Origin of the sequence: Roseateles sp., assembly GCF_965262435.1 — a bacterium.
GTDB lineage: Bacteria > Pseudomonadota > Gammaproteobacteria > Burkholderiales > Burkholderiaceae_C > Paucibacter_A.
Map to the genome: position 1 here is coordinate 4,508,286 of NZ_OZ253537.1, position 114,250 is coordinate 4,622,535.

General features: G+C 62.5%; 104 protein-coding genes and 2 tRNA genes (2 of these 106 only partly in view). 58 read left to right on the plus strand and 48 right to left on the minus strand.

The genetic code is table 11. From position 1 onward, the window contains the following. Positions 1-320, plus strand: the 3' end of a protein-coding gene (hxsA, locus tag ACQY39_RS19320) for a His-Xaa-Ser repeat protein HxsA (protein ID WP_428509010.1). Its footprint begins 346 nt before the window's first position; the window shows 320 of its 666 coding nt (coding positions 347-666); its start codon lies beyond the left edge, outside the window; its stop codon occupies positions 318-320. Between the two features lie 512 nt (positions 321-832). Here the strand turns inward: hxsA and ACQY39_RS19325 are convergent. Beyond that, positions 833-2,743 (minus strand): methyl-accepting chemotaxis protein, encoded by a 1,911-nt coding sequence (locus ACQY39_RS19325; RefSeq protein WP_428509012.1) that lies wholly within the window; start codon positions 2,741-2,743, stop codon positions 833-835. 1,032 nt (positions 2,744-3,775) lie between these two features. Between ACQY39_RS19325 and ACQY39_RS19330 the strand changes: the two genes are divergently transcribed. The 3 genes from ACQY39_RS19330 to ACQY39_RS19340 are packed head-to-tail and all read left to right on the plus strand — an operon-like array spanning position 3,776 to position 6,099. After that, on the plus strand, positions 3,776-5,122 hold the full coding sequence (locus ACQY39_RS19330; protein ID WP_428509014.1) for a cell envelope integrity protein TolA: 1,347 nt from the start codon (positions 3,776-3,778) through the stop codon (positions 5,120-5,122). A 10-nt stretch (positions 5,123-5,132) separates the two neighbouring features. After that, a complete protein-coding gene (locus tag ACQY39_RS19335) occupies positions 5,133-5,537 on the plus strand; it encodes a hypothetical protein (protein ID WP_428509015.1) in 405 nt (134 codons plus the stop codon). A 7-nt stretch (positions 5,538-5,544) separates the two neighbouring features. Continuing rightward, complete coding sequence (locus ACQY39_RS19340) at positions 5,545-6,099, plus strand: SCO family protein (RefSeq protein WP_428509017.1); 555 nt, start codon at positions 5,545-5,547, stop codon at positions 6,097-6,099. A gap of 344 nt (positions 6,100-6,443) precedes the next feature. Here ACQY39_RS19340 and ACQY39_RS19345 read toward each other — a convergent pair whose 3' ends face one another. The 5 genes from ACQY39_RS19345 to ACQY39_RS19365 all read right to left on the minus strand — a co-directional run bounded on the left by ACQY39_RS19345 (position 6,444) and on the right by ACQY39_RS19365 (position 12,998). Further along, entirely contained in the window at positions 6,444-6,905 is a 462-nt protein-coding gene (locus ACQY39_RS19345) for a hypothetical protein (protein ID WP_428509019.1), read from the minus strand. Further along, complete coding sequence (gene katG, locus ACQY39_RS19350) at positions 6,905-9,106, minus strand: catalase/peroxidase HPI (RefSeq protein ID WP_428509021.1); 2,202 nt, start codon at positions 9,104-9,106, stop codon at positions 6,905-6,907. The genes ACQY39_RS19345 and katG overlap by 1 nt, the downstream gene beginning before the upstream one ends. Positions 9,107-9,797: 691 nt before the next feature. Beyond that, positions 9,798-10,448, minus strand: a complete 651-nt coding sequence (locus tag ACQY39_RS19355; RefSeq protein WP_428509023.1) for a chitosanase — start codon at positions 10,446-10,448, stop codon at positions 9,798-9,800. Positions 10,449-10,683: 235 nt separating this feature from the next. Then, on the minus strand, positions 10,684-11,868 hold the full coding sequence (locus tag ACQY39_RS19360) for a hypothetical protein (RefSeq protein WP_428509025.1): 1,185 nt from the start codon (positions 11,866-11,868) through the stop codon (positions 10,684-10,686). 77 nt (positions 11,869-11,945) lie between these two features. Further along, a complete protein-coding gene (locus tag ACQY39_RS19365) occupies positions 11,946-12,998 on the minus strand; it encodes an SIS domain-containing protein (RefSeq protein WP_428509027.1) in 1,053 nt (350 codons plus the stop codon). A 976-nt stretch (positions 12,999-13,974) separates the two neighbouring features. On the opposite strand from ACQY39_RS19365, the gene ACQY39_RS19370 reads away from it, so the two are divergent. After that, positions 13,975-15,126: an alpha-hydroxy acid oxidase gene (locus ACQY39_RS19370; RefSeq protein WP_428509029.1), complete on the plus strand. Its 1,152-nt coding sequence runs from the start codon at positions 13,975-13,977 to the stop codon at positions 15,124-15,126. A gap of 718 nt (positions 15,127-15,844) precedes the next feature. On the opposite strand, the gene ACQY39_RS19375 is transcribed toward ACQY39_RS19370, so the two are convergent. Beyond that, entirely contained in the window at positions 15,845-18,526 is a 2,682-nt protein-coding gene (locus ACQY39_RS19375; RefSeq protein WP_428509031.1) for a LuxR C-terminal-related transcriptional regulator, read from the minus strand. A gap of 166 nt (positions 18,527-18,692) precedes the next feature. Here ACQY39_RS19375 and ACQY39_RS19380 point away from each other — a divergent pair, with 166 nt between their 5' ends. From ACQY39_RS19380 to ACQY39_RS19410, 7 genes are all read left to right on the plus strand, one after another. Then, positions 18,693-20,828 (plus strand): TonB-dependent receptor, encoded by a 2,136-nt coding sequence (locus ACQY39_RS19380; RefSeq protein ID WP_428509033.1) that lies wholly within the window; start codon positions 18,693-18,695, stop codon positions 20,826-20,828. Between the two features lie 11 nt (positions 20,829-20,839). Further along, positions 20,840-22,408 (plus strand): hydantoinase/oxoprolinase N-terminal domain-containing protein, encoded by a 1,569-nt coding sequence (locus ACQY39_RS19385; protein ID WP_428509035.1) that lies wholly within the window; start codon positions 20,840-20,842, stop codon positions 22,406-22,408. Then, entirely contained in the window at positions 22,405-23,490 is a 1,086-nt protein-coding gene (locus ACQY39_RS19390) for a DUF917 domain-containing protein (RefSeq protein ID WP_428509037.1), read from the plus strand. Before ACQY39_RS19385 ends, ACQY39_RS19390 begins: the two co-directional genes overlap by 4 nt. A gap of 21 nt (positions 23,491-23,511) precedes the next feature. Continuing rightward, on the plus strand, positions 23,512-24,789 hold the full coding sequence (locus tag ACQY39_RS19395; protein ID WP_428509039.1) for a cytosine permease: 1,278 nt from the start codon (positions 23,512-23,514) through the stop codon (positions 24,787-24,789). A 404-nt stretch (positions 24,790-25,193) separates the two neighbouring features. Next, positions 25,194-26,180, plus strand: coding sequence for a helix-turn-helix transcriptional regulator (locus ACQY39_RS19400; protein ID WP_428509041.1), 987 nt, complete (start codon positions 25,194-25,196; stop codon positions 26,178-26,180). A gap of 88 nt (positions 26,181-26,268) precedes the next feature. Continuing rightward, positions 26,269-26,547, plus strand: coding sequence for a hypothetical protein (locus ACQY39_RS19405; protein ID WP_263568831.1), 279 nt, complete (start codon positions 26,269-26,271; stop codon positions 26,545-26,547). 10 nt (positions 26,548-26,557) lie between these two features. After that, entirely contained in the window at positions 26,558-26,737 is a 180-nt protein-coding gene (locus ACQY39_RS19410; protein ID WP_263568830.1) for a hypothetical protein, read from the plus strand. Between the two features lie 362 nt (positions 26,738-27,099). On the opposite strand, the gene ACQY39_RS19415 is transcribed toward ACQY39_RS19410, so the two are convergent. Continuing rightward, a complete protein-coding gene (locus tag ACQY39_RS19415; RefSeq protein WP_428509043.1) occupies positions 27,100-27,606 on the minus strand; it encodes a hypothetical protein in 507 nt (168 codons plus the stop codon). Positions 27,607-27,891: 285 nt separating this feature from the next. Further along, positions 27,892-28,605: a hypothetical protein gene (locus ACQY39_RS19420; protein WP_428509045.1), complete on the minus strand. Its 714-nt coding sequence runs from the start codon at positions 28,603-28,605 to the stop codon at positions 27,892-27,894. A gap of 290 nt (positions 28,606-28,895) precedes the next feature. On the opposite strand from ACQY39_RS19420, the gene ACQY39_RS19425 reads away from it, so the two are divergent. Both ACQY39_RS19425 and ACQY39_RS19430 read left to right on the plus strand, forming a co-directional pair. Beyond that, positions 28,896-29,468, plus strand: a complete 573-nt coding sequence (locus ACQY39_RS19425) for a TetR/AcrR family transcriptional regulator (RefSeq protein ID WP_428509047.1) — start codon at positions 28,896-28,898, stop codon at positions 29,466-29,468. 89 nt (positions 29,469-29,557) lie between these two features. Beyond that, complete coding sequence (locus ACQY39_RS19430) at positions 29,558-30,376, plus strand: SDR family oxidoreductase (protein WP_428509049.1); 819 nt, start codon at positions 29,558-29,560, stop codon at positions 30,374-30,376. A gap of 253 nt (positions 30,377-30,629) precedes the next feature. Here the strand turns inward: ACQY39_RS19430 and ACQY39_RS19435 are convergent, their stop codons facing one another. Next, positions 30,630-33,839, minus strand: a complete 3,210-nt coding sequence (locus tag ACQY39_RS19435; protein ID WP_428509051.1) for a cellulase N-terminal Ig-like domain-containing protein — start codon at positions 33,837-33,839, stop codon at positions 30,630-30,632. Between the two features lie 838 nt (positions 33,840-34,677). Between ACQY39_RS19435 and ACQY39_RS19440 the strand changes: the two genes are divergently transcribed. After that, positions 34,678-34,902, plus strand: coding sequence for a hypothetical protein (locus ACQY39_RS19440; RefSeq protein WP_428509053.1), 225 nt, complete (start codon positions 34,678-34,680; stop codon positions 34,900-34,902). A gap of 37 nt (positions 34,903-34,939) precedes the next feature. Here the strand turns inward: ACQY39_RS19440 and ACQY39_RS19445 are convergent, their stop codons facing one another. Further along, the gene (locus tag ACQY39_RS19445) at positions 34,940-35,251 is read right to left on the minus strand and encodes a hypothetical protein (RefSeq protein WP_263568823.1); all 312 of its coding nucleotides are present in this window, start codon (positions 35,249-35,251) and stop codon (positions 34,940-34,942) included. 234 nt (positions 35,252-35,485) lie between these two features. On the opposite strand from ACQY39_RS19445, the gene ACQY39_RS19450 reads away from it, so the two are divergent. From ACQY39_RS19450 to ACQY39_RS19525, 16 genes are all read left to right on the plus strand, one after another. Then, complete coding sequence (locus ACQY39_RS19450) at positions 35,486-36,067, plus strand: hypothetical protein (RefSeq protein ID WP_428509055.1); 582 nt, start codon at positions 35,486-35,488, stop codon at positions 36,065-36,067. Positions 36,068-36,071: 4 nt separating this feature from the next. Next, on the plus strand, positions 36,072-36,581 hold the full coding sequence (locus tag ACQY39_RS19455) for a lytic transglycosylase domain-containing protein (protein ID WP_428509057.1): 510 nt from the start codon (positions 36,072-36,074) through the stop codon (positions 36,579-36,581). After that, on the plus strand, positions 36,578-36,868 hold the full coding sequence (locus ACQY39_RS19460; protein WP_263568820.1) for a TrbC/VirB2 family protein: 291 nt from the start codon (positions 36,578-36,580) through the stop codon (positions 36,866-36,868). Before ACQY39_RS19455 ends, ACQY39_RS19460 begins: the two co-directional genes overlap by 4 nt. A gap of 18 nt (positions 36,869-36,886) precedes the next feature. Further along, complete coding sequence (locus ACQY39_RS19465; RefSeq protein WP_428509059.1) at positions 36,887-37,219, plus strand: VirB3 family type IV secretion system protein; 333 nt, start codon at positions 36,887-36,889, stop codon at positions 37,217-37,219. Between the two features lie 91 nt (positions 37,220-37,310). Next, positions 37,311-39,698, plus strand: coding sequence for a VirB4 family type IV secretion/conjugal transfer ATPase (locus ACQY39_RS19470; RefSeq protein WP_428509061.1), 2,388 nt, complete (start codon positions 37,311-37,313; stop codon positions 39,696-39,698). Next, positions 39,695-40,096 (plus strand): hypothetical protein, encoded by a 402-nt coding sequence (locus tag ACQY39_RS19475; protein WP_428509063.1) that lies wholly within the window; start codon positions 39,695-39,697, stop codon positions 40,094-40,096. The genes ACQY39_RS19470 and ACQY39_RS19475 overlap by 4 nt, the downstream gene beginning before the upstream one ends. Positions 40,097-40,114: 18 nt before the next feature. Further along, complete coding sequence (locus tag ACQY39_RS19480) at positions 40,115-41,197, plus strand: type IV secretion system protein (RefSeq protein ID WP_428509065.1); 1,083 nt, start codon at positions 40,115-40,117, stop codon at positions 41,195-41,197. Between the two features lie 25 nt (positions 41,198-41,222). After that, the gene (locus ACQY39_RS19485; protein ID WP_428509067.1) at positions 41,223-41,918 is read left to right on the plus strand and encodes a type IV secretion system protein; all 696 of its coding nucleotides are present in this window, start codon (positions 41,223-41,225) and stop codon (positions 41,916-41,918) included. A gap of 93 nt (positions 41,919-42,011) precedes the next feature. Beyond that, the gene (locus ACQY39_RS19490) at positions 42,012-42,785 is read left to right on the plus strand and encodes a virB8 family protein (protein ID WP_428509069.1); all 774 of its coding nucleotides are present in this window, start codon (positions 42,012-42,014) and stop codon (positions 42,783-42,785) included. After that, positions 42,782-43,738, plus strand: coding sequence for a TrbG/VirB9 family P-type conjugative transfer protein (locus ACQY39_RS19495; RefSeq protein ID WP_428509071.1), 957 nt, complete (start codon positions 42,782-42,784; stop codon positions 43,736-43,738). The genes ACQY39_RS19490 and ACQY39_RS19495 overlap by 4 nt, the downstream gene beginning before the upstream one ends. Next, positions 43,735-45,342 carry a type IV secretion system protein VirB10 gene (gene virB10, locus ACQY39_RS19500; protein WP_428509073.1) on the plus strand — a complete coding sequence of 536 codons (1,608 nt, stop codon included), beginning with the start codon at positions 43,735-43,737 and terminating at the stop codon, positions 45,340-45,342. The genes ACQY39_RS19495 and virB10 overlap by 4 nt, the downstream gene beginning before the upstream one ends. After that, positions 45,339-46,502 (plus strand): P-type DNA transfer ATPase VirB11, encoded by a 1,164-nt coding sequence (gene virB11, locus ACQY39_RS19505; protein WP_428509075.1) that lies wholly within the window; start codon positions 45,339-45,341, stop codon positions 46,500-46,502. The genes virB10 and virB11 overlap by 4 nt, the downstream gene beginning before the upstream one ends. A gap of 278 nt (positions 46,503-46,780) precedes the next feature. Further along, entirely contained in the window at positions 46,781-48,508 is a 1,728-nt protein-coding gene (locus ACQY39_RS19510) for a type IV secretory system conjugative DNA transfer family protein (RefSeq protein WP_428509077.1), read from the plus strand. Positions 48,509-48,881: 373 nt separating this feature from the next. Then, positions 48,882-49,322 carry an OmpA family protein gene (locus ACQY39_RS19515; RefSeq protein WP_428509079.1) on the plus strand — a complete coding sequence of 147 codons (441 nt, stop codon included), beginning with the start codon at positions 48,882-48,884 and terminating at the stop codon, positions 49,320-49,322. A 504-nt stretch (positions 49,323-49,826) separates the two neighbouring features. Next, positions 49,827-50,504 (plus strand): LPD7 domain-containing protein, encoded by a 678-nt coding sequence (locus ACQY39_RS19520; RefSeq protein WP_428509081.1) that lies wholly within the window; start codon positions 49,827-49,829, stop codon positions 50,502-50,504. Further along, complete coding sequence (locus ACQY39_RS19525) at positions 50,494-51,798, plus strand: DUF1173 family protein (RefSeq protein ID WP_428509083.1); 1,305 nt, start codon at positions 50,494-50,496, stop codon at positions 51,796-51,798. The genes ACQY39_RS19520 and ACQY39_RS19525 overlap by 11 nt, the downstream gene beginning before the upstream one ends. Before the next feature lie 140 nt (positions 51,799-51,938). On the opposite strand, the gene ACQY39_RS19530 is transcribed toward ACQY39_RS19525, so the two are convergent. Both ACQY39_RS19530 and ACQY39_RS19535 read right to left on the minus strand, forming a co-directional pair. Beyond that, positions 51,939-52,751 (minus strand): relaxase/mobilization nuclease domain-containing protein, encoded by an 813-nt coding sequence (locus ACQY39_RS19530; RefSeq protein ID WP_428509085.1) that lies wholly within the window; start codon positions 52,749-52,751, stop codon positions 51,939-51,941. Positions 52,752-54,306: 1,555 nt separating this feature from the next. Beyond that, positions 54,307-54,606, minus strand: a complete 300-nt coding sequence (locus ACQY39_RS19535) for a hypothetical protein (RefSeq protein ID WP_428510948.1) — start codon at positions 54,604-54,606, stop codon at positions 54,307-54,309. Between ACQY39_RS19535 and ACQY39_RS19540 the strand changes: the two genes are divergently transcribed. Then, positions 54,491-54,757: a nucleotidyl transferase AbiEii/AbiGii toxin family protein gene (locus ACQY39_RS19540; RefSeq protein WP_428509087.1), complete on the plus strand. Its 267-nt coding sequence runs from the start codon at positions 54,491-54,493 to the stop codon at positions 54,755-54,757. The two genes, ACQY39_RS19535 and ACQY39_RS19540, sit on opposite strands and share 116 nt — an antisense overlap. 539 nt (positions 54,758-55,296) lie before the next feature. Here ACQY39_RS19540 and ACQY39_RS19545 read toward each other — a convergent pair. From ACQY39_RS19545 to ACQY39_RS19625, 17 genes are all read right to left on the minus strand, one after another. After that, a complete protein-coding gene (locus ACQY39_RS19545; RefSeq protein WP_428509089.1) occupies positions 55,297-55,872 on the minus strand; it encodes a TVP38/TMEM64 family protein in 576 nt (191 codons plus the stop codon). A gap of 398 nt (positions 55,873-56,270) precedes the next feature. Continuing rightward, the gene (locus ACQY39_RS19550; protein WP_428509091.1) at positions 56,271-56,999 is read right to left on the minus strand and encodes a hypothetical protein; all 729 of its coding nucleotides are present in this window, start codon (positions 56,997-56,999) and stop codon (positions 56,271-56,273) included. Between the two features lie 949 nt (positions 57,000-57,948). Continuing rightward, a tRNA-Lys gene (locus tag ACQY39_RS19555) sits at positions 57,949-58,024 on the minus strand. 161 nt (positions 58,025-58,185) lie between these two features. Further along, positions 58,186-58,261 (minus strand) — tRNA-Lys (locus tag ACQY39_RS19560). 87 nt (positions 58,262-58,348) lie between these two features. Then, entirely contained in the window at positions 58,349-59,167 is an 819-nt protein-coding gene (locus ACQY39_RS19565) for a tRNA threonylcarbamoyladenosine dehydratase (protein ID WP_428510886.1), read from the minus strand. Between the two features lie 112 nt (positions 59,168-59,279). Beyond that, on the minus strand, positions 59,280-60,059 hold the full coding sequence (ybgF, locus tag ACQY39_RS19570) for a tol-pal system protein YbgF (RefSeq protein WP_428509093.1): 780 nt from the start codon (positions 60,057-60,059) through the stop codon (positions 59,280-59,282). 1 nt (position 60,060) lies between these two features. Further along, positions 60,061-60,597: a peptidoglycan-associated lipoprotein Pal gene (gene pal / locus ACQY39_RS19575; protein WP_428509095.1), complete on the minus strand. Its 537-nt coding sequence runs from the start codon at positions 60,595-60,597 to the stop codon at positions 60,061-60,063. A 135-nt stretch (positions 60,598-60,732) separates the two neighbouring features. Further along, entirely contained in the window at positions 60,733-62,022 is a 1,290-nt protein-coding gene (tolB, locus tag ACQY39_RS19580) for a Tol-Pal system beta propeller repeat protein TolB (protein ID WP_428509097.1), read from the minus strand. A 133-nt stretch (positions 62,023-62,155) separates the two neighbouring features. Continuing rightward, entirely contained in the window at positions 62,156-63,640 is a 1,485-nt protein-coding gene (gene rng, locus ACQY39_RS19585; RefSeq protein WP_263520588.1) for a ribonuclease G, read from the minus strand. A 136-nt stretch (positions 63,641-63,776) separates the two neighbouring features. Then, positions 63,777-64,388: a Maf family protein gene (locus ACQY39_RS19590; RefSeq protein ID WP_428509100.1), complete on the minus strand. Its 612-nt coding sequence runs from the start codon at positions 64,386-64,388 to the stop codon at positions 63,777-63,779. Continuing rightward, positions 64,385-64,852 carry a 23S rRNA (pseudouridine(1915)-N(3))-methyltransferase RlmH gene (rlmH, locus tag ACQY39_RS19595; protein ID WP_102769918.1) on the minus strand — a complete coding sequence of 156 codons (468 nt, stop codon included), beginning with the start codon at positions 64,850-64,852 and terminating at the stop codon, positions 64,385-64,387. The genes ACQY39_RS19590 and rlmH overlap by 4 nt, the downstream gene beginning before the upstream one ends. A gap of 14 nt (positions 64,853-64,866) precedes the next feature. Then, positions 64,867-65,664 carry a ribosome silencing factor gene (rsfS, locus tag ACQY39_RS19600; RefSeq protein ID WP_428509102.1) on the minus strand — a complete coding sequence of 266 codons (798 nt, stop codon included), beginning with the start codon at positions 65,662-65,664 and terminating at the stop codon, positions 64,867-64,869. Positions 65,665-65,671: 7 nt separating this feature from the next. Beyond that, positions 65,672-66,304 (minus strand): nicotinate-nucleotide adenylyltransferase, encoded by a 633-nt coding sequence (nadD, locus tag ACQY39_RS19605; RefSeq protein WP_428509104.1) that lies wholly within the window; start codon positions 66,302-66,304, stop codon positions 65,672-65,674. Next, positions 66,295-67,263, minus strand: coding sequence for an oxygen-dependent coproporphyrinogen oxidase (hemF, locus tag ACQY39_RS19610; RefSeq protein ID WP_428509106.1), 969 nt, complete (start codon positions 67,261-67,263; stop codon positions 66,295-66,297). The genes nadD and hemF overlap by 10 nt, the downstream gene beginning before the upstream one ends. Then, positions 67,260-67,907, minus strand: coding sequence for a 1-acyl-sn-glycerol-3-phosphate acyltransferase (locus ACQY39_RS19615; protein WP_428509108.1), 648 nt, complete (start codon positions 67,905-67,907; stop codon positions 67,260-67,262). The genes hemF and ACQY39_RS19615 overlap by 4 nt, the downstream gene beginning before the upstream one ends. Then, positions 67,904-69,184 (minus strand): phosphoribosylamine--glycine ligase, encoded by a 1,281-nt coding sequence (purD, locus tag ACQY39_RS19620; RefSeq protein WP_428509110.1) that lies wholly within the window; start codon positions 69,182-69,184, stop codon positions 67,904-67,906. Before purD ends, ACQY39_RS19615 begins: the two co-directional genes overlap by 4 nt. Before the next feature lie 84 nt (positions 69,185-69,268). Continuing rightward, entirely contained in the window at positions 69,269-69,994 is a 726-nt protein-coding gene (locus ACQY39_RS19625; RefSeq protein WP_263520581.1) for a YebC/PmpR family DNA-binding transcriptional regulator, read from the minus strand. Positions 69,995-70,082: 88 nt separating this feature from the next. Between ACQY39_RS19625 and ACQY39_RS19630 the strand changes: the two genes are divergently transcribed. The 4 genes from ACQY39_RS19630 (at position 70,083) to ACQY39_RS19645 (ending at position 75,629) form a co-directional block, all read left to right on the plus strand. Continuing rightward, positions 70,083-71,627, plus strand: a complete 1,545-nt coding sequence (locus ACQY39_RS19630) for a helicase HerA-like domain-containing protein (protein ID WP_428509113.1) — start codon at positions 70,083-70,085, stop codon at positions 71,625-71,627. 181 nt (positions 71,628-71,808) lie between these two features. Then, on the plus strand, positions 71,809-72,897 hold the full coding sequence (locus ACQY39_RS19635) for a sensor histidine kinase (protein ID WP_428509115.1): 1,089 nt from the start codon (positions 71,809-71,811) through the stop codon (positions 72,895-72,897). Further along, entirely contained in the window at positions 72,894-73,718 is an 825-nt protein-coding gene (locus ACQY39_RS19640) for a LytR/AlgR family response regulator transcription factor (RefSeq protein WP_428509117.1), read from the plus strand. Before ACQY39_RS19635 ends, ACQY39_RS19640 begins: the two co-directional genes overlap by 4 nt. A gap of 96 nt (positions 73,719-73,814) precedes the next feature. Then, entirely contained in the window at positions 73,815-75,629 is a 1,815-nt protein-coding gene (locus ACQY39_RS19645; RefSeq protein WP_428509119.1) for a glutamine--tRNA ligase/YqeY domain fusion protein, read from the plus strand. Positions 75,630-76,403: 774 nt separating this feature from the next. Here the strand turns inward: ACQY39_RS19645 and ACQY39_RS19650 are convergent. The 7 genes from ACQY39_RS19650 to ACQY39_RS19680 form a co-directional block, all read right to left on the minus strand. After that, positions 76,404-76,676 carry a hypothetical protein gene (locus tag ACQY39_RS19650; protein WP_318013820.1) on the minus strand — a complete coding sequence of 91 codons (273 nt, stop codon included), beginning with the start codon at positions 76,674-76,676 and terminating at the stop codon, positions 76,404-76,406. A 198-nt stretch (positions 76,677-76,874) separates the two neighbouring features. Beyond that, a complete protein-coding gene (locus tag ACQY39_RS19655) occupies positions 76,875-79,199 on the minus strand; it encodes an alpha/beta fold hydrolase (protein WP_428509121.1) in 2,325 nt (774 codons plus the stop codon). A gap of 109 nt (positions 79,200-79,308) precedes the next feature. Beyond that, a complete protein-coding gene (gene dbpA, locus ACQY39_RS19660) occupies positions 79,309-80,739 on the minus strand; it encodes an ATP-dependent RNA helicase DbpA (RefSeq protein ID WP_428509123.1) in 1,431 nt (476 codons plus the stop codon). A 78-nt stretch (positions 80,740-80,817) separates the two neighbouring features. After that, positions 80,818-81,198, minus strand: a complete 381-nt coding sequence (locus ACQY39_RS19665; RefSeq protein ID WP_263516702.1) for a translation initiation factor Sui1 — start codon at positions 81,196-81,198, stop codon at positions 80,818-80,820. Then, positions 81,195-82,190, minus strand: a complete 996-nt coding sequence (locus tag ACQY39_RS19670) for a tRNA dihydrouridine synthase (protein WP_428509125.1) — start codon at positions 82,188-82,190, stop codon at positions 81,195-81,197. Before ACQY39_RS19670 ends, ACQY39_RS19665 begins: the two co-directional genes overlap by 4 nt. A gap of 123 nt (positions 82,191-82,313) precedes the next feature. Then, the gene (locus ACQY39_RS19675; protein WP_428509127.1) at positions 82,314-82,826 is read right to left on the minus strand and encodes a YgjP-like metallopeptidase domain-containing protein; all 513 of its coding nucleotides are present in this window, start codon (positions 82,824-82,826) and stop codon (positions 82,314-82,316) included. Between the two features lie 8 nt (positions 82,827-82,834). Next, positions 82,835-84,718 (minus strand): M3 family metallopeptidase, encoded by a 1,884-nt coding sequence (locus ACQY39_RS19680; protein WP_428509129.1) that lies wholly within the window; start codon positions 84,716-84,718, stop codon positions 82,835-82,837. A gap of 71 nt (positions 84,719-84,789) precedes the next feature. Here ACQY39_RS19680 and ACQY39_RS19685 point away from each other — a divergent pair, with 71 nt between their 5' ends. Continuing rightward, positions 84,790-85,086, plus strand: a complete 297-nt coding sequence (locus ACQY39_RS19685) for a 2Fe-2S iron-sulfur cluster-binding protein (RefSeq protein WP_428509131.1) — start codon at positions 84,790-84,792, stop codon at positions 85,084-85,086. 23 nt (positions 85,087-85,109) lie between these two features. Here the strand turns inward: ACQY39_RS19685 and ACQY39_RS19690 are convergent, their stop codons facing one another. Genes ACQY39_RS19690 through ACQY39_RS19700 form a run of 3 tightly spaced genes read right to left on the minus strand, consistent with a single transcriptional unit; the run spans position 85,110 to position 87,632 of the window. Continuing rightward, a complete protein-coding gene (locus ACQY39_RS19690; RefSeq protein WP_428509133.1) occupies positions 85,110-86,300 on the minus strand; it encodes a hypothetical protein in 1,191 nt (396 codons plus the stop codon). 50 nt (positions 86,301-86,350) lie between these two features. Then, complete coding sequence (locus ACQY39_RS19695) at positions 86,351-87,250, minus strand: response regulator (RefSeq protein ID WP_428509135.1); 900 nt, start codon at positions 87,248-87,250, stop codon at positions 86,351-86,353. Between the two features lie 7 nt (positions 87,251-87,257). Further along, complete coding sequence (locus ACQY39_RS19700; RefSeq protein ID WP_428509137.1) at positions 87,258-87,632, minus strand: hypothetical protein; 375 nt, start codon at positions 87,630-87,632, stop codon at positions 87,258-87,260. A 405-nt stretch (positions 87,633-88,037) separates the two neighbouring features. Between ACQY39_RS19700 and ACQY39_RS19705 the strand changes: the two genes are divergently transcribed. Both ACQY39_RS19705 and ACQY39_RS19710 read left to right on the plus strand, forming a co-directional pair. Next, positions 88,038-88,628: a 1-acyl-sn-glycerol-3-phosphate acyltransferase gene (locus ACQY39_RS19705; protein WP_263516710.1), complete on the plus strand. Its 591-nt coding sequence runs from the start codon at positions 88,038-88,040 to the stop codon at positions 88,626-88,628. Then, on the plus strand, positions 88,625-88,897 hold the full coding sequence (locus ACQY39_RS19710; protein WP_428509139.1) for a VF530 family DNA-binding protein: 273 nt from the start codon (positions 88,625-88,627) through the stop codon (positions 88,895-88,897). Before ACQY39_RS19705 ends, ACQY39_RS19710 begins: the two co-directional genes overlap by 4 nt. 691 nt (positions 88,898-89,588) lie before the next feature. Here ACQY39_RS19710 and minE read toward each other — a convergent pair. From minE to minC, 3 genes are all read right to left on the minus strand, one after another. Further along, positions 89,589-89,846 carry a cell division topological specificity factor MinE gene (gene minE / locus ACQY39_RS19715; RefSeq protein ID WP_102769837.1) on the minus strand — a complete coding sequence of 86 codons (258 nt, stop codon included), beginning with the start codon at positions 89,844-89,846 and terminating at the stop codon, positions 89,589-89,591. Between the two features lie 13 nt (positions 89,847-89,859). After that, on the minus strand, positions 89,860-90,675 hold the full coding sequence (minD, locus tag ACQY39_RS19720) for a septum site-determining protein MinD (RefSeq protein WP_263520576.1): 816 nt from the start codon (positions 90,673-90,675) through the stop codon (positions 89,860-89,862). 104 nt (positions 90,676-90,779) lie between these two features. Beyond that, a complete protein-coding gene (minC, locus tag ACQY39_RS19725) occupies positions 90,780-91,637 on the minus strand; it encodes a septum site-determining protein MinC (protein WP_428509142.1) in 858 nt (285 codons plus the stop codon). A 643-nt stretch (positions 91,638-92,280) separates the two neighbouring features. Here minC and ACQY39_RS19730 point away from each other — a divergent pair. The 4 genes from ACQY39_RS19730 to ACQY39_RS19745 all read left to right on the plus strand — a co-directional run bounded on the left by ACQY39_RS19730 (position 92,281) and on the right by ACQY39_RS19745 (position 96,014). Further along, on the plus strand, positions 92,281-92,484 hold the full coding sequence (locus ACQY39_RS19730) for a hypothetical protein (protein WP_428509144.1): 204 nt from the start codon (positions 92,281-92,283) through the stop codon (positions 92,482-92,484). A 95-nt stretch (positions 92,485-92,579) separates the two neighbouring features. Next, positions 92,580-94,634, plus strand: coding sequence for a methionine--tRNA ligase (gene metG, locus ACQY39_RS19735; RefSeq protein WP_428509146.1), 2,055 nt, complete (start codon positions 92,580-92,582; stop codon positions 94,632-94,634). Positions 94,635-94,916: 282 nt separating this feature from the next. Further along, positions 94,917-95,120, plus strand: a complete 204-nt coding sequence (locus ACQY39_RS19740; protein ID WP_263520570.1) for a DUF3460 family protein — start codon at positions 94,917-94,919, stop codon at positions 95,118-95,120. Between the two features lie 33 nt (positions 95,121-95,153). Next, positions 95,154-96,014: a segregation and condensation protein A gene (locus ACQY39_RS19745; protein ID WP_263520569.1), complete on the plus strand. Its 861-nt coding sequence runs from the start codon at positions 95,154-95,156 to the stop codon at positions 96,012-96,014. Between the two features lie 28 nt (positions 96,015-96,042). On the opposite strand, the gene ACQY39_RS19750 is transcribed toward ACQY39_RS19745, so the two are convergent. Together ACQY39_RS19750 and ACQY39_RS19755 are read right to left on the minus strand one after the other, a co-directional pair. Beyond that, positions 96,043-96,798, minus strand: coding sequence for a response regulator (locus ACQY39_RS19750; RefSeq protein ID WP_428509148.1), 756 nt, complete (start codon positions 96,796-96,798; stop codon positions 96,043-96,045). Between the two features lie 136 nt (positions 96,799-96,934). Continuing rightward, the gene (locus tag ACQY39_RS19755) at positions 96,935-97,576 is read right to left on the minus strand and encodes a ParA family protein (protein ID WP_263563316.1); all 642 of its coding nucleotides are present in this window, start codon (positions 97,574-97,576) and stop codon (positions 96,935-96,937) included. 93 nt (positions 97,577-97,669) lie between these two features. On the opposite strand from ACQY39_RS19755, the gene ACQY39_RS19760 reads away from it, so the two are divergent. From ACQY39_RS19760 to ACQY39_RS19770, 3 genes are read left to right on the plus strand one after another with little or no spacing between them, the layout of a single operon-like run. Next, the gene (locus ACQY39_RS19760; protein ID WP_428509150.1) at positions 97,670-98,320 is read left to right on the plus strand and encodes an NAD(P)H-dependent oxidoreductase; all 651 of its coding nucleotides are present in this window, start codon (positions 97,670-97,672) and stop codon (positions 98,318-98,320) included. Next, positions 98,317-100,215 carry a glutathione-regulated potassium-efflux system protein KefC gene (gene kefC / locus ACQY39_RS19765; protein ID WP_428509152.1) on the plus strand — a complete coding sequence of 633 codons (1,899 nt, stop codon included), beginning with the start codon at positions 98,317-98,319 and terminating at the stop codon, positions 100,213-100,215. Before ACQY39_RS19760 ends, kefC begins: the two co-directional genes overlap by 4 nt. Before the next feature lie 25 nt (positions 100,216-100,240). Then, positions 100,241-100,672 (plus strand): DUF1841 family protein, encoded by a 432-nt coding sequence (locus ACQY39_RS19770; protein WP_428509154.1) that lies wholly within the window; start codon positions 100,241-100,243, stop codon positions 100,670-100,672. Positions 100,673-100,729: 57 nt separating this feature from the next. Here the strand turns inward: ACQY39_RS19770 and ACQY39_RS19775 are convergent, their stop codons facing one another. From ACQY39_RS19775 to flgA, 3 genes are all read right to left on the minus strand, one after another. Next, positions 100,730-101,134, minus strand: coding sequence for a hypothetical protein (locus ACQY39_RS19775; RefSeq protein ID WP_428509156.1), 405 nt, complete (start codon positions 101,132-101,134; stop codon positions 100,730-100,732). Positions 101,135-101,233: 99 nt separating this feature from the next. Further along, a complete protein-coding gene (flgM, locus tag ACQY39_RS19780; RefSeq protein WP_263563321.1) occupies positions 101,234-101,575 on the minus strand; it encodes a flagellar biosynthesis anti-sigma factor FlgM in 342 nt (113 codons plus the stop codon). A 157-nt stretch (positions 101,576-101,732) separates the two neighbouring features. Continuing rightward, on the minus strand, positions 101,733-102,488 hold the full coding sequence (gene flgA / locus ACQY39_RS19785; protein WP_428509158.1) for a flagellar basal body P-ring formation chaperone FlgA: 756 nt from the start codon (positions 102,486-102,488) through the stop codon (positions 101,733-101,735). A 199-nt stretch (positions 102,489-102,687) separates the two neighbouring features. Here flgA and flgB point away from each other — a divergent pair, with 199 nt between their 5' ends. From flgB to ACQY39_RS19845, 12 genes are all read left to right on the plus strand, one after another. Beyond that, a complete protein-coding gene (gene flgB, locus ACQY39_RS19790; protein WP_263520560.1) occupies positions 102,688-103,104 on the plus strand; it encodes a flagellar basal body rod protein FlgB in 417 nt (138 codons plus the stop codon). Between the two features lie 41 nt (positions 103,105-103,145). Further along, a complete protein-coding gene (gene flgC / locus ACQY39_RS19795) occupies positions 103,146-103,562 on the plus strand; it encodes a flagellar basal body rod protein FlgC (protein WP_263520559.1) in 417 nt (138 codons plus the stop codon). A gap of 23 nt (positions 103,563-103,585) precedes the next feature. After that, on the plus strand, positions 103,586-104,236 hold the full coding sequence (locus ACQY39_RS19800) for a flagellar hook assembly protein FlgD (protein WP_428509161.1): 651 nt from the start codon (positions 103,586-103,588) through the stop codon (positions 104,234-104,236). Between the two features lie 62 nt (positions 104,237-104,298). Next, positions 104,299-105,609: a flagellar hook protein FlgE gene (gene flgE, locus ACQY39_RS19805; RefSeq protein ID WP_428509163.1), complete on the plus strand. Its 1,311-nt coding sequence runs from the start codon at positions 104,299-104,301 to the stop codon at positions 105,607-105,609. Positions 105,610-105,659: 50 nt separating this feature from the next. Then, entirely contained in the window at positions 105,660-106,385 is a 726-nt protein-coding gene (flgF, locus tag ACQY39_RS19810) for a flagellar basal-body rod protein FlgF (RefSeq protein WP_428509165.1), read from the plus strand. A gap of 29 nt (positions 106,386-106,414) precedes the next feature. Further along, positions 106,415-107,197 carry a flagellar basal-body rod protein FlgG gene (gene flgG / locus ACQY39_RS19815; RefSeq protein ID WP_428509167.1) on the plus strand — a complete coding sequence of 261 codons (783 nt, stop codon included), beginning with the start codon at positions 106,415-106,417 and terminating at the stop codon, positions 107,195-107,197. 11 nt (positions 107,198-107,208) lie between these two features. Further along, positions 107,209-107,895: a flagellar basal body L-ring protein FlgH gene (locus tag ACQY39_RS19820; RefSeq protein ID WP_263520553.1), complete on the plus strand. Its 687-nt coding sequence runs from the start codon at positions 107,209-107,211 to the stop codon at positions 107,893-107,895. A 45-nt stretch (positions 107,896-107,940) separates the two neighbouring features. Further along, positions 107,941-109,074, plus strand: a complete 1,134-nt coding sequence (locus ACQY39_RS19825) for a flagellar basal body P-ring protein FlgI (protein WP_428509169.1) — start codon at positions 107,941-107,943, stop codon at positions 109,072-109,074. Between the two features lies 1 nt (position 109,075). Continuing rightward, positions 109,076-109,951, plus strand: a complete 876-nt coding sequence (flgJ, locus tag ACQY39_RS19830) for a flagellar assembly peptidoglycan hydrolase FlgJ (protein WP_428509171.1) — start codon at positions 109,076-109,078, stop codon at positions 109,949-109,951. A 25-nt stretch (positions 109,952-109,976) separates the two neighbouring features. Then, a complete protein-coding gene (flgK, locus tag ACQY39_RS19835) occupies positions 109,977-111,974 on the plus strand; it encodes a flagellar hook-associated protein FlgK (protein WP_428509173.1) in 1,998 nt (665 codons plus the stop codon). A gap of 55 nt (positions 111,975-112,029) precedes the next feature. Beyond that, a complete protein-coding gene (gene flgL / locus ACQY39_RS19840; RefSeq protein ID WP_428509175.1) occupies positions 112,030-113,250 on the plus strand; it encodes a flagellar hook-associated protein FlgL in 1,221 nt (406 codons plus the stop codon). Between the two features lie 16 nt (positions 113,251-113,266). Further along, on the plus strand, positions 113,267-114,250 hold the 5' portion of the coding sequence (locus ACQY39_RS19845; protein WP_428509177.1) for an EAL and HDOD domain-containing protein. Its footprint extends 201 nt past the window's final position; the window shows 984 of its 1,185 coding nt (coding positions 1-984); the start codon lies at positions 113,267-113,269; its stop codon lies off the right edge, out of view.

Below are 114,250 nucleotides of genomic sequence, written 5' to 3' on the forward strand. Positions count from 1 at the left end.
GAACGGATCAGAAGGGTACGAAGTCAAAGGCTCCAATCCCCGCGGCGGCGCAGCCACTGGGAAGCGCCTCAAAGGCGTCGGCTCAGCAAGACGAGGGCGCTGCACCAGACTTGACCCGAGGCGAGAAGCTCCGTTTACAAGTCATGCGTGTGCAAATCGCATTGAAGCGCCTGGGCCTGTTTCATGGGGTCGTGGACGGCGTCTTCACTGCTGAAACGCGGGAGGCCTTGTCGAACTTCCAGACGGTGAAGAACTTGCCAACCACCGGGATGATGACGACACAAACAATGAACGCGCTCGGTCTTCCTGCTGTGAACTAAGCGAGCATCTCAGCGATGCGTATTGGTAAGGTCATTCAGCACTAGCAGTTGCACCAAGTCGAAGAGCTGGTGGATGCCGGCGAAGCCCATCCCTGGCCACTTTCGAGCGTAGACGCCCCATTTGGATAAACGGTGACGTTCGGGCTGGAGCTCTGGCATCGATGTCTAGCCTGATGCTGATGGAAAAGTCGATGAAGACGCGCCAGCAAGCACCACCAAGGCATGGACTTCGACACAAACCAAACCCATACCCCAAGCCCGAATGTGAGACCTGTCATCAAGGTGCCCTTCGCACACACGCTGGGGCGACATCCGTACACCTATGCTGCGACACATCCAATGGCGCACATTCCGAAGCCTGGGTATTTGTCTAAGCGCAGTCGCTGGTCACTCGACCGTCAAGGTGGCGAGGACTCTGCAACTTCCTCTCGCAGCTCGACGAAGACGCAGCTGTGCACTGCCAATAGACACTAGAACTTCTGCCTCCTTCTTGCCTCGCGACTGCGAGTCTCTCATCCAGGCAGCTTGAAGGTGCCCACCTCAGTAGCCAGCCCGGCCGCTTGCTCCATCATCGTATTGGAGGCCGCCAGCGTCTCCTCAACCAAGGCCGCGTTTTGTTGTGTCATTTGATCCAGCTGGCCCACCGCTTCGCTCACCAGACTGATGCCAATGGATTGCTCTGCGGTAGCCCGAGCGATATCAGCAAGCAGTTGATTTATTCGACCCGCTGACAAGACAATCTCCTCCATCGTCGCGCCGGCCTGACGCACAACCCGCACGCCGGATTCGGTCTGCTCGACGCTGACGCCGATCAGCCCCTTGATCTCCTTCGCTGCATTGGCCGATCGTTGGGCCAAACTACGCACCTCAGACGCGACCACAGCAAAGCCTTTGCCCTGTTCACCCGCACGAGCCGCTTCGACCGCCGCATTCAACGCCAGGATATTGGTCTGGAACGCGATCGAATCAATCAAGCCGATGATGTCATTGATGGTGTTGGCTGAAGACTGAATGCGCTGCATCGTCGCCACGACCTCGCCAATCACCTCACCGCCGCGCGACGCCACGCTGGCATTTCGCTCCGCAAGCGCGGCCGCTTCCCGAGTCGTTGCAGCAGTGCTGGCCACTGTGACTTGCATCTGTTCCATGGAACTGGCCGTCTTCTGCAATTGCGCTGCGGTCTGCTCGGTACGATTGGATAGATCTGATGTGCCGATTGTCAGTTGCTGGCTGGCCGAAGCGACTTGATCGGCTGAGCGCTGCACCTTACCCAGCGTTCCGGACAGACGTTGCTGCATATCGCGCATATGCAACAGCACCTGGCTCAATTCATCACGACCGCGCACTTTGACTGCTGTCGTCAAATCACCATCGGCCACTGCGATTACCTCGCGTGTCACCGCGCGCATGCCTGCATTCATGGCCAAAGCAAAGGCATAAAACAGATAAGCCGCCAGCACAATGAAGCCGCTCACCAGCGCCAGGGTCGATGTCAGCCGGCCACCCAAATCAGCTTCCCGCATTTCCAACATGGCGGCCAACAATTGGTTGTACTTGCCTTGCAGCTTCCAGAGTTGCGAGACCAATGCATCCGCACTGGCGGAGACCTTCTGCGCCTGCTCCACACCACCCGCGCCCGGTGAATCGGTGGCCAAATCGCGGAACTTGGCAATCTGCTTTGGCAATTCGGCAAGGTCCAAGACAGCCGCGAGTTCCGTCCGGGCCTTGGCCACTTTAGAGGCATCGTCGATGAGGCGGGCTTCGAACAGTTCGATCAGCGCATCCATTCGCGCCAACTCCTGCGCCGCAATATCAGCCCCCTGTCCGGCGGCCGAACTCGTGGCCGAAAGAATGCCCATCTTGCTCACGTGTTCGATCAATTCCGGGAGCACCAGAAAGGCAGCGTCCATCGTGAAATAGCTATCCAGATCAGGGTCGAGCACCAACCCGCTGGAATCCACCACCGCACCCAGAACCCGCGACCAGCCAGCCACATGCTTCGCATGTCCAGCATAGAGCTTGAAGAGGCCCTCGCTGCTTCCCGGCAAGCTCGCCAAGGCCTGCTCAGCCTTTGCCAATGGTTCGGCCGTCTCGAAGGATGCGCCAAACTGCGCATCCAGCGGCTTCAGCGCCTTGATCGCGTGAGTCAGTGCCGTGGCGCCACCTACTTCACCGCCAGCCATTTTCACGCTCTGACGCAACACTGCATCGCGATGGACTTGCGCTTGCCGCAGCACAGGCAACAGCTTGGCTACGTATTCAACGCCTCTGCGCTCCACACGCGTAGCCTCGATCAGTTCACGCTTGGTCTGCCAGAACGAACTGAGCAAGACCAGCATGGGAATCAAGAAGGCCGCGCTGATGATGGCGGCTTTGGCCGAAAACTGGCAGCGCTGCATAAGGCGCAGCGCTGGCGAGAACAAGCGCTTGAATCCTTGGTGATTCGAACCCGACCTGGAAACATCCCTCGGCATTTAAAACTCCTCAATTTAGAGCGCAGCGCCACTTCCGGTCAGGTTCCAACCAGAGGGAAGCGCGAAAAGCAAACATGAAGCGGCACCCGGTCAGACGCAGACGGGTCCCTCAATTGGCGGTTGTGGTCGTGATCTATGGCAAGTGCGGTCGCTTGAGAAAATAGGAGCCATGCCTGCTGGGTCAACGTTATGGAATCGTCCATCTGCCTTGGATGAGCGCAGTTCAGATAGGCCCTTTCGGCACCACATGCGGACAGGTGAAAGAGGCGCGGCACAGACAAAGGGACTGGCGCTGCGCTACCCGTCAACCATCAAGCCCGCATGAAACTCTCCCAACCCCCTGGCCTTCGCCTTGGCCAGAACCCTGTCGCGTCCGACTGTTGCGGCAGCGAAGGACAGCAAGGGGACCAAGCGCATCTCGGCGCCTCTAGCCAAGCTCCAATGAAGCTTCAGCGTGATCGAACAACGGAATCCGCACCATGAAAGCGCCGATCTCCGCCCGAACCTGAAACGACTTCGCTAGTTCCAAATAGACAACCTTGAATCGACCGTGAAAGCGGCCGCTCAAAGACAAAACAGCGCCAACCGTGGGAGAAGCTCTGATCACGCAAAACGACCTCATCGAACGCGCTCGAATGCTGACTCTACTTAGGACGTACCTCCTGATTCCTGCAAAAGTTCCGCCTCCTTGGATCAGCTCGATAGGCCTTCGGTTTGCGCACACCTGGATTGAAGCCAGTCCGAGGCAACCGATTTTAGGGAAACAATGATTCCATACATTTACAACAATCGGTATCAGAAGTTGCGAAAAACTGGCGGACAGTATTGTTTTATGCGACAAACAAAGGTGAGCCTGTTGCCTAGGATGCGTCGCGTCCAGATCGGTCACTTTGACCGCTTCTGCTGCTGTCCGCATGAGGCGCTCCCCTGCCGTTAGACAGGGCTGCTTACCCCACATAACCCATCATCTACGGAGCACGAATGAAACTCTCCCGACTGCGCGTGAGCGCCTTGGCCATCGCCTTGGCAAGCGCCTACACGCTTCCAGCTATCGCAGCCGCCAAAGACGGCAAGGAAGCTGAGCGCATCAAGGCGCTTGAAACCAAGTTGGAGAAGAGCCTCGCAGTGATTGAGCAACTGAACCAGCGCCTGGCCGAGTTGGAAAAGCAGCCCAAGGCGACGGTGGCGGTAGCGCCTGCGAAGCCCGCCAAAGAGCCGGCGGTCCAACCCGACCCGGTAGCCCAAGCCCGAATCGAAACGCTGGAGCAAGGCGTGCGCGACCTAGCTGCCGCTACTGCAAGCGCCAACAAGGGCACCGATACAGGCGTGCCCCTACATGGCTTTCTCGATATCGGCCATGTCCATCACAACAAGAGCTCCGATGGCCTGCGTAGTGGCAGCACGCTCGGTGTGATGGACATCTACCTAACCCCTCAGTTCGGCAGTAATGTGCGCAGCTTGATTGAACTGGCCTTCGAGTACGGCGAGGATGGCTCGCTGGCAACAGACGCCGAGCGACTGCAAATCGGCTACGCATTCAGCGACGACTTCGTGCTCTGGGCCGGTCGCTTCCACACCCCCTATGGCTACTGGAACACCGCCTTCCACCACGGCGCGCAGATCCAGACCGCGATCACCCGGCCGCGCTTCATCGCTTTCGAAGACCAAGGTGGCATCTTGCCGGCACACACAGTCGGCGCCTGGGTTACCGGCCGGGCGTCCACAGATTTGGGTCGCGTGAACTACGACTTCTACACCGGCAACGGCAATCGCATCAGCGAAGGCGTACTGGACTTCAATGCCAGCGGTGATGACAACCGCAGCCCCATGCTCGGCTTCAATGTTGGCTTGAGCCTGAAGGCAGTACCCGGCCTGACTCTCGGTCTGCATGGCATGCGCCAGACGGTCGCTGGTGAAAATGCCAACGGCAGCGCCCAGGGCAAAGCCCGCACCCAATTCCTTGGCGGCTACGGTTTTTGGGAAGGCGACAGCTTTGAGCTGATCGGTGAGTACTATCGCTTCAACAACCGCGATTTCGCAATCGGCGGTGGCAAGCATCGCTCTTGGGCCTCATACATGCAAGTCGGCTACAGCCTAGCCAACAGACTGACTGGTTTTGTCCGTGTCGAAAAGGCCTCGCTGGATGGCGCCGACCCCTATTTCGCCCTGCAGGAGAGCGGTAGCTCCTACCGTCAAGCCAGCATTGGATTGCGATACGACCTTGATCCAAGGTCGGCCGTGAAGGTGCAGTTGGACAACAACCGGGACGCCGCAAATCCCTTGGGCACCGTCAATTCGCTGCGCGCGCAGTACGCGATCCGTTTCTAAGGAGCAGACTGTGCACAAACCCACTCCTTTGTTTGCCACCGCCCTCACCGCTGCACTACTGCTGTCGCAAACGGCTCAGGCCGGCGATGTCTTCATGATCGCCAATGCCAACGTCACACTCAGTGCGGACGAAATCAGGGAGGTCTTTGTTGGCGACAAACAAACCGCCGGCGGGGCCAAGCTCGCTCCGATGGACAACAGCGCTGCGCAAGCCGACTTCCTCGCCAAGGTGATCAAAGTCGACGCGGCAAAGTACGCTTCAATTTGGGCCAAGAAAGGTTTCCGCGAAGGCATCAATCCGCCGCTCGTACGCACAAGCGATCTTGAGGTGATCGCCGCGGTCAAGTCCACGCCAGGGGCCATTGGCTATGTGTCCAAAGCCTCGGCCGACGTCAAAGTGTTGCAGAAATACTGAGCAGCCCATGCACCGACACTGGCTCAAAGCCGTGCTGCTTTCTGCCCTGCTGCTGGCCTTGCCGGCGGCAGCGGTGGCCGGCAGCGCCCCAGATAGCGGCATGATGCTGTGGCGCTTGCCTGGACGCTTCGTCGATGAGCACGAGCGACCACACATCCTTGCTGACTTCGCTGGCCAGCCGGCCATTGTGGCAATGGAGTACAGCGAGTGCCGTTTCGTCTGCACGGTCAATTGGCGCAAGTTAACCGAGATCCAGGTCGAAGCTGACCGTCGTGGCCAGAAGCTACGCTTCTTCATCATCAGCATCGACCCCGAGCACGACACACCGGCCCTGTGGCGAGAATACCGCCAGATGCGCGGCATGAAGCGCGACAACTGGCACTTCCTGACCGGCAAGCGCGCCGACACGGATCTCGTCGCCAAGACCCTGGGTATACGCTGGTGGCTCTACGACGGGCGAGTGATGCACGACTTTCGCATCTTGCGTCTGGATGCCCGGGGTCAAGTCTTGCGCGCGATGGACGCCTTCGACATCTCAGCCGCCAGCTTCCTGGCTGATTGAGCTCACCACGTACGCCTCAGAGCGATTTGCCGCGGCTCTTGCAACTCACACCCGGCTTCAGAGGCCGGCATGCCATCATTCAGCAGCAAATCACCAAGCTGCGGCGTCAAATGGATGTTGGCTTGAAACTTGGCCTATATGCCTTCGCTGGCGTCTTGCCCATGGACTGCAAGAATTCGGGGCGAATCGTGCGTCCCCGCGAACGAGCCACAGTGGACCGATGCGACTTGGAAACAAGTGCCGCCTAGCAGTTAGCGATATCCGCCATTGAAGATCATGCGCTTGCCTTGTTAAAGCGCTATGGGTTCAATCTTTCACCGGCAAAAACGCGACCCAGCTACCCGTCATGCACCATGTGAAATCTCTTGGACATTCCCGTCAGGTAGATAGGTCGCAGGGAATTCCATGTATTGCATCTGTGCACCATGAATTCGCAATCGGCCATCACACCACTCAGCCAAGCCAGGCCGGTCGGCATGCAGCGCCTTCAGTTCTCTGTACGCTTGGCAGATGCGTCGAAGGCACTCTGGGAACGTCGCCTCTCGCGCCATTTCACCAATACGGCGCGCCCGCTCGGTCTCGCTGGGGCAAACGTTGAGCTTCAGCGCGAGCTGTAAGACCTGCTTCTGTTCGTCCGCCAGAATCCGACACGCTGTCTTTGCTCGCCGATATCCCATCAGCTGGAGTTGGTGCTTGGCGCTCGCCGTGCTGCATGCCACTTGAGCCAGCCACAGCAGTGCGAGCAGGTCCGCCCAAACAGAGCGGACCTGCGGCGACGTCGACACATCCAACGTCGCGGAACGCATCACTTCAAGTCGAAGCGATCAAGGTTCATCACCTTGTCCCAAGCAGCGACAAAGTCGCGGACGAACTTGGCCTTGCCGTCCTCTTGCGCATAGACCTCGCACAAGGCACGCAGCTGCGAGTTCGAACCAAAGGCGAGGTCAACGCGTGTAGCCGTCCAGCGAACCTGGCCACTCTTGCGATCGCGTCCTTCGTACAGGTTGTCCTCGACCGGACGCCATTGCGTCGACATGTCGAGCAGATTCACAAAGAAGTCGTTGCTCAATTGGCCCGGACGTTTCGTCAGCAGTCCTGCATCGGCATTGCCGACATTACCGCCCAACACCCGCAGACCACCGATCAAAACCGTCATTTCCGGCGCCGACAGCGTCAACAGTTGTGCACGATCCAAGAGCATCTCTTCCGGTGAGACACTCAGGGCCATCTTGCGCCAGTTTCGGAATCCGTCAGCTTGCGGTTCAAGCACGGCAAAAGACTCAATGTCCGTTTGCGCCTGGCTTGCATCTGTGCGACCGGGCTTGAACGGCACCACGATTTCATGACCGGCAGCCTTGGCAGCCATTTCAATGCCAGCTGCACCACCCAACACGATCAGATCAGCCAGCGACACCTGCTTGCCGGCGGTCACGCCCTGATTGAAGCTGCTTTGAATGCCTTCCAGCACAGCCAGCACTTTGGCCAGTTGCGCAGGCTGATTGACCGCCCAATCCCTTTGCGGCGCAAGGCGCAGGCGAGCGCCATTGGCTCCCCCGCGCATATCGCTGCCGCGGTAAGTCGAAGCTGAAGCCCATGCAGTACTGACCAACTCAGTCACAGTCAAGCCGCTCGCTCGAATGCGGGCTTTCAATTCGACAACATCGTGCATCTCAATGAGCGCATGCTCGCGAGTCGGCACGGGGTCTTGCCAGATCAGCGTTTCGCTTGGCACTTCCGGGCCGAGGTAGCGCACCTTCGGGCCCAAATCCCGGTGAGTCAGCTTGAACCAGGCACGTGCATAGGCATCGGCGAATTCTTCCGGCTGGGCAAGGAAGCGACGAGCAATCTTTTCGTAGGCAGGATCAAACCGCAGAGACATGTCGGCGGTGGTCATCTGCGGCGCATGCATCTTCCCGGGAACATGTGCATCCACAACCATGTCTTCGGGCGCGACGTTCTTGGCTTGCCATTGAATTGCACCTGCCGGGCTGGTGACCTGCTCCCACTCATACTTGAAAAGCACTTTCAGGTAGCCCATGTCCCAGGTGGTCGGATTGGGTTTCCATGCGCCCTCAAAGCCGCTGGTGGTTGTGTCAACGCCCACGCCCGTACCCAGCTTGTTGATCCAACCAAAACCCATTTCCTCGATCGGCGCAGCTTCAGGCTCCGGACCAACCAGCGTGGGATCTCCTGCTCCGTGCATCTTGCCGAAGGTATGACCACCTGCCACAAGCGCGACGGTTTCTTCGTCGTTCATGGCCATGCGGGCAAAGGTTTCGCGCACATCACGACCCGAGGCGATCGGATCAGGATTGCCATCTGGGCCTTGCGGGTTCACATAGATCAAACCCATTTGCACGGCTGCAAGCGGATTGGCCAACTGGCGCTCGCCGCTGTATCGGCTGTTGGGTTTATCGCTGGTCGCCAGCCATTCCGACTCCGCGCCCCAGAAAATGTCTTCCTCCGGTGCATAGATGTCGGCTCGCCCACCGCCAAAACCGAAAGTCTTGAAGCCCATGGTCTCCATGGCCACGTTGCCGGTGAGGATGAACAGGTCAGCCCAGGAAACAGCGTTACCGTATTTTTGCTTGATCGGCCAAAGCAGTCGCCGGGCCTTGTCGAGGTTGCCGTTGTCCGGCCAGCTGTTCAGGGGTGCAAAACGCTGATTGCCATTGTTGGCGCCGCCACGGCCGTCAGCCGTGCGGTAGGTTCCAGCCGCGTGCCAGGCCATACGGATAAAGAGCCCGCCGTAATGCCCCCAATCAGCAGGCCACCAATCCTGGGAGTCCGTCATGAGCGCAGCCAGATCAGCCTTCAACGCCGGGTAGTCCAGAGTCTTGAAGGCTTCGGCATAGTCGAAGCCTTCATCCATCGGGTTAGAAGCAGCTTGGTGCTGGTGCAGGATCGCCAGATTGAGCTGATTCGGCCACCAGTTGGCGTTGGACTGCGCGCCATGTGTGCTGCGGGCCGCAGTCTGGTGAAAAGGACATTTAAGTTCTTGGGTCATCGTTCGCTCCTGTGGTTGACAAAACGAGCCCTATTGTTTTTGCTATTGGACTCCTCAGTCTAATTGGCATTACCTATGCCACTGATTGATGGAATCTGAGTGCCTCTGAAGGGGCCTCTAGGTTCAAACAGCTAACCCCAGGGCTCGCTGACACCGGCGATTCAGGACCGATTGAATGGGCATGGTGCATCATCACTCTCGCCTGCGCCGCTAGGCCCTGCGACCAATTCAAGCAGGCCTAAAAGGCGCGCGCGCTGCAGCCCAACCGAATGGGGCTGTCAATCCAAGCGTGCACAGTTTGCGGAACTTGGCATGCAACGAATAGACATTGCATCAAAGCCCCCTTGCTTGAGTGACGGCGATGTCGTACGGACGCTAGGGGCGCCCAATGGGGTGCGGCATCTGAACACCTGAGATGCCCAACTCGTTCAAGCCTGGCGCAGCTAGGACCCTCGGAGAAGGTACGAGCGAATCCACCCAGGTCTCGTACGTGGCCATCCACTCGTTTGACAGCAACCACGTAGGCCAATGGCCACAAGCAGGGTGCTGTCCGGCAATACCTAGACTCAAGGTGGCCCCGTCATGAAAGCATGCAAGGCGCGCGCATGAAAGAGCCGTAGCGCGGAGTTCAACCGCGGACACATGCCAACCCAGGCGCGTAGGCAGTCTCAAGCCGTAAGCATTGCTGCCCCTATGGGATATCAAACGTTCCGTACTGGGCCGATTCAATAAGGATGGGGCTATCTAGGTTCAGATTGCCGCGCGCCACGATCTGCTCCTTGAATACCGCAACTCTGTCGGAAGACGAACGCCACGTTGGATCTGCAACGAGTACGCGATAGCGGATGTCCAGATAAGCATTCAGCCAGCGGACTTCGTCGATACCGCTCGACGGAGTGCCAGCCAGCTCCTGTGTCGCCTGGGACACCAGTGCGTCCACCCCTTCCAGTCCATGATTGATCGCACTGTCGTAGATTTGGGCGATCGCAGCTGCAGTCTTCAGGCCCAGCTTTTGGGCGACCTTCAGCGCGGGAAGGTAGTACTTCAGGTCGCTTTGGTGATTCTGGGCTCGTTCAAAATCCGCCTTGAACTCACCGCTTGCCGAGGCTTGCACCGCTCGAATGAAGCCAGCCTCATCGCTAACTGCCATGGCCCGCAGCTGCGTCAAAAAAGGACTCAAGGGGTTGTTGGGACGCAGGCTTTCAAACTCTTCCACCACGGCGATGGCATCGCCATCGGCCGTGGTGAAACCGACCCAACCCCAAGTCACACCACGGCCATCCCGAATGTTCTCGGCATATCCATAGGCCTTCTCAATTTGCCCGTTTTCCCAAATCGCCATTAATGACTCTGCGCGCCTTCGCTGCTCGGGCTGCAAAGCCCGAGCAGCCGCGACAGGAGCCTCAACTGAAGGTGCGCTGCTTCCATCTGGGCTGAGGGCAGCACTGCCGCCACCGCAAGCACAAAGCGCACAAACACTCAGCAGGGGCGCCACCCACTTTCGAAGCAGAGTTCTCAAGATCTAGACTCCGAGAATGGGCAGCACCGCTGGGCCAGTTGCGAGCAATCCGCTGAACTCACTGCCAAGCCATGTTCTTCGACCACCGAACGCCCGAAGTCGGGCATTTGCCGGAGTTGTTCGGATAGCTGCTGTTGATGACTTGATTGACAACGGTCAGACTGGACATCTTGGGGTCCTTCTTATAGATGTCCAGAGCCATGTTGGCGCGCCAGCAATTGGACGCGTCATCGCCCAAGCTCGGCGACTTCAACCAGCGAATGTATTGATCGGTCAGGTAGGTGGCAAAGCAGGTCTCTGCGCTCATGCTGCCGCAGTTGCCTGCCTGACGCACCGAGGAGAAGGAAGAAACGCGGGCTATGGAGCCGGTGTTCACCTGCACCTGAAAAGCCAAACCGACCAGATTGAAGCTGCTGAAGTTCGTGAAGCCCAAGCCCTTCAGCGCAGTAAGCACGGGTTGTAGCTTGTCGTTGTCGATGTGCGCGTAGTGGCTCATCACATACTGGACTTGCTTGGTGTCAAAGGCTGCCTGCAAAGCCTGACAGATCTTGCCCAGAGCTGCGCGTTTGGTGGCATTGGAACGCGCAAGATTGGGATACGGATCCAGCCTCGAATCGTCAGCCTTGAAGCTGGCTGCCGGCACGCCCGTGACCTGAACGCCCCAGGCCAGCATGTCAGCGTTGGTGGCGTTAGGCTTGCCCAGAACATTGGGGGCAAAAGCCTTCTTGAAATAGTCAGGGAAGTCACCGACCGTGGTCACGCCAACGGGGCCAAAGGTGTTGCCGCGATAGTCTGAAATTCCCTGTGCAGCTTCGTAGTCCACCTCGCAATACCGCCAGGGACCTGGGTCTTGGTAGTTGGTCGTGCTGTTCTCAGGGTATGCGTCCATGCTCAGGACCGCTTGCCATTGGTTGACGCTCAGCTTGCGCCCCTTGTCAAAGGCTGCACCGTAAACACGCGTGTCGCCCACACCAATGACACCTGCAACCGCGGCAGGCTTCACCGCGGTCACAAGCGCTTGCCCGGTCGCAGTTTGAGTGTTGGTGTAGAGCCAGCCATCCTTGATGACCGCGGTCGATTTGGCACCTTCGTAGTGCGTTGCTGCGGTGGCCAGAGAGGCCATACTTGCCAGCGCAATCAGCGCGCACAGTTGCAAAGGTCGGAATGCATGCATAGTGTCGGTCTCCATTGCTGTCGGTTTGTTGCTATCGGTCGTGCTGCCCCCAACCAAATTGATCGCCAAATTGGTCGTGCAGGAATGCCGCCTGAATAGCGACATCGGGCCCTGCTCTCAATGCACGCGGGCGAACCCGTCTTGCATCAAATGGTTTCCGTCACCTTGCGCAGCAGAGGTGGCTTGTCTGGATCCAGGCCCCGGGCAACGGCGAGGGCTGCGGCGAGCTGGTAGGCCGCTTGGGCGCACAGTAGCGGCACCAAGGCCGCAGAGGCTTCTGCGAGAGGCAAAGAATGGGGTCCCGAAGCCTGAATACCAGCCAGAAAGACGCGGTGCCCATCGGCGCTAAGCTGCTCCGCCAACTCCCGCGTAGCGGGCTCACTGGCGTCCCGCTGGCCGAGTTGCAGCACCGCGATATCGTGCTGCAACAGCGCCATAGGTCCATGGCGAAATTCGGCGCTGCTGAATGCTTCAGCGTGCAGGCCGCAGGTCTCTTTGAACTTCAGGGCAGCCTCTTGCGCCACGGCCAGACCCACACCACGCCCCAGCACGATCAGATGCTGGGCCGACAGAAGTGCTGCGCCAAGAGCATCCCAGCGGTGATCCCAAGACTCCCGTAGCTTCTGCGGCATCAATTCGACGTCACGGCGCAGTCCCTCGTCCTGCGTCCACTCGGAAACGAGTCGCAAAGAAGCCGCCAAGGTGCAGAGGAAAGACTTAGTCGCCGCCACACTCAATTCGGGACCGGCTCGCAAAGGCAAAGTGTCATCCGCAAGAGCAGCCAGCGGCGAGTCCTCGACATTGACCAAGGCCAGCACATACGCACCAGAGGCCTTGGCTGATCTCGTGGCCGCCAGCAAATCGGGGCTGCGCCCTGACTGCGAGATGGCAATGAACACACAGCCGGAAAGATCCTGCTGCTTGCCGTAGATCGAGCTCACAGAAGGAGACAGCGAGGCCCCTAGCAACCCCAACTCCACCTCCACCAAGTAGCGCAGATAGGTCGCGGCATGATCCGAGCTGCCGCGCGCACAAGTCACCACGGAGCGCGGCCCAAAAGCGCGCAGCTTCTCCCCGATGCGTCTATAGAGATCGGCATCTTGCGAGCTCTGTAACGTGATTCGATCAGCAGCTTCGCGCGCCTCTCGCATCATCAACGTTGCACCCAGCTTTTCTTGGAATGAGAGTAGATCGGACATAGAGAGGGTGGGATTCAAATGTTGGAGTCAACGCACCTGGCGTGTGTTGCGAAGGTCGGTCGGTTTTCAATGCCCAGGGCCGAGGACTTGCGGGTCAGTTCTCTGAATCAATACACGGCCGCCAAGGAGTAATAGAGGCAGCTGCAGCGATTCCGATCAGCCCCAGTGCCCACTCCTCGAAGCCGACTGCAGCTGGAGCAATGGTTCGCTTAAAGCCAACACGAACGGTCATTTTGCTTTTCATGGCAAACACTTTAGGACGCAAGCCATTTCTCGTCAATACTTACATCCAGTAGGTGTAATAAATTGAAAGCGCAGCAGGCAGTTGCTCTTCAAGGCATTTCGATCAGCCAGGCCAGGCTTCGCCGAGATCGCCATAGACGTTCCAAGATCAAGAACAAATGTGGCGAACACCTCGAAGACGAGCAGCAGAGTCTGTGAACAGATTCACAACGTAACAATTCCGCAGCCCCCTCGAAAAGGCCAGGGTCGTAGCTCTCTAGGCAAGATCTGGCAGAACGGGTAGAACTTGAAAGCGACACGCAAGTAGCGCGCACTGAAGCTTGGGGAAGCCAAGCATTCGTGGCGGCAAAGGCAGCACTGCAAGCAGAAGGCAGATTCAAGCCAAGCGCCAGCGGCTCCTCACTGAGACCACCCAGACGTGACGGCTCTACAGTGCCCTAACCTCTCCCTACATATTCGCTGGCCGCGCAAGTTGCGGTCGAGAGGACCACCTCCAACTGGCATCGCCGAATTGGCCCGCGCCGGCAGTTGCGGATCTCGCGGCACCAGCTTGGTCCATCTGGCCACGCTTCAGCACTCCTGCAAGTTCAGCAGTCCTGCAAGAAGTGCCAAGTCAGGCATGAGGTGGTCTCACCAGTAGGCCGTGGGCATCTCGCGGAGCGCCACGTCAAGCGATCCACGAATTCGAAGCTTAAGTGATACATTAATGAAATTGTGTTTTACCCATGAAATCATGAGCACGATCACTTGCATTGAAGACCTGCGCCAGCTTGCCCAACGACGTGTGCCTCGAATGTTCTATGACTACGTAGACAGCGGCTCCTGGACTGAGTCTACGTACAAGGCCAATGAAGCTGACTTTCAGAGCATCCAATTCCGCCAGCGCGTGGCCGTGAACATGGAAAATCGTTCGACCGCGACCCGAATGGTCGGACAAGCGGCACGCATGCCCGTGGCCATCGCTCCCGTTGGTCTCACCGGCATGCAGCATGCCGACGGAGAGATCCATGCCGCTCGAGCCGCTGAGAAGTTTGGTGTCCCCTTCACTCTGTCCACCATGAGCATTTGCTCGATCGAGGACGTTGCAGAACACACCAGCAGCCCATTCTGGTTTCAGCTTTACATGATGCGTGATCGCGATGCGATGCGGAAGATGATCCAGCGCGCTCATGACGCCAGGTGTAGCGCCCTGGTCCTAACACTGGACTTGCAGGTCATTGGTCAGCGACACAAAGACATCAAGAACGGATTGAGCGCACCACCCAAACCCACAGTTCGAAACGTTCTCAACCTTGCCACCAAACCAAGTTGGTGCCTCGGCATGTTGGCCACTCAGCGCCGAACGTTTCGCAACCTGGTCGGCCATGTCAAAGGCGTCAGCGATATGCGCTCGCTCTCTGCTTGGACAAACGAGCAATTCGACCCGCGACTCTCCTGGTCCGATATCGACTGGGTTCGGGATCAGTGGGGGGGCAAACTGATCCTCAAGGGCATCATGGAAGTGGAAGACGCAGAACTGGCAGCAGAACATGGAGCAGACGCCATCGTTGTGAGCAATCACGGCGGCCGTCAACTGGATGGCGCGCCATCCACCATTCGAGCACTCCCTGCCATTGTCAAAGCCGTCGGTTCCAAGACTGAAGTTTGGATGGACGGCGGCATACGTTCAGGCCAGGACGTCCTCAAAGCTTGGGCTCTTGGCGCTCGAGGCACGATGATTGGCCGTGCGATGGCCTACGGCTTGGGTGCGATGGGCGAGGCCGGAGTGACGAGTTGCTTGCAACTGCTGCACAAGGAACTGGACACCAGCATGGCGTTCTGCGGCCGCACAAACATTCAGACAGTCGACCAGAGTATTTTGGTGCCAGGCACCTTCCACTCTTGACTCACCCACCTGAAGAATACTCAGATGCAGATTTTCAGGTATGGCCTGCGCGACTTCGATCTGCCAATGCCCGCCCGGCGGCCCTCCCCGGGGCTGTTCGTCGAGCGCGCGTCAGCATTGACCTGCGAGGGCATGGGCCGGCGCTGAGCGCCATGGCGAAGTCCCACCCCACCAGTGTTTCCGCCCTTGTGAGCATGGTCCTCGCTGATTGGCTGAGAACCCGCTCATTCGCTGGCATCGAATGGGATTAGAGATGCCGTTGACCGGCACCGTGTTCTCGCGGCCCCTTTGATGGCTGCGCTGACGCCAGTCCTGCGCGCCAGTGTCCAGTCGCAGGCGCCTGAATCCAGTCTGTGGACAGCATGGCGTCGCTAAGTATTGGCCCTGGGATAGGCGGCGCGCTGGTGCAGTGGTGAGATCGGTATGTATCCAGGCAATCGCATAGTCAAAGCGTCGCGCACGCCTCGCCTGGACTCTGGATGCATTGCCGAGCTGATGCGATCCGTCGGCGCATCGAGTCCACCGCGGTCAGGCGAGCGCCTCAAGTGATGGTCAAGACAACGTCATGCGCTGCCGCAGCGACCGCTTCAAGCCGAAGGAGGAGATAGGCAAGAAACAGCCCAAATCCGGCGAAGGCGTTGCCCAGAAATCTGTCGTACTGAATGAGCTCCAGCAGGTCAGTGCCAACGAGTCTCCGTAGAGTCGGGATTCCTTACCCTCATGGCATCAACGTTCGCCGCCTTGCCTCCAAGATCGCATCCTCTCGCGTGCGCACGTTCAGCTTGGAGAAGATCGCCTTCAAGTGATGCTTGACGGTTTCTGGGGACAACAGCAGGTTCTTGGCGATCAGCTTGGTTGTGTGGTCCTTGGCGAGTTCGCACAGCACGTCAACCTCGCGTGGTGTCAGCGGGCTGTCGGCGTCTCCCAGAGCGCGGCTGCGGAAGCGTTGCTCCCAAGTGTTTACCAGCGCCTGCGCCCATAGCAGCTCGGGGCTACTATCGGCCGCCGAGGCAGTCGAAAGCCAGCTGCGTACCTGGGTGATCAGCTCGGCGCCGAAGTCGAGACAGGGCTGGATTGCACCGGTGTATGTGCCCAGGACCAAGACATGCAGCAGCGCGCGCTGGGCAGCGCCGGCATTACCTAGCGCCTCGCGTGCACGCGCCGCCATCAAGTGAGCGTGCAATTCGCCGAGGCGATGACCGGTGCGTTTCGCCAGGCCCAGCAACGCTGTTGCGGTCGAATCAGCCGCCGCTGCATCGCCGTGCCCCATCTGCAAGAAGAAGCTTGCCTGCGCCAGCCCTTCGACCGAGATCCAGGGCAAGGCGAAGGGTTCCTGTGCCAGGACCCAAAGCTCGTCGAGCTTGATGCGCGCGGCCAGCGCCTGCGCACCATCCAAGTCGCCCAGGCGTGCCAACAATTGCACTTGCGCGGCACCAGCCAGCACCTCCAGATGCGCTAGGCTTTCCTCGAAAGCAAGGTGGCGGGCAACTTCCAACAATTCCATCGCGCGATCCGCATGACCCAGCGCGAACTCACACAGCGCGGTCTCGATATGGCCGGCGTGCAGCACCTCCAGCAGCCGCGTGGGTCCCCACGGCACCATGGCCGAGAAATGTTCCAATGCGACCTCGGTCTCGCCGCGCAGGCGGGCGATATGGCCCAGCAGGCTGCTAACCAGTCGGCTCAGCGAACCCTGGCGGAAGTTGAGAAAATTCGCGTCCTGCTGCAGCGACTGACGGATGTCACGCTCAGCCTGCGCCAGGTCGCCGCGTGCCAAGGCACTGCGAGCGTGGTAGACCCATATCCAAGGGCTGTTGTAAGTGTAGGCACCACTGGCGAACACTGCCTCAACCTCTCGGATGCGACGCTCGCAGCGCTCAACCGGGCCGTAACGGTGCAAGAAAAATATCTCGATCGGCACGGTGCAGCCCAACGGGCGCTGGTCCTGCCCAGCATGAGCGCGCGCCAGCCGCCGCGCCTGGTCCAGCACCGACCAGGGCGAGAAGCGCAGATTGTGCTCGGCCGGGTTCATCTGCATCATGCAGCGCGACACCTCCAGGTCAAATCGTGCCGGGTCGTCGGCGCCGGTGTCGGCCGCGCGGATCTGCTGCTCCAACCGTTCGAATTCCAGGGCCGCACTAGCCGGGTCGGCCTCCAGCACTTGCAGTACCAGTTGCAGCAGGCGCAGCCGCGGGCGCTTGCGTATCGTCGCCTCGGGCAATTGCTGTAGCAGTAAACGCGAGCGCACCGCGCCCTCGTTGGCAACCAGCAGAAAGCCGCCCGCAGCCTCGATCAGATCGGCCCCCATGTCTAGCCGCCCACCGGCCACCGCATGGGCCACCGCCTCATGAAGCTGGCCGCGCTCGGCCAAGTGACGGGCCGCGCGCAGGTGCAGGCTGGCCATGCGCCCCGGTGAAATCAGTTCGGCAGCGTCGATCAGATAGTCGCGCAGCAGCGGATGAAGCCGCGCCGACCAGGAAGATTCATCGACCACAGCAATCGGCTTGATGCGCGCCAGTTGCTGGATAAGCGCCAGGCTGTCGTCCCGGCCGCGCAAAGCATTGGCGCTGGCCACATCGACGATGTCCAGCACCGCCACGTCACCCAGGAATTCGAGCAACTCCGCAGGCAAGGTGGCCAGCACCTCTTCGGCCAGGTAATCAAAGATCTGCCGGCGCGGAATCTTCGCCTGCGCATCGACCGTCCAGTCGGTGGTCGCCGCGCCGCCGCTCACGCGCAGTCTCGCCAGTTGCAGCGCGAACGGCCAGCCATCAGCGTAGGCAGCGACCTGCTGAGCGGCGGCCTCGGGCAAGGCGTCGGACAGCAGCTGCACCGACTCAACGCGGGTGAAGCGCAACAGCTCGGCATCGACCAGGCGCACCTTTCCGGCCAGCTGCAGCCGCGTCAGGTGTTGATGGGGCGCTTCACGGCTGGCCAGCACGATGCTGACATTGGCCGGCGCGGCCAACACCAGCTCCTCGACGATGGCGTCCACCGCAACGCTGGACGCGCATTCGTAGTCGTCGAGGCAGATCAGCAAGGGCTCGCGCAGCTCGGCCAGGCGAAGAGCAGAGGAGGCAGAGGGTCCAGACGGGCTGGCACTTTGGCTCAGCTTGCAGCGGCCCAGCGCGGCCTGCAGGTTCTCGGCGAACAGCACCGGGTCCTTGTCGCGCTCGTCGCAGTTCAGCCAAGCGACAACAGAGCCTTCGCCGCGTGTGTAGTCGGCCAGCTGTGCCAGAACCGTAGTCTTGCCGAAGCCCGCCGGTGCGCTCAGCAGGGTCAGCCGGGCTGAGCTGGGGGCGGCGTTCAGCAGCCGGTCGATCACGCGTTGGCGCCACAAGGCCTCGTCCACATGCACGAAGGGTTCAAAGCGCAGGGCGGGGTCGGCGGTCGATGTCATGCCGGTTCATTGTGCATGGCACGTTCGGCCGCCGCTCGGCGACATGCGCTCGGGTTTGCCCCATCCCCCGTTTTTTCCGGCCATGCCCCCCGCCAGATGCGTTGCCCTAGCGGGCTGCCTCGCCCAGACTTCATTCATCCCCTTGCCAACCTCGAAGGACCCTTACATGAAGTGCTCATCGCAAGCTCGCCACGGGCTGAAACCCCTCACCCTGGCCGCGCTAGCCCTGCTCACCAGATCGGCTTGGAGCCAGGTCAGCGAGCCGTCCGCCGCTGCCGATGCACCGCCCAAGCTGGAGACGGTGGTCGTCAGTGCACAGCGTCGGCTTGAACGCCTACAAGACGTGCCAGCCTCGGTGAAAGCCTTCTCGTCCAAGCAGATCGAGAGCATGGGCATCAGTAGCACACAGGACTTCGTGAACCTGACGCCGAACATGTCCTTCGACAACTCCTTCACCTACGGCAACTCCTTCATCGTGCTGCGTGGCGTGACCCAGATCAACAATGCCGACTCTCCGGTGGCGGTGGTGGTCGATGGCGTGCCGCAGAACAACCAGAAGCAGCTGAAGATGAATCTGTTCGACATCGAACGGATCGAAGTTCTGAAGGGCCCGCAAGGAGCCTTGTATGGCCGCAACGCCATCGGCGGGGCGATCAATATTGAGACCAAAGCACCTGGCAACAAGCTGGTGGGCTTTGTCGGCGCGGAGGTCGGCAATGGCAATGCACGCGAACTGTCTGGAGGCGTCAGCGGCGCGCTGGCGCCGGACACGGCACTGTTTCGCGTCGTTGCGCAAACCAAAAGCAGCGACGGTCTGATCACCAACACCTACAGTGGGGCCAAGGTCGATGCCGTCGGTCATGACAACTCGCTTCGGGCCAAGCTGCTGCTAAAGCCCAGTGCCGGCCTGCAGATCGACCTGCGCGCCAACGTGATCGACTATGCCGCCGGTGCGACCTGGGACAGCATAGTCACTGACCGCAATCCGGCGACGATCGTGGCACCGCGTTCCAACATCCTGGGCCGCACCGAGGGCCACACCGATGACCTCAGTGCCAAGGTCCAGTATGAGCTGAATGTAGGTACGCTAACGTCCATCACCAGCTACACAAATCTGACCGAGCGCTACCGCGGCGATGTCGATTTCTCCAACCCGACCGACTCGCCCGGCGGTTTTCTGGGTCTGGGTTTCCAGGCCGGCCAGGGCCAGAACCTCGGTGTACGCATGACCAGCCAGGAGTTGCGCCTGACCTCGCCAGACGACCTGCCTGTGCGTTGGATCGGCGGCCTCTATTACCTGAACACCCTGCGCAATCTGGAAACTCGCGCCTTCATCGATGTCGATAGCTCGACCGGCCAGTGGGACGATGCCGCCAAGACCATTGTCCATCTGCAGGAATCCAACCACAACCGCTCTTCGGCCCTGTTCGGCCAGGTCGATGTGGACTTCAGCAAGCAGCTGACTCTGTCCAGCGCGCTGCGCTATGACCGCGACCAGCGCAAGCAGACAAATGTGCTCAATGGCAACGAGCGCTCGGCCACCTATTCCAAGTGGCAGCCCAAGTTCACTTTGACCCAAAAGTACAGCCGCGACACCCTGGCCTACGCCACGCTGAGCACCGGCTTTCGCTCCGGCGGCTTCAACGCGCCGAGTATCCCGGACTTCAAGGCCGAGACCTTGAGCAATGCCGAGATTGGCGCGAAGACCATCTTGATGGACGGACGCTTCTTGTTCAATGCTGCACTGTTCGTCTCGCGCTCGAAGGACTTCCAGTTCTTCAAGGTCGATATCGCCAGCGGCTCCCAGGTCATTACCAATATCGACTCAGTGGCGCTGAAGGGCCTGGACATGGACTTCCGCTTCCTGCCGATGAAGGGCCTTGAGTTCGATGGCGGTCTGGGCATCACCGCCAGCAGCATCCGTCGCAGCACGGCCGAACCAGGCACGGTCGGCAACCACACGCCGAAAACAGTGCCATTCAAGATCAACTTCGGTGCGCAGTACACGCAGCCGCTGGGCAATGGCTTGGAAGGCCTGCTGCGCGCCGACTACGAACACCGTGACAAAAAATATTGGCACCCGGACAACTTAGCTGTGTCGCCAGCACTCGATCTGCTGGGCCTGCGCATTGGCGTGCGTGACGCCAAGGACCGCTGGTCGGTCACCTTGGTCGGTCGCAATCTCGGCAACAAGCGCTACTACGCCGACTACAACTCGTCACGCTACAGCGGCCTGCCCTACGACATCGGCTCGCTGGCCACGGGCCGCACTGTCGGTCTCGAAGCCAAGTTCCGCCTGTGAGGAAGAGCGCCATGATTCGAGTGGGTATTGACGTCGGCGGCACCAACACCGACGCCGTCGTGATGCGCGGCCGCGAGGTTTTGTTCGGGCTGAAGACGGCGACCACCGCCGACGTGATGAGCGGCGTGGTCGATGCACTGAAAGAGGTGGTGGCCGGTGCCGCCATCGAACGTGCCAACATCGGCGCTGTGATGATAGGCACGACGCACTTCACCAACGCCTTGGTCGAGCGTCGTAACCTAGCGCCGGTGGGCATGATCCGCTTGGGCCTACCGGCTACCAGTGGCCTACCGCCCACCTCAGCCTGGCCCGAGGACATGCTGGACGCTGTACCGATGCACTGGCGCCTGGCTCAGGGCGGCTACGAGTTCGACGGCCGCGAGCTTGCCACCATGCAGCCAGAGCAAATCCATGGCTTTGCGCAAGAGTTCGCGGCGCTGGGGCTGCGCGACGTGGCGATCGCCGGCGCGTTCTCCTTCATAAACGATGCGCAGGAACATACTGCCGCCGCACTGGTGCGCGCGGTGATGCCCGACGCGCGCATCACCCTGTCCTCGCAGATCGGCCGCATCGGCCTGCTGGAGCGCGAGAACGCGGCGATCCTGAACGCCTGCCTCGGCCCGCTGGGACTGGACGTCGTGGCCGCCTTCGAGCAGGCCCTGAAGGACAGCGGTATCAACGCGCCGTTCTACCTGACGCAGAACGACGGCACCTTGATGAGCGCCAAACAGGCGGCGAGCTTCCCTATTCTGACCGTGGCATCCGGGCCGACCAACTCGATGCGCGGCGCGGCCTTTCTGTCTGGGCTCGCCGACGCCATCGTGGTGGACATCGGCGGCACAACCTCGGACGTCGGCGTGCTGCAGGCGGGCTTTCCGCGCCAGGCCGGCATTGCGGTCGAGGTCGGCGGAGTGCGCACAAATTTCCGCATGCCCGATGTTTACAGCATCGGCCTGGGCGGTGGCTCGCTGGTCAATGCCGACCTGACGACCTTTGGCCCGCGCAGCGTCGGCTACAACATCCACACTGAGGCACTGGTGTTCGGGGGGCGCACCTTGACGGCCACCGACATTGCCGTGGCGGCGGGCGTCGCAACCCTGGGCGATGCAGGCAGGGTCGCGCACCTGACTGCTGACGCGGTGCAGCGCTGCCACGCCCGGCTGCAGCAGATGGTCTTTGATGCGGTCGAGCGCATGCGCACCTCGGCGGTGATGCTGCCGGTGGTGGTCGTCGGCGGCGGCAGCATCCTGCTTCGGGAGCACGTAGGCGAAGCGCTGGTGACGATTCCGCCGCACTTCGGGGTGGCCAATGCGGTCGGTGCGGCGATGGCCCAGGTCAGTGGCGAGAGCGACCGCGTCCTGCGGCTGGACGAAGGCATGACTCGCGAGCAAGCAATTGCCCGGGTGCGGGCCGATGCCGAACTGACGGCAGTGCAGGCCGGTGCCAACCCACAAACCCTGACCCTGCTCGATGTCGAGGACGTGCCGCTGGCTTACATCGGTGGCAACGCCACCCGCATCCGCGTGCGCGTGATCGGGGACCTGAACGAAACTGGAACTGCGACTGGAACTACGGCATGACCCTGATCGAAGCAATAGATATGGAGGCCATTGCCATCGGCGGCGCGGTCTACGGCACAGGTGGCGGCGGCGACCCCTACCTCGGCAAGCTGTTGGCCCAGCGGGCGATCCGCGAACATGGGCCGGTGCGGCTGATCGAGATCGACGAGCTTGACGACGACGACCTGATCGTGCCGGTGGCGATGGCCGGTGCACCGGCCGTGATGCTTGAAAAGCTGCCCGAGATCGGACCGATGATCGCCGCGCTGCGGAGCCTCGAAGCACTGCTGGGCAAGAAGGCCAAGGCGGTGATGTCGATCGAGGTCGGTGGCCTCAATTCGACGATCCCGTTCAGCATCGCCAGCGCCACCGGCCTGCCCCTGATCGATGGAGACACGATGGGCCGCGCTTTCCCCGAGATCCAGATGACCCTGTGCACCCTGCAGGGCATTGCGGCCAGTCCGCTGGCCCTGGCCGACGAGAAGGGCAATACGCTGACGATGAGCACAATCAGCAATGCATTCACCGAGCGCTTTGTGCGCAGCGTCACGATGGACATGGGGGGCTCTTGCTGCATGGCCATATACCCGATGACGGCGGCGCAGGCGCGCAAGGCGCTGGTGCGCGGCTCGATCACGATGACGCAGCGGGCCGGCCAGGCGCTGTTCGACGCCCGCGCCCGCCACCTCGACCCGGTGGCCGAACTGGTGCGCGTGACCGAGGGATTCTGTCTGTTCAAAGGCAAGATCACCGATGTACAGCGCACGACGGACGGCCGCTTTGGCCGCGGCGTAGCCCAATTGCAAGGCCTCGATGACAACGCTGGCCAGCGCCTGCAGCTGCAGTTCCAGAACGAGTTTTTGATGGCGCGCACCGACGAAGCCGTGCTGTGCACGACGCCGGACCTGATCGTGCTGGTTGACTTGGAAACCGGCGAGCCGATCACCGCCGAGCAGGCTCGCTTCGGCCTGCGCGCTGCGGTGCTGGGCCTGCCCTGCGTGCCGGCCTGGCGTACGCCGAAAGCCATAGCCTTGGTCGGGCCGCGCTACTTCGGCTACGACCACGATTACAAGCCGGTGGAGCAGACGGTGATGGACCGTTGAGGCATGCAAACAATGAAGCCCTTGAATGCCCCCCGCGCCAGCGCCTGGCGCATCGTGCTGATCCTCCTGGCGGTAATGATTGCGCTGCCGGCCTTCGTGATGGGCGCCGAGCTGAGTCATGCGCTCGGTGCCGTCCGCGCGATCCAATCCAGCCTAGCAGGCGGTGCGATCCTGGCACTGATCGCCGCTCTGGCCGGTGCCGCCGGCGCACACACGCGCAAGACCACTTACGAGCTGATCACCGATGCCTTTGGCGAATATGGTGCACGGCTGGCCAATGGCGTGCTGGGCCTGAGCATCCTCGGCTGGTATGGCGTAGTGGCGATGATGTTCGGCCAGGCGTTGGCCTCAGTCAGCCCGGCCTTGGCCAGAGCGCCGATCTGGGCCTTGGCGCTGGGCGGCTGCGTGCTGACCACGGTGACGGCGATGATAGGCTTTCGGGCGCTTGATCTGCTGTCGGCCATAACCACGCCGCTGAAACTGCTGCTGCTGGCCTGGACCTTTATTGCCGCGCTAAGCGGTGGCCTCTACCCGGTCTGGTCTTTCGTGCCGGCCATCGCCATGCCGATGGGCATGGGTGTGTCGATGGTGGCCGGAGGCCTGATGGTCGGGGCGGTGCTGTCACCAGACATCTGCCGCTTCGCCCAGTCGCCCCGCCATGCGGCGTTAGCCTGCGCCTTAGCCTATGGCCTGGGCTTTCCGCTGGTACTTACCTTGGCCGGTCTGCCTAGTTTGGCCAGTGGCGACAAGGATCTGGTGCGAATCATGTTGACCCTTGGGCTGGGCGTGCCGGCACTGTTGATCGTCGCTCTGACGGCTTGGTCCACCAACAGCTTCAACCTCTACGCCACCACCCTGATCGGTAGCACCCTAAGACCGCGCCAGCCCCCCTGGCAGCTGACCTTGGTTGCCGGTCTCGTCGGCACAGGCCTGGGCCTGGCCGGCATCGGCGAGTTGCTGGTGCCTTATCTGCTGTGGCTCGGGGTGTGCATTCCGCCAATTGCCGGCATCTACCTGATCCATGTAGCGCTGGCCCCAAGTGGTGCAGCCATTGCATCGCGCTGGCGAGCCGACGCGCTGATCGCCTGGGCTGTCGGCAGCACCTGGGCAGCCCTGTCACCGCCCTGGAATCTTGCGTTGACCGCGGTGCCGGCACTGGACTCGATAGCGGTGAGCGCGCTGATCTATGGCGTTGTTCATCGATTGCTGCGATACCCTGGCGCAGAAATTTCAGTGGTCGCGAAGCTCGGGCAAGGAAGGACGGTTTCCGCAGCGGACCGTTCGATCGAGAAGTTCTAGCCGAATTCCTGGTGCCGGGTGGTTGAAAACACTTCGGATCAACCTTGGCCATGCTGATGAGCCAAATGATTGCCAAAGCTGAAGCAAAAAGACGCGCTGAGGCAAGGCCATTGAATGACGACGAACTTGCCTACCCATCACTCCAAATACTCCTGGCGGCAAGTCACCCAATACCTGTCGCATGCGTGCCCCAGGAAGAAAGCTGGTGGTGAGTACTCAAATTGCCAACAGCAACTTGATGAACTCCACGCCATGAAGGTGTCCAACCCAGTCATGCGAGCACGAACACCTCGGCAGACAACCGATGCATGTATCGTTCGCGTTAGAAGTTGCTTTGATCAACGACCGCTGCTGTACTCGAAAACGCGGCATGCGGCATCGTGGTTTCACTGGGAGGTGAGGTTATGCCATCAAGAGCAAAGAAGGAAAACACAGAGCGGATTCACAAGATTCTGAGTATCGTTCGGCACAAAGACGGCGCAACGATGCAGCAGCTCATGAATGAACTCGGAGTGTCACAGTCCACGATCAAACGCGACATAGCTGTTCTACGTGACCGCATCGACTGCCCAATCGAGTTTGACCGCGACATTGAAAAATGGGTCGTCCACGAACTTCCCGGAGGGAAGCGATTTGAGCTACCGGGGCTGTGGTTCAACGCAAGCGAGCTGTACGCTCTACTGGCAATGCAGCACTTGGTCAGTGGCATCCAGCCCGGACTGCTGGAGTCTCACCTTCACCCGCTGAAGCAGAAGCTTGAGAGCCTGCTTGGAGAATCGTTGGCTGCCGCGAAGGATGTTAAGAAGCGCGTCAAGCTCATCCACTTCGCTGGCCGGCGCATCGAGGTGAAGAACTTCGAACTGTTGACCCAGGCGGTCTTGGAACGCAAGCGTGTGGTGATGCGCTACTTCAACCGAGACAGGAGCGAAGAGACCCAACGCGAGGTGTCGCCGGTGCGGTTGGTTCACTACCGCGAAAACTGGTTGCTCGATGCTTGGTGCCACCTACGGAACGAGTTGCGTATCTTTGCCTTAGACGCCATCCAGGAAGTGGATCTCACGGAAAAGGCGACCTTCGAGGTGAGCCAGGAAGAATTGGACGGACATTTTCGGAGTGGGTACGGCATTTACGCGGGTAAAGCCGATAAGCGCGCGGTGTTGAAATTCAGCAAAGCGCGAGCCCGCTACGTCTCACTAGAGCGCTGGCACTCGAAGCAAACCAGCAAGTGGCTAGCCGACGGCAGCTACCAATTAGAGGTCCCGTACTCCAAGGATCAAGAATTGGTCACAGATGTGCTGAGGTTCGGCGCCGACGTCGAGGTCCTGGCGCCGTCAGAGCTTCGTGAGCGTGTGGCAGAACTTTTGAGGGCCGCGGCGGAGCTCTACTCGTAGGCTGTGGTTTCATCCAGGTCACTCCGTGATCTAGCGACCGTTCAGACTTCCCCCATGCCTGCACTTTTACGTGGGCAGGGAGTTTGGAATGCAGATCAATTTTGCGCATCTTCGGCAACCGGCAGTTAGCGGCGGCGACGTCAATTTCGCAGTGTTCGACGCACGGTCGAGCAGCGGCACCACAACCGCGAACAGCGAGCTACTGGCGCAGCTGACAGCAAGGGCTCGGGCAAATTCGCTGCGCATTGACCAATCGGCGCTGGCCTTCCGCTCAGGCGGCCAGATCCAGTTCTTCGGCAGCAAGCACCTGGTGGACTTCCTAACCCGCAGTGGTTTGCCTCGTTGGACCCATACCCTCAACGTTTAAGGAGTACATCATGGCTAAGAACCCACCCGTTGGCGACAATGCTCGCCGTGGCGCCGTACGCGACCGCTCGCAGACCCACAACCCCGTCACGGATACCTGGGTGAAGCGGGACACCGATACAGGACGCTTCATGGACCAGAAGAAAGACGGCACGCCTTTCAAGGGCGTGCGCAAGGAGCACGGCAAGTAGGCCTGTTGCCCTGCGGTGGTCGAGCCCTTCGGGCTCGGCCGCCGGGGCCTCGTCCAAGTCTTTTCCCCTAGCTTTTAGCTAGCAGGCTGGAACGCGGCCTACCAGGACTTTGTCATCGCCTTCCCGGCACTGAAGGCGTGATCTAGGCTTTCTCTGGTAGACCCGAAATCGGCGACTGACCTGTTTCTCAAAAGATCGCCTGCGAGCAAGAGGCCTGTCACGCCCTGAATTCGGCTGCTGGCGCATCACCGCATGCCCAGCACTTTCAGGTCTCTCTAGCATCCGCTCGCCTCCAACAGGCCTTCCTCTCTACGCCACCAGCCTGCATCCGCATCGCCCAGTAAGCAGGTCCTTTGCGTGGGTCAACAGTCGCCAGCTAAGGCAAGGCTCTCGCGAATGCTGCGCGCAAGTCCATTGGCAATCGTGACTGCAGCGCGCGTCTGCGCTTCACATCTCCCCTTGGAGATTGAAAGTTCTGCTGCGCGCAAATGGTCACAAATTGCGCCGACGGCATCATTCAGCTCCAGCGATTTGCCCTCCATCGACACACACAAGCGCGCGAGCAACATTTGGTGATCGGCTTGAGTCAGCAAATCATGCAGCTTGCGTTCCCAGGGTGTGGAAGTCCTAACGCTTTTGCAAAGCAGCTGCAGAAGATTGTCCAGGTCAGCAATGCGCTTTGCTATTGAATCCAAGGATGTCATCGATGGTTGAAGCTCAATGCGAGCTTCCGGTAAGAAGGGGCAAGTCAGACTCGATGGAATCCATCGAAAGAAAACCCCAGGCAAGAATGCGTGCTGAACCAACGAAACCGCGGCGAGGTCCAGCGCCAGTGACCGGCTACCGACCACGCCATCATTGTCATCCATCCGGACGTCAAGAACCGTCGCTCGGACCCAGCACACGGGTATCTTGAAGTTCCCGCAGCCAATGCTCCACCAAGCTTCATTTTGAAGATCTCACACCCCAACGCCGCTGCCTGACTGCAATGCCTCTGGTGCAAAGACACCAGAAACTTCCAACGGCTGATCAGCTGGGGCTGCACGCCAACCTGGAGAGTCCGTCCGAATGACATGCCAGTCACGCCACTTCGAAATCTATCGAGCCGTCGCCTGGAAGTGGGGAATTGGGCATAAGACGTTGACGGTGATGGGCTACTGGGCGCTCTTGATGAAAAGCTCCCAAAGAAACTCCGCGGCACCTTCCTGCGTCAACTGCCTGTCGCGGTCGCCGTTGAATGACATTCCCATCATCGTCAAGAACAGGGACTGCTCGTCTGCCTTCACGTTCAGCAGCTCGTGAAACGAGCCCTGGTGTACCGATGCATCGTAGGAAAACACTATGCCGTTTTCGCGACTAAAGCCATCCACCCTCACTGAACACTCGGCGATTTTCTTGCCGCCGCGGTAAAGCAGTGCCGCCATGCGCCTGGACTGGATGCGTTCGAAACGGCCTGTGACGTCAGGGTTACGTTCACCCACAGCGTGAATTGACCCGTCGAAGAACTTGCAAACGTACTCGAAGGACGAGCTAAGGAACTCGTCGCGGTCCTGCTCGGTGTACTCTTTCTTCAGGCGCAGGTTGCTCGAACGGGGCAGAGAGTTGATGAGGCTAGACGACGGTGCGCGTTGGGTGGCTGGCACGACTGTGGAAAGCCGAGAGGCCGGGCCGGTGTCGAGGACAGCTTCGACCGCCTTTCGATTCTGCTTAGACACGTCGGCCAGTGCTTCGTCGCGATCGGGCCATGAGGTCACGGGCTTGCCGTCACGAGGCGCGGCCATGAGCTTTCCAAATGGCGCGCTAAGCCAGTCGCAGTGACGCAAGATGACTGGGATGACGCGGGCCTCATTGGCGTCGTGTTGCTCCATCGCCCGCTGCATCTCCCGGGAGTAGCAGTATGTTGAACTGAGGAAGCCCCTCTACATTGCCAGTCACGATGCACACAGGCAAGGCGTGCTTGACCCCGACGGATCGCGCGATGTTTTGTGTGTTGAATCTGCCCTCGGCCATGAGCAACCCTTCGCTGACCTAGGCTCAAATCAACTGTGCGCCAAGCTCCTCACCTGCCGAATGGCGACTGCAGTCGGCGTTGTGATGCCCCAGTCGAATACATCGACTTCTGTTTTTAACGAATAGAAATTCGCCTATATTTGCGTTTGTGAAGTTCAAAGACGAGCAAAAACTAGAGGCTATAGCCCAGGCCACCTACCGATGTGTGTTGGCGCGGGGGATCGGTGCGCTCAAGTTGTCCGAAATTGCCCGAAGTGCCGGAATCGCTACAAGTACTTTGTACGTCTACTACCCGTCCAAGAAGGATCTGTTGGACGCGCTTTACGAACGAGCCAAGACCGTCACTTTTGCCCGATTGCTCGAGAGTGATCTCAGCCAGGCGCCCATCAAAGCTCGAGTTCGCCAGCTGTGGCTCAACAGTCTGGAAAACCGCCTGACCAATCAGGCGGAGCTGGTCTTCATGGAGCAATACGCCAGCTCGGAGTACATGAGCGAAGCCAACCGTTCCCTGAGTGCGCGCCTGGCTGCTGTATTTCAGAGCCTTCTGGCGGCTGGTCAGCAAGAAGAGACCTTGAAGGATGTGCCTTTGCCGTTCTTGATTGCCAGCCTCGTGGGCTCTGTGCATGAGACTGCCAAACTCATAGGCCAGCACTCTGTAGCCAACGACACCGCCACACGCAACACTGCCTTCCAGATGTGCTGGGACGCCATCAAGGCATAGCCATCCCCTTTTTTGATTATTAAGCGAATTTTCATTCGGCAATAATCGATCTTGAGACCCCTCAACCACCAACAGAACTCTGAGCCAATATGAAAACCATTTTGATCACCGGAGCCTCCACTGGCATCGGCCACGCCTCCGCCCTGCGTTTCCATGCAGAGGGCTGGAACGTGGCGGCCACTATGCGCAATCCCGAATCTGCAGGCGATCTGGCTGGCTTGGAGCGTGTTGTCGTGCTACCGCTGGATGTAACAGACCGCGCCAACATCGCACAGGCCGTGCAATCGACCTTGACGGCATTTGGAGGTATCGACGTATTGCTCAACAACGCAGGATATGGCCTCGTGGGCCCGCTGGAAGCCGTGCAAGCCGCGCAACTGGAGCGCCAGTACGCCACCAATGTGTTTGGTCCCATCTACACCACCCAGGCCTGTCTCCCGCACTTCAGGGCACGCAAGGCGGGTCTGGTGATCAATGTGTCATCCATCGGCGGACGGCTGGCACTGCCCTTCAACTCGCTTTACCACGGTACAAAGTTTGCAATTGAAGGGCTGTCCGAATCGCTCGCACTGGAGTTGGCGCCTCATGGCATCCAAGTCAAGCTGATTGAGCCTGGCGGTGTGAGAACCGACTTTGGCGGGCGCTCGTTGGACTTCATGCAGCAAGCCGGCTTGAATGCCTACGATGCCTCGCTGAAGGCTGCAATGTCGACTTTCATGGAACCAGATCGGGCAAAAGACTACTCTGATGCCAGCCAAATTGCTGAGGTCATTTACCAAGCCGCGACCGACGGCTCAGCTCAACTGCGCTATTTGGCCGGCAAGGATGCGCAGGCCATGTTGGCACACCGAGCAAGCCTGACCGACGAAGAGTACCGAGACTGGGTGGTGGCTAAATTCCATTTGTGAAAGTCCACGATTACTTGAGCACACAACTCACTCCCGAGTCTGCTTTCATGCAGAAAGGCTTGGCTGCCCTTGGCCAAGATTTTGTCCACACCGTGCCAATAGGCGAGTCTGATTCGGATTGAATCGAGTCAGGGCAATTTGGAGCACTTCGTTCCTCAATGGCGGTGGCACAAAAAAAGGCCCGGTCCATCACAGACCGGGCCAAACTCGGAGACATCTCTATCTTCAGTAGTTCTTCTTCGTCCTCACGCCCTCACTGAATCAGGCCGGTCGCGGTGATCTTCTGAACGTTCTTTCCGGACGTAAACACAGCTCGCACGGAGTACGGCTCCGTGTTGGCACCCGTCGTGAAGCTGACGTTACCACTGACACTGCCACCCACAGGGACCGTGGCAGTAGCAGTGGCGCTTCCCATCGTCCCGCCAGCCCCCGAGAAGGCCATGCTTGGCGTCGCCGCAGAAGAACCGAAGTTCTGCACCGTCCAGGTCATGGTGTAGTTGGTGCTCTTGGACGCGGTGGCAGGCACCCCAGTGAACGCCGCACCGAGGTAGTTGCTCCAATCCACCACCCAGGCCCCAGAGCCACCACCCACCGTGTTGACCGGCAAGGCAAAACTGGCAAAACCTGGCCGCTGCGCCTGCAGCACCACCTTTTGACCCAAGGGCAAGTCAGTGATGGTGAGTTTGCCGCTCGAAGGCACCGTGTAGCTGCGGGTGGCAATCGATGCATTGGCCGGGAAGCTGGCCTGAACCGTCGCCCCAACCGTGGCTGCGCCCTCGGAGAAGTCAAGGTCCACGCGATGAGGTGCTTCCAGATTTGCCGCCCCCATCACGTAGGCATGGCTGTGCGCAATCCAACTCTCGTCACTGCTGCCGAACACGTTCGGACCATCAGCCGGGATGACGTGCTCATTCGTCACTTTCGTGAAAAACGCGGTGTTAAATGCCGTGGTCGAGTTGAAACCGTTGTTGATGGACCCTTTGGGGGCATATGGCTCCATGAAACCCGCAGCCAGAGATGTTGAAGGCACACCCTTGATCATGGAGGTAGGTTTCACTTCACCGGTCGAAGCAAGCACGGCGCCGGGGTTCAGACCCGTGTACATCTGCACATTGGCATTGGCGAGCACCTGATAGCTCTCGTCATTCAAGTAGTTGCCCATACGCAGCAAACTGCGAGCCGCTTGCCCGAAAACATCGCTGCCCCCGTGCAGGCGATTGCCGAACCAATAGATAGACGCGTCGCTCGTCGAACCATCACCATTGGGGTCGGGATAAACCGTGTTGGGTGCGATCTTGAAGGGATTGGCCGCTGCTGCGGGACGTTCATACGCTTCCGCCCAGGCGCGCGCTGCACGATCCCACGATGCGGCCTTGGCGTCGGTCGGAGCCAACTTCAGAAGGTCCAAGAACCCATCCAGGTTGGTGTAGATGTAATTGCCGAGATGCACCCACCCGGCCTGTGCAGACTCACTCAGGAATGCCGCATGCCCCCCTGAATTCGCGTCGATCTGGCTGAATTCCCGGAACATGCCATACACGCCATCGAACTTATTGCCGTGGTCAAGGTACTGGCGACTCATCAACTCGTCTGCGACGGCAACGGCTTCGTCCAGGTACTTTTGCTTGGCACTGCCCGACTCATCAGTGATTTGGTACAGCGAGGTAGATGCCCAAAGGAACTCGAGCAATTCACGCGAGCGCAAGCCCTTGTAGTTGGTGGTCTGCTGCGACACAGCCTTGAAGCTCCAGTTGTCGTCCGTGATGCCATAGAAGCCACGAGCCAACTCATTCGGGTTTTCCCAAAAGGTATAGCCAGCGTAATAGCCCGGTAGGTTGCTGATCTCAACGTCTTCGGCGAGGTAGTACGGGCGCGCCTTGGCCACTGTCCAGGCCTTCTTCGCGGCGGTCAGATAGGCAGTCGCATTGCTGTTGAATCCGGTCTGATTCTTGAGTGCGGTGTACGCCTGCGCGAGGGTCACAATGCCCACCCCTTGGTTGTTCCAGGGGTGGACGTTGCCAGCCCACCAGGCCGATTCGGCGCCGACTTCACTCGCGAGATTGACCATGAGCGAATGCCGGAACCTGCCGTCTCGCAAACTGTCGCCGGGATGCGACTCCTGCAATCCCACGATGTAGTCAGCCCCTCGCTTGATGTTGGTGAGCATCGTCGACTGATTGGCTGCCGAGAACTGGCTCTTGTTCAAGGTGTACAGCTCCACCAAGGCTCGAGTTGCAATCGAAGCGGATCCCATTTCGGTGTAGTTGCTGCTGCAGTCAACCCAAATCTTCGGGATCGCAGGAGATGCGTCCGCCGTGGTGCCCGCCGAAACTGGACCGTTGCCCGGATTGTTGGAAAGGCGGATATCCGAACGAGCAGTCCCGGTGGCCGGCAAATAGCCGCCGAGCAGGGTCATGCCTGTCGTAGCGAGCGCAGAAGGAGTCGGTCCTGCGTATCGGTCTTCCAGCTGCTGCACGGCAATCGTGAACATATCCGTCTGCAGCAATGGAGCGTCACCAATCTTGAAGCTGCGCGATGTCTTCAGGCTCCCGTTGACCGTCACCTCCAGCGTGTAAGTGCCCGCGGCCGTCACCGAAGAGAACTCGATCGGATAGAAGTCAATGCCCCACTTACTGGTCTTTGCGCCGACCGTACCTGTGGCGACCGCCGTATTACTGCTGTTCTTCAAGGCCCAGGAAGCCCCCGCGATGGAAAGCAATGCACTGCCTGCCGGCGTGGCACGCAAGAGTCCACGCTTTTCTGCATAAGTTTGGTAGCCCAGCTCCGACGTATGCAACGTCGCGCTCAACGCCGTCTGGGTGATGTTGTTGAAGTTAGCACCCGTACCGGCTCGGAACAGGCCAAACTTTCCGGAGGTGTATGGCGTCGAAGTGTCTGTGTAGGTCAGCGTCGGTGTGCTGGAATTGTTGAAGTACACCTGCAAGGTGCTTCCAACCGCGTCAATGCGAAGGTGGTATGCGGTGTTCCAAGCGAGTGCTGAAATAGCCTGGCTGGTTTTGAACACACCGTTCTTAAAGACTTCCACGGTGCTGTTGCCATTGGCCAGCCGATGCAGAAGCACCAGATAACCGTTGGCATAGCTACCGGAGCTTCGGAGGACCAGGCCCCCTTGCGATGCTTGAGAGCCTGAGCCCTGCAGCATGATGTCTGCCTCAATGCGGGCATCACTGCCCGTTTGGAAGGTGGAGATGTCCAAGGCCGCAGTGGCCGAGGCGGTAAGGCAAGCTGAGGTATCGAGACTGGCCGTCCATCCAGTAGCTGGCCAAGAATCAAAGCCAACGTTCAGACAGGCCGCGACAGCAGTCTGCGCGACGCAACTAGATCCGATCAGTGCGGCAATTGCCAATGCCTGTTTCAGAGATTTAGCCATTTGATTGCTCCGTGAATTGTTGTCGGTCGGTACCCGGCGAGCTGTGTAGTCCGCAATTTCCGAATCGACCATTTAGAAACGAGTGGACCTGGGGCCACTCCACAAACCGCCCCGTAATGGCGACACGGCAGGCATCAAACATGGCCCACATGGCTATGTCTTTCAGAGCTTGACTTGCACTCCAGCCGCATTGCAATCGTGTGAATGATCTGCACTCTGGTGGTGCTCGCCGGCCCAAAAGGCCCGCGCCCGGCTAGACGATCCAATCACGCCTGAAAAATATCACCCATAAAACTCATTTGCAAGGGTGAATTTACGGAGAATGTAACTTTTTGTCGCCTGCGGCCAGCCATGTCCCGGATGCGTTCGACCAGCAGGCTTAAGAAATCTCTGCACCGGCTTAGGCATCTGGCACAGGCGGCGATCGACACCGAAGCACTTCAGTTGCGCCGCCGAGCCGGCAGCTAGGCGTGTACTCGGCAGATCGAGCCCTTGCCCTTTGCGATCAGCCGCGATCGAGCAGCCCCATTGCCTGTCGCCAAGATGGTCTATGAAGCCAGTCCGTGCATCGACCCATGACCACCTCCATGACACGAGGTGTTTCGACGACCACCCGAGTCCACCCACAACTCCAACGCCCGCTTCTATAAGGTGATCGAGAACCAGAACACCAGTGGCTGCATGAGCCTTGCAGCCAAGGGGAGGTTCAACTGGGCGATGAAGAGTTTCTACAGCTCAATCAAAACTGCACACATTGCGCGCAAGGTCTTTAGGCCGCGCGATAAAGCAAGGGCCGACGTACTCGACCATCCGAACCATCGCCTCTACACCAAGACCACTTCGAGCGCTGGCCGCCCCTCCCCCCAGATTCAGCGCCCAAGCTTTCATGCCCAGTTGCTAGGATGACGCCATGACCTTGAATTCCAATAACGAACAGTTTCGCGATCTTGTCGCCTCGACCGGCCTTCCTTCTGCGGTGGCCATGACCATCTTCAACCGAGGCTTGGGTGCCAATGCCTGTACAGCGAGTGCTTGGGCAGGCTATCTCAGCGAACCGGGATCGCCACAGTACCGGGAACTGAATGCTGACCTACTGAAACACGCAGAAGCCCAGTTCGCAGCCGCAGTACGTTGAGCCACCGCGACCCTAACAACACCGCCGGCGCAATCGCTCAGCCTGGGGCGCTGCACCGGATCAGGCATCCCACCAGGGCCATCGCGAACAAGAGTTTGGCCACCAGCCAGGTGGTGAAGCGGTAACGCCCGTTCATGGCGACAGCCCGGTGCAAGCGCGAGCACAAACTGAGAAAGGCGAACCCGCAAACCATCAGCCACAAGTCGCCCGAAGCCGGGGGCAAGGACCTCGAGCCGACCATCCAAAGACCGGGCCACAGCACGGCATCCAAAGCAGCCAGCAATCGGCGCCCCGGCCAGTAGGCGGCATCCGGTTCCGGCTCAGGTTCGCGCACCCAGATCACCCACATGACTCGCTCCTTGATCCCCTGGAGCGGCAAGGGCGTCACTCCATCGTCCCTGTATTGACGTTTGACGGAGCATCACCCTCAAGCGGTCCCGCTTCCGAGGTCATACCTCCCAAACTTGACCGGCCCCATGACACGCTGAATTTGAGGCAGAAGTCATCGCAGGGTCCCCAGCAACGTCGTCCTAGAGTTTCAACACGCAGCCCGAGGTGGACTGCAAAGCTCCTGGAGACCATCGTGTCGACTTCGCTATCCCTTTGCGATCTCAAGCAGCCTCGCGCCGCGTCACTCGAACTACGAGGATCGCTGGGGTTCAGCATGGCGAAGCGGGCAGCCGGGCTGCTGCTGGCCGCGATCACGCTGACAGCCACACCGGCCTTCGCCGTCGACGGTTGCCTGGTATTGCTGTGCTTTGCCGCGCCGAGCTGGCGGGCGATTCCCCAATGTGTGCCCGTGATTCGCCAGCTGCTTCGCGATCTCGCACGCGGCCGCGTTTTTCCGCACTGCGGCATGGCAGGCGCAGGCAATCGTGGTACCCACGAATGGGCCCAGGCCCCCGGCAACTGCCCACCCCAGTACGTCCACTACGTCGAGCGGCCGAACGGCGTCATCCCCGTCTGCGAATTCGACGGGGCCGTGGCAGTGAACCTGCGCAGCGACTTTTGGTCCCGCACCTGGTGGTCTTTCAATGGTGACAGCGTGACCGAATTCAGCCCGGAGGCCAAGCGGCAACTGAGCACATGGGACCCACGCTTCGACGAAGACTACGCCCGTTGGCTGTCCATGCAGCCACCACCCAACGAGTGCACAGGCTGCTGACGCCATGGACGCCGCCACCTTTGCAGCCCTGGCCCTGGCCTGCGCTCCGGCCGTCCATGTGGACACCGCGCGCGCATTGGTCGCCGTCGAGAGCGGCTTCAATCCCAATGCAATAGGCCTTGTCGGCGGCATGCTGGATCGTCAGCCCCGTCACCTTGCCGAAGCCGTGGCCACGGCTCGCGCCCTGCATGCCGTGGGCTGGAACTTCAGCGTCGGTCTCGGCCAAATCAACGTCAGACACTTCAAACGCCTGGGCATGGCCCTGGAGACGGCATTTAGCCCTTGCGCGAATCTTGCTGGCATGCAAACCGTTCTGACCGAATGCTTCAAGAGAGCGGCGCCAAACAAAGGCCAAGGCCTCGACCCTCAATCGACACTTCGGCGCGCCTTGTCCTGCTACTACAGCGGCAACTTCATAACTGGGTTTCAGCACGGCTACGTCCGCAAAGTGATGGCGGCCGCCCAGCGATCCACATCCACTTCCCCAACACACCCACCAAAGGAGAAGACATGAAACGCATCGATCTTGTGCGGCGCGACACGCCGATCTTCATCGCCCTGGCACAAGCACTGGTGTCCTCGTCCGCCATGGCCCAGGGCTTCGAAAAAATCAACACCACGGTCACCAATGTGAATGCCATCCTCGTGACCATCTCAGTGGCCGTCGTGACCATGGCAATCATTTGGGCTGGCTTCAAGATGATCTTTCAGGGGGCGCGTCTGGTTGACGTGGCCAACGTGCTGATCGGCGGCACCTTGGTCGGCGGCGCCGCGGCCTTCGCCAGCTTCATCGTGCTCTGATCGCTGACGAGCACCATCATGCAAAGCGAAGCCATCTACAAAGGCGCTACGCGTCCAGCCATGAAGCTGGGCGTTCCATTGGTGCCGCTGGTTCTGCTCTCCGGCAGCGGCTTGCTGATGTGCCTGTGGGGCGGCCTTCTGCTCAGCGGTTGGATCGCACTGGCCGTGCTGGCCGCTCTGCTGCCCACCTTCTTCTGGATGCGCATCGTCACCAACCGCGACGACCAGCGTCTGCGACAGATGCTTGTGGCCTTGAAGCTGCGCCGCTGGGACCGCAACTACGGCCTCTGGAACGCACGCAGCTATGCACCCAACCTGTACCGGGGGGCCTCCGATGCTTGGCATACCTGACACCAACGCCGCGGACCACGCGACACCGAACCGAAGCCTCTTTCGTGGCCGCCGACCGCGACACTGGGAACAGATCCGAGCCGAGAACCCGATGGCGCGCTTTGTGCCCTTCTCGTCCCTGGTCAGCCCTCATGATGTGATCACCCGCGGTGGAGACTATCTGAGGGTGTGGAGGCTTGAAGGCGTGGCTTTCGAGTGTGCGGACGATCACCAGATCACAGAGCGCCATGAAGCCTTGTGCAGCCTGCTGCGCAACCTCTCGGGCGGCCAGTGGGCGGTTTGGACCCACCGCATTCATCGGACCGTTGGCGACCGCCTGCGCGATCCGGCGCATCCAGGCTTTGCGCAAGACCTGTCACGCCGCTACCAGGACGGTTTGAATCAACGGCCCATGATGAGCAATGAGCTCTATCTGACCTTGGTCTACCGCCCCCATGCCTTTCGCATCAGCCGGGCTCTCCAGGCTCGACAACGCACGCGAGCTGCCATCGCCGAGGCACAAGCAGAGGCCTTGCGCGTCATGGAAGAACGGTCAGCCCTCGTGGAGCGGGTCTTGCGTGGCTTTGGTCCGCAGCTGCTGGGTACCCGACAGCATCAGGGGCGCAGCTGGTCCGAGGTGGCCGCCTTTTTGGGATTTCTGGTGAATGGTTGCTGGCGGCCAATCCCGATGACGCCGACCCCTCTCTATCGAACCTTGCCTACGGCACGTCTGTCCTTCGGAGGCGACAAGCTTGAACTCCGGCAAGGCAGCCACATCCGCTACGCCGCACTGGTCGACATCAAGGAATACGCCGATGCCGTGGAGCCTGGCATCTTGAACGCATTGCTCTACGAACACAGCGAATTCATCGAAACCCAAAGCTTCTCCATCCTTCCGCGCCGGCAGGCCATGCGCGCACTGGAACTGCAGCGCGACCAACTGATCGCCAGCGACGACGCGGTCGCCAGCCAAGTGACCGAGATGGACCTGGCCATGAACGAGCTCGGAGATGGCCAGTTCTGCATGGGCGAGTACCACTACTCACTGATCGTCTTCGGCAAGGATGTCGCCGATGCCGGCCGACGGGCAGCCCAAGCCATCGGGGCTGTCGGTGAAGCTTCGGCACTGCAGATGGCACCGGTGGATCTCGTCGCCGATGCGGCCTGGTTCGCCCAAATGCCAACCAACTGGCAGTGGCGTCCGCGCGAAGCCAAGCTCTCATCGCGCGCCTTTGCCGCCCTGGCCAGCGGACACAACTTCGCGCGCGGCAAGCGTGACGGCAACCCCTGGGGAGAGGCCCTGGCGTTGCTGCGCACACCGTCAGGCCAACCCTTCTACCTCAATCTGCACAGCAGCCCCGATGGAGAAGACTCGGTCGACCAAAAGCTGCCAGGCAACACCCTGATCATCGGCTCCACCGGCGTCGGCAAAACCACGCTGGAGATGTTCCTTCTCACCCTGACGCAGAAGTGGCAGCCTGCTCCGCGCCTGGTCCTGTTTGATCTGGACCGCGGATGCGAGATCGCACTGCGAGCACTCGGCGGCCGTTACTTCACGCTTGAAGCCGGCAAGGCAACCGGATGCAACCCACTGCATCAACCACCCACGCCAGCACGTCTGCAGTTCTGGGAGCAGCTGATTCGAACCTGCATCACCAGCACAGCTCTGCCGCTTCTGCCCGCCGACGAGCGCGCCATCGCCGATGCAGTCAAAGCCGTGGCGATGATGCCGGCGCCGCTACGCCGCTTTTCAACGCTGCGCCAGAACCTGCCCAAGGCCGGAGAAAACAGTCTCTATGAGCGCCTGGGCCGCTGGTGCGAAGGCGGCCCGCTCGGCTGGGTGTTCGACGAAGCGCCTGATCAGTTGGGAGACATGCCGCAGGCCACCATCCTGGGCTTTGACACCACCGAATTTCTGGAGCTGCCCGAGGTCCGCACACCGATCATGATGTACCTGCTGCATCTGATGAACGAGCTGGTCAATGGAGATCGACTGATCTATGTGATCTCCGAGTTTTGGAAAGCGCTGGACCACGACATCTTCAGCGATTTCGCCAAGCACCAGCAAAAGACCATCCGCAAGCAAAACGGCCTGGGCATCTTCGACACCCAAAGTCCCTCGGACGTCCTGCGCCACCCCATCGGCCGGACCTTGGTCGAGCAGAGCGTGACCAAGATCTTTCTAGCCAATCCTGAAGCGGTGCGCGAAGAGTACGTTGATGGCTTCGGCCTCAGCGACGCGGAATTCGACATCGTGCGCAGCCTCAGCGCCCAAGGCGGACGCCGCTTTCTAGTCAAGCAAGGTCACCACAGTGCCATCTGCGAGCTCGACCTGACAGGTCTGGATGACCTCATCACGGTGCTTTCCGCCACCACTGACAACGTGGCCCTGCTCGAAAGTCTGCGCTTGGCTCATGGCGAGGCGCCCGCGCAGTGGTTGCCCCACTTGCTCCAGGACGTGCAGCTACGCAAGGCCCGCAACTCAAGGAGTTCAGCATGAAACTGGCTCACCCCACGATAGCCCTGCTGTGCCTGGCAGCGCTGACGGCCCAAGCCCAGTACGTCAAGGGCAATGAGGCGGTGCGCATCCTTCCCGACGGCAGCAAGCGTGTCGAAACACCGCCCACCACTCACGCACTATTGCCAAAGCCTTGCGCCGCAACGAGCCCTGGCTGTCTGGGGGGAGGCTGGCGCATGGTTGAAACCCCAGAAGGTCTGATGGAGTGCACCGAGATCTATGCCCGACCCACTACCTGCCGTGAGTCGACCTACGGCGCTCAGAAGCGCTCACGCTTGTGGATTGTGAAGACGGGTGGGCAATGGATGCATTGCAGCTACCCCGACTTGAGCCAGGGCTGCGTGAGCACCAAAAGCCTGCCGTCCCCGGCTGTGCAATAGGCAGTCGGGAGCCACGCCATGTTCACCTGGGTCGGCAATCAGCTACATGCAGTGCTCGGCACCTATGTGCTTGGTGTGGTGACAGCATTGATGACGGCCATCACCCCGCTCGCACTGACCTGTATGACTGTCTGGGTGACGCTCTATGGCTGGGCGGTGTTGCGCAATGAGGTGTCAGAAAGCATCCCGGTGTTCGCGTGGAAGGTCTTCAAAGTGGGCTTGGTCCTGGCCTTTGCACTGCAGTCTGCCTTCTACATACGCCACGTATCCGAAACCGCGGAGGCATTGGCTTACGGTGTAGCAACAACATTCTTACCTTCGTCATCAGATCCTCTAACGGTGACCTCGCCCTACTCGCTCTTGGACACCTTCAACGACCAGGCCAGCCAACTGGTGTCTGACCTCTTCAGGGAAATCAGCCTCACACGACTGGACCTGCTGTTCGCCGCCGTCTTGACATCAATCGGCAATGCAGTCTTTCTTTGCATCGCCCTCTATGTGGTCACACTCGCAAAGCTCTTCCTCGCCTTTGTCCTTGCTGTCGGGCCCTTGTTCATTCTCTGCCTGGCATGGCGGCCCACCGCTCGATTCTTCGACAGTTGGCTGTCTATGGTCTTGAACGCCGTGGTCCTGACCTGGTTCTCCTTCTTTGCCCTGGGCCTGAGCCTGCACATGGGTCAGGCCATGGTCCACACCATTCAAGACCACGGCGGCTTTCTTGGCCCCAGCTTCAACGCTGTGACCGAGTCCATTCGGTACTGCATCGTCATGGTCTTGATGGCCATCATCTGCTTCCAGGCGCCAAGCCTGGCCTCGGCGCTGACGGGCGGGGCAGCCGTCCAGCAAGGCATACAAATGATTCAGAACGCGATGACGGCTTCGCGTGGACGCTCGGCACCCTCAGCCGCTGAATCAAGCTCCGCCCCAGGAGGCGTGATGCGAGCAGGCGCAGGTCTTCCCTATGCAGCAGGACATCGGGCGGTCAACACGGGCCGTACTGCCCGCGCGGCAGTGCAGGAACTTGGCGACATGGCTCGCCGTGGCTACGGCGCCGTCCGAAGCGCCGCCTACAAACTGGCCGCCCAACGCGGCCGCAGCTGATCTCCGCAGTCCATAGGAGGACTCAATGGCTCAAACCTTCCAACTCATCTCCGCACTGTCGGCTGCGCTCAGCGCTGCGCCTGTTCTGGCCCAAGGCATCCCCGTGATCGATGTGGCCAACCTGGCCCAAACCGTTCAACAGGTGGTCAACGACATCACCCAGATCAACAACCAGGTCGCCCAGATTCAGCAGATGCAGCAGCAAATCCAGGCAAGCACCGGCAGCCGCAACCTCGGCACCGTGTTCAACAACCCGCTGCTGAAGAACTATGTGCCTGCCGAGGCCTACACCCTGCTCAATGCGAGCGACAGTTCCGGCTACGTCGGCTTGAGCACCACAGCCAAGGTCTTGCGCGACCGCGGCATGGTCTACAACTGCTTGGATCTCAATGGCGAGGCACGCAATCAATGCCAGGCGCGGCTGGCGCAGCCGTACCAGCACAAAGGCTTGCTGCAGGACGCGATGCGAGCCGCAGCTGGCCGCTTGACCCAAATCCAAACTCTCATGGCGCAGGTCAACGCGACGACCGATCAGAAATCGGTGCTGGAAGTTCAGGCGCGCATCGGCGCAGAGAACGCCTTGCTCTCCCATGAGATGTCGCAGATTCAGATGTTGCAGGGCATGGCCGACAGCGAAGAACGCATCGCCCGCTCGCGTGACCGCGAGCGTCAGTACCAGATGCTCTCCCGAAGAGGCAAGGTATCTGACTTCCTGCCCTAGAGCCCCCACTGGCCCACCTCGCAACCCACCACACGCCATCAAGCAGAACGCACGCTGAGCGGCCGGTGCCACAGTGCCATCGGAGATCTTCATATGAGTGCCATCCTGAACAGAGGTCACGCAGCTGCATGGCCAGACCCCAAGGCCGTCTCAAATCCACCACCAGCGGATATGGAGGCCATAGAGTGCAATCGAGCCTGGGAGATTGATCGGTCCGTGATGCTCGAAACCTCTGAGCGCCGCGCCTGGTGGGTGGCGATCGCAGGCCTTGGTCTGGGTCTCATCGGCATCGCGGCCGTCTTTGTACAAGGGCCACTGCGTCGCGTGATCGAGATCCCCATCGTGGTGGACCGCGTCACTGGCGAGGCCACCATCCAGCAGCGACTGAGTGTGGAATCCATTCCGCCTCTGGAGGCCCTGGACAAGCACAACCTGGCCACCTTCGTGCGTGCTCGCGAGGGCTACAGCTGGATGTTCCTTCAACGCGACTTCGACCAAGTCGCCCGCATGGCAGTTCCCACAGTGTTTTCCGACTACAACCGGCAGTTCGAAGGTGATGCTCCGCTGCACAAGCGTGTGGGTTCCAGCGAAGACTGGCGCATTCAGGTGATCCACATTCGCCTTGCCGCATCGGGCCGCAGCGGCAATCGCGGTGAAGCCACGGTCACCTACGACAAGATCGTTCGAGCCAGCGAGCGCAACATGCCGGAGCTCAACAGTCGCCACGTGGCCAGCGTGGTTTACCAATACCAACCTGAGGCACTGGCAAAGGAACGCGACCGCCTTGAGAACCCGTTCGGCTTCGTCGTAACGGCCTACCGATCCGACCCCGAAATCAATAGCAATGTGCCGGGGCAACGGCCATGAATCCGCGAACACTGCTTGCAGCGGCCACGACGCTGTTGACCTGCCGCGCAGCACTGTGCACGCCACCAGGCATTCCGGCAACACCCGAGCCGCGCCTGCGCGAGGTGATCTACAGCGCTCTGTCAGTGGTCACCGTGCCGGTACGGCGTGGCATCGTGACCCATGTCGTCTTGGACGGCGACGAAACCATCCGGGAAGTGGCGGCGGGGCTCGGTGGTGACTGCCTCAGGGCCGACTCCGCCTGGTGTGTGGTGGCCCAGGCGGGTGACCGTCATCTGTTCATCAAGCCCAAGAGCACCGCCTCAGCGGCCAACAACCTGGCTGTTGTCACCGACCAGCGCGTGCATGCCTTTCGCTTTGAAGTCTTGAGCGACAGGAACCCTCATCCGCCGGTGTACCGCCTTCGAGTCAAGGCCCCATCGACACGAAAAGAAACAGACGACTCGCAAGAAATCGCTGCGCCGACACGCCCGTCCTCCTGGCCGCCCCATGTGCTGCACAGCTTGCAGCAAGCTGCCCTGCAGCCGCCCCTCTCCGACTCGCAAGTCGTGGCGGAAAGGCTGCATTCCAAAGCGCAGCCCATCAACACTCAATACTCGATGGCAGAGGGCTCCGATTCCCAGGAGATCCTCCCGTCACTGGTGTTTGACGACGGTCGCTTCACCTACCTGCAGTATCCCGGCAATCGCGAGGTGCCCGCGGTCTTCCAGGTCCAGGGCAACGGCAGCGAAAACGTGGTGAACGCCCGCATGGAAGACGACATGCTGGTGATAGATCGCGTCAGCAGGCATTGGATGCTCCGCGCCGGCGCGGCCGTGGTTGGCCTTTGGAACGACGCCTTCGAACTGGATGGGAATCCGCCTTCTCATGGGACCACCGTGCCGGGTGTGGTGCGCTCGCTGAAGCCTGGCTCTGAAGCAAGGCGCGCTGCCAAATCTGGAGGCTTGCCATGAGCCCAGACACCTCCACGAAGGACCGGACCGGCTGCGCTGAGCCCACCACACCCAGTGGCCACAGAGATGCCGACGCCCAACCAAGGTTCGACAGCCAAGGACCCGGCATGGCTCCGCTTCCAGGCGAGCCTGCCATTCCTGATGTGTGCGACACCACGAGGCGCAAGTGGTCAAAGAAGGGACTGTGGGCGGTGGGTCTGCTGATTTTCGCGCTGAGTGCGCTGACAGCGATGGGCATTCAGCGCCTGATGACACATCTCAAAAAGCCGGCAGGCACTGAGACCCGGTCGCTGCGAGACAGGCCCATGGCCGCCTCGCTCGAGCTACGCAAGCTCGACCTTGTCGCTAACTCCGCTGATCCCTCATCCATCAGCTTCCCTCCCTCCACAAATCAAATCCCTAGCGCCTCGGGCACTGTCGCTACGGTCACCATCCCTGCACCCATCCCCGCTTCGGAAGACCTGGCAGATCCCATCGGAGTTCGGAAAACCAGCGCCTCAAACCCGGGGAGGTCTGAGCGATCAACTATGCACCCCGAGGATGCCCCGATTCTGCTGGTCAGCACGCGACCTGTTCCAAGCACGCCCATCTCAATGGCAACGCTCCCCCGAACTGCCAATGGATCGGGCGACGCCCCGCAGCAGGCAGCAGGAGCAATCGGCACGACGGATGCCTTGGATGCCACCGCCCGCAACCTTCAGGAATACCAAGCCCGTCTGCAAACCCTGCTGGCTTCTTTGACTCAAGGCGCCGAGCTGGCTGCAAGCCCCAAGTTCCAATTGAATGAGGTGCCTGCTGAAGACCGAGACGGCGAGCTGGCCGTGCGATCCGCCGCTTCGCGGGGTTCACCCATCTCAACCCCTGGCGATCAGGCCCTCGCCGGCTTCCGTCCCACCGAGAGGGTCGCATCCAGCAACGGACTCTTTGGAGGACAACTCAAGGCATCCAGCACCACGAGAGTGATGGCCTCGCGCCTGAGCCCTCGCAGCCTGATGCTGCCCAAGGGCACCGCCTTTACCTGTGCACTCAAGACACGCGTCATCAGCGCCACCTCTGGCCTGCTTGGGTGCCAGGTTCAACGCCATGTGTACAGCGAAGACGGCCGCGTGTTGCTGATCGAGCGCGGATCCCACTTGGACGGAGAGTACCGGGTCAGCGGCATGAAGCCGGGCTCGATCCGCATTCCGGTCCTTTGGACACGTATACGAACACCACTGGGTATCGTCGTGGACTTGGATTCACCCGGCACAGGGCCGCTGGGTGAGTCCGGCATCGAGGGACATGTCGACAAACGCTGGGGCGAACGCATAGGCGCAGCCCTCTTGCTTTCGTTGATCGACGACTCAGTGAAGCTGGTGATCCAAAACCAGAGCGAAAGAGAGCCCAGGCGGGGGGGCAATGACACCGTCGTGCTGCCTTCCACCACGGCCAACACCAGCAAGCTGGCGGAGAAGGTGCTGGACAGCACCATCAACATCCCCCCGTTGATCTATCAGAACCAAGGTGCATTGGTGGGCATCTACGTCGCCCACGATGTGGACTTTTCGTCGGTATACGAGCTCACGCCGGCGCCGCGCAGCAATCCGCGCCAGGAAGCGCCATGAGCGAGATCATCAAAGAGTCTCTTAGGGAGTTCAAGGGCGACGCCAAATGCGACGCCGCCTGGCTCGGCGATGCCACCTCCGTCACTGAGTTCCTGCGTCCCTTGCGTGAGCAGCTCGATCAGGCCGGCGTTTACGAAGTCTGCGTCAACCGACCCGGCGAACTGATGGTGGAGACCGCCAGCGGCTGGAAAGCTGTACCGGCACCATGCATGACCCAAGAACGCTGCCTGTCTCTGGCCACCGCCGTCGCCACCTTCTGCGATCAACAAATCAACCAGGAGCACCCGCTGCTCTCGGCCACATTGCCCAGCGGGGAGCGCATCCAGTTCGCCATTCCCCCGGCGGTGTCACGAGGCACGGTCTCAATCACCGTGCGCAAACCCTCGACGCTGAACAAGTGCCTCGATGACCTTGCCCTTGAAGGACTGTTCTCCCGCCTGCATCAGGACATCGAAGCCAGCGGCCTTGAACCCATCGAACAAGAACTTCTGGCCCTGCAGTCACGCGGTCGCTATGTGGAGATGCTGCGCCTTGCGATCCAGCGCCGCCAGACCCTGATCATCAGTGGGAGAACCGGCTCAGGCAAAACCACCTTCATGAAGAGCTTGATCGACGAAGTCCCAAGGCAGGAACGATTGATCACCATCGAAGACACCCCGGAGCTGACCCTGCCCCACCACCCGAACGCAGTGCATCTCTACTACAGCAAAGACGATCAAGGCACAGCGCGGGTCACGGCCAAATCTCTGCTGGAAGCCTGCCTGCGGATGAAACCGGATCGCATCTTTCTGGCCGAGCTGCGTGGCGACGAGTGCTTTCATTTCGTGAGATTGGCCGCCTCCGGACATCCGGGCAGCATCACCTGCGTGCACGCAGGCAGTTGTGCCCTGGCCATCGAACAGATGGCGCTGATGATCCGCGAAACCGAAGCTGGCAGCGGCCTTAGCCTGGAAGAGATCCGACGCCTGTTGGACATTGTTGTCGACGTCATCGTTCAGTTCGAACGGGACGAACAAGGCCGATTCATCTCCGAGCTGCAGTACCGCCCACGCAGTCTGCGAGCTCGCCACCTGGGCCAGCAAAGCCGAAGGCCACTGCAAGGGATAGCAGAAGCAACGGATCTGAACCCCATACAGAACCGTGTTGGGAACCCAGTATGAGCCGCGCTGGTGCATTGCCGGGCCCAGCATGGTCCCCAAGTCGCAAGCTGGCTGCGGGCATCTTCGGCGCTGCAAGCCTGATGGCAATGGCCGGTATGGCCAGCTACCTGGCTGCGGTCCTTTTCTTGGTCTTGTGTAGGGCGGACCCGCGCCTGGCAGGGCCAACCAGCATTTCTAGCTACTGGCGCCTGTACGCCAACGACCCCATGCTTCGCAAGCGTCTTCAGCTCGCCATCGGCATCGCAGGAATGGGGCTGCTGGTGCTGCCCACGGCCGCCATGGCCGCAGGCGTCAGCACGCGCCGACCTCTGCATGGAGACGCACGCTTCGCCACGCAGGTGGAGATTGCGCGCACAGGGCTCTGTTCCAGCGACGGCTCACCCGCCATTCTTCTGGGCCGCCATCGCAGCCGCTTTCTGAGCCTCAAGGGGCAGTTGTCCGTCATGCTGTCGGCCCCCACTCGCAGCGGCAAGGGGGTGGGTGTCGTGATCCCCAACCTCTTGAACTGGCCCGATTCTGTGGTGGTACTGGACATCAAAGGCGAAAACTACGACATCACGGCCGGCTACCGGGCCGCACACGGACACGCGGTCTATGCGTTTTCTCCATTCGACGAGGAGGCGTGCAGCCACCGCTGGAACCCTCTGGCCTCCGTCAGGATCACGCCCCTCCATCGTGTCGGCGACCTCCTGGCCATTGCACAGACGTTCTTTCCGAGCGAGAGCGGCAGCACCTCGTCCGAAGCTTTTTTCAACGATCAGGCGCGCAGCCTCTTCATGGGGCTGGGACTGCTACTGCTTGAAACGCCTGAGTTGCCCCGAACCATGGGCGAAATGCTGCGCCAGTCCTCGGGCAAGGGGCGACCACTGAAAGAGCACTTGAGCAGCTTGATGTGCGAACGAAGCCGGAGCATGCGACCGCTGTCCAGCGAATGCGCCGACGCACTGCAGCGCCTGCTCTCCAACTCAGACAACACCCTCTCGAGCATCGTTGCAACCTTCAATGCGCCATTGACCCTGTTTGCCGATCCCGTGGTGGATGCCGCGACCAGTGGCCAAGACTTCCGAGTTGAGGATCTGCGCCGTCGCCGTATGTCCATCTACGTGCGCATCCCTCCCAATCGGCTGGCAAATTCCAAGCCTCTTCTCAATCTTTTCTTCTCGCAACTGATCCACCTGAACACCCGACGCTTGCCTGAACAAGACAGTTCGCTGACGCTGCAATGCCTGCTGGTCCATGACGAGTTCACATCCATGGGCCGAGTGCCCATCATCAGCAGCGCCGCCGGCTTCCTGGCGGGCTACAACCTGCGACTGCTCACCGTGGTCCAGGCCATGTCCCAGCTCGATGTGGTCTACGGGGACAAAGACGCACGGTCCTTCGCCACCAACCACGGCATGCAAATCCTCTTCTCACCGCGCGAACAGCGAGATGCGGACGAGTACAGCGCCATGCTGGGCTACTTCACGGAGCGCAGCACCTCTCGCGGGCACAGCCAGTCCTTCAGCGCCCAGGGGCACAGCACGGTCAGCCGCAATGAAAGCGATCAGCGCCGCGCACTGCTGTTGCCGCAGGAGTTCAAAGAGCTGGGCAGTGAACGCATGGTGCTGATCTTTGAGAACTGCAAACCCATTCTGGCCGAGAAGATTCGCTACCACCGGGATCCAGTCTTCATGCGTCGCCTCCTGCCACCGCCCGTGATTCAGCCCATCAACATGGAGCTTCACCTGGCTCGCGTGCAGCAACGTTGGCGCCATGTCAAAGACGAGCTGGCGCCAGGAGAGACGCTCAATGCTGACACCTTGGCATACGACTTCAGCTCACTCCCGGAGAAATTCGAAGGCTCGCCAAGCACCATCGCCGAGGCACTGCTCAACTTTCTGAGCGATGAGGGAGCAAACCTGGACACATACGGCGGAACGATCAGCCCGCTGGCTGACGCCGACGGTGTGCTGATCCATCACGAACTTCTAGACGACCGCGCAGCGCCCTGCCCTGCGCCATAAACCTCTCACCACGACTCCAAGCCGACGGAGACCCGCCATGCCAACAATCATGGACAAGCACGACACCTGGCCTCAATCGAATCACACACCCAAGGCACCGTCTGCAGCATATCGCCGAGGCAAACCACTCCCCAGACGAACCGGCCTCGGCATTGCACTCGCAGCCCTACTGACTCTGAGCTCATGCAGCTCAGCGCCAAAGCCCCCAACGGTGGATGAGAGCCGGCGGCGCCCGGCCAACACTGCCAGCACGATCAGTTTGTATGCGTGCAGGAGTGAGCTCCACAACGCCAAGCTTTTGAATCAGGACGCTGAACGTGGGCGTCAGGAGGCGCTAGCGGCACGCGCTGCGACGACAGCGGAACTTACGGGCTTGCTCAACACGCATTTGCAGCTCCTAGCCAGCATTCCTCCACATGAGAACTTGCCACCAGGGGCCAATCAAGTGCTGACGCTGTTCTTTGAGCCGGGCAGCTTACGACTCCATTTGCCTGAACCAAGCGCCAATGCTCTGGTCGAAGCCGCAAAAACCGCACCCCTGGTGGTGATCCGAGGACGAACCGACGGCAGCTCGGCCACTCCAGCCGAAATCCGCATCGCCAGCGGCCGCGCCAAAGCAGCATTTGACTTCCTCGTCGCGGCAGGCGTCCAGCCCGACCGCATTCGCAGCACCTACCAAGCCAACGGGGATCACGCAGCCGACAACAGCACGCCCGAAGGGAGGAGCCGCAATCGCAGGGTTGAGATCGAAATCTACCACTCGCTGCCAACGAATTGGACGCCGCCAAACGGCAGCAGCTCGACACCGAACTGAAGTTCGCAATGGCCACATCCCACACGGAGCTAGAACATGGACTCTGACAGCGCACCGACACACGGCACGGCATCCAAGCCCGGCGGTCTCGTTGAACCCCAGACTCGCACTGCTATGACTGGCGCCATGGGCCTATCCAGCGCCCGCTCAGCGGCCAAGCACTACGAGCTGCGAGATCCGTTCGAAGAGGTGACCTATCGAATACCCACCTTCTCAGGCATGGTGAGCAAGGCGGAGAGTCTAGGCAGCAGCCGCTTCGTCGAAGTGGCGGAGGACGGTTCGCGAATCCAAGTGGTAAAGACCGCTGGCACATGGGTGCGAGCCGTCGAAAGGTCTGAGCCTGCAGCACCTGCCCGAGCACCTGCGCCTGGGGCGATTGACAGTGCTGAGCCTGGCCAAGCCCCCGCCCCATCAAAGGCAAGCACGCGCCTGGTTGGCGATGTTGCCCCTCCCGTGTCGCCAGTTCCTGAGAAGGGCTCACGAAAAAGCCAACGAAGCCTGTTGGTGGCCCAGATCGAAGCTGCGCTGGAGGAGCGCTATGTGATCAAGCGCAGCCCTTTGTCCCTCGGCCCTCTGAGCATTGGCCACACCGAGTACCGGTTCAAAGGCGACGGCGCACGTGTGGCCTTCATTGAATCCACCGTCCGGCTGGCGACGGAGATCAACAACCCCTCGGTCGCCCGGTCCATGGTGGACGTGGCCGAGGCCCGCAACTGGAAGGGTCTGCGTATCTCGGGTCATGAAGACTTCAAGCGCATGGTCTGGCTGGAAGCGTCGATGCGAAGGATCAAGACTGTCGGCTACGAGCCCCAAGCCAGCGACTTGGAGTTGCTACAGCGAGAGAAGGTGGCCCGCATGAGCAATAGGATCGAGCCCGCCAAAGAAACGCCTGAAAGCGCTTCACAAGCAGCAGTTCCCAAAACATCGGCCAGAGGCAACGGAGGCAGGAAGGCCGTCCTCACAGCCATCGAAGCCGTGCTGATCGCCAAGCAGGTCCCCGACGGCATGCGCGTCGCCGTCATGGCGGCAGCCACAGATCAGCTGATGCAGCGAATACAGACAGGCCGCAGCCCGAAGGTCAAGGTGTACGACACCACAGCTCCATCGCGAGCTCGGCCCCATACCCCGCCGCCTGAGCCTCAACGATCCCGAGATCGAGAGGGTTTGACCCATGCACGCTGAGACGCAAAGGAAAGATACCAACCAGACAAAGCCGGAACCCACGAATGGCGACATCGGTTGGCACGCAGGTCGGTTTTTAGTCGGCCGCCAAGAGATCGGCGCCTCCGATCCAGGCTTTGCCCAAGCCATCCGCGATGCTCATGAATCTCACCAACGACCTCGCTGTCTGTGCACACCCGAGGGCGTCGAAATGTATATCGCGCGCTACGGCTCCGACCACATTGTCAAACGCATGCCAGATACTGGCCATTGCCATGCAAGCCAGTGCAGCTCCTTCGAGCCACCAGCCTCATGGTCGGGCCTCGCACCCTTAATTGGACATGCCATCCGTGAAGACCCTAGAACAGGTGAGACCCAGCTCAACGTGGACTTTTCATTGAGCCAACGAGCTGCACGCCAGGGCAACTCAGACGCCCACTGTGATGCGCGTGAGTCCAGTGCCGCGAGCAGCGCGGGTGCCACGCGAATGTCCCTTGGCTGCCTGCTGCAGTACCTCTGGGATCAGGCGGAACTGACCCGATGGCATGCAGGGTTTGCGGGCAAACGAACCTGGAGCACGGTCAGGAGGATGTTGCTTCACGCGGCCGAGTTCAAGCAAGTTCGCGGACAGGCCTTGCTCACCCACTTGTTCATCCCCGAGAGCTTTTCCGTGGAGCGGCGCGAAGAAATCGACGCTAGGCGCCTCGCCCACTGGAACCAGCTGCGCCGCGCACGTCGGCCTCGCCCATTGATGTTGCTGATCGCAGAACTCAAAGACCTGATGCCAGGCCGTTTTGGCTACCAAGCAGTCGTGAAGCACATGCCCGATCAAGCCTGGGTACTCCAGGAGCCCCTGTTTCGACGCCTTGAACGGCGATTTCAAACGGAGCTGACGCTCTGGAGCTCGTCACCTGAGTTGCGGCAATTGATGATTGGGGCCTTTTGGGTCAGTGAAGCAGGCGTCCCCACACTTGAAAGCCTGTCCTTGATGCCAGTGACGCCCGAGTGGCTGCCCGTTGAGGACCGTCAAGACCTACACCTACTCCACGAGCTTTTGACAGCGCGGCGCTCCTTCATCAAGTCACAACGCTACCGTTTGCCACGCACGGCGCCTTCCGCGTCTGCCATCCTGACCGACACGGGCCGATCGCCAATACCGCTCTACATCGACAGATCAACATCTCAGGATCAGCCTTCTGCACTCGGCTGCACAGGAACCACTCTGCATGGCGGCTCAGACGGCTGGTGTTGGCGACTCAGTTCAGGGACCATGCCCACGCTGCCTTCAGCCAATCCATGCTTTCGCCAGACATAAAGGCTTGGAAAGGCGACATGCGCCCAACGCGCACGGTGCCCTGGCGCAACTGCCTCAACGGCAAACCGAAGAGCTAGAAAATCGCCACGCATCACATGAGTGCAGACTCGCATCGACCGCGTCCTAGCTCTATCGCGAATTCAACGATCACGTTTGAGATCCTGGATGGCCTGGGGCAATGAAAGAGCAGTGCCCAGCATGGGCCTGCGCAAATGCACGGCACGATCCCGCTGCGCCGCCAATTCTCTGCCAAACGTTGACTCCTGAAGAAAGCTGGAGATGCGTGCGGCGAGCTCCCGATCTTCAGCCTTTGTCGACGCTCTGAGCGCGGACACGATCTGAGCCCAAGCCTCCAGGGCGCCGACTCGATTGCGTCGATAGGCCCCACCTGACTTTATGAGCTCAGCAGGCCTCTTAAGGCGACCTTGCTCTTGAGCGCTGCTCTGCCAGAGACTTTGATAACAACGCCCCTCACCGCGTGTGGCCTGGCGTGTCGCCTCGGCCTCAATACCCAGCCCGCGAAGGCGCTCTGCAAATGTCTCCCGCCAGCGATGCAAGTCAGCCTTGCGAGGATTCAGTCGCACCCCGTCCATAGATTCAGCCCTGACACACAGATGCACATGCGGATTTTCCTGATGCTGGTGAAGCACCATCACATAGCAATGCTCTTTGAGCTCGATCCGAGCAAACTCTCGAGCTGCCTGCAAGACACTCTGCCCTGCAGTACCCCGAGGCATTGAGAGCATCAAATTGAAGGCCTCGCGCCGGGGGCTGTTCTCTTCAATCAAGGAACCTCCGAAACGCCACTGCTCCAACAAGGCGTTCATCGCCTCGCGGCCCGTGTCACTGACGCCACGATCATCCTCAAACTCTAGGCGACCGTTCTTGCTCATGTAGCGGAAGTGAGCAGAAATGGCCCCCATGCCGCGACCGCCACCGGTCACCTTCACCATGACTTGGGGGGCCCTTCTGACAACAGTCGCCTCTATTCGCCGCCGAATGGCTCCCGCTTGACGCTGAAGCGACGCGCCCAATCGCGGAGGTGGCTTGACCCTAAACACCCGATTGCTCGGATAAAACAGGCGATCGCCCCAGTGCACCAGAACACCATCGATGTCACGGTGTGGAAGCATTGAGCTCTCCTTGTTCTTTCCGCGCAGCGTTGGCGCTCACAGCTTGTCGAAGCGGGCCAGACCTGACGGACGGCTGCAGCGCAGTAACCATGGGTGCAAGCAATGCAAGATGTTGAACGACAGTCTCTGTCAGTTGCGCTACCGACGTGTCACAAGAGGCAGGAACCGAAGCACAGTTCGCACGAAGCGTCGCAGTCAAACCCCGCAGATCAGCAGCCAAGGCCGCAAGCATGGCGTTGGATCGAATCAACGCGGCGCGGCTTTCTCGCTGGTCTGGCGCGACTGGACGAGGTGGGCAAGACGCCATGAGCTTCGCCACATACAGCCCCTGAGGCACGCAAGCCTCGCGTGCAGCCGACGCAAGCTCAAGCGCGCAATCAAGCGGAAGCCTCAAGGTCACTTTGACCCGAGCATTCGTGCACTGTTTGGACTCGAACACCCTCATCGAAGCGCCGGACTCAATCAACGAAGCATGCTCCAGCCACTCAAGAATTGCAGTCCTCAGCAAGGATGTCACGGGCACATTCTGTGACCTCGCAACGGCCAATAGGGCGCCATGACAACCTCGCAAGTCGACAGACATCCGTACGCGCCGCCCTGGACGATTTCCTGCGTCGGCTAAACAGCACTCGCGATGATCTGCTTTGACCATGATGGGCAATGTGCTTCAAATGCCGACACCGCCTCGCGGTGAATCATTCGCCAAATTCACCTTTGCTCGTGGTGCGGGCACTCTTCGCAGCGCTTCTGAACCGATCTAACAGCCTGCTCACGCGTATCAGGTGAAAACCTGTTCGACTTGTTAGTAGGCTTGCGAACCTCGCAGTCGCTGCGGGCCTACACCAGGAACTGAGCGCCATGGTTCGTCCGTGTCTGCAACGCGACAGCAGGGGTGCACGATTTTCTGCCACTGAATTTGCGAGAGAGGCAGACATCAATCCCGGACTTATCGCGCTACTGCTTTGCGTACCTTTGTACTACGTGTTGTGGAAGGTCTTCTTTGGCTCGCGTGAAGAGTTCCTTGATGCGCTCAGGTACTGGTTTCAACCCAACTGACTGTCATATCTGAACGGCGAGTTAAACAAGGACATCTATGTACCCTTCAAGCTCGGACTCTTTATCGCCTTGTGCTCGACCTGCACGATTCTCCTGATCAATCTGTTCAATTGACGAGGATTGCGCACGGCACGATGTGAGGACGCGGCATGCAATTGCTGCAGCTGAACGACCGCGTCAGGACGTCGAATTCGGCACGCCGAAGGAATGCTGCCACTACATAGCGGCCGGCTGCGCTAACCCACGGTTGCCTGCACACCCATCCAGATCGATTTCCCCGTCATTCACACGAGCCGTGGTGGCGCTCCACAGGCTAAGCCTACGGCACATCATTGAGGCGCGACTTGCTGTGCTCCTCCACCGAGCAACTCAAGCAAGGTGGGCTACTCATAAAAATCGCATTACTTGAAGAAAAGTAATGCGGATACCAAACTTCGATCCCATGGATCAGTCCGACCACGTATTCGACCTTACTAGCCAGCGCCTGGCGCTGCTGGCAGCAGATGTACGCGAGGACGGTTGGTCGCCGCAACTGCTTTTCCGCCTGCACCGAACCGGCAAACTGCAGCGCTTTGGTCGAGGCCCGTACGGACTGCCCAATACCGAAGTCACCGGACACCAGAGACTTCTATCGGTCAGCCTGTGCGTGCCCAAAGCTGCAAGTCCATCCGGTCTACAGCGTGATCGCCGAGAAGTACCAGGCCATGTTGCTGCGGGGACAAGCGAACAGCCGCATGAAGGACTTCTTTGAGCCTGCAGGGATTGCATGACGTACCGAACTGGAGGGCGCCACACTGGCGGCGGTCATCGCAGCCACCTTTGTGAGGCAGCAAACTGATCTGCTTACTCAGCACCCCTTGGCATTGACCCAAACGTTCAGCCAAGCTGCGCCAATGGCAGCCCTTCCTAAACAAGAACCGCCTTGATGCGGCTGGCCTCTATGAAACCGTAGCGCTTCTGATTGACTCACTGTGCCCCCTACGCGCGTCGAAGCCGCCAAGAGTCCGGAGACAGCCACATGGAAGCCCGAGGATCTGCGCTGGACTTGAACTTCAGGCTATGGGAATTGCCCCTAACCGCGCCGTCAAGCGCAATTTCCAAATCTTCAACGCCATACGCCTGCGAGTGCTCTTGCTACTGTCTTGAATCGCCCCGGTATTGAACTGCACACCGAGGCGATTCAAACATCCTGCCTGCCAAGTGGGGCAGGAAATTTGGGAACGTGCTCCGTTCCCCAAGGCTCACCATGTCTCAATCGCAGCACCACTTGCAAAAGTTACACCGGAGCGAGCAGGCGGCCGCCACGCACTCAACCCAAATTCCAATGCGCCCAGGCCGCTACCTGCTCAATAAACAGTGCATAAAGCAGAATGGGCACCGGCAGACCGATCAATGTACCGAGCAGGTAGTTACGCCAACCTACCCCCGACAACGCCAACGCAACGTTTAGCGCCGGAACGGTCTGGAACATCAGGCGCAGCGCCGTGACGCTTTGCAGCGGGTGACTGTCAAGGCGCGCGAATAGTCGCTTCGCGATCGCGCCACTGTTGCTCCATTGGCGCAGCGCGTCGCCACCCAGCAAACGGATCAAGCCGAAGGTGCTGAGGCAGGACGCACAGGCTGCCAAGTAGGTGATCAGGCCACCCCATACTCGCCCAAGCGCTAGCACTGCGGCGGCCAGAAACAGCCAGCCAGGAATCTGGAGCAAATTGCCGGCCGCAAACAGGGCGGTGAAAATCAATACCCCAGCAATTTCATGTGCAGTGAAAACTGCGCGCAAGCCGGCCAGCGTGAAATGCTCGCCAAATTCGCCGAAACGCAGCATGGCCCAGGCCAAAGCCAGGAAAAGGAGGACGATGCCAAGACGGATCGATCGGTTGTGCATGCCTGGAATTTAAGGCATGCGCGCGACAAGCCACTCAGCACAGCAAGTCAAGCAGCGTGCGCCGCAGAATGGGCAAGGATACATTAAGGCCGACACCCCGGAACCGTCCAGGCCAATGCTAGCCGAGGCGATCAAAATTGCACCGTTGTACAGCCGCCGCATCGACCCGGTTGATCCCTAAAGCCGACGTTTGGCAATGGCTACTCCATGCGGAGGGCCAGGTTTCACCAATGCCAAGCAGATGACAGCAAAAGGCTGTTTGCAGCCGGTCGGATTCGACAATCGTGGGACAGCAATGTGCCCAAAGCGGAAGTTCGCTGGCCGGCAAAATTGCGGTAGCAGGAAGACCTGAGGCCGTCAGATTCAAGACATGACCCTCAAGGCTCTCAAGGTTGTAGTTATTTGAAAATGAGGCTACCGAGCGCAGCACTCGCCGAAGGTGGGTATGGCCAATTCTCATATGGAGCGTTTGGCTCATCTTTCGGAGGGCTCTTTATCTGTTTTGGACATCGCCAGGTGGGAAGTGCATCGGGGTACTGAATGCCAGTCCACCAATGCACAAACTCTGTATGTCGGGCGTATACCTTGCCGTTCTTGCTAAGAATCACTTCAGTCTTTGTGCCATGGGCAATCCTGGACTCAACTTTGCTCAGCTCAAACATGTTCGGGTCGAGTTCATCCACCCGTGTAGAAGAGAACAAGAGCTTGCCTTCTTGCGGTAACCCTTTTAGCCACTGCCCTGCTTTGGGATTTAACACCGCGGTGTAAGCCTCGAAATGCAGTAGTGGTGCTCCAGTCTTAGGATCCCGCTTATCCGTCAGCGCTTCAACGATCTTGATTCGCGGGAAATACTCTTCTAGTAAATACTTGTCGAACGGCGCTCCCGGCATTACTCGAATCCGGTCCACCTTCTCCGGCTGAATCAACACCTTCAGCCCGGCTTCGGCTTCGCACAACTTTTCGTGTTCGTATTGAATGGCGAAATAGTCCCAGCTATACAGGGAGCCGGGAACGAACAGCGCAGCTAAAAAGAATACGCGCTTTGCGCGTGTCATGTCCGCCCTGGCAATCAGCACAAAAGCCACCGGATGCAATGCCACTAGAAGAAAGAAAAGCACCCAGCTCATGCGGCTCTCCCTGGTTGTTCCTGCGCAATTGCACAAGCAGCACTTGCCGGTAACGCGGGAATGGCGATGGTCCCTCGATTCTTCTCTGTCATTTTCTTGCGGTACCTATAGGCACTCCGCTGCTTTTGTGGACGACAGCAGTATCGAGAGAATAAGAGTCCGCGGTCTCCGTCTTTTTGGGGTGGATAACACGAACCGTGATCAAAGTTACGCCTGCGACTGGGCCATCATCATCGCGCTGAACGGTGGGGTGCCCCATTGGCGATGCTTTTGGCGCCCGAATTCATTTAACGACTTCGGCATTCGATCCCACACATCGCAGCCTTCGATTCTGGGTCGGATCAATGCCTGATGCTGAGACATTGAGGTGCGGGTCTTGAATCTGAAGGCATTAGTTGCTCCTTTGACAGCAACTTAGTGGCCGACGAACTTCCGCTTTGGGCACATTGCCGCCATACGGGCTCCGGCCGCGACCGTCAGCAACCGCTGCGAAGCCGCCTATTGGCTATCGACGTCGTCTTCAGGCAAGTGCAAAACAAGCAGATTTTTGAACCTAAGGTCTGCATGGACAGAAAGCTGCCAATTCAAGGGAGCGATCCTGGGCGACCACTGATGGGAGAGAAATCCCACCCTTGACCCACAGATCCCAGGATGGCCCCAGAACTTTTAAGGGCTTGCTGCAGCCGTGCAGGCGAGACGGTACCGAGAGTCTTTGCAAAATACGGAGTTCTGAGCGGCCAGAACCGCATTTACTAAGCTCAAGCTGCGTTGGACGGGACCATTCTGTCGAACTCTGGAATAGAGGCGGACGCTTCGACGCACTAGCGCAACAGGACCCGAACAACGAAGTCAACGCAACAAATACTGGCACCAGACTGGCACCAGCACCCGGACGAAAAAAAGCACCTAGAGCCGCTTGGCGCTAAGTGCTTGATTTCATTCTTAATTTTGGTGGGCCCTGAGTGACTCGAACACTCGACCTACGGATTAAGAGTCCGCTGCTCTACCAACTGAGCTAAGAGCCCTACGCTTCTTTTTTCTTGCTTGGCGCCAATTTCTTAGCAACCTTGCAAGCCTTGCAGTATAGCATGTTTTTTTGGAATTTCCACTGTTTTAGCGAATATCTTCAAAACCTGCTTTTCAGCTTCTTCGCACTTACCGGGCAACAGAGTTGCCTTTAGCAAGATGGTGGGTCGTGCGGGACTCGAACCTGCGACCTACGGATTAAAAGTCCGCTGCTCTACCAACTGAGCTAACGACCCATCAAGCGAAGCCCATCATTATAGCCAGGATTTTTTGCTTCCGGCAATACTTTCACAAGAACTTCTTGTGCCGTGAAAAACCAGCCCTCACCGCGACCGGGCCAACACCGCCTGGATCAAGGCCGCCGCTGCCGCCATGCCAAAACTGGCCGTCACCGCCACGCTGGAACCATAGCCATGGCAATTGAGCGTGCCATCGACAGCACAGGCCTCGCCGCCCTCACCCTCCTCGGCCGGGCGGTGCACCGCCTCACGCGAAAACACACAGCGCACACCGAGCTTGCCTTGACGAGGGGCGCCGTACTCCTTGCGCAGGCGCTGGCGCAGCGAGGCGAGCAAAGGATCATGGGTGGTGTCCGCCAGGTCTTCGATGCTCAGCAGATGGGGTTCGCGTTTGCCACCGGCGGCACCCACCGTCACAAAAGGCAACTGGCGCGCACGCGCCCAGGCCGCCAAGCAGGCTTTGGCTCGCACCTGGTCACAGGCATCGATCAGGCCGTCGACCCGAGACTCGGCCTCGCTGCCGCCCAGCAGGGCCGGCCAATTGCCAGGCTCGACAAAGTCTTCGATCACCCGTACGTCGCAGTCGGGATGAATATCCTGGATGCGCAGGCGCAGGGCCTCGCCCTTGGCCATACCCACCGTCGACCCCAGGGCCTGAATCTGGCGATTGATGTTCGATTCGGAGACCTGATCCAGATCGATCAATGTCAGGCTGGCCACGCCGGAGCGCGCCAGCGCTTCCACGGCCCAGGAGCCGACGCCGCCCAAACCGACCACGACCAGATTCGCAGCGCGCAAGCGCCGGTAGTCGGCTTCACCGTACAGGCGCCGCAGTCCACCGAAACGACGCTCACTGTCGGCCGGGAACTCCGCCAGGCCCGACAGGTCGGTGACTGCATTCATGGCTTCGGCCATATCGTCTTGTCCTTGCATATCCATCAAGCCAGAGATCCTGTTGGCGCACAAAAAAGGCTCTGCACGCAGAGCCTTGACCGGTCGGGAAAAGCCAGCGCCCTTACTTGAGCGCGGCCAACCGTTCCTTGCCGGCCTGCGCCGCTTCGGACCCAGGGTAGGCCTTGATCAAATCACCGAGGCTGCGCCGGGCTGCCTTGGTGTCCTTGAGCTCGATCTGGCAATTGGCCAGGGCAAGCAAGGCCTCGGCCGCGCGCGGGTGCTCGGGGTTGCCGGAAATGAAGGCCTTGAAGGTGGCGATCGCTTCCTTGTACTCACGCTTGCCGTACTGGGCATTGCCCTGCCAGAAGCGCACCGAGTCGCTGTAACCACTGGCCGGGAAACGACGAGCAAAACTGCTCAAGGCCTCGCCCGCTTCGTTGAAATCGCCGCGCCGCACCAGGCCCATGGCCGCCTCGTACTGACGGCGTTCCTCCGGCTCGACCTGAAACTCGCGACCATCGAGCGCCACTTTTTGCGGCTCCATGGGCTTCAAGCGCGAATCGAAAGCCTGCAGCTGGTCATTGAGCTTGCGCTGGGTCTCAGACAGCTCGCGCGCGAGTTGCTCGTTCTGACCCCGCAGCTTGGCGATCTCGGTGCGCAGGGCGTCGATCTGTCCATTGAGGTCAAGCAGGCTGCGGCGCAAAGGACCGAGCTGATCCTGCACCAGAGCGCTCAGCTGCTCGGCACGCTGACGCTGAGCGTCCTCGCTCTGTTGCAGCTTGGCACGCAGATCGAGGATGGCCTTGCGGGCATCCTCATCCTCAAACAGACCGGCACGCGCCGGCTGACTCAAGGCCAGGCCGAGCAGCAGGCAGAACGGCAGCAGCCGCGGCAACTTCATCTCACTTGTCCTTCAGCTCGACGCGGCGGTTCTTGGCCCAAGCGGCTTCGTCGCTGCCTTGCGCGGCCGGACGCTCCTTGCCGAAGCTCACGGGCTCGACTTGGGCTGCACCAACGCCCAGCAGACCCAAGGACTTGGCCACGGCTTCGGCGCGCTTCTGACCCAGGGCCAGGTTGTACTCACGGCCACCGCGCTCGTCGGTATGGCCTTCCAGGCTCAGGGCGATCTTGCGATCGTTGTTCAGGCGCTTGGCATGGGCTTCGACCAGGCCACGGAACTCGTCCTTGACGGTGTAGCTGTCCAGATCGAAATACACCACGCGCTGGTTGGCGACGGCAGCGGTCAGCTGGGCGCCCAGATCCACGGTCTGGACCTTGGACTCGGCCATGGGCTGTGCACTTGCAGTCGAATTGGTGGGCGTCACAGGCGCCATCGGGCGGGTTTCCACCGGCGCTGGCTCGTCCAGCTTCACGGCAGTGCTGCAGCCTGCCAGGGCGGCAGCGGCCAAGAGGGACAGAGCAAAACGCGTCATCTTCATGAAAAGCACTCCTGTTTCGATCACATGGATCATGTCTTGAAAAAGTTCCGCCGCTAACCGGTTCGGTGGCCGCATTGGCAGCTGCGAATTGTCATACAGCTTGCACAAGTTTCGCCCGGTGCAAGCGCAAAGAAATCAACGGCCGAAGGGGCCCCAGGTCGGCTCTCGCACATCGGCCAAGGTCGAAATCAGCTTGGCTTTGATGCGGCCATCCAGGGTGCTGGTCATCAGCACATCGCGGCCGCCGGCGCGGGTGGCATAGACGATCAAGCGGCCATTGGGTGAGAAGCTCGGACTTTCGTCGTCGCTGCCATCGCTGATCTGCTGCACCACGCCCGAGGCCAGATCCATCACGCAGATGCGGAACTGGCTGCCGTTCAGGCGGGTGACAAAAGCCAGGCTGCGGCCGTCGGGGCTGACGGTCGGGCTGATGTTGTAGTTGCCGCTGAAGCTGACGCGCTCAGGCGCGCCGCCGCCCACCGCCACGCGGTAGATCTGCGGGCTGCCGCCGCGGTCGCTGACAAAATAGATGGAGCGGCCGTCGGGTGCGAACACCGGCTCGGTGTCGATGGCCGAACTCTGCGTCAGGCGGCGCACGCCGCTGCCGTCACGGTTCATCACAAAGAGCTGGGAGCCGCCCTCGCGCGACAGCGTCAGCACCACCGACTCGCCATCGGGCGAGAACGCCGGCGCACTGTTGCTGCCGCGGAAATCAGCCAGCTTGCGACGGCGGCCAGTTTGTAGGTCCTGCACCCAGACCACCGCCTTGCGGGTCTCGAAGGACACGTAGGCCAGCTCGCGGCCATTGGGCGACCAGGCCGGCGAGATGATGGGCTCGGGGCTGGCCAGGGCGACCTGGCCGCCCTCGCCGTCGGCATCGGTGATGCGCAGGCTGTAGCGGCCACCGGCGCGCGTGACGTAGGCCATGCGGGTGGCGAACACGCCGCGCTCACCGGTCAGCTTCTGGTAGATGGTGTCGGCAATGCGGTGGGCCGCCAAACGGACATCTTCAGCGGTGACGGCATGGGCTTCGCCGCCGAGGTCGGCGCCCTTGACCACATCCCAGAGCTTGTAGCGCAGATCAAAACGGCCATCGGCCAGGCGACTGACCGAGCCGGCAGCCAGGGCATCGGCCTGCTTGCCGCGCCACTCGCTCCAGTTCGGTGCGCTGCTTTCGAACAGGCCCGGCGCGGCATCGATGATCTTGAACTGGCCGCTGCGCTCCAGGTCGGCTCGGATGATGGCAGCCACGGCCTGGCCGCTGGCCGACTCGTCACGGAAATCCGGCAGGGCAATGGGCAGCTGCGAGCCACCGACACCGGAGATTTCCACCCGAAACTGGGCCAGGGCGGGCCCGGCCAGCACGGCGGCGGACGCCGCGGCGGTTTGCTGCAGGAGGGCTCGGCGCGAAAAGAGGTCGGACATGGAGGTGCTCATGGAAAACAAAGCAAGGGGTCCACGGCACAGGCCGTGGGCCATGGTCAGGATTTTGCCTGAGGGCGAAAGGGCGTCCCGCCGCTGAGGGCGATGTAGCGCCTGACGGCACCGGCGGCAGCAATCAGAGCAACACGATGTCGTAATGCTCGGTCTGATTGGTCGGCTCGGCCGTCAGCGAGATCGGTTTGCCGATGAAATCCGACAGACCGGCCAGATGCTGGCTTTCCTCGTCGAGCAGCATCTCCACCACATTGGCGGCCGCCACGACACGGAACTCCTTGGGCGAGAACTGGCGCGCCTCGCGCAGGATTTCGCGCATGATGTCATAACAAATCGTTCGAGCGGTCTTGACCTGGCCACGGCCTTCGCAGGTCGGGCAGGGTTCGCAGAGCATGCGCGAGAGCGACTCACGCGTGCGCTTGCGCGTCATCTCGACCAGGCCAAGCTGAGTGAAACCGCCCAAGGTGACCTTGGTACGGTCGCGGCTGAGCTGCTTGCGGAACTCGGTCAGCACGGCCGACTTGTGCTCTTCGCGCGTCATGTCGATGAAGTCGACAATGATGATGCCGCCCAGATTGCGCAGGCGCAGCTGGCGAGCGATGGCGCCGGCCGCCTCGAGATTGGTCTTGAAGATGGTGTCGTCGAAATTGCGGGCACCGACGAAACCGCCGGTGTTCACGTCGACCGTGGTCATGGCCTCGGTCTGGTCGAAGATCAGGTAGCCGCCCGACTTCAAGTCGACGCGCCGGGCCAGGGCACGGCTCAGCTCTGCATCGATGTTGTTGAGGTCGAAGATCGGCCGCTCACCGCGGTAATGCTCGAGCTTGGCCGTGGCCGCCGGCATGAAGGTCTCACCAAAGGCATGCAGCACGTCGTATTGCAGCTTGGAATCGATGCGGATGGAGCCGGTGCGATCGCTGGTGAGGTCACGCAACACCCGCTCGACCAGGCTCAGGTCCTGGTGCAGCAAAGTGCCCGGCGGCGAGTTGAAGGCGCGCTCACGGATCGCCGCCCAGGCCTTGCGCAAATAGGCAATATCGGAGCCCAGTTCCTCATCGCTGGCATCCTCGGCATTGGTGCGCAGGATGAAGCCGCCGCCGCCGCCCTCCTCGGCCTTGCCGACCAGGATCTGCATGCGCGCGCGCAGCTGTTCGCGGGCTTCGTGCGAGCCGATCTTCTGAGAGATACCGATGTGCTCGTCCTGCGGCAAGAACACCAGCATGCGTCCGGCGATGCTGATCTGGCTGGACAAGCGCGCGCCCTTGCTGCCGATCGGGTCCTTGATGACCTGCACGGTCAAGGTCTGACCCTCGAACACCAGGCGCTCGATCGGCGTGGCCACGCCGGCCTCACCATGGTGGCCTCGTCCCGCCTGCGTGCCGGTCAGGTGAAGATCGGCGACGTGCAAAAAGGCGGCCCGCTCCAGGCCGATATCGATGAAGGCGGACTGCATGCCAGGCAGCACCCGGGCGACCTTGCCCGAATAGACATTGCCCACCAAGCCCCGCTCCAACGTGCGCTCGACGTGGAGCTCTTGCACCGAACCGTTTTCCACCACGGCCACGCGCGTTTCCTGCGGCGACCAGTTGATCAGGATGTCTTCCATGGCGTCTCGTTTCAATCCTCGAATGCTGTCGCAAATGCTGTTGCAAGTGCTGTTGAATGAGGGCCGTGAAACGTTCGGACCTTCATGCGACAAGACTCGGTCTGTCGTCGGCGCCCCTGCTCGCGGAGAGCGGATCTCAGAAGCGCCAGCCCCAGGCGCTCAGCAATTGCGCGGTCTCAAACAGGGGCAGCCCCATGATGCCTGAATAGCTGCCCTCGATGCGCGAAATCCAGGCGGCCGCCTGACTTTGTATCGCATAGGCGCCCGCCTTGCCGAAGGGCTCGCCGCTGTCCACATAGCGGCGCAGGGCGTCCTCACCGACCGGCGCGAACTCGACCTCAGAGACACTGAGGGCAGCCTCCCGCCGCTCAACTTGCCCCACAGCCACCGCCGTGATCACGCGGTGCCGACGCCCGGCCAGCAGACGCAGGGTGCGCAACGCGTCCTCCACATCGACCGGCTTGCCCAGGATCTGCTGATCCACCGCCACCGTGGTGTCGGAGCACAGCACCGGTGCTTCGGGCAGGCCACGCGCAGCGCGACGCAAGAGCGCAGCATCGAACTTGGCCTGGGTCACGCGCGCCACATACGCCTCAGGCGCCTCGCCGGGCAAAACGGCCTCTAAGGCCTCGGCGTCTTCCTCGGGCCCAGGTAGCAAAAGCTCATGACGCACGCCGAGTTGCTCCAGCAGCTGTCGCCGGCGCGGGCTTTGCGAAGCCAGATAGATGAAATTGCTGGAACTGCTCATTCTCGGTGGTAGGGGTGGCCGGTCATCACGGTCCAGGCGCGGTACAAGCCTTCTGCCAGCAGGACGCGGGCAAAGGCATGCGGCAGGGTCAGGTCGGACAGGCGCAAGGTTTCATCGGCCGTGGCCTTGAGGTCAGGATGCAGACCGTCGGGGCCGCCGATGAAGAGGGCCGCATCACGGCCCTCACCCATCCAGAGCTGCATGCGCTCGGCCAGCTGCTTGCTGGTGCGGCGCTCGCCACGCTCGTCGAGGATGATGCGGCGCACGCCCTTGGGGCAGGCCGCCTCAAGACGCTGCGCCTCGGCCGCCATCAATTGCTCGGCCGTCTTGCTGCCCCGAGTTTCGGCCTTGACGACCTTGAGCTCCAAGCGCATCTCGGGCGGAAAGCGCTTGGCAAAGTCCTCATAGGCAGTGTCCGCCCAGGCCGGCTGACGCTGGCCCACGGCGATCAAGAACAAACGCATCGTTCAGACGGCGCTCAAACGTTCTTCTTGAGCGCAGTCTTCTTAGCGGCGACCTTCTTGGCCGCAGCCTTGACTGCTGGCTTGGCGGCGGCGGGTTTGGCTGCCGTCTTGCCCGGGGCCTTCTTCACGCCCACCGTCTTGGTCGCGACCTTCTTGGCCGCGGGCTTCTTGACAGCGGGCTTCGTCGCCGGCTTGGTGAGGCCGACCTTGATGGTCTTGGCGGCCGGGGTCTTGGCATCGACCTCGCGGCTGCTGGCGCTCTTCTTGGCCGGGGCCTTCTTTGCGGCGACCTTCTTGGCCGCAGGCTTGGCTTCCGCGGCAGCTGCCGCCGCCTTCTTGCTCACGCCCGGCTTGCCCGGCAGCGAGGGCTTGACGGCCGCTTTCTTCTTCGCCGCAGTCTTCTTGACCGGTGCCACGTCGTCTTCCTCGTCCTCTTCTTCCGAGGCCTTGACCAGCTTGGTCTTGCCGTCGTTCAGAGCCAGCTTGACCGGCTTGCCGCCCCAGATTTCTTCCAGGTGGTAGTAGTCGCGGATGGCCGGTTGCATCACGTGGACGACGGCCGCGCCGCAGTCGACGATGATCCATTCGCCGTTCTCTTCGCCTTCGCAGCGCAGCACATCCATGCCACGCTCCTTGACTGTCACGCGCACGCTGGAAGCCAGGGCCTTGGTCTGCCGGTTGCTGGTGCCGGACGCGATGATCACGCGTTCGAACAGCGGCGACAGGTGCTCTGTGTTGAAGACCACGATGTTCTGGGCCTTCACATCTTCCAAACCATCGACGATGGCGCGTTGCAGCTTACGAATGTCCATTCAGTACCTACTCACTGTAAAGACGGTGCTGGGCAATATACCCCGCGACCGCGTCGCCCACCAAGGGGCGGATGTCCTCGCCACGCGAGGCCAGCTCGCGCACTTGGGTTGATGAAACCTGCATCGCTGGCAGGGCCAGTTTCAGCAAGGAATGGGGCTCCTTCTGCACATCGGCAGAACCCCGAACTTCTTGACCCGCCCGTGCCGCCACCGCCAGCGTCACCCGCTGCAGCAACTCGCGCCACTCGCGCCAGCTGTGCAGGCGCTCGTACTGGTCTTGGCCAATGACGAGGAACAAGTCCTCGCCCGGATGTGCGGCCTGACGGGCCCGCACCGTGTCGATGGTGTAGCTGGCGCCGTCGCGCTCCAGCTCGCTGTCGTCGATGGCAAACCGCGGTTCGCCCGCCAGCATCAGCGCCACCATGGCGCGCCGATGCTCGGGCGAGGCCAGGCCGCGCCCGGTCTTCTGCCAGGGCCGCCCGGCCGGCAGCCACAGCAAGCGATCGAGGCCCAGTTGCTCCAGCGCACAACGCGCCAGGGCCAAGTGGGCCACATGCACCGGGTCGAACGAGCCCCCGAACAAGCCGACCCGTGCCCGGCGCGCGCCGGGTGAGGCCGACAGGGCGGGGTCTAGAGCCATAGATGGGTGGCCGGCTCGTGCGCCCAGTCGCGCGGGCGCAGGAAATCGCTGTACAGCCGAGCTTCCTGCGTGCCCTCTTCCGGCGCCCACTGATAACGCCATTTGACGATGGGCGGCATGGACATCAGGATGGACTCGGTACGCCCACCCGACTGCAGGCCGAACAAAGTGCCACGGTCAAAAACCAGATTGAATTCGACGTAACGACCGCGCCGGTAGGCCTGGAAATCTCGCTCATGCTCGCCATAGGCATACGCATGGCGACGCTCGACGATGGGCAAGTAAGCCGGCAGGAAGGCATCGCCCACCGAGCGCATCATGGCGAATGCCGCCTCGAAGCCGCCCTCGGCATGGTCATCAAAGAAGATGCCGCCGATGCCGCGCGGCTCGTTGCGGTGCTTGAGGAAAAAGTACTCGTCGCACCACTGTTTGAAATGCGGGTAGAGCTGCTCACCATGCGGCTGCAGGGCCGCTTCGCAAGTCCGATGAAAATGCTGGGCGTCGCGCTCGAAGCCGTAGTAGGGTGTCAGGTCCATGCCGCCACCGAACCAGACCACCGGCTCCTGTCCCTCGGGCAGGGCGGCGAACATGCGCACATTCATGTGCACGGTCGGCACAAAGGGGTTGTGCGGGTGCATGACCAAGGACACGCCCATGGCCTCGAACGGCGCGCCGGCCAGCTCGGGCCGATGCTGGGTGGCCGAAGGAGGCAAGACCCGACCCCGCACATGGGAGAAATTGCAGCCACCACGCTCAAAGACGGCCCCGCCCTCGATCAGGCGCGACAGGCCGTCGCCCTCCAGGCGGCTGCCGGGCTCACGCGTCCAACCATCACTGACAAAGGGGTTGCCGTCCACCGCCTGCAAGGCCGAGATGATGCGGTCCTGCAAATCGAGCAGGTAGTCGCGGACCCGCTGCGTATCGAGAGTGGTCGTGCCGAAGCTGGGTGGAGTGCTCATGTTTTGGTGTTCATCCGGATCGGACTGGCCAGTTGGTGGCGCTTGCCGCGATAGGGGGCGAAATGCTCGGCCATCAAGGCCAGATCGGCCTCGACATCGCCACTCAGGCGCACGAAGCGATTGAGCGCAATGGTGCGGGTGGCGAAGTCGAAGGTGGCCAGGCCGACCGGCGCGCCGGCTTGCAAGGCCACCTGGTAAGCGCCCGAGCGCCAGCCCTGGGCCAGCGAACGCGTGCCTTCAGGCGCGGCGGCCAGCCAGAACATCTGGCCCGCTTGTGCGGCTGCTTGCATTTGTGCGGCCGTGTCGCCGACCAGGCCGTTGCGGCTGCTGCGGTTCACCGCCACGCCACCGAGCGAACGGATCCAGGGCCCGAACACCGGCACGCGGAACAGGCTGTCCTTGGCCCAGAAACGCAAGCGCACGCCCAGCGCCGCCTTGCCCAGCAGGCCAAGGACGAAGTCCCAGTTGGAGGTGTGGGGGTAGACCAGGATCACGCCCTGCTGGCCCGGCAGGCCCGGGAAATCGAGCCGCCAACCCGCCAGCGCCAGCAGGCCACGCGCCAGACGGCTGCCCTGCGGCTGCACCGGCATAGGGCCGCTGATCCACTGCGGCACTGAAGGCAAGCTGGACTTCGCTGTGCTCAACGTTTCACCGCACGATGGCCGATGTCCTGGCGGTACTGCTTGCCATCGAACTGGATCTGCACCAAGGCCTCATAGGCCGCCTGCTGCGCCGTGCGCACCGACTCGCCAAGAGCCGTGACGCAAAGCACGCGGCCGCCGGAGCTCTGCAGCTTGCCGTCGACCTCGGCAGTGCCAGCATGAAAGACCATGACATTCTCCGCGTCGGCCGGCAGGCCGCTGATCGCGTCGCCCTTGCGCGGAGTGAGAGGGTAGCCGTGGGCGGCCACCACCACGCCGAGCGCCACGCGGCGGTCCCATTGCAGCTCGACCTGGTCCAGCGTGCCATCGGTTGCATGCAGCAACAGATCGAGCAGATCGCTCTTCAGCCGCATCATGATGGGCTGGGTTTCCGGGTCGCCCATGCGGGTGTTGAACTCGACCGTACGCGGCTGGCCGTGTTCGTCGATCATCAGACCGGCATAGAGGAAACCTGTGAAAGGAATGCCGTCGCGCGCCATGCCCTGGATGGTGGGCATGATGATTTCGTGCATGGCCTTGGCGTGGACATTGGGCGTCACGACCGGGGCGGGCGAGTAAGCGCCCATGCCGCCGGTGTTCGGGCCTTCGTCGCCGTCCAGCAGGCGCTTGTGATCCTGGCTGGTGGCCAGGGAGACGACGTTCTTGCCGTCGCAGAGCACGATGAAGCTGGCTTCCTCGCCGTGCAGGAACTGCTCAATGACGACGCGCGCGCCGCCTTCGTTGTGCACCACGCCCAGCTTGTTGTCGGCCAGGATCCAGTCGATGGCCTCATGCGCTTCGGCCAAGGTCATGGCCACGACCACGCCCTTGCCCGCAGCCAGGCCGTCGGCCTTGATGACGATGGGCGCGCCTTGCGCGTCCACGTAAGCATGGGCCGCCGCCGCATCGCTGAAAGTCTCGTAGGCCGCCGTGGGAATGCCGTGGCGCTTCATGAAGTCCTTGGCGAAGGCCTTGGACGACTCCAGTTGCGCGGCTGCCTTGGTCGGGCCAAAGATGCGCAGTCCACGGGCGCGGAACTCGTCCACCACGCCGGCGGCCAGGAAGGCCTCGGGGCCGACCACGGTCAGGGCGATCTTCTGCTCCTCGGCGAAGTCGGCCAGCGCCTTCACGTCGGTGATGGGCACATTCTTCAGACGCGCGTCGCGTGCCGTGCCGCCGTTGCCGGGCGCCACAAAGACCTGGCTCACGCGTTCCGCCTGTGCCAGCTTCCATGCCAGCGCATGTTCGCGCCCGCCATTGCCCAGTACCAAGACCTTCATTCGATGACTTCCATGCGCTGCGTCAGCGCTTTACTTGCGGTTGCTCTTGCCCGTGCGAGTGTCACGTCAGCACGGCGGGCCGGATCAGACTTCGATGGCGGCGTTGTGATAGACCGCCTGCACATCGTCCAGGTCCTCGATCACGTCGAGCAGTTTCTGCATCCGGGCAGCATCATCGCCGCTCAGGCTGATCGTGTTCTCGGCCCGCATCGTCACTTCGGCCATTTCGGGCTTGAAGCCGGCGGCCTCCAGGGCCGCTTGCACCGCTTCGAACTCGGTCGGCGGCGTCAGCACTTCGATGGCGCCGTCTTCGTCAGTCACCACATCGTCAGCGCCGGCCTCCAGCGCCACTTCCATGATCTTGTCTTCCGAGCTGCCCGGGGCAAAGATCAGCTGGCCGCAGTGCTTGAACTGGAAGGCCACCGAGCCATCGGTACCCATATTGCCACCGTACTTGCTGAAGGCATGGCGCACCTCGGCCACCGTGCGGACCTTGTTGTCCGTCATGGTGTCGATCATCACAGCCGCGCCGCCGATGCCGTAGCCCTCGTAGCGAATTTCCTCGTAGCTGATGCCGTCGAGGTTGCCGCTGGCCTTGTCGATGTTGTACTTGATGCGGTCGGCCGGCATATTGGCGGCCTTGGCTTTTTCCACCGCCAGACGCAGGCGCGGATTGTCCTTGATGTCCGGGCCGCCCTGGCGCGCTGCCACCGTGATTTCACGGATGATGCGAGTCCAGATCTTGCCGCGCTTCTCGTCCTGGCGGCCTTTGCGATGCTGAATATTGGCCCACTTGGAATGACCAGCCATATGGCTCTGCTCCTGCTGGATGCGCCTGACGCGCACCCTCATTTGAGTTGGATAGACTGCGATTTTAGCTTTGCCACCTGGACACCCCATGCCTGACCCGATTCTGCTGGCCCGCCGCGATGCCATCGAGTGCTTTTTGCTGCCCGCCCTGGCCAACCGCCACGGCCTGATCACGGGCGCCACCGGCACCGGCAAGACCATCAGCTTGCAGACCCTGGCCGAGAACTTCAGCCGCATCGGTGTGCCCGTCTTTATGGCCGATGTGAAGGGCGACCTGACCGGCATCTCGCAGGCTGGCAGCCTCTCGCCAAAGCTGCAGGCGGTGCTGAAAGACCGCGGCCTGGAGGCGCCGGCGTCTCTGGCCTGCCCGACCACGCTCTGGGATGTATTCGGCAAGCAAGGCCACCCGGTGCGCGCCACCGTGTCCGATATGGGCCCGCTCCTGCTCTCGCGCATGCTGGACCTGAACGAGACCCAGCAAGGCGTGCTACAGATGGTGTTCAAGATCGCCGACGACGCCGGCCTGCTGCTGCTCGACCTCAAGGATTTGCGCGCCATGCTGCAGCATGTGGGCGAGAACGCGTCCCAATTCACAACCGAGTACGGCAATGTCTCGGCCGCCAGCGTCGGCGCCATCCAGCGCGGCCTGTTGCAGATCGAAGCCCAGGGCGGCGACCAGTTCTTCGGCGAGCCCATGCTCAATATCGCCGACCTGATCCAGCAGGACCGCGGCCTGGGCGTGATCAACATCCTGGCCGCCGACCAGCTGATGACCGCACCGCGGCTCTACGCCAGCTTTCTGCTCTGGATGCTGTCCGAACTGTTCGAGAGCCTGCCCGAGGTGGGCGACCTGGAGAAGCCCAAGCTGGTGTTCTTCTTCGACGAAGCGCACCTGCTGTTCAAGGACGCGCCGGCCGCCCTGGTCGAACGCATCGAGCTGGTGGTGCGCCTGGTGCGATCCAAGGGCGTGGGCGTCTATTTTGTGACCCAGAACCCGCTGGACATCCCCGATGCGGTGCTGGGCCAGCTCGGCAACCGGGTGCAACATGCCCTGCGCGCCTTCACGCCGCGCGACCAAAAGGCCGTCAAGGCCGCGGCCGAGACCATGCGGGCCAATGCCGGCCTGGATGTGGCGACGGCCATCACCGAGCTGGGCGTGGGCGAGGCCCTGGTCAGTCTGCTGGACGAGAAGGGCCGGCCCAGCGTGACCGAGCGCGTCTTCATCCTGCCCCCGGGCAGCCAGATCGGCCCGATCACGCCGGAGCAACGCCAGGCCTTGCTGAGCAATTCGCTGGTGGCCGGTGTCTACGAGCAAGAAGTGGACCGCGAATCGGCCTACGAGAAGCTGCGAGGCCGGGCGCCCGCAGCGGCAGGTGCAAGCGCTGCAGCTCCGGCGCCGGCCGGCAGCGGCGCCGCAGAAAGCGCGGACGAGGGTGGCCTGCTCGGCGGCCTCAAGGATGTGTTCTTCGGCAGCACCGGCCCGCGCGGCGGCCGACGCGAAGGCCTGGCCGAAACGGCAGCCAAGTCGGCCCTGCGCAGCATTGGCTCCTCGGTCGGACGCGAGATCGTGCGCGGCGTGCTGGGCAGCCTGCTGGGCGGCAGCGCGGGCAAGAGCAGCAGCCGGCGCCGCTGAGCACGGCGCTTCGTCGCCTCGCGCCCACCTGTTTCATTTCGCGCCGCCGCTGGGCCGGCGGTCGCATCACGCTGGCCGGTGGGCGCGCCAGCCTTGACACTCCAGCCGTCCCCTGCACATTTGGCTGCCCATGACCACGTCCACATCGACCGCCCGGCCTCGCCGGCTGCTACACCAAGCGATGATCATCGCCGGTATCACCGGCTTCATGAGCCTGCTGCTGACGCTGCAGACGCCCGACGCCTTCGGGCGCAACTGGCAGCGCACCCAGAACCAGTGGCTGTACTGCCTGTGCGTCACCCTGGGCTGCTCGGCCATGATCCAGCTGCTGGCGCAGGCCTGCACCGTCTTGATCAATCTGCGGCGCACCCGCCAAGGCCTGGAAACTCAGGGCTGGCCGGGCTGGCCGCTGATGTTGCTGTGCCTGCTCCTGGGCACCTTGCTCGGCTACTCCCTGGGCATCGAGCTCGGCAATGTGCTGACCGGAGGCAATGTGCCGGGTCTGTTTCATGTCAATTTGCGCTCAGCGGCCGGCATGCTGGGGGTCTCGCTCTTGCCGGGCCTGGCACTGACGATTTACTTCGTCGGCAAGGGTCAGGTCGAGGCGGCCCGCACCCAGGCCCAGACGGCCCAGCGCCTGGCGGCCGAAAACCAGCTGCGCTTGCTGGAGTCGCAGCTGGAGCCGCACATGCTGTTCAACACCCTGGCCAATCTGCGGGTGCTGATCGGCATGGACGCGGCTCGGGCGCAAAGCATGCTGGACCACCTGATCGCCTTTCTGCGCGCCACCTTGAACGCTTCGCGCAGCGGCAGCCACCCGCTGCGTGAGGAGTTCGCCCGCCTGCGCGACTACCTGGCCCTGATGCAGGTGCGCATGGGCAGCCGCCTGCAGCCCCAACTGGATCTGCCGGCCGAGCTGGCCGAGCTGCAGGTGCCGCCGCTGCTGCTGCAGCCCTTGGTGGAGAACGCGATCAAGCATGGGCTGGAGCCGGCCATCGCCGGTGGCCTGCTGCAGATCAGCGCCCGGCGCGAGGGCGATCAACTGATTCTGGAGGTGATGGACCATGGCGTCGGCCTGTCCGCAGCCAAGCCCAACGCTGAGGCCGAGGGCACACATTTCGGCCTGCACCAGGTGCGCGCCCGCCTGGCCACACAGTTCGGCCCCGGCGCGGGTCTGAGCCTACTGGCGCTTGAAGCCCCAGGGCATGGCACCCGTGCCCGCATCCACATGCCTCTGAGCGCCCTGACACAAACTCACCCTGCCCCATGAACCTGCCTGCCTGCACCGCCCTGATTGCCGAAGACGAAATCCTGCTGGCCGAGAGCCTGCGGCAAGAGCTAAGTCGGGTTTGGCCGGCGCTCGAGGTCGTGGCCATGGCCGGCCATGGGCAAGAAGCCGTCGACCAGGCCTTGCGCCAGCAGCCCGACATCTGCTTCCTGGACATCCGCATGCCGGGCTTGAGCGGCTTGGAGGCTGCAGCAGCCCTGGCCGAGGACTGGCCCAGCGAAGGCACGCCCTTTCCTCTACTCGTCTTCGTTACCGCCTACGACCAGTACGCCTTGCAGGCCTTTGAGCATGCCGCCGTGGACTATGTGCTCAAGCCGGTCCAGCCCGAACGCCTGGCGCAGACCTGCGAGCGCCTGCGCAAGGCCTTGCTGGCCCGCCAGACCGAGCAGCCGGCGCCAGCCTTGTTGCAGAACACCATGGATCAGCTTCGTCAACTCTTGAGCACCGGTGGCCTAACAAGCAACCTCAGCCGCCCCGAGCCACTGCGCCTGCTGCAAGTCAGCGTCGGCCAGACCATACAGATGGTGCCAGTGGACGAGGTGCTCTACTTCGAGGCAGCCGACAAGTACGTGCGGGTGCTGACGCGCAACAAGGAACACCTGGTGCGCATCTCGCTGCGTGAGTTGCTGCCCCAGCTAGACAGCCAGCGCTTCTGGCAGGTGCACCGCAGCGTGGTCGTGCGCGCCGACGCCATCGACCGCGCGGTGCGCGATGAGAGCGGCCGCCTCACCCTGCATCTGCACGGCAGCCCCGACACACTCAACGTCAGCCGCCTGTACGCGCCACTTTTCAAGGGAATGTGAGCCCGGGCCGATAAAATCGCGGCCAAGTCCATTTCGAACAAGGCATTTCGCCTTCACCGCATTCCATTCCCGCCCTGCACGGCCGGCTGAAACCCCATGTCCAACACCCACGACGCTGCCAAAGACGAGGCCAAAAACGAGGCCCACAAGCCCGGCAACAATTTCCTGCGCACCATCATCGAGCGCGACCTGGCCCAGCAAGAAGGCCAGCCCCAGCGTCACTTTGCCGGCACCCCGGGCGATGCCGCCCACCATGCAGCGGGCCCGCTGGACCCGGCCAAGATCCGCACCCGCTTTCCGCCCGAGCCGAACGGCTATCTGCACATCGGCCATGCCAAAAGCATCTGCCTGAATTTCGGCCTGGCGCGCGATTACGGCGGCATCTGCCACCTGCGCTTCGACGACACCAACCCCGAGAAGGAAGAGCAGGAGTATGTGGACGCCATCAAGGAGATGGTGTCCTGGCTGGGCTGGGACTGGAACCAGGGCGGCACCTCGCACCTGTTCTACGCCAGCAACTACTTCGACTTCATGTTCCGCGCCGCCGAGCACCTGATCAGCGCCGGTTTCGCCTATGTGGACGAACAAACGCCGGATGAAATGCGCGCCAACCGCGGTGACTTCAGCACCCCGGGCGTCAACAGCCCCTTCCGGGATCTCGGCGTGGAGCACCACCTGAACCGTTTCCGCGAGATGCGCGACGGCAAGCACCCGGACGGCGCCATGGTGCTGCGGGCCAGGATCGACATGGCCAGCCCCAATATCAATCTGCGTGACCCGGCGCTGTACCGCATCCGCCGCGCCACCCACCACAACACCGGCGACCAATGGTGCATTTACCCGATGTACACCTTCGCCCACCCGATCGAAGACGCACTCGAGCGCATCAGCCACTCGATCTGCACCTTGGAGTTCGAAGACCAACGCCCTTTCTACGACTGGCTGCTCGGCCACCTGGCCGACGGCGGTCTGCTTGAACGCCCACTGCCGCACCAGTACGAGTTCGGCCGCCTGAACCTCAGCTATGTGGTCACCTCCAAGCGCAAGCTGCGCCAGTTGGTCGACGAAGGCCATGTGACGGGCTGGGACGACCCGCGCATGCCCACGCTGGTCGGCATGCGCCGCCGCGGCTACACGCCCGAGAGCGTGCGCGCCATGGTGGAAGCCACCGGCGTGACCAAGAGCAACGCCTGGCTGGACTACAGCGTGCTAGACGGCTGCCTGCGCAGTGATCTCGAAGGCAAGGCTGCGCGCGCCATGGCCGTGCTGGACCCGGTGGAGCTCAAACTGACCAATTACGCGGACATCTTCGGCAGCCTGGAACACCGCGAGCCCTGCAGCGCCCCGGCCCACCCGCATCTGCACGAGTTGGGCCAGCGCAGCTTCAGCCTCGGCCCGGCCCTGTGGATCGAGCGCGAAGACTTCATGGAAGTGCCGAGCAAGGGCTACCACCGCCTCTACCCTGGCAACAAGGCCCGCCTCAAGGCCGGCTACATCATTGAATGCACGGGCTGCGAGAAGAACGAAGCCGGTGAGATCACGGCCGTGCTGGCCACCCTGGTGCCCGACACGAAGAGCGGCACGCCGGGCGCCGACGCCGTCAAGGTCAAGGGCGTGATCACCTGGGTCGGCGCGCATGAGGCCATCAGCGCCGAGCTGCGCCTCTACGACCGCCTGTTCACCGAAGCGCAACCCGATGCCGGCGGCCGCGACTTCCTCGAAGCCATCAACCCGAGCAGCCTCAAAGTCGTGACCGGCTACCTCGAACCCTCACTGGCCACGGCTACCGCCGATGTGAAGGTCCAGTTCGAACGCCACGGCTACTTCGTCGCCGACCGCGTCGACCACCGCAGCGACAAGCCCGTCTTCAACAAGATCACGGGCTTGCGGGACAACTGGGGCGCGAAGTAAACAGGGCTTGAAGCGGCGGCTTGCGGCACATTGCGAACCTCCGCTGCGTTGATCCTTCTCGCTGCGGTGGCTCGCCCCGCCGCCGGGCTCATGGTTCGCGGGTCGGCTCTTCGAGCCGACTGCCCTCGGTGCTCACTGCGCGGCTCAGCGGCGCCAAACTCCCTCCGTTCGCTGCGCTCACTGTGGTCAAACAGGTGGCGCCGAGTCAGAGCTCGAAGCGCGTGGATACACGCGCCTGAGCCGCTCCGCTGCGCCCTCGGCCGCGCACAAATCGCCCGTCGGCGGGCCGAGCCACCTCCGAATGTGGCGTGTTCCACCGTTGATGGGGCAGATCGATCGCGATGCAAGCGCCCTGCAGCCCGTGCCGCTGCCGGGCGATTTGTGCAGGGCCGAGCAGCACAGCGCCTCGGGGCGCGCACGTACTCGTGCGCTTCAAGCTCTGACTTGGCGCTTCTGTCTGAACGAAGCGAACGCAGGGAGCGAAGCGAGTTATGCGCCAGCCCCGAGGCGCGAGCAGCGCAGGGAAGTCGGCCCGACAGGGCTGACCCCGGAACCATGAGCCCGGTGGCGGCTCGGGCTGCAGGGCCTCACGAGCAAAATCCAAATGCTGCTCTGTACCTACAGACGCCAGCCACCGACTCCACTGAGCCGGGTCGTCGCGAAGCGAATTGACACAAAAGGGCCGCATCACCTGAGGTGATGCGGCCCTTTTTCTATTCAAGAAGTTCTTGATCGATGGGGCAAAGCGCAGCCCTCTGGGCTGTTGGAACCCGACTACTCGCGCGGCTGGATCACCGGCGTTGCGTATTCATGACCCACCACGGCACGGGCGAACAGGTAGTTCTCCAAGGCCTTGGCGCTCAGCGAATCGAGCTGAACATCACCGCGCGCATTGCAGGGAAAGGACAAGGCCTTGCCGGTGTGGAACAGCGACTGAAAGCGCAGCTCATAGGCACCGGGCCCGGCGGGGGGGCGAATCGTTTCGGTGTTCGGCTGCAACATGGCGGCTTTGTTTGCTTCCCTGTGGTCCATCAAAAATGTGTCCATGAGGTGTTCTCCAACGACGTCTTCATGTTCCTTGGGTCCTTGCTGCAAGACTAGGCCCCAGATGAGGGGTTCAACATGTACAAACGTCTCGAATCAACGTCGGCAGAGGGCTCGCGGTGGACTAGGAAGTGCGCTGACACGAATCCGTCACACTTCTTTACCCCAGCCCCGCAAGACCTGCCGGCGCGGGCCTGAAGTTCAGGGCTTCAGATGCCGGATGAAGAAGTCCGTCTGCGTGCGATCCAGGTGCAAACGTGCTTTCTTGCCGCTGATGCCGTGAGCTCGACCGGGATAGATCACGGTCTCGAACAGCTTGCCTTCGTTTTGCAAAGCGTCGATCAGGCGCAGGCTGTTTTCGAACAGCACGTTGTCGTCAGCCGTGCCATGGATCAGCATCAAGGGCTTTTGCAAGAGCCTGGCTCGGCTGATCAGATTGGCCTCGGCATAGGGCTTGGCGCGCCCGCCCTCGGGCAGACCCAGGTAACGCTCGGTGTAGGCGGTGTCGTACAGCAACCAGTCGGTCGGCGGGGCTCCGGCGATGGCGACGGCAAACGGCGTGTCGGCGTCCAGCATGGCACGCGCCGCGAGGTAGCCGCCATAGGACCAGCCGGTGAAACCGATGCGAGCCGGGTCCACCGAGGGCACGAGTTGGCTCAGCTGACGCACGGCCGCGAACAGATCGGCCAGCTCCGCCTTGCCAAAGCCCTCTGCATGCGCACGGGTGAACGCACGATCCCGATACGCCATGCCGCGCGTGTCCAGCATCAGCACGCCAAAGCCCTGGCGCTGCAGGTAGGCGAGCAAAGCCGTGTCACCACTCCAGCGCCAGCCCACCGTGGCCGCGCCTGGGCCACCGTAGGCTTTGACGATGACCGGGTGGCGCTGACCGGGCTTGGCGCCAGCCTTGAGTGGCGACAAGTAGAAGGCATTGAGCGGCGTCTTGCCATCGGCCGCCATGATGTCCAAGGCCTGCACAGAAGGCGCGATCGCGGCCAGCAGGGGATCGGGCGCATCGCCCTTGAGCGGCAGGCTGGCTTGCTGCCCATCCAGCGCGAGCACCTCGGTGCGCGGCGGCTGGCCCCAACGGGACTCCGTCAGCAGCAGATGGCGGCAACCCAGGTCGGCGCGCGCATCACGCCAGCGGCGGGCTTCTCCGGGCTGCAGCATGCGCGCCTGGCCTTGCCAGTTCAGCTCGAAGATCTCGCGCCCACGGCCGCGCTCGGTGGCACCGGAAAACACCAAGCCCTGCTCACGCTGGCAGATCAGGCGGGCCACCGGCTCGGCCTGATGGCTGAGCTGTTGGCGCTCGCCGCTGACGCGGTCCACCAACCAGAACTGGGCGCGGCCGCTGGCCTCGCTGGTCCAGAGCAAGGCTGGCTTGCCCGAGCGCAGCTGGGTGGGCAGCTCGCGCAAATCCTCCTGCACCTCGACCCAGGCCGCGTCGCGCTCGACCAGCACGGTGCGCGCTTGCGCTTGTGGGCCGCTGAACTCGACCAAGCTCAGTTGCTTCTGGTCACGCGTGAACCACTGCAGCCAGGGCGTGCCATCGGCAAACCAGCCGGCACGCGGGATGTACTCAGCCTCTGGCGGCAAGCTCAAGACCTGAGCAGGCGCCTGGGCCGTGACGTCCAAAACCAAGGCACGCACCGTGGCATTGCGCTCGCCCGCGCCGGGATAGCGCTGCGTGGTCATGGCCATGCGGTCGGCAAAAATCTGCGAGCGGGTCTTGAGTGGCACCTCGGCCTCGTCCACCTCCAGAGCCAAGATGCGTTGGCCATCCGGCGACCACCAGAAACCACGCTGACGGCCAAACTCCTCGGCAGCAATGAACTCGGCCAGACCGGTGCTGCGCGTCTCGCTGCCGCCCTGGCTCAGGCGGCGGGCCGCCGGGGCGGCAGGGCCGGCATCCAGGCTTTGCACCCAGAGATCACCGCCTTTGACGTAAGCGATCTGCCGGCCGGCGGCATCGCAGACGGGGTCGCGCTCGGGCTCTTTGTCGTCAAAAGTCAGTCGCTGGCTGCGCGGGCCTGCCGCCGTCAGCTCGACCAGATACAGATCGCCCGAGAGCGGCAAGATCAAGCGGCGGTCGTCCTTGCCGCACCACTGGTAGCCGGTGATGCCCCGGCCCTGCACGCGACGGCGCTCCAGCGCCATTTTCTCGGCCTCGGTCAAGCGCACGCTATGCGCACCGATCAAATCGCTCACCGACACCAGCCGCTGAGGCTGGCCGTCAGGCAAGGTCTGACCCCAGAGTTCATTGATTTCGCTGTCCTGCTCCGACGCGCGCAGATAAGTGACCCAGCCTCCAGCCGGCGACAACTCGGGCGCGCGCGGCAGGCGGCCAGCCAGTGGCGGTTCGCTATGGATGCGCTCCAGGCTGATGGAGGCTGCAGCCGGCTTGGCGGCCGGAGCTGCGGCCCAAGTGGACAAGGCACTGGCGCTCAAGGCGCAGAGCGCGGTCAACACCGGCAACAGTGGGCGCGGGCACTTGGCAAAAGAAGTGGAGTGAGCTGGAAATTGCATGCGGCATGCTAGGCCCTGCAAAGCACCCTCGCCTATCGAGACAAGCCCTTGCGTGCCTCGATCATGCGCGAGCAACGCACGAAACTGGGACAGCAGGAACGCGCGCCGGTCAATCCAGGCTGCTCAGGTCCGCCATGCGGCGCACCTTCACCTTGCGGCCCTTGAGCTTGCCCTCGCTGAGGCGCCGGGCCGCCTCGCGGGCGATGCTGCGCTCCACCGCCACATAGCTGTGGAACTCGGTGATGTTGATCTTGCCGACCTGTTCGAACTTGAAGCCCGCTTCGCCGGTCAAGGCGCCGAGGATGTCGCCCGGGCGGATTTTTTCCTTGCGGCCACCGAGGATCTGCAACGTGTCCATGGCCGGCTGCAGCGGCGCGCCGTCGGCGTCTTTGAGGCTGTCCAGCTTTTGCCAGACAAACTCACGACCCAGCAGCTGCTCAATGCGGCCGATGCGACCCATTTCGTCGAGGCTGGCCAGGCTCAGGGCCAAGCCTTGCGCGCCGGCGCGGCCGGTGCGGCCGATGCGGTGCACATGGACCTCGGTATCGGGCGTGACCTCGACATTGATCACGCATTCCAGCTGCGCGATGTCCAGGCCGCGCGCCGCCACATCGGTGGCCACCAGGACCGAGCAGCTGCGGTTGGCGAACTGGATCAGCACCTGGTCTCGCTCGCGCTGCTCCAGGTCGCCATGCAAAGCCATGGCCACAAAGCCCTGGCCGTTCAGCACATCGACCAGATCGCGGCATTGCTGCTTGGTGTTGCAAAAAGCGATGGTGCTGGCCGGGCGGAAATGGCGCAGCAGCTGCGAGACGGCATGCAGGCGCTCGCCCTCGCTGACCTCAAAAGCGATCTGCTCGATCTGCGCCGGCGCCTGGCTGGCGCTCGCGCTGCTGTTGAGCTTGACTTCCTTAGGCTCGCGCATGAACTGGCTGCTCAGCTTGGCGATACCTTCCGGGTAGGTGGCCGAGAACAGCAAGGTCTGGCGCTTCTTGGGGCATTGGCGGGCGACGGTGACGATGTCGTCGAAGAAGCCCATGTCCAGCATGCGGTCGGCTTCGTCCAGCACCAGGGTGCTGAGGGCGCCGAGCTGCAGGCTGCCACGCTCGAGATGGTCCATCACCCGGCCCGGCGTGCCCACGGCGATGTGGCAACCAAAACCCAGCGAGTCCATCTGCGGCCGCATCGGCGAGCCGCCGCACAGGGTCAGGATCTTGATGTTGTCGGCGGCACGGGCCAGGCGGCGAATCTCCTGCGTGACCTGATCGGCCAGCTCGCGCGTGGGACACAGCACCAGGGCTTGCACGTCAAAGCGGCTGGCATCGAGCCGGTGCAGCAAGGCCAGGGCGAAGGCCGCCGTCTTGCCACTGCCGGTCTGGGCTTGAGCGATCAAGTCCTGACCCTCCAGCGCCAGCGGCAGGCTGGCGGCCTGGATGGGCGTCATCTGCGTGTAGCCCAGCTGGGCCAGATTGGCCTGCATGGCGGCACTCAGCGGCAGCTGAGCGAAGGAGAGTTTGGAGTCAAGCGTGGGGGCGTTCATCGCCGGATTATCCCTGCTGCGGCTCCCACCCCTCGGGAAAACACCAATCCGCAGCCCAAGAGCCTGGCAGCGATGGCCTCAGCCGCCCGCCTGCTTGACCGTCCACGTGCCTTTTTTCTTGAGCAATTCAATCACGCGCTCGCGGTGGTCGCCCTGCACTTCGATCACCCCGTCCTTGACCGTGCCGCCCGAGCCGCAGGCAGCCTTGAGCTCCTTGCCCAGGGCGATCAGGCCGGCTTCGTCCAGCGGCACGCCCTTGACCAGGGTGACGCCCTTGCCGGCCCGGCCCTTGGTCTCGCGCGAGACGCGCACGATGCCATCGCCCTTGGGCAGTTGGGGCCGGCCGCAGCGGCAATCGGCCTTGGCCTGGCGGCATTCCGGGCAGGTGCGGCCGCTGTCGGTGGAATAAACCAGACCGGACAAGGCCCCCAGGCCGGACAGGGATTTGCTGGACTTCATGCGGTGCAACTTTCTACTTCTTCATCGATCGGACGCGGACTGAGTGGCCGCGGTCCGCGCTCGTCCGGGCCGAACATCTGCAGGTCCAGCTCCTCGGGCGAATTGACGGTGCGCAGGCGCAGGTAGGCCTCTTCCGCCTCGGGGTAATGCCGGCGCAGGTAATGCAGCCATTGTTTCAGGCGGCCGGCCTGGTGGCGATGGGCAACGTTGCTGCGCACCAGATCAAAGAAGCCGCGCATCAGCGGCAGCAGCGCGGCCCAGCTCAGCGGCGGCCCATCCGGAGACTGCAAGGCCAGGGCCAGGCCTGGGTTGGCGACCATGCCGCGGCCCACCATCAAGTCGCTGCAGCCGCTTTGCGCGCGGCAGTTCTCGGCATCGGCCGGCGTCCATATCTCACCATTGGCCACCACCCGCGCCTGCAGCGCCTCGCGGACCGCGGCGATGCGGTCCCAGTAGGCCGGTGGCTTGTAGCCATCGGCCTTGGTGCGGGCATGGATGACCAACTCCTCGGCGCCGCCGTCCTGCATGGCCAGCGCGCAATCGAGCGTGCGGTGGCTGTCCATATAGCCCAGGCGCATCTTGGCCGAGAGCGCCATGTCGGCCGGCATGGCGCGGCGCACGGCAGAGACGATCTCGTGAATCAGTTCCGGCTCGTCCAGCAGCACCGCGCCGCCGCGGTGGCGGTTCACGCATTTGGCCGGGCAGCCAAAGTTGAGGTCGATGCCGGCCGGCCCCAGGGCCGCCAGCTTGGCCGCGTTTTCGGCCATGCAGACAGGGTCGCTGCCCAGCAGCTGGGCCCGCACCGGCACGCCGGCCGCCGTGCGCCCGCCGTTCAGCAGCTCGGGCACGATGCGGGTGAAAACACGGTTAGGCATCAGCATGTCGGTGATGCGGATGAACTCAGACACGCAGCGGTCGATGCCGCCGACGCGGGTCAGCACATCCCGGAGCATGTGGTCCAACAGGCCTTCCATCGGCGCCAACAAGATCATGTGAGCCCCTCGTCCAGCGGGTACGCTGGCCGATCCCCCGAGGGGACCGGCATCCTGCGGATGCCACGGGCCGGCTTGGGGCGGCCCGGCGCTCGGCCCTCAATGCAGTGCAGTTCCATCAGCTCAATCATGGCAAGCCTCCGCTGCCAGCAGGTCTTGATGCGTCAGATACAGGCGCAGATCGAACTCCAACTGGCCGTAGGCCGGCTCCATATACTGGCAGAGCTGGTAGAACGCTTTGTTGTGGTCCAGCTCCTTGATGTGAGCCAACTCGTGCACCACGATCATCTTGAGGAACTCGGCCGGGGCCTCCTTGAACAGGCTGGCGACGCGGATCTCGCGTTTGCTGGTCAGCTTGGCACCCTGAACGCGCGAGGCGCGGGTGTGGGTGCCCAGGGCATGCTGCAGCACCTTGAGCTTGGCATCGAAGCAGACCTTGGACAGGGGCGGCGCATTGCGCAGGTAGCGGTTCTTCAGCGCCATGGTGTAGTCGAACAGCGCCGTGTCGCTGCGCACCTCATGGCCCAGCGGGTAGCGACGCGCCAGGGTCTCGCCCAGGCGGCCGGCGTCGATCAGCTGCTGCACCTGGGCCAGCAACTCGGCCGGGTAGCCGGCCAGGTACTTCAAAGTCGGCATCACAAAGATCAGCTCGGCTGGGCCAGCGCCTCGGAGTTGCTGCGGTAGTTCGCGGCGATCCAGGCCTCGAACTGGCTGCACATGGCTTCGTCCCCCTCGCGGTTGTCGGCCAAGAGCTGTTCGCCGTGAACGATGCGGATCTCGGCTGCCAGCGCCGCCGGGACCTCACTCGGATACTGACGCTCGGCGGCCGCCGCCATGCTGGCCTGGGCCTCGGCCCAGCAATCCTCAACCGACTGGTTGCAGGCCTCGGCCAGGTAGCGCGCCGAAAAGCCTTCGCCGGTCAGGCTGCGCAAGGTGGCGTCGTGATCGATGCTGTTGCCGGGCTCCCAGTAATGCGCCGACAAGGCCGGGCCGATGGCCGGGTTGTCGCTCAAATAGCCATGCTCTCGAAGGAAGAAGGCGCGCGTCTGATAAACCGCCATATGGGCCAGCAGATAGCCCTGGTAAGAGGCGGCCGATTCCTGGTTCAGCAAATGCGGAATCGCCAGCAGTGGCCGCGGGCTGTGCACGCCCAGCACGCGCTGCTCGGTGGCGCGCGCCAGGGCCAGCACGTTCTCGGCTGTCAGCGCTTCGTCTGGCATGGCATACAGCGCCGCCTCGAAATAGGGCACGACGGCGATCGAGCGCTCGTCAAAGGCGCGCATGGGCTGGCTGCTGGCGATGCGGGCGTGGATCAACTCGTCCGGGATGGCCTCGCCCGCGGCGTTGCGGGCATAACGCTTGAGCCAGTCGGCATCGCCGAGCAGGCTGTCGCAGAACATGGACTGCGTCTCGGCGTAGGCCATCGAGGTCGGCGCGAACTCCTGCGAGAAGCAAGGCGAGTTCTGCACCACATTGGCGAAATGCGCCGCATGCCCGCCCTCGTGGAACAAGGTGTTGATGGCGCGAAGGCCGCTGCCGATCTGATCGGGTTTCGCTTCGGCGGTGAAATTGATCTGACCCGGCACCCAACGGCCCTGCGCGTCGACGTAGCTGGGAATGGGGCCATGGCAGAAACCGTTCTGGTACTTGCCGGCGCGCTCCAGCAAGTCCAGCTGCAAGGTGGCACCCCGGTACTGGATGCCCAGGCGTCGGAAGCTCTCTACCCAGCGGCGCAAGGCGGGCCCGAAAGGCATATAGGCATCCATGCGGCGCACCACATCGCCTGCCGAATAGAAACGCAGATTCCAGGGCTGCAGGGCCTGCTCGCCATGGCGCGCGCTCAGGTCCGCCAGGGCGCGGGCGTTGGCGGCATCGGTGCGCTGCACGAAATCGTCGAGGATGTCCTGAAGCTGCTGCGGCGTCATGCGCTCGTTCTTGCGCAGCTTGAGTTCGAAGTAGTTGTCAAAACCCAGGGCCCGGGCAAAGCGGTTGCGCAGGCGAACCAGATCGAGAAAGCCGTTGGCAAGCACCCAATGCTCGATGTCATGGAAGGCCTCGAGCGAACTGCGCCGGCGGGCTTCGTCCGGGTTGGTGGCCAGATTGGTGGCCAGCATGGACAGCGAGGCCACCTCGCTCTCGCCCGCTTCGTTGATATGCCGCGGCTGCAGCTCGCGCTTGGCGGCGAAGATGCGGCTCTCGGCCTCGATCAGCTCGGCCATCAGGCCGCGGCCGGCTTCGTTGTCGATGATGTTCGCCTCGAACACGGCCAACCAACCGCGCAGGCCGTGCAGCAGAGCCCCACGTTCTGGGCTCTCGACGGCCGATTCCAGGCGGGCGATGTGCTCGCGCGTAGCGGCCAAGTGGGCCGGGTCAGAGATGAAGGCCTTGTACGCCCCTTCGGCCCGCTCAAAGCCAGCCTGATCCTCGCTGGTGGCCATGTAGGTGGCCCAGAACAGGTCTTCCTTGGTCTTGTGGACCCGGTTGTAGTCCAGATTCAGCTGGTCGAAAAAGGCGCGGGCGCGTTCCATGAGGCGGGCTCTTGTGAAGTCGGCAGGGGCGAGAGCATAGCGTCTGCCCTGATTTGCAGCATCATGGCTCCATGAGCAGCCGCTTTCAGATACGACTGATCCAAGCCGAGGATCCGACCGAAACCTTCACCGCTCGGCCTGAGCAAACCGTGCTGCAAGCCGCGCTGCAGGCGGGCGCCTTCATGCTGAGCAGTTGCCGCAATGGCACCTGCCGCGCCTGCGTGCGCCAGCTGCTGGAAGGCGAGATCGCCTACCGCATCGAGTGGCCGGGGCTCAGCCGCGAGGAGAAGGCCGCCGGCTGGATCTTGCCTTGCGTGGCCGAAGCGCGCAGCGACCTGCTTTTGGCCCCGGTGCGGCGCAAGGACTGAAGACGCCGGCCGGACTGGCCCGCTCAGGCACGCGGCGCGCTATCTGGCGCGACGCCGGGGTCTGACTCAGGCGGCGCGGCAGGGACATCGGCACCGGCTTCCGCAGTGGCCGTGGCCTCCGCCATGGCCTCCACCAAGGCCTGGCCTGGGTTGCGTTCCTTCGCCGTGACATCCAGGTAATGCTGCTCGATGAAACCCTTCTCGACCAGATTGCGCTTGAGCGAGTCCTCGAGCTCCTCGATTCGGCCGTTGAGCTTCTCGATCTCCTTCTCCAGCTTGGCGCGCGTTTCGAGCACCGCCTCATCCGGCGGTTCGTCGTGCCCTGGAGGGTCGGCCGAGAGCACCTCCAGGTCATGGCGCAGCTTCTGGATGGTGCGCTCGGCCGCGGCCAGCTGCTCGCGCTGGGCCTGAGCTTCGCGCTCGAGAGCCTTGATCGCGCTGGCATTGGGCAGCACCTCGGCTGCGGCTGCGGGCGCTGCATCGGCAGGCCCGTGCAGGGCCAGATCCTCCAGTTCACGCTGCAGCCGCGCCGCGGTGCGCTCGGCGCGTTCCGCCCGAATCTCAAAGCCGGTCGCCCGCTCCTGCGCCTGGGTCACTTGACCGCGCAGTTGCTCCAGGCGCTGTTTGGCAGCGGCCAACTCGCCGGTGTCGCCGCCAGCGCCACTTGCGGCGCCCGGCCGGGCTTGGGCATGGCTCTGGTTGCGCAAGCTCTCCTCAAGGCGTTCGCGGGTCCGACCGAGCTCCATTTGCACGCGTTGGCGCTGGGCCAGCAAGCGATCGACCTCGTTGCGATGGCTGCGCTTGAGGCGCTCCATCTTTTCCTCGTCCATCTCATGCGCCTGCGCGGGCCAGGGCTCGCGCTCGGCCTCGCGTTGGGCGCGCTCGGCCGAGCTGTCCATGCCGTAGTTGTTGATCAAGCTGCGCACCAGCTGAGGCAACTCGTTCAAAGCCTGCATATCGGGCGGCAGGCCGCCACCGAAGGCACCACCGCCGCCGGTGCCGCCGCGACCTTCCGCCACGCGCATCAGCTCATGGGCGGCAATCTTCATCTCGCGCCCGGCGTCACGGGTTTCGCGCAGGGCGTTGACGATATGGATGTGGTTGCTTTCCTCGTAGCGTGTCATGCGCCAGTAGGTGGCGATGACGACAATGATCACCACCATATTGGCGAGGAACAGGCTGACGCCAGCAATGCCTTCAACGGTCAGTTCCATGGTGGCTCGCGTTTCATCGGCTCAACTCCACTGCAGTGCACAAAGGCCGGTCAGAGGCGGACAAAGGCCATGCGGCCCTCGCCGTAGCCCGGCACGGACAGCCGGTAGTCGCTGCGCCCGGCGTCGCGCCCCATCAGGCTGCGCAGCTTGTCGAAGGGCTTGGCGACCAGATTGACCACTTTCAATGAGACGGGCGCCGTGCCCGGCTCGCGCACCAGGATGCCGGCAGCCGAGCGCAGAAACAGATCGGCCTGCTTCATCATCTCGGGCGTCGGCACGCCTGCCTGCAAAGCAGCCCGTACCGGCGGCGGCTGCAGCTGCGCGCCACCGCCGCCCAGAATGCAACAGGCATTGACGTCGAGGATGCCCAGGGCATGGGGGGTCTTCTGACCTTCGGCCACGTACATGGCCAGATCATGGGGCAGCTTCAGGTCATCCAGGCCCTGGCCGGGCACAGGAATCAGACGAAAAGGAATCTCGCGCATCTGCGACTTGATCAGCAGGCTCAGGGCCTCGGCCGACTCAAGGGCCGGCGCCGGGCCTTTCAAGGCCTCGCGGCAGGAAGCCAAGGCCGCCTGCACCTCGCGCAGCAGGTCTTCATCCTTGAAGGGCTTGTTGATGACGAAGATGGCGCCGTTGCTGCGCGCCTGGGACAAATGACGCTCGGCCGTCTCGGTGGTGACGAAACCGACCTTGATCTCGTGACGGCCAATCTGGCGCAGGGTCTGCAGCATCTCCAAGCCACCGACCTTGGGCATATGCCAATCCGAGATCACCAGATCGGGTTCGAAGCTGGTGACCAGGCGCAGGGCCTGCTCGCCGTCCATGGCCAGCTCGAACTGCAGCGGGCCCAAAGAGGCGGACTGCAGCACGCGTTGAATGATGGCTTGGATGGCTCGGCTGTCGTCGACGATCAGGACACGCAGTGGGGCTAGATTGGCTGTTTGCATGGTCTTGTTACTCGCGGCAGAAGCTGTCATCCAGATGGATGTCGGTCAGCATGACGACCAGCCTCCGGGGCTGGTCGCTCAATTCGAAAAGGGCACGGCGCTCACCGCGATGGCTGAGGTCCGGCCAGCGGCTGAGATCCAAGGGCTGGGGCAGGCCCAGATTGGCCAGGCTGGCATCGTCGAGGCACTCCATCAGGCTGGCGCTGAGGATGTTGCACAACTCAGCACCGGCATCCTGCAGGTCGGCCGCACTGAGCTGCTCAGGAGGCAGGCCGAACATGGCGGCGGCCAGGGCCTGGCTCTCAGCGGCGCCCAGGAGCAGCAGCACGATGGCGCGCGGGTGGCTGCTGAAGCCGGTGACGCAGTCGGTGATGGGCAGCATGAAGCAGGCATCGTCGGCCCGGGGGGACGGAGGCTCTGAGCCCGGCGCAAAGGCACAGCTCTGCCCGGTCAAACCCGACCAAGCACGCGCCAGATTGCTCAGAACCACCCCTTCTTGCACTCGAAAACCTCCAAGGCTGGGAGCTCAGTGTCCCCGGCTTGGGGCGGCAGGCAAGCTCAGAGCAAACGGCCCAAGACCGGCCATCTCGTGGCAAAAGCCACAGCGCCCACAGGGCACACTCGCTCCACAGGCGCTGTGGACAAGTCCGTGCACAGCCTGCGCATGCACGCTGCAAGTGATTGATTTCACGAAAACTTTGCTGGTTTGCTGCAAAAACTGGCAGCGGCGCCGCAAGCGGCCCGGCCACCGGGCCGGATAATCCCGGGTTCGCTGCGCCCCACCGATATGCATAGAACCATCTTCACCACTCCCGTCGTCAACACCTTGTTGCGCCGCTTCTCGCTCGCGTTCCTGAGGTGGCGCGGCTGGACCGTTTCAGGCAGCTTGCCGGCCGAACACCCCAAATGCGTGCTGATCGCCGCACCTCACACCAGCAACTGGGATCTGCCCTACACGCTGATGGTGGCGTTCTCGCTGCGCCTGAATGTCTACTGGATGGGCAAGCAGCAGATCTTCCGCTGGCCCTTCGGCCCGGTGATGCGCTGGCTGGGCGGCATCAGCGTGAACCGAGAGCAGTCCAGCAATCTGGTGGCCGCCTCAGCCGCCGCCCTGGTGGCTGCGGACGGGCCGGTGCAGCTGATCGTGCCGCCCGAGGGCACGCGCAGCAAGACCCGCTATTGGAAAACCGGCTTCTACTGGATCGCCCACACCGCGAAAATGCCCATCGTGATGGCCTATATGGACTACGAGCGCAAGCTCAGCGGCCTCGGGCCAACCTTTGTGCCGAGTGGCGACATCGAGGCCGATATGGTCAAGATCAAGGCCTTTTACGCCCAGTTCAAGGGCAAGAACGCCTCGCAGTTCGACCACCAATGAGCGAACACCACGACAGCGCCACGCCGCCAGCCCCGCCCACCAAGAAGCCCAAAGACCCCTTGCACGGCATCACCCTGGAAGCCATGGTGACCGAGCTGGCGCACTACTTCGGATGGCGTGAACTGGGCGAACAAATCGCCATCCGCTGCTTCCAGCAAGACCCCAGCGTCGCCTCCAGCCTCAAGTTCCTGCGCAAGACACCGTGGGCACGCGCCAAGGTGGAAAGTCTCTATCTGTTCATGAAGCGCGAGCAGGCGCGCCAGCGCTAGCGGCCAAGGGGCGGCATGCGGCACAGAGCGGAAGTTCGGTATCCGGGTTTCCGCGCTGCGGTGGCTCGGCCCGCCGCCGTGCTCATGGTGCCCGGGCCGGCTCTGCGAGCCGGCTCCCCTCGGTGCTCACTGCGCGGCTCAGCGGCGCCAAACTCCCTCCGTTCGCTGCGCTCACTGTGGTCAAACAGTGGCGCCGAGTCAGTGCTTGAAGCGCGCACTTCATGCGCGCCTGAGCCGCTCCGCTGCGCCCTCGGCCGCGCACAAATCGCCCGTCGTCGGGCCGAGCCACCTCCGAAGGTGGCGCGTTCCACCGTCGAGGGGCACATCGATCGCGATGCAAGCGCCCTGCAGTTCGGGGCGCCGCCGGGCGATTTGTGAAGGGCTGAGCAGCGCAGCGGCTCGGGGCGCGCGCGTACTCGCGCGCCTCAAGCTCTGACTTGGCGCGTCTGTCTGAACGGAACGAGCGTAGTGAGTGAAGTGAGTTATGCGCCAGCCCCGAGGCGCGAGCAGCGCAAGGCAGTCGGCCCAACAGGGCCGACCCCGGAACCATGAGCCCGGCGGCGGCCTGGACTGCAGGGTCTCACGAGGAAGAACAAGAAGGCTGCTTTGTGCCGACAGCCGCCGCACACACCCAGCAATGCGCCCACAAAAAAGGCCGCTGACGCGGCCTTTTGATTCATAACTCGCAATCTCAGCGCCCTTCCGGCAGCTCGATCTTCAGCTCCAGCACATCCATATCACCGTGATGCTGGACATCAACGTTGATGTCCTTCATATCGATGTCGATGTACTTGGAAATCACCGCCAGCAGCTCGTTCTTGAGCTGAGGCAGGTAATCGGCGCTGGGCTTGCGGCCGTTGCGCTCATGGGCCAGGATCAGCTGCAGGCGCTCCTTGGCAACGCTGGCGGTGCTTTTCTTTTCGCCCAGAAAGTATTTGAGGAAACTCATCCGGTCCTCCTGCTTACTTGCCGCCGAACAGGCGTTTGAACAGACTGGGCTTGACGGCTTCGATGAAGCGCATCGGCTTGTCTTCGCCCAGGAAGCGGCTGATCACATCCTTGTAGGCTTCCGATACATCGGTGCCTTGCATATGGATGGCAGGTGAGCCTTGGTTGGAGGCTTGCAGCACCACTTCCGATTCCGGGATCACGCCGATCAGCGGCGTGCGCAGAATTTCGTGGATGTCCTCCAGCGACAGCATATGGCCACCCTCGACACGGTTGGGGTTGTAGCGGGTGATCAGCAGGTGCTCCTTGATGGGGTCCTTGCCTTCGATGGCGCGCTTGGTCTTGCTGTTGAGCATGCCCAGGATACGGTCCGAGTCACGCACCGAGGAAACCTCGGGGTTGGTCACCACCAGAGCCTCGTCGGCGAAGTGCATGGCCATAAGCGCACCGGTTTCGATACCGGCCGGTGAGTCGCAGACGATGTACTCGAAATCCATGGACTTGAGCTCTTCGAGCACGCGCTCCACGCCTTCGTAGGTCAGCGCATCTTTGTCGCGGGTCTGCGAAGCGGCCAGGATGAAGAGCTTGTCCAGCTGCTTGTCCTTGATGAGCGCTTGGCTGAGCTTGATCTCGTCATTGATGACGTTGATCAGGTCATAGACCACACGGCGTTCGCAGCCCATGATCAGGTCGAGATTGCGCAGACCGACGTCGAAGTCGATCACGCAGGTCTTGTGTCCACGCAAGGCCAGGCCGGTTGCGAAACTGGCGCTGGTGGTGGTCTTGCCCACGCCACCCTTGCCCGAGGTCACCACGACGATCTTGGTCATCGAATCAGATCCTTTCAAAACTACAACTGAGGCGGCCGGCGCCAGCGCCGACCTGCTTTTTTCGTTCCGACCGGTGATTCCGGCCATTCTTTCAAATCAGGCGCTCAGAGCTTCAGCGCTTCCATCACCAGCTTCTCGCCCTCAAGCCGGATCTGCGCCGGCTTGCCCTGCACCGTATCGGGCAAGGGGTTCTCGGTAGTCCGGTAGATGCCGGCGATCGAAATCAGCTCGGCCTCCATGCTGGCAGCAAAGATGCGCGCCTCAGTGTTGCCACGCGCGCCAGCAATGGCCTTACCGCGCAGCGGCGCATAGACATGAATATGGCCGTCAGCGATCACCTCGGCACCGTGGTTGACCAGGGCCAGCACGACCAGATCGCCGCCCTTGGCGTAAATGCGCTGGCCTGAGCGCAACGGCTTGTCCACCACCAGGGTGCGGACCGCTTCGCCCGGCACAGCGACTTCACGAATGACCTCGTGCACCACTTCCCGAATCACCTCCTGCACCACGGGCGCCGGCTCCGCCGAGCGTGCACGCGGCGCGGTCGGAACCTCGGGTTCGGGCGCCTCGGCCAAGCCCAGGGACAAAGCCTGCGCCAGCTCAGCAGGCTGGGCGCCATACATGGCCACCGGCGCCATGCGGTGGCGCCGCAGCAAGGCGAGCAAAGCTGCCACATCCATGTCGGCCCGCACCGGCAGCACGGGCTCCAGGCTGAGCTGAGTCGGTTGCTCTTGCGCTGCGATCGCGCCGGCAGGCTCCAGCGGCAGCTGGCTCAGATCGATCAGCAGCGGTTCGTGGCCAAACACATCGGGCGTGTCGCCCAAACGCAAGTCCAGTTGGCGACCGAGTTCGGCCAGGTCTGCGGTCTTGAGCTGCAGCGACAGCAGACTCAGCGTCGTGCTCTTCAACTCAAAACCCTCGGCGGCTTTGGCCGCCGCCCTTCCCTGTTGTGCCTGAGTCATCTGTTGCCCTGATGCCGCTACCGTGCAAAGTGCGCGATTTTAGCCATGCGGCGCGAGCAAGAACCTAGGCATCGCCCCCGATACCGGCTCGCGCCTGCACAAAAACCAGGCAAACCAGCAAAGCACCAGCCCCATCAATCACTTAGCCACGCTATCGAGATTCAGCCCACAAAGTTGTCCACAGCAGCTGTGCAAAAACGAGGCATGTCTGTCACCGCAATGTCACTGAATTTCGCGACGAAGCGTGTTCAGGGCTTGACTTATCCCCACTTCTTGATCCACAGGAATTGGATCAAGCAACTCTGGGACCGCGCCGGGCAGCTAGCACAGACGCCCGCTAAGTCATTGATTCATATAGAGGCAGCATCAGTGCCGCGAAAAGAGGCAGATTAAGCCAGATGGCCTCGCCACAAGGGTTTGGCGCGCTCCAGAGGCCCTTGTCCACAAAGTTATCCACAGCGAAAGTGGATAGTCTTTTTAGACCATAAGAATCAGGCACTTAGGGCCGATGCTTCATGTTCAACCGAGCTTTTCACGCTAAATGGAGGCGCACCGGAACCACGCCAGCGCGCCGGCCACAGCGTCCAGCGGTTACAGTGACACCCCTATCTGCGCCCCGCAGATGCCTTGCAGGAGCATGTCCTTGGCCACACCGAACTACTCATACGAAAAACGCCAACGCGAATTGGCCAAGAAGAAGAAAACCGAAGAGAAACGCCAGCGCAAGCTGCAAAAGCCTGACGGCAGCCCCGATCAGGACGCGCCCGCCGAAGACGGCAGCGGCGAAGCGGCTCCCAACGAAGGCGGCGTCAGCTCCGACCCTGCGGCGCCTGCCACAAGCAGCTGAGCCCGGCCCGCTGCGGCGGCAGCGGCCAGGCCTGTGCACGCATGGCCCTAAAATGCGCGCCTCCCCGGCACCTCCGCCAGGCCCGCAAAGACACCATGACACGCAAGCTCTTCGTCACCACCGCCCTGCCCTATGCCAATGGCAACTGCCATATTGGCCACATCATGGAGTGGACCCAGGCCGATATCTGGGTGCGCTTCCAGCGCATGCTGGGCCAGCAGGTGCATTTCGTCTGCGCCGACGATGCGCACGGAGCGCCCATCATGATTGCCGCCGAGAAGGCAGGCATCACGCCGCAGCAGTTCGTGGCCCAGATCGCGGCTGGCCGCAAGGCCTATCTGGACGGCTTCCACATTGCTTTCGACAACTGGCACTCGACCGACGGCGTCGAGAACCACGAGTTGTCCAAGGAGGTCTACAAGGCCTTGCGTCGCAACGAGCTGATCGAGGTGAAAACCATCGAGCAGTTCTTCGACCCGGAAAAGGCCATGTTCCTGCCGGACCGTTTCATCAAGGGCGAATGCCCGAAATGTGGCGCCAAAGACCAGTACGGTGACAGCTGCGAATCCTGCGGCGCCGTCTACACACCGACCGAGTTGAAGAATCCCTTCTCGGTGCTCAGCGGTGCCACGCCGGTGATGAAGAGCTCGGAGCATTACTTCTTCAAGCTCAGCGATCCGCGCTGCGTCGAGTTCCTCGAACAGTGGACGCAAACCCCGGGCCGCTTGCAGTCCGAGGTGCTGAACAAGATCAAGGAATGGTTCACCAAGGATGAAGACGGCAAGGGCGGGCTCGGCGACTGGGACATCAGCCGCGACGCGCCCTATTTCGGCATCGAGATCCCCGATGCGCCGGGCAAGTATTTCTACGTCTGGCTGGATGCGCCGATCGGCTATCTGGCCTCACTGAAGAACTACTTCAGCAAGACCGGTCAGGATTACGAGGCCTTCATGGCCGACGAATCGGTCGAGCAGGTGCACTTCATCGGCAAGGACATCACCTATTTCCACACCCTGTTCTGGCCGGCCATGCTGCATTTCAGCGGCCGCAAGACGCCCAACCATGTCTTTGTGCACGGCTTCCTGACCGTCAACAACGGCGAGAAGATGAGCAAGAGCCGCGGCACCGGCCTGGACCCGCTCAAGTACCTGAACCTGGGCATGAATGCCGAGTGGCTGCGTTACTACATCGCCGCCAAGCTCAACGCCCGGGTCGAGGACATCGACTTCAACCCCGATGACTTCGTGGCCCGCGTCAACAGCGATCTGGTCGGCAAATACATCAACATCGCTTCGCGCGCCGCCGGCTTCCTGGCCAAGCGCTTCGACGGTCACCTGTCGGCCGACTTGGGCGTGGAAGGCCGAGCCCTGCTGGACGGTCTGCGCGCCCACAGCGGCACCATCGCAGAGCTTTACGAGGAACGCGAGTTCGGCAAGGCCCTGCGCGAGACCATGTTGCTGGCCGACCGTGTCAACGAGTATGTGGACCAAAACAAGCCCTGGGAGCTGGCCAAGCAAGAAGGCAAGAATGCCGTGCTGCACGATGTCTGCAGCGTCTGCATCGAGGCCTTCCGCCTGCTGACGATCTACCTGAAGCCGGTGCTGCCGGTGCTGGCCGCCAAGGTCGAGAGCTTCCTGCGCATCGCGCCGCTGCAGTTCGCCGACAGCGCACGCGCCCTGGGCGCCCACCAGATCGGCGCCTACGAGCACCTGATGCAGCGGGTCGATCCCAAGCTGCTGGAAGCGCTGTTCGAAGCACCGGCAGCAGCAGCCGCGCCCAAGCCCGTGCCCGGTGGCGAAGAACTGGCGCCCGAGATCAAGATCGAAGACTTCAGCAAGGTCGATCTGCGCATCGCCAAGATCGTCAAGGCCGAGCATGTCGAGGGTTCAGACAAGCTGCTGCGCCTGACCCTGGACGTGGGCGAAGGCCGCCTGCGCAATGTCTTCAGCGGCATCAAGAGCGCCTACCAGCCCGAGCAGCTCGAAGGCAAGCTGACGGTGATGGTGGCCAATCTGGCTCCGCGCAAGATGAAGTTCGGCATCAGCGAAGGCATGGTGCTGGCCGCCAGCCACGCCGACGAAAAGGCCAACCCCGGTATCTTTGTGCTCGAGCCCTTCCCCGGTGCTCAGCCAGGCATGCGGGTGCGCTGACGCCAGCAGGCTTTTGCCGCAGTGCGCCGAGGCTCAGTCCCGCACGCCGCGTCGCCAGGCACTGGGCCCGATGGCCGTCGGCGTGTTCGGTGCCGGGCATGGTCCAGACGCTGCTGCTGCTCGTGCTGGCGGCCCGCCTGATCCAGCGCGGCGGCCTGGTCGAGGCCCCTGGGCTCGCAAGGCATTCATGGCGATTTCACGCAATGGCTGGCCGCTGCGAAGGCGGCCAGCCTGTAAAATTCAAACATTGCGGTCCGCCGCCCCTCAGCATCTACCCACACCATGCCTCTGTTCTGGAAAGCCTACAAGTCCGAAGCCAGCACCTTCATCGACGAGCTCAAGGCCAAGAAGCCGACGCTGGAAGCGGAACAGCGCGCCGGCCGTGCCCTGCTCTGGGACAAGCCCGTGGACCGCGCCGCCCAGGCAGACTACCGGGCCGCACGTGTCGAGCAGCAGCCCTACGTCTACCAGACCCAGGCCAAGTAAGCCGCGATTCCGGTTCTCGCAGCGACCGAGACCATGAGCAGCGAGCACCCGCCCGCGGCCGATTTGCCGCCGCCGCCGGCCGACCCGCTGCCCGGCTTGCCGGAGACCATCGACAGCGTGGCCGTGGCGCGGCTCTATGGCGAGCCGCTGTTCCAGATGCCGCTCGACCTCTACATCCCGCCCGATGCGCTGGAGGTGTTCCTGGAAGCATTCCAGGGTCCGCTGGACTTGCTGCTTTACCTGATCCGGCGCCAGAACTTCAACATCCTGGACATCCCACTGGCCGACGTCACGCGCCAGTACCTCAGCTATGTCGACCAGCTGCGCAAGCACAACCTCGAGCTGGCCAGCGAGTACCTGCTGATGGCGGCCATGCTGATCGAAATCAAGTCGCGCATGTTGCTGCCGCCCAAGAAAAGCGAAGACGGCAAGGAGCCTGAAGATCCACGCGCCGAGCTGGTGCGGCGCCTGCTGGAGTATGAGCAGATCAAGCTGGCTGCAGCCCGGCTGGACGCCCTGCCGGTCTTGGGTCGGGATTTTCTACGGGCCCAGATTCACATCGAGCAGTCGCTACAGCCACGCTTCCCGGACGTCGACGCCAATGACTTGCGCGACGCCTGGCTGGACATCCTGCGGCGCGCCAAGCTCAATCAGCATCACAAGATCACGCGCGAGCAGCTGTCGGTGCGAGAGCACATGAGCATCGTGCTGCGCCGGCTGCAAGGGCAGCGCTTCGTAGAGTTCGAGCAGCTGTTCGATGTGTCACGCGGCCAGTCGGTGCTGGTGGTGACCTTCATCGCCATGCTGGAACTGGCGCGCGAGCGCCTCTTGGAAATCACCCAGGCCGAGGCCTTTGCGCCTATTTATGTGCGCTTGGCCTATACGCCGGTCTGAAAGCAGCCGGACCAACCGCGCCTGAGGCTCAGAGCGGGGCCACCCGCCAGGTCGAAAAATGCGCGTCGGGCTGACGCTGCACCATTTGCCCGACGGCCAACACCGCCTGCGTACGCGAACCCACGCCCAGGGCCTTGAGCACGGCTGCCACATGGTCCTTGATGGTCTCCACCGAAACCCCGAGCTCGCGCGCGATGATCTTGTTCGGCTTGCCTTGCAACAGCAGGGCCAGCACATCGGTCTGGCGCGGTGTCAGGGCCAAGCCCTCCAGACCGGTCGTCACCTGGTAGTTTGAGGCGAGCGCTTGTTGCTGAATCTGCTGCAGCTTGCTCTGCTGCGGGCTCAATGCGTCGCCGCGTGCAGCGCTGTCCTGGTCCGAGCTGCCGTCCGAGCCCAGACCCATGGGCGGCACATAGATGCCCCCTGACATGACCAGCTTGAGCGCCTGGGACAGCAGCTCGGTCTCGGCACGCTTGGGCACAAAGCCCATGGCACCTTGGTCAATCGCACGGATCACATCACTGGCGCGGTCGGAGGCGGAGATGATCACCACCGGCAGGGCCGGATAAGCGGTGCGGAACTCGTCCAGCACATCGAAGCCGCTGGCGTCGCCCAGCTGCAGATCCAGCAGCACGAGATTGAAGTCGCTGTGAGCCAACAAAGCCTGGCGAGCGGCCGCCGCACTTTCGGCGCCGACCACCTGCACATGATCGCCCATGCCCTCGATGACGGTCTTCAAGGCCGCCAATATCAGCGGGTGATCGTCGATCAGCAAAACCTTCATGCCCATCCTTCAGCGCAGCCTATGGTGTGTCTCATGCGGGCTGAATGATAGAGCGCCGCAGGCGACTGGGGTACACACCCCGATGGGTGATACGCCCGCACAGCTGTTCTGATGGCGCACGCGTCGGCTCCAACAGTCAGGGTGACTTGGCGTCCAGCCAGGCCGTTAGCGGTGCCCATTGGGCCAGGTCACGCTCGACCCGACCTTCGGCGACATCCCAAAGGCTCAGGCCTTGCGCCGCCAGCTGCACATAGTTCTGGGTGTCACGCAAGATGGCCAGCACGGGCGTGTCCAAGCCAGCGAGAAAACCGCGCAGCTGCTGCAGGGACAGCGTGCCCTCCTTGGCGCGCATGCCGACCAGGGCCAGCTGAGGCAGACGCTTGGGCGGGTCGTCTCGGCTGCGCAGCTCCGCCAGCTTCTGGACAAAATCAAAGCTGGCCTGGATGTCGAACATGCTGGGTTGCAGCGGGATGATGAGCTTGTCAGCCAGCTTGAGCAGGGTCTTGAGGCGTTTGCCGTCCAGGCCGGCGGGCGAGTCCAGCACGACGTGGCTGACCCCCTTGGGCGGTTTGACGACTTGCTCACCGTCGAAATCCCAGCCCTGGATCAAGGGCAGCTGCGCCGGGCGCTGGGCCAGCCAGCGGCGGGCCGATTGCTGCTTGTCGACATCACCCAACATGACCTTGTGCCCGCGCGAAGCCAGGTAGCCGGCCACATTGGTCGACAAGGTGCTCTTGCCGACCCCTCCCTTGGGATTGGCGATCAGGATCACGGGCATGGGCACACTCCTCAGGGGCGTCAACAAAAGCCGCTGCAAGCGACAACACAGACCGACATCCTAACGGTGACGCGCTCGGGTTAACCTCGGCGCATGCCCGAGACTTCTGACATCCTCATCCTCGCTGCCCACCCCGATCGGGCCCAGTCGCGCGTCAGCGCCCGCCTGCTGGACGCACTGAGCGCCCAGCCTGCGCACTGGACCCTGCATGATTTGTATCGCCGCTACCCCGACTACGCCATCGATGTGGCCGAGGAGCAGCGCGCCTTGAGCGCCGCCAAGCTGGTGGTGCTCTTGCACCCGCTCCATTGGTACGGCATGCCGGCCTTGCAAAAACTCTGGTTGGACGAAGTGCTGAGCTTTGGCTGGGCCTACGGGCCCGGCGGCCGCGCTCTGCACGGCAAGGATGTCTGGTTGGTCAGCTCCACCGGCGGCAGCGCCGAAGCCTACAGCGCCAGCGGCCACCATGAACATCCGATCGGCGATTTCTTGCTGCCCTACGCCCAGACCGCGCGCATCTGCGGCATGAATTTCCTGCCACCCCTGTTGCTGCACAGCGCCCACCAGGCCGGCGAGTCGGAGCTACAGCAACATGCGCAAGTCTTCATCGACAAGCTGATGCGCTACCCACAATGGTGCGAGGCCGGCAGCCGCAGCGCGCAAGCCATGCCGGAAGTTCCGCTGGACGCCCGCCCGGCCCCGTTCTCAAGCCTGCAACGCCAGCCGCAGGAGGCGCAGCCATGAGCGCCGCCGGTAGCAGCTGGCTGCATTTGCCCCTGGTCTGCCTGGGCGCGGCGGTGGTCGCCGTGCCACTGGCACGCTTTCTGCGGCTGGGCTCCATCCTGGGCTATCTGATCGCCGGCGTGCTGATCGGGCCCAGCGTGATGGGCTGGGTCAGCGAGCCGGGGCAGATTCTGGAAGTGGCCGAGTTCGGCGTGGTACTGATGATGTTCCTGGTGGGCCTGGAGCTGGAACCCAAGCGCCTTTGGGCCTTGCGCCGGCCGATCTTCGGCTGGGGTTCCTTGCAGCTGTTCGGCTCCGCCGCTCTGCTGCTGGGCCTGGCCTCGCTGTTCGGCGTGCCTGCTGGACTTGGCCTGGTGCTGAGCTTGGGCTTGGCCATGTCGTCCACGGCCGTGGCCCTGGCGGTGCTGGCCGAGCGCAATCTGGGCCGCACCACGGCCGGGCAGAGCATCCTGAGCGTCGCCCTGCTGCAGGACATCGCGGCGATTCCCGTGCTGGCCCTGGTGCCCATCGTCGCGGCCGCTGGCGTGGCTGCCGCCGCTGCGGACCCCAGCGGCGGTGGCGGTGGCGGTGGCAGCGGCTGGGCAGCAGCCAAGGCCCTGGGCATGGTGCTGCTGATCGTGCTGGGCGGTCGCCTGGCCTTGCGACCGGCGCTGCGCTGGATTGCGCGCAGCCGCACACCTGAGATCTTCACCGCGGCGGCCCTGCTGCTCGTGATCGGTACGGCGGCCCTGATGCACAGCGTCGGTCTGTCCATGGCCTTGGGCGCTTTTCTGGCCGGCGTGCTGCTGGCCGAGAGCGAATACCGTCGCGAGCTGGAAACCGATCTGGAGCCTTTCAAGGGCTTGCTACTAGGGCTGTTCTTCATTGCCGTGGGCATGGGCTTGGACCTGCGCGTGCTGCGCGAGCAAACCGCCCTGGTCCTGGGTCTGCTGGCCGCACTCCTGCTCTGCAAGGGTCTGCTCTTGAGCCTCATGGCGCGCTGGATGCAGATCCCGGTGCTGGAGCGCCCGGTGTTCGTCATCCTGCTGGCCCAGGGCGGTGAATTCGGATTCGTGGTCTTTCAACTGTCGCAACAGGCCGGCTTGATCGATGCCACCCAAGGCTCGGCCCTGGTGGCGGCCGTGGCCTTGTCCCTGGCCTGCACTCCGGCCCTGCTGCTGCTCAGTGATCGCCTGTTGCTGCCGCGCTTGCAGCGCCGCAAGCAGGCGCTGCCGGGTGAACAGGAAGCGCCGGAACCGGCACCCATCCTGATCGCGGGCTTTGGGCGCTATGGCCAGATTGTCGGCCGCCTGCTGTTCGCCCACGGCTACGAGGCCACAGTGCTGGACCATGACGCTGAAGCGATCGAGGCCATGCGCAAATTCGGCTGGCGGGTGTTTTTCGGCGATGCAACGCGCCTGGACCTGCTGCGCAGTGCCGGCGCAGCACAGGCCAAAGTGCTGGTGATCGCCGTCGACGATATGGAGCAAAGCCTGGCGATTGCCGAGCTGGCACGCGAGCATTTTCCGCAGGCCCGGGTGGTGGCAAGGGCACGCCATGTGCGTCACTACTTCGGCCTGCGCAACCTCGGCGTGGAGCTGATCGAGCGGGAAACCTTTGATGCCGCGCTCAACAGCGGCCGCAGTGTCATGGAGGTGCTGGGGCTGGAGCCCCATGCCGCACGCAAGCTGGCCTGGCGCTTCCGCCAGCACAATATTGAGCAGCTCGAGCAGATGCTGCCGCTGCAACATGACACCGGCGCCCTGATTGCCGCCGCCCGCCAGGCAAGGCTGCAGCTCGAAGCGCTGATGGCGCAAGAGCGCGAACAGGCACGCCAGCAACAGCAGGCCCGGTCGGGTGCGAGCTGGAGCCAGCCCGAGTCACAGGCATCTGCCCCGACGCCGAGCAAGGATTGAGCGACTGCGGCGACAATTCCCGCCTATGTTTGCCCCCTCCCAACTCGAGGTGCGCCGTTTTTTCTGCGCCACCTACCGCAAGCTGCGCGACGGCCAGCCCCTGATTCCCATGGAGGCGATCGCCGCCGACTGGATCGCCCAGCACCCGGAGTACCACGCCGAACTCGGCAACGAGGAAGCGGCGCTGGCCGCGGTGTACAGCGTGGAGGAGGGTCGAACCAACCCATTTCTGCACCTGTCCATGCACCTCACCATCAGCGAGCAGCAGTCCATCGACCAGCCGCACGGCGTCCGCCAGGCGGTCGACTTGCTGGCGGCCAAACGCAATTCTCTCCATGAGGCACACCATGTGGCCATGGACTGCCTGGGCGAGATGATCTGGGAATCGCAGCGCAGCGGCCTGCCGCCGGACGGCCACGCCTACCTGGACAAGGTGCGAAAAAAAGCCACGCAGTGAGCGTGGCTGGCAGCGAGGTCGATTCCGGGGCCCATGGCAACCCGGGCTGGCCTAGGCTCAGGCCTGGATCGAGGGGCCGCCCAAGCTCTTGCGCTCGCTCTTGCCGAGCGACGAGTACAGGCCCGTAGGCTCGCCAGGCATCAGCACATCGATGGCGCGGTCCAGTGCGGCCGTAGCGCGAGCCAGCGACTCGCGCTGCGCCGCCACCCGCCCGCCCGCCTGCACCAGACGATGGCGCAGATGGGGCGGCACGGAACCGGCGCGTGCAGCTTCGCTGAAGCTGGCAATGGCAAGAGCCAGCGCCTGATGCAGGCGACCGGCGTACTGTTCGATGGCCTGGGTGTCCCGGCGCAACAGGGCGTCGCCGAGCAAATTCAGACAGCCTTCCACTTCCAACAAGGGTTGTTCGAGTTGCTGGCCGACCGCAGCCGGGCTGGATTCAGTTGGAGGCAAAGCGTGCATGGCTGTCCCCGCCATAAGGCGTTGAGAACGCGTTGGGTGTCAATCGAAACTCCTAGCAGCAGGCCGCCGTGCGGCTGCTGACCCGGCCGTCAAAGCGCCTCAGTGCGGCGACATGCGGCTGAGCATTTCCTGGGCATTAGCGATCAACTTGTCAGCGATGACATTGGCATTGACCGTGAACTTGCCATCCGAAATCGCCTGGGAGATGCGGCCGACCTTTTCAGTGTCAAAGCTGCCATCTTCCGGAACGCCGGCCAGCAATTTCGTGGCATTGGTCGACAGTTCCAGCGTGGCGCTGGCTTCGGGTGCCTTCTTGCCGGCCACCGCTGCGGCCGCGCCCTGAGCCTGCGAACGCCCGGCCTGGGTTGCGCCCGCCTTGTCGGCACCAACGGCCGACGCTGCGATTTCTGGGCTATTACCGATTTTCATGGTGCTCTCCATAGGCCTGGGTCATGCCCAAACCTGTCCAGGTTTTCCGGTGTATCGACGCTCAACATGAAGACTTTAGTACTTTCGACAAGATCGACCCCACCCCGCGGCAGTTTGTCACTGCCACAGAGCTGCGCCGCAACACCGGCCGGCCGAAGTGGAAGCCTGTTCACAACAGCACCTCCACCCGCCGCTCACCGACGACCCGACCCGTCACGACCCGCCCGTTGTCAAAACGGACCTTGACGTTCTGTCCTTCCAGACCTGCGGCCATGGCCTGCCCTTCGCCGGCGACGGCATAACCCGGGCCGGAAACCCGGACCTGCACCGTCTCACCCGCAGCGAACCATTGCCGCATCTTCAAGCTGCTGCTGCTCAAGGCCTCGCCAGCCGCCACCGGGTGGCTGAGCGTACGCCCCAGCAGGCCGGCGACATCGGTGAATACCGCGCCAGGCACTGCAGCTATGTCTATTTCGGCCGTTGCCAACTGTGCTTGAGTCAGATTGACCCCCGAAGCCAGGGGTTCAGCGGCCACCACGGCGCGGGCAAACACCCGCACCTGCACGGGCACCGTGACATTCCAGCGCGCACGGCCGTCAACGCAGCGCAGACCGATGCGGGTGCGACCCCACATCTGCAGGCCGGTCGGCAAATAGGGCTGCACCTGGCCGCAAGGCGCCAGCTTCAAGCGAGGATCAAGCTGCCCGACCTGGACATCCACCCGGGCCTGTGCCGGCATGCCGGCACGCGCTCCGCGCTGGGCCATGTCCTGCACCTGCACCCGCAGCTCGGCACTCAGACCGGGCAGAGCCGCCACCGGCGCCTGCGAGCGAGCCACCAGGGGCAGGCCTGCGAGCACCAGCAGAACCGCCAACGCCGGACGGCGGAGCGACTCAGTTGCAGGAATGCAGGCTCGGGAAATCATGCGTGGACTTTAGGCCTGCCACCCCGCCGCCCTTGGTCCGAAATGCGCAGCAAAGCCCGCGCTATTCCCGCTAATGTTTTGGAAAGCACCCAACACAATCCTTTCACATCGCCCAATCCCGTCCATCCGGCCGGAACCTGGCAGCCCTGTAGCTGACCAGGCGTGGCGCTCCAGCCCGACTTTCACCGGGGCACGCATCATGCTGAATCGACTGACCGACAACCTGAACTTCCAGACCCAGGCCCTGGCCTTGCGCTCGGAACGCCAGCGCATGCTTGCCAGCAACATCGCCAATGCGGACACCCCAGGCTTCCAGGCCCGCGACCTGGACTTTGCCCGCGCCCTGCGTGAGGCCACGGCGTCCAGCGCCGGCGGCAGCAGCAACTTGCTGACCACCCAAGGCGGCCATATGGGCCTGGCCGGCGGCGGCCGCAGCGAAGCCAGCAAGCTCTACGCGGTGCCGGCCCAGACCAATCTGGACAGCAACACCGTCGACATGGACCGAGAGCGCGCCAGCTTCGCCGACAACACGGTCAAGTACGAAGCAACTTTGCGCTTCATCAGCGGCTCGGTGCGCACGACGCTCGACGCGATGAAGTCGCACAACGCGTCTTGATGCACTGAGCGCCCACGCAGTCATCCGGCCAGGAGCACACCATGTCCATGTTTCAGATCTTCAATGTTGCCGGCAGCGCCGTCAGCGCGCAGAGCCAGCGCCTCAATGTGGTGGCCAGCAATCTGGCCAATGCCGACACCGTGGCCGGTCCCGATGGCAAGGCCTACAAGGCCAGGCAGGTGGTGTTTCAGACCGCACTCATGGGTGCCAGTGGCGACCAAGCGGCGGCCGGCGTGCGCGTCAGCACGATCAGCGAAGACCAAACCCCCGGCCGGCGCGTGCACGACCCCAAGCACCCCAAGGCCGATGCCGAAGGCTATGTGACCTACAGCAATGTCAACACGGTCGAGGAGATGGTCAACATGATCTCGGCCTCGCGCTCCTACCAAAACAACATCGAGGTGATGAGCACGGCCAAGAACCTGCTGCTCAAAACCCTGCAGCTCGGCCAGTCCTGAGCTCCACCTGAAAGAGGCCTGCCATGGATGTCATCAGCGCTGTCAAATCGAACGGCACCACCACCAACACCGCGGAAGCAACAGCCAGCAAAAAGGCCGTGGACACGCAGGACCGTTTTCTCAAGCTGCTGGTGGCCCAGATGCAGAACCAGGACCCCATGAACCCCATGGACAACGCCCAGGTGACCAGCCAGATGGCGCAAATCCAGACGGTCAGCGGTGTCAGCACCTTGGACAACAGCATCAAGTCCCTGGCCAACCAGTTCACCCAAATGCAGGCCCTGCAAAGCGTCTCGCTGGTGGGCCGCGAAGTCAGCGTCGAAGGCAACCGCCTGCAGCAGACCAACGGCGTGGGCGAAGGCAGCTACGCGCTGAACAGCCCGGCCGATGCGGTGAAGCTGGAGGTGCTGAGCCCGGCCGGCGCCGTGGTCGACACGGTGCAACTGGGCGCCCAGGGCACGGGCCGCCATGACTTCAAATGGGCATCGGACAAATACGCCGACGACGCCGGACTCAAGTTCCGCATCACCGCCACCAAGGGCACGGCGGCCGTCACCAGCACCCTGTATGCCCAAGACAAGGTGCTGGCCGTCAACACGACCGGCACCTCGCTGAAGCTGCAGTTGCAGAACGCCGGTCTGGTGGACTACGCCAGCGTCAAGACCTTCGACTGACACCGCGCGCGCAGCGCCCACTCCAGCAGTCCATCACTACAGAACCATCCGAAGGAAACACCATGAGCTTCCAACAAGGCCTTTCCGGTTTGAACGGCGCGAGCAAGAACCTCGACGTCATCGGCAACAACATCGCCAATGCCGGCACCTACGGCTCCAAGGCGTCGCGGGCCGAGTTCAAGGATGTCTATGCGGGCGCCCTGAATGGCGCGGGCAGCAGCCCGGTCGGTATCGGCACCAGCTTGGCCGCCGTGGCCCAGCAGTTCACCCAGGGCAATATCACGACGACCGAAAGTCCCATGGACCTGGCCATCAACGGCGGTGGCTTCTTCCAGGTCAGTGATGGCGTCAACCCGACCATGTACAGCCGCAACGGCCAGTTCAAGGTCGACCGCAACGGCTTCATCGTTAACAACGACCAGCTCAAGCTGATGGGCTACCCAGCCGACGGCAGTGGTGTGATCCAGCCCGGCCTGGCCCAGCCCTTGAAGCTGCCCACCTCGGGCATCACACCCAAGACCACGTCAGAAATCACGACCGAGTTCAACCTGGACTCGCGCTCCAAGGTCACGGCCAATGCCGCGGCGCCCGGCATCGACATGAAGAACCCGGCCACCTACAACAACGCCACCTCCTTGACCGCCTATGACGCCAAGGGCCAGGACGTGGCCATCACCATGTACTTCCAGAAGAACGAGCCTGCAGCCGACGGCAGCACCACCTGGAACATCTTCGCCACCGCCAACGGCGCGCCCTTCGCCACCGACGCACTCGGCGGTGCCATCGGCACCGACGCCAACGGCAACCCGCTGACCCCTTATGCCACCGTCACCTTCCCCAAGACCGGTGGCAAGCCGATCGACCCGACCACCAAGATCAATATGGATGTGCCGGCCGGCAAAAACTCAGCCGGCGCGACCACGCTGGACATTCCTGGCATCAAGTTCGACCTGCTCGGCGCCACCGAGAACGGCTCCAGCTTCGCCGTCACCAACCTGACCCAGGACGGCTATGCCCCGGGCCAGCTCTCGGGCATCCTGGTCGAAAACAGCGGCATCGTCATGGCGCGTTACTCCAACGGCCAATCCAAGCCGGCCGGACGGGTCGAACTGGCCACCTTCCGCAGCCCGCAAGGCCTGCAGCCCATGGGCGGCAACGTCTGGTCACGCACCTTCTCCTCGGGCGAAGCGGTGGTAGGTGTGCCGGGCGACGGCAATCTGGGCAAGCTGCAATCGGGCGCCCTGGAGGAATCCAACGTCGACCTGACCGCCGAGCTGGTCAATATGGTGACCGCCCAGCGCGCCTACCAAGCCAGCGCCCAGACCATCAAGACCCAGGATCAGGTGCTGCAGACCATCGTCAACCTGCGTTGATCTGGCTGAACCTGAAACTCCTCTCGCATGACTGAAGCCAAGGACCTGCCATGGACCGCATGATCTACCTCTCGATGGCGGGCGCCAAGGCGGCCATGCAGCGCCAGGACGTGCTGGCCAACAACTTGGCCAATGTCTCGACCAACGGCTTTCGCGCCGAGCTTCAGGCCTTTCGCTCAGTGCCGATTCGCGGCGATGGCGCCAGCACCCGCGCCTACGCACTTGAAACCACCACCGGCTACAACTCCGACCCTGGAGTGATGCAGGCCACCAGCCGCAATCTCGACGTGGCCATGAAGGGCAACGCCTGGCTGGCCGTGCAAGGACTGGACGGCACCGAGGCCTACACCCGGGCCGGCGCACTCGATGTCAACGCCGAAGGCCTGCTCGTCATGCGCAACGGCTTGCCGGTGCAAGGTGATGGCGGGCCCATCAATGCACCGCCGAACACCGAGCTGTCGATCGGCAATGACGGCACCGTCAGCGCCAAGGCCGCCAACGGCACCAGCACCACCATCGGCAAGCTCAAGCTCGTGACGCCCGAAGCACGGATGACACGGGGCGCCGACGGCTTGTTCCGCGCTGCCGATGGCGACCTGCCCGCCGACCCCACGGCGCGCTTGCAAGATGGCGCGCTGGAAGGCTCCAACGTCAGCGCGGTCGAGACCATGGTCAGCATGATCGCGGCCGGCCGCCAATTCGAACAGCAGATGAAGCTGATGCAGATTGCCCAGACCCAGGGCCAGCAGTCGGCCAAGCTGCTCGGCACCTCCTGACCTCCCGATTCGCCTGAAGGACACCCACCATGATCCGCTCACTCTGGATTGCCAAGACCGGCATGGAGGCCCAGCAGACCCAGCTGGACACCATCTCCAACAACCTCGCCAATGTCGCCACCAACGGCTTCAAACGCTCGCATGCGGTGTTCGAGGATCTGATTTACCAAAACCTGCGGCAAAGCGGTGCCAACACCACCGAACAGACGCAGTTGCCCACCGGCTTGCAGGTCGGCCTGGGCGTGCGCCCGGTCGCCACCTCGCGCATCTACAGCCAGGGCAATCTGCAGCAGACCACCAACAATCTGGACCTGGCCATCAAGGGCAATGGTTTCTTCCAGGTGCAGATGCCCGACGGCACCACCGCCTACACCCGTGACGGCTCTTTCCAGCTCGACTCGGCTGGCCAGATCGTCACCAACAACGGCTACACCGTGCTGCCCGGCATCACCGTGCCGGCCAATGCCCTAAGCCTGACCATCGGCAACGACGGCACCGTCAGCATCACCGTGCCGGGATCGCCGGCGCCGCAGACCTTGGGTCAGGTGCAGCTGGCCAATTTCGTCAATCCGGCCGGCCTGGACCCCAAGGGCCAGAACCTGTTTTCGGAGACCGCCTCATCCGGTACACCGAATGCCGGCGCACCCAATGCCAACGGCCTGGGCGCCTTGCAGCAAGGCTTTGTCGAAACCTCGAACGTCAATGTGGTCGAGGAGCTGGTGTCCATGATCCAGACCCAGCGCGCCTACGAGCTCAATTCCAAGGCCGTGCAGACCTCGGACCAGATGCTGCAAAAGCTCGCCCAGATCTGATGGAGCGCCTCATGAAGACCCTGCCTGACGCCCGATTCCTGCTGACCCTGGGCAGCGCCTTGCTACTCGGCGGTTGCAGCACTTTGTACCGCGAACCGCAGGTCGAGCTGCAGCACACGCCAGTGGTCAATTTGCCGGCCCTGCCGCTGCAGCCGCCCAGCAATGGCGCCATCTACCAGGCCGCCGCCTACCGCCCCCTGTTCGAGGACCACCGCGCCCGCCTGGTCGGTGACACCCTGACCATCCAGATCGTCGAGAAGGTCACCGCCAGCCAGAGCAGCACCAGCGAGCTGAACAAGAGCGGCTCGCTGACGGCTGGCGTGACCGCCCTGCCCTTTGTCAGCGCCAACTCCTTCGGCCGGGCCTCGGCCGGCGGCAGTTCGGCCACCAAGTCGACCGGCAAGGGCACGAACGAAAACACCAACGATTTCTCCGGCAGCATCACCGCCGTGGTGACCGCCGTGCTGCCCAATGGGCACCTGATGATCAGCGGCGAGAAGCAGATTGGTGTCAACCATAACGTCGATGTTCTGCGCTTCTCGGGCCAGGTCGACCCGCGCTCGATCACCCAGGGCAATGTGGTGCCCTCGGCTTCCGTGGCCAATGTCCGGATCGAACAGAAGGGCCGCGGCGCCACCGCAGACGCCCATGGAATAGGCTGGTTGTCGCGGTTCTTTTTGAACCTTTGGCCGACTTAAGTTTGCCCAGAATCGGTCGTAGAGGATTCCCCCTCCACGACCATCATGCAAACAGCCACCGACAAACTCCTCCGCGCCCTGATCGGCCTCGCCGCCCTGCTGGCCAGTGCTGCCCTCTGGTGGCCCGTTGAGGCCGCGGCGGCTCGAATCAAGGAAGTCGCCGCGATCCAAGGGGTGCGCACCAATGCCCTGACCGGCTACGGTCTGGTGGTGGGCCTCGATGGCACGGGTGACCAGACCACCCAGGCCCCCTACACCGGCCAGAGCCTGGCCGCCATGCTGCAACAGTTTGGCGTCATCCTGCCGCAGGGCGTGACCATGCAGCCGCGCAATATCGCCGCCGTCATGGTGACCGCCCAGCTGCCCGCCTTTGCCCAGCCCGGCCAGCAGCTCGACATCGCCGTGTCCTCGGTCGGCAATGCTAAGAGCTTGCGCGGCGGCACCCTGATCACCACGCCGCTGCGCGGTGCCGACGGCCAGGTCTATGCCCTGGCGCAAGGCAATCTGATCGTCGGCGGTGCCGGCGCTTCGGCCGGCGGCTCCAAGGTCCAGATCAACCACCTCTCGGCTGGTCGCATCCCCGCAGGTGCCCTGGTTGAGCGCTCGGTGCCGACACCGCTTCAGAACGGCGACTTCATCCAACTCGACCTCAACGCCGCGGACTTCAACACCGCGCGCGCCGTCGCCCGCGCCATCAACAAAGCCAAGGGCGCCGGCGTCGCTCAAGCCATGGATGGCCGCGTGGTGCGCGTACGCGCCCCCAACGACCCCGACGAACGCGTCAACTTCCTGGCCGATATGGAGAACCTGGCCCTGGACTTGGCCGAACCGGCGGCGCGCATCGTCATCAATGCCCGCACCGGATCGGTGGTCATGAACCAGGCCGTGACCCTGGCCGCCTGCGCCGTCGCGCATGGCAACTTGTCGGTCACCATCAGCTCCACACCCCAGGTCAGCCAGCCCAATGCCCTTTCGGGCGGACAGACCCAGGTCACCGAGAAAGTCGACATCGCCATCAAGCAAGACCCGGGCTCGCTGATCCAGCTGCCCGCGGGCGCCAAGCTGGCCGATGTCGTCAAGGCGCTGAATTCGCTGGGCGCCACGCCGCAAGACCTGCTGGCCATCCTGCAAGCGATGAAAACCGCTGGCGCGCTGAACGCCGAGCTGGAGGTGATCTGATATGGCCCTCTCTCCCAACAATGGCATGGCCCTGGGCGGCGGCACCAGCCTGGGCAACGACCACCGCTCGATTGAAGCCCTGCGCTCGGCCGCCGCGCGCGACCCCAAGAGCAGCATCCGCGAAACTGCCAAGCAGTTCGAGTCCCTGTTCATGCAGGAGGTGATGAAGAGCATGCGCTCCAACACCATGGCGACCGGCATGCTGGAAAACTCCGCCACCCAGATGGGCAGCGAGATGCTGGACACCCAGTTCGCCGGCAAGATGACCGGCCTGCCCGGCGGCCTGTCCGACGCGATTGCGCGCCAGCTGCAGCGCCAGATGGGCGTCAGCGACGGCAAGGCCGAGCCGCTCAAGACCTTGCAGCCCCTGCCCACACTGGCCAAAAAGAATGTGGCGCCCCATGTGGCCAGCTTCATTCAAAAGCACGACGACGCGGCCAAGGCCGCCGAGGCCAGCACCGGCATCCCGGCCAGCTTCATGATTGCCCAGGCCGCCCACGAGTCCGGCTGGGGCAAGCGCGAAATCAACCACAAGGACGGCCAGCCCTCCTTCAACGTCTTCGGCATCAAGGCCACATCGGCATGGAAGGGCGCCGTGGCCGAGGTGCAGACCACCGAGTTCATCGACGGCAAGGCCCAGCGCGTCACCGCCAAGTTCCGCGCCTATGGCAGCTATGAAGAGGCTTTCAAGGATTACGCCAAGCTGATCAGCAACAACGAGCGCTACAGCAAGGTGGTGGCGCAGGCCCAGAGCGGCGGCGCCAAGGGCTTTGCCCAAGGCTTGCAGAACGCCGGCTATGCCACCGACCCCGAGTACGCCAGCAAGCTGGCCCGGGTCATCAACACCACGGTGCGCGTCCAGCGCGCCCTGGCCTGAAGCTCAGGCCTGAGGAGCGCAAGCCATGAGCGGATTGCTGTCCATCGGCGTACGGGCGATGTTTGCCAACCAGGCCGCCCTGCAGGCGGTCGGGCAGAACATCGCCAACGCCAACACGCCGGGCTACTCCCGCCAGTCGGTGGTGCTGACCACGCCCGAGGGCCAGTTCACCGGCGCCGGCTATTTCGGCAAGGGCGTGACGATTCAGACGGTCGAGCGCTCGCACAATGAATTCCTGACCCGCCAGGCGGCCGGCAGCAAATCGCTGGCCCATATGGACTCGACCCGCATGAGCCAGCTCGCCCAGCTGGAAAAGATCTTCCCGCCCGGCGAAACCGGCTTGGGCGCGGCCGCCGGCCAGTTCCTGAACGCCATGGTGGATGTCAGCAGCCGGCCCTCCGACCCCTCCGCACGCCAGGTGGTGATGGGCCGGGCGACCGAAGTCGCGGCCCGCTTCGCCAATGCCGGCCAGCAGCTGGTGGAACTGCAGTCGGGTGTGGTCAGCGACCTCCGGGCCAATGTCGATGTGGTCAATCAGCTGAGCAAGCAAATCGCCTTCGCCAACGACCAGATCTCACGTGCCAACGGCAATGGCCACACCCCCAATGACTTGCTGGACCAGCGCGACAAGCTGATTTCCGAGCTCAGCCAGTACATCCAGGTGTCCACCTTGCCGGCCACCGACGGCACCCTGGGCGTCTTCATCGGCGGCGGCCAGCGCTTGGTTCTGGGCGCTCAAGCGCAAGAACTCACGGTCACGCAAGACCCTTACGACAGCCAACGCGCGGCCCTCAGCATCACCGACTCCGGTGGACCGCGTTCGCTGGACGAAAGCGTGCTGACGGGCGGCTCGATTTCCGCCTTGCTGCAATACCAGAACAAGGACCTGCAGGACGCCCGCAATATGCTGGGCCAGATGGCGGCGGCCCTGGCCTCGCGGGTCAACGACCAGCAGGCCCTGGGACTGGATCTGTCCGACCCGCCGGGCAAAGGCGTGCCGATCTTTGCCTTCGGTTCACCACGCGCCATGCCGGCGGAAACCAACGCGCGCGCGCCTGACGGCAGCTTCGCGTCCGATGTGACCATGACCATCACCAACGCCAGCCAGCTGCAGGCCAGCGCCTACCGACTGGAGACCGATCCGACCGGCGGCGGCGCCAGCTACAAGCTGACCCGAATCAGCGATGGCTACAGCCAGACCGTGGTCAATGGCGACACCGTGGACGGCTTTCGCATCGACTTCTCGGCCACCCCGCCCGGGCCCGGCGACTCCTACATTCTGGAGCCCGTCGCCCAGGCCGCGGTGGGCATGCGCCGGGTGCTGGAGCAACCCACCGGCATTGCCGCCGCATCGCCGCTGACGGCGACCACCAATGTCGACAACAAGGGTTCGACCACGGTGAATTCCATCTACGCGGTGAACGACAAGTTCGACGCCAGCAAGCTGCCCATCAGCCTGGCGTTCGGCGACCCCGACCCGGGCAATCCGGCCAAGCTGCAGTACACCCTGACCCTGGGCGATGGCTCGGTGCTGAGCGGCACCTGGTCAGCAGGCCAGAACATCGGCAATCAGCCCACCGCCGTGCCGCCGATCGATCTGGGCTTCGAGCTCAGCCTGAACGGCGTGCCGCGCAAGGACGACACCATCACGCTGGAGCGCACCCAGTTTCCAGCCACCAACAACGGCAATGCCAAAGCTTTCCTGAACATCCAGGGCGAGAAGTTCGTCGGCCAGCGCGTGCGCGCCGATGGCAGCATCGCCGTCGGCGCCACCATCAACGAGGCCTATTCCGCCACCATGAGCGAGATCGGCTCGCGGGTGCAGGGCGCCACCTATTTGTCCAATGTCTCCGTCGCGGTGGCGGCTGAGGCAGAGTCAAGCCGGGCCGGCCAGGCCGGTGTCAACCTTGACGAAGAAGCGGCCCGCCTGATGCAGTTCCAGCAGGGCTACCAGGCCGCGGCCAAGGTGCTGCAGGCCGCCCAGAGCCTGTTCGATGAATTGCTGCGCCTGGCTGCGCGCTGAGCCCTCACAGGCTGGCAAGCACTGAGCCGACCCCATACGAATAAGGAGCACCGCCATGCGCCTCGCCACATCCAATATCTTTGACACCAGCATCGCCACCTTGCAGCGCCGCCAGCAGGCCATGCAAGCCTCGCAGCAGCAGCTGACCTCGGGCAAGAAGATCAACCTGGCCAGCGACGACCCGACCGGCGCCGCGCGCGCCGAGCGCTCGCTCGCCACCATCGGCCGGGTCGACGCCAACCAGCGCGCCCTGGAAGCGAGCCGCAACGGCATGACGCTCAGCGAAGCCGCCCTGGGCGACGCCAACGAGCTCTTGCAGCAGATGCGCGAGACCATGATCGCCGCCGGCAACGCCAGCTACAGCGACGCCGAGCGCGCCGGCCTGGCCAACAAGATTGCCGGCCTGCGCAACCAACTGCTCGCCATTGCCAACCGCGGCGACGGCGCCGGCGGTTATCTGTTCTCAGGCCAGGGCGCCAGCGACCCGCCCTTCCTGGACCAGGCCGGCGGCGTGCGATTCAACGGCGTGTCGGGTTCCATCCAGACCGGCAATATCGACAACTTCCCGCTCACCGTGGACGGCCGTCTGGTGTTCGAGCAAGCGAGCAGCGGCAACGGCACCTTCGAGACCGGCCCGCTGCCCAACCTGACCTCGGTGCCGCCCGGCGCGGCGCCCAAGGGTTGGATCGACGCCGGTCGCACCGCCGACCCTTCGCAGCTGACCGGTCACAACTACCTGGTCGAAATCAGCGGCACCGGGCCCGGCGCCACCGTCACCGTGACCGACACCGACCTGGGCGCCGCCGTGATGTCCGGCCCCTTCACCCCAGGCAAGGCCGTCATCTTCGACGGCATGGCCATCAATATTTCGGGCCAGCCGGTCGACGGTGACCGCTTTGAGATCAAGCCGTCCACCAACTCGCTCAAGCTCTTCGACGTGCTGGACCGCACCGTGGCCGAGCTGCGCACGCCACTGCGCACCGGCGTCGAGATTTCCCAGTCCAACTCCGGCCGCGTGCGCGACCTGGATGCCGTGATGACGAACTTACAAAATGTTCGCAGTCAGCTCGGCGAGAGGTTGAATAATCTAGACGGCACCGAGTCCCGCATGGCGGCACTCAAGCAGTACAACCAGGCCGAACGTTCCGCGGCCGAAGACCTAGACATGGTGCAAGGCATTTCCGATTTCCAGAACCAGCAGACCGGCTATGACACGGCGCTGAAAACCTATGCGATGGTGCAGCGCATGTCGCTGTTCCAGTACCTCAACGTTTGATTCCCCCAGCGGCTTCATGAACCATCCCATCCTCGGCGCCATTGCCCTCGGTTACACCCCCTTGATCGACCGCCAGCGCATGGTCGGCGCGACCCGGCTGACCGTGGTTCCGCTGCGCCCGGACGCACCGCTGGTGGCGGCCGAGTTGCTGGCCGCCGTGGCCGAAGTCTGGCCGGCCGGTGGCGGCCAGGTCATTCTCAACGTCATCAACGAAGGCCTGCTGACGGCCTTGCTGGGCAGCGAGCTCAGCGCCAATGTGCTGATCGAGGTGCCGGCCTTCATGGCCTGCGATGCAGCCCATGCGGAACTGCTGCTGGCCCTCAAAAAGCGCGGCACCGGCCTGCTGCTGAAAGGCCGACCAGCCGCTGCCGTGCCGGCCGAGCTGCTGCCCTGCTTCAAGCAGGCCGTGCTCGACCTCGATGACGAAAGCCGGCCCTCCGATGTGGCCATGCCGGCCTTGCCGCGCTATGTGGCGGGGCTGCGCAGCGCGGCTGACATCGACGCCGCCTTCGGCCGCGGTGCAACCGGCGTGATCGGCTGGCCCATGCAAGGCCCCTACGAGCCGCCCGCCAATGCGCCGCGCAGCGACATCCAGGCCGACCTGCAGGTGATCGTCGAGCTGATGTCCCGGGTGGACCAGGACGAAGACATCGAACGCCTGGAACAGACCCTCAAGCGCGACCCCAGCCTGGCCTTCAAGCTGCTGCGCTACTTGAATTCCGCCGCCTTCGGCCTGCCGGTCGAGGTGTCCTCCTTCCGTCACGCCATCATGCTGCTGGGCTACCCCCGCCTGAAGCGATGGCTGGCGCTCTTGCTGACCACGGCCAGCAAGGACCACAGCATGCGCCCCATCATGTTCGCTGCGCTGCGCCGCGGCCTGCTGATGGAGGAGCTGGCCAGGAGCATGAGCGACAGCGAGCTGCGCGATGAAATGTTCATCTGCGGCCTGTTCTCCCTGCTCGACCACATGCTCAAGCAGCCCTTCAACAAGCTGCTGCAG

Excerpts from the sequence above, each read along its gene's own strand:
- ACQY39_RS19430 (WP_428509049.1), top strand. The coding sequence starts at position 29,558 with ATGAAAACCATTTTGATCACCGGAGCCTCCACTGGCATCGGCCACGCC.
- ACQY39_RS19685 (WP_428509131.1), top strand. The coding sequence starts at position 84,790 with ATGAGCAGCCGCTTTCAGATACGACTGATCCAAGCCGAGGATCCGACC.
- ACQY39_RS19760 (WP_428509150.1), top strand. The coding sequence starts at position 97,670 with ATGCCCGAGACTTCTGACATCCTCATCCTCGCTGCCCACCCCGATCGG.
- ACQY39_RS19650 (WP_318013820.1), bottom strand. The coding sequence starts at position 76,676 with ATGGACACATTTTTGATGGACCACAGGGAAGCAAACAAAGCCGCCATG.
- flgK (WP_428509173.1), top strand. The coding sequence starts at position 109,977 with ATGAGCGGATTGCTGTCCATCGGCGTACGGGCGATGTTTGCCAACCAG.
- virB11 (WP_428509075.1), top strand. The coding sequence starts at position 45,339 with ATGAGCGAGATCATCAAAGAGTCTCTTAGGGAGTTCAAGGGCGACGCC.
- ACQY39_RS19550 (WP_428509091.1), bottom strand. The coding sequence starts at position 56,999 with ATGAGCTGGGTGCTTTTCTTTCTTCTAGTGGCATTGCATCCGGTGGCT.
- ACQY39_RS19655 (WP_428509121.1), bottom strand. The coding sequence starts at position 79,199 with ATGCAATTTCCAGCTCACTCCACTTCTTTTGCCAAGTGCCCGCGCCCA.
- ACQY39_RS19590 (WP_428509100.1), bottom strand. The coding sequence starts at position 64,388 with ATGAGCAGTTCCAGCAATTTCATCTATCTGGCTTCGCAAAGCCCGCGC.
- ACQY39_RS19415 (WP_428509043.1), bottom strand. The coding sequence starts at position 27,606 with ATGGATGACAATGATGGCGTGGTCGGTAGCCGGTCACTGGCGCTGGAC.
- metG (WP_428509146.1), top strand. The coding sequence starts at position 92,580 with ATGACACGCAAGCTCTTCGTCACCACCGCCCTGCCCTATGCCAATGGC.
- ACQY39_RS19345 (WP_428509019.1), bottom strand. The coding sequence starts at position 6,905 with ATGCGTTCCGCGACGTTGGATGTGTCGACGTCGCCGCAGGTCCGCTCT.
- ACQY39_RS19385 (WP_428509035.1), top strand. The coding sequence starts at position 20,840 with ATGATTCGAGTGGGTATTGACGTCGGCGGCACCAACACCGACGCCGTC.
- flgG (WP_428509167.1), top strand. The coding sequence starts at position 106,415 with ATGATCCGCTCACTCTGGATTGCCAAGACCGGCATGGAGGCCCAGCAG.
- ACQY39_RS19375 (WP_428509031.1), bottom strand. The coding sequence starts at position 18,526 with ATGACATCGACCGCCGACCCCGCCCTGCGCTTTGAACCCTTCGTGCAT.
- ACQY39_RS19750 (WP_428509148.1), bottom strand. The coding sequence starts at position 96,798 with ATGAAGGTTTTGCTGATCGACGATCACCCGCTGATATTGGCGGCCTTG.
- minD (WP_263520576.1), bottom strand. The coding sequence starts at position 90,675 with ATGACCAAGATCGTCGTGGTGACCTCGGGCAAGGGTGGCGTGGGCAAG.
- nadD (WP_428509104.1), bottom strand. The coding sequence starts at position 66,304 with ATGGCTCTAGACCCCGCCCTGTCGGCCTCACCCGGCGCGCGCCGGGCA.
- ACQY39_RS19445 (WP_263568823.1), bottom strand. The coding sequence starts at position 35,251 with ATGTGGGTGATCTGGGTGCGCGAACCTGAGCCGGAACCGGATGCCGCC.
- ACQY39_RS19740 (WP_263520570.1), top strand. The coding sequence starts at position 94,917 with ATGCCTCTGTTCTGGAAAGCCTACAAGTCCGAAGCCAGCACCTTCATC.
- flgJ (WP_428509171.1), top strand. The coding sequence starts at position 109,076 with ATGGCCCTCTCTCCCAACAATGGCATGGCCCTGGGCGGCGGCACCAGC.
- ACQY39_RS19475 (WP_428509063.1), top strand. The coding sequence starts at position 39,695 with ATGAAACTGGCTCACCCCACGATAGCCCTGCTGTGCCTGGCAGCGCTG.
- ACQY39_RS19820 (WP_263520553.1), top strand. The coding sequence starts at position 107,209 with ATGAAGACCCTGCCTGACGCCCGATTCCTGCTGACCCTGGGCAGCGCC.
- ACQY39_RS19770 (WP_428509154.1), top strand. The coding sequence starts at position 100,241 with ATGTTTGCCCCCTCCCAACTCGAGGTGCGCCGTTTTTTCTGCGCCACC.
- ACQY39_RS19745 (WP_263520569.1), top strand. The coding sequence starts at position 95,154 with ATGAGCAGCGAGCACCCGCCCGCGGCCGATTTGCCGCCGCCGCCGGCC.
- ACQY39_RS19470 (WP_428509061.1), top strand. The coding sequence starts at position 37,311 with ATGGCGCGCTTTGTGCCCTTCTCGTCCCTGGTCAGCCCTCATGATGTG.
- ACQY39_RS19545 (WP_428509089.1), bottom strand. The coding sequence starts at position 55,872 with ATGCACAACCGATCGATCCGTCTTGGCATCGTCCTCCTTTTCCTGGCT.
- katG (WP_428509021.1), bottom strand. The coding sequence starts at position 9,106 with ATGACCCAAGAACTTAAATGTCCTTTTCACCAGACTGCGGCCCGCAGC.
- hemF (WP_428509106.1), bottom strand. The coding sequence starts at position 67,263 with ATGAGCACTCCACCCAGCTTCGGCACGACCACTCTCGATACGCAGCGG.
- pal (WP_428509095.1), bottom strand. The coding sequence starts at position 60,597 with ATGAAGATGACGCGTTTTGCTCTGTCCCTCTTGGCCGCTGCCGCCCTG.
- ACQY39_RS19370 (WP_428509029.1), top strand. The coding sequence starts at position 13,975 with ATGAGCACGATCACTTGCATTGAAGACCTGCGCCAGCTTGCCCAACGA.
- minC (WP_428509142.1), bottom strand. The coding sequence starts at position 91,637 with ATGACTCAGGCACAACAGGGAAGGGCGGCGGCCAAAGCCGCCGAGGGT.
- ybgF (WP_428509093.1), bottom strand. The coding sequence starts at position 60,059 with ATGAAGTTGCCGCGGCTGCTGCCGTTCTGCCTGCTGCTCGGCCTGGCC.
- ACQY39_RS19485 (WP_428509067.1), top strand. The coding sequence starts at position 41,223 with ATGGCTCAAACCTTCCAACTCATCTCCGCACTGTCGGCTGCGCTCAGC.
- ACQY39_RS19565 (WP_428510886.1), bottom strand. The coding sequence starts at position 59,167 with ATGAATGCAGTCACCGACCTGTCGGGCCTGGCGGAGTTCCCGGCCGAC.
- ACQY39_RS19420 (WP_428509045.1), bottom strand. The coding sequence starts at position 28,605 with ATGGAGCAACACGACGCCAATGAGGCCCGCGTCATCCCAGTCATCTTG.
- ACQY39_RS19675 (WP_428509127.1), bottom strand. The coding sequence starts at position 82,826 with ATGCCGACTTTGAAGTACCTGGCCGGCTACCCGGCCGAGTTGCTGGCC.
- ACQY39_RS19390 (WP_428509037.1), top strand. The coding sequence starts at position 22,405 with ATGACCCTGATCGAAGCAATAGATATGGAGGCCATTGCCATCGGCGGC.
- ACQY39_RS19440 (WP_428509053.1), top strand. The coding sequence starts at position 34,678 with ATGACCTTGAATTCCAATAACGAACAGTTTCGCGATCTTGTCGCCTCG.
- ACQY39_RS19540 (WP_428509087.1), top strand. The coding sequence starts at position 54,491 with ATGTACGCGAGGACGGTTGGTCGCCGCAACTGCTTTTCCGCCTGCACC.
- ACQY39_RS19405 (WP_263568831.1), top strand. The coding sequence starts at position 26,269 with ATGCAGATCAATTTTGCGCATCTTCGGCAACCGGCAGTTAGCGGCGGC.
- ACQY39_RS19490 (WP_428509069.1), top strand. The coding sequence starts at position 42,012 with ATGAGTGCCATCCTGAACAGAGGTCACGCAGCTGCATGGCCAGACCCC.
- ACQY39_RS19480 (WP_428509065.1), top strand. The coding sequence starts at position 40,115 with ATGTTCACCTGGGTCGGCAATCAGCTACATGCAGTGCTCGGCACCTAT.
- rng (WP_263520588.1), bottom strand. The coding sequence starts at position 63,640 with ATGGAAGACATCCTGATCAACTGGTCGCCGCAGGAAACGCGCGTGGCC.
- ACQY39_RS19630 (WP_428509113.1), top strand. The coding sequence starts at position 70,083 with ATGCCTGACCCGATTCTGCTGGCCCGCCGCGATGCCATCGAGTGCTTT.
- ACQY39_RS19365 (WP_428509027.1), bottom strand. The coding sequence starts at position 12,998 with ATGTCCGATCTACTCTCATTCCAAGAAAAGCTGGGTGCAACGTTGATG.
- rlmH (WP_102769918.1), bottom strand. The coding sequence starts at position 64,852 with ATGCGTTTGTTCTTGATCGCCGTGGGCCAGCGTCAGCCGGCCTGGGCG.
- ACQY39_RS19340 (WP_428509017.1), top strand. The coding sequence starts at position 5,545 with ATGCACCGACACTGGCTCAAAGCCGTGCTGCTTTCTGCCCTGCTGCTG.
- ACQY39_RS19775 (WP_428509156.1), bottom strand. The coding sequence starts at position 101,134 with ATGCACGCTTTGCCTCCAACTGAATCCAGCCCGGCTGCGGTCGGCCAG.
- ACQY39_RS19530 (WP_428509085.1), bottom strand. The coding sequence starts at position 52,751 with ATGGTGAAGGTGACCGGTGGCGGTCGCGGCATGGGGGCCATTTCTGCT.
- ACQY39_RS19525 (WP_428509083.1), top strand. The coding sequence starts at position 50,494 with ATGCACGCTGAGACGCAAAGGAAAGATACCAACCAGACAAAGCCGGAA.
- ACQY39_RS19705 (WP_263516710.1), top strand. The coding sequence starts at position 88,038 with ATGCATAGAACCATCTTCACCACTCCCGTCGTCAACACCTTGTTGCGC.
- ACQY39_RS19665 (WP_263516702.1), bottom strand. The coding sequence starts at position 81,198 with ATGAAGTCCAGCAAATCCCTGTCCGGCCTGGGGGCCTTGTCCGGTCTG.
- minE (WP_102769837.1), bottom strand. The coding sequence starts at position 89,846 with ATGAGTTTCCTCAAATACTTTCTGGGCGAAAAGAAAAGCACCGCCAGC.
- ACQY39_RS19410 (WP_263568830.1), top strand. The coding sequence starts at position 26,558 with ATGGCTAAGAACCCACCCGTTGGCGACAATGCTCGCCGTGGCGCCGTA.
- tolB (WP_428509097.1), bottom strand. The coding sequence starts at position 62,022 with ATGTCCGACCTCTTTTCGCGCCGAGCCCTCCTGCAGCAAACCGCCGCG.
- ACQY39_RS19690 (WP_428509133.1), bottom strand. The coding sequence starts at position 86,300 with ATGGAACTGACCGTTGAAGGCATTGCTGGCGTCAGCCTGTTCCTCGCC.
- flgE (WP_428509163.1), top strand. The coding sequence starts at position 104,299 with ATGAGCTTCCAACAAGGCCTTTCCGGTTTGAACGGCGCGAGCAAGAAC.
- ACQY39_RS19460 (WP_263568820.1), top strand. The coding sequence starts at position 36,578 with ATGAAACGCATCGATCTTGTGCGGCGCGACACGCCGATCTTCATCGCC.
- ACQY39_RS19355 (WP_428509023.1), bottom strand. The coding sequence starts at position 10,448 with ATGGCGATTTGGGAAAACGGGCAAATTGAGAAGGCCTATGGATATGCC.
- ACQY39_RS19710 (WP_428509139.1), top strand. The coding sequence starts at position 88,625 with ATGAGCGAACACCACGACAGCGCCACGCCGCCAGCCCCGCCCACCAAG.
- virB10 (WP_428509073.1), top strand. The coding sequence starts at position 43,735 with ATGAGCCCAGACACCTCCACGAAGGACCGGACCGGCTGCGCTGAGCCC.
- ACQY39_RS19455 (WP_428509057.1), top strand. The coding sequence starts at position 36,072 with ATGGACGCCGCCACCTTTGCAGCCCTGGCCCTGGCCTGCGCTCCGGCC.
- ACQY39_RS19635 (WP_428509115.1), top strand. The coding sequence starts at position 71,809 with ATGATCATCGCCGGTATCACCGGCTTCATGAGCCTGCTGCTGACGCTG.
- ACQY39_RS19330 (WP_428509014.1), top strand. The coding sequence starts at position 3,776 with ATGAAACTCTCCCGACTGCGCGTGAGCGCCTTGGCCATCGCCTTGGCA.
- ACQY39_RS19510 (WP_428509077.1), top strand. The coding sequence starts at position 46,781 with ATGGCCGCAGGCGTCAGCACGCGCCGACCTCTGCATGGAGACGCACGC.
- flgA (WP_428509158.1), bottom strand. The coding sequence starts at position 102,488 with ATGATTTCCCGAGCCTGCATTCCTGCAACTGAGTCGCTCCGCCGTCCG.
- dbpA (WP_428509123.1), bottom strand. The coding sequence starts at position 80,739 with ATGAACGCCCCCACGCTTGACTCCAAACTCTCCTTCGCTCAGCTGCCG.
- ACQY39_RS19380 (WP_428509033.1), top strand. The coding sequence starts at position 18,693 with ATGAAGTGCTCATCGCAAGCTCGCCACGGGCTGAAACCCCTCACCCTG.
- ACQY39_RS19695 (WP_428509135.1), bottom strand. The coding sequence starts at position 87,250 with ATGCAAACAGCCAATCTAGCCCCACTGCGTGTCCTGATCGTCGACGAC.
- ACQY39_RS19465 (WP_428509059.1), top strand. The coding sequence starts at position 36,887 with ATGCAAAGCGAAGCCATCTACAAAGGCGCTACGCGTCCAGCCATGAAG.
- ACQY39_RS19755 (WP_263563316.1), bottom strand. The coding sequence starts at position 97,576 with ATGCCCGTGATCCTGATCGCCAATCCCAAGGGAGGGGTCGGCAAGAGC.
- flgL (WP_428509175.1), top strand. The coding sequence starts at position 112,030 with ATGCGCCTCGCCACATCCAATATCTTTGACACCAGCATCGCCACCTTG.
- purD (WP_428509110.1), bottom strand. The coding sequence starts at position 69,184 with ATGAAGGTCTTGGTACTGGGCAATGGCGGGCGCGAACATGCGCTGGCA.
- flgM (WP_263563321.1), bottom strand. The coding sequence starts at position 101,575 with ATGGAGAGCACCATGAAAATCGGTAATAGCCCAGAAATCGCAGCGTCG.
- ACQY39_RS19495 (WP_428509071.1), top strand. The coding sequence starts at position 42,782 with ATGAATCCGCGAACACTGCTTGCAGCGGCCACGACGCTGTTGACCTGC.
- kefC (WP_428509152.1), top strand. The coding sequence starts at position 98,317 with ATGAGCGCCGCCGGTAGCAGCTGGCTGCATTTGCCCCTGGTCTGCCTG.
- ACQY39_RS19435 (WP_428509051.1), bottom strand. The coding sequence starts at position 33,839 with ATGGTCGATTCGGAAATTGCGGACTACACAGCTCGCCGGGTACCGACC.
- flgF (WP_428509165.1), top strand. The coding sequence starts at position 105,660 with ATGGACCGCATGATCTACCTCTCGATGGCGGGCGCCAAGGCGGCCATG.
- ACQY39_RS19400 (WP_428509041.1), top strand. The coding sequence starts at position 25,194 with ATGCCATCAAGAGCAAAGAAGGAAAACACAGAGCGGATTCACAAGATT.
- flgC (WP_263520559.1), top strand. The coding sequence starts at position 103,146 with ATGTCCATGTTTCAGATCTTCAATGTTGCCGGCAGCGCCGTCAGCGCG.
- ACQY39_RS19700 (WP_428509137.1), bottom strand. The coding sequence starts at position 87,632 with ATGCTGCCCATCACCGACTGCGTCACCGGCTTCAGCAGCCACCCGCGC.
- ACQY39_RS19645 (WP_428509119.1), top strand. The coding sequence starts at position 73,815 with ATGTCCAACACCCACGACGCTGCCAAAGACGAGGCCAAAAACGAGGCC.
- ACQY39_RS19680 (WP_428509129.1), bottom strand. The coding sequence starts at position 84,718 with ATGGAACGCGCCCGCGCCTTTTTCGACCAGCTGAATCTGGACTACAAC.
- ACQY39_RS19825 (WP_428509169.1), top strand. The coding sequence starts at position 107,941 with ATGCAAACAGCCACCGACAAACTCCTCCGCGCCCTGATCGGCCTCGCC.
- ACQY39_RS19625 (WP_263520581.1), bottom strand. The coding sequence starts at position 69,994 with ATGGCTGGTCATTCCAAGTGGGCCAATATTCAGCATCGCAAAGGCCGC.
- ACQY39_RS19670 (WP_428509125.1), bottom strand. The coding sequence starts at position 82,190 with ATGATCTTGTTGGCGCCGATGGAAGGCCTGTTGGACCACATGCTCCGG.
- ACQY39_RS19640 (WP_428509117.1), top strand. The coding sequence starts at position 72,894 with ATGAACCTGCCTGCCTGCACCGCCCTGATTGCCGAAGACGAAATCCTG.
- flgB (WP_263520560.1), top strand. The coding sequence starts at position 102,688 with ATGCTGAATCGACTGACCGACAACCTGAACTTCCAGACCCAGGCCCTG.
- ACQY39_RS19800 (WP_428509161.1), top strand. The coding sequence starts at position 103,586 with ATGGATGTCATCAGCGCTGTCAAATCGAACGGCACCACCACCAACACC.
- rsfS (WP_428509102.1), bottom strand. The coding sequence starts at position 65,664 with ATGGACATTCGTAAGCTGCAACGCGCCATCGTCGATGGTTTGGAAGAT.